Source organism: Paenarthrobacter aurescens (genome assembly GCF_041549525.1).
GTDB classification, from domain to species: Bacteria; Actinomycetota; Actinomycetes; order Actinomycetales; family Micrococcaceae; genus Arthrobacter; species Arthrobacter aurescens.
The window spans coordinates 2,288,554-2,403,896 of the sequence record NZ_CP157456.1; the positions used below are offsets into that span (position 1 = coordinate 2,288,554).

At 61.4% G+C, this 115,343-nt stretch carries 105 protein-coding genes, 2 tRNA genes and 1 riboswitch (2 of these 108 only partly in view); of the genes, 25 read left to right on the forward strand and 82 right to left on the reverse strand.

Annotated features, from left to right (window positions below):
* The 8 genes from mihF to pyrR all read right to left on the reverse strand — a co-directional run.
* Positions 1-235, reverse strand: the 5' portion of a protein-coding gene (gene mihF, locus ABI796_RS10565) for an integration host factor, actinobacterial type (RefSeq protein WP_141283573.1). Its footprint begins 92 nt before the window's first position; 235 of the gene's 327 nt are visible here — the first part of the coding sequence; its start codon is at positions 233-235; the stop codon falls past the left edge of the window.
* 98 nt (positions 236-333) lie between these two features.
* Positions 334-1,209, reverse strand: coding sequence for an orotidine-5'-phosphate decarboxylase (pyrF, locus tag ABI796_RS10570; RefSeq protein WP_141283574.1), 876 nt, complete (start codon positions 1,207-1,209; stop codon positions 334-336).
* The gene (gene carB, locus ABI796_RS10575; RefSeq protein WP_141283575.1) at positions 1,202-4,510 is read right to left on the reverse strand and encodes a carbamoyl-phosphate synthase large subunit; all 3,309 of its coding nucleotides are present in this window, start codon (positions 4,508-4,510) and stop codon (positions 1,202-1,204) included. Before carB ends, pyrF begins: the two co-directional genes overlap by 8 nt.
* Complete coding sequence (carA, locus tag ABI796_RS10580) at positions 4,510-5,766, reverse strand: glutamine-hydrolyzing carbamoyl-phosphate synthase small subunit (RefSeq protein ID WP_141283576.1); 1,257 nt, start codon at positions 5,764-5,766, stop codon at positions 4,510-4,512. The genes carB and carA overlap by 1 nt, the downstream gene beginning before the upstream one ends.
* Positions 5,747-6,268 carry a hypothetical protein gene (locus ABI796_RS10585; RefSeq protein WP_141283577.1) on the reverse strand — a complete coding sequence of 174 codons (522 nt, stop codon included), beginning with the start codon at positions 6,266-6,268 and terminating at the stop codon, positions 5,747-5,749. The genes carA and ABI796_RS10585 overlap by 20 nt, the downstream gene beginning before the upstream one ends.
* Positions 6,268-7,593, reverse strand: a complete 1,326-nt coding sequence (locus ABI796_RS10590) for a dihydroorotase (protein WP_141283578.1) — start codon at positions 7,591-7,593, stop codon at positions 6,268-6,270. The genes ABI796_RS10585 and ABI796_RS10590 overlap by 1 nt, the downstream gene beginning before the upstream one ends.
* The gene (locus ABI796_RS10595) at positions 7,593-8,600 is read right to left on the reverse strand and encodes an aspartate carbamoyltransferase catalytic subunit (RefSeq protein ID WP_141283579.1); all 1,008 of its coding nucleotides are present in this window, start codon (positions 8,598-8,600) and stop codon (positions 7,593-7,595) included. The genes ABI796_RS10590 and ABI796_RS10595 overlap by 1 nt, the downstream gene beginning before the upstream one ends.
* Entirely contained in the window at positions 8,597-9,181 is a 585-nt protein-coding gene (pyrR, locus tag ABI796_RS10600) for a bifunctional pyr operon transcriptional regulator/uracil phosphoribosyltransferase PyrR (RefSeq protein ID WP_141283580.1), read from the reverse strand. The genes ABI796_RS10595 and pyrR overlap by 4 nt, the downstream gene beginning before the upstream one ends.
* A 155-nt stretch (positions 9,182-9,336) precedes the next feature.
* Here pyrR and ABI796_RS10605 point away from each other — a divergent pair, with 155 nt between their 5' ends.
* On the forward strand, positions 9,337-10,587 hold the full coding sequence (locus ABI796_RS10605) for a PrsW family intramembrane metalloprotease (RefSeq protein ID WP_373091207.1): 1,251 nt from the start codon (positions 9,337-9,339) through the stop codon (positions 10,585-10,587).
* A 54-nt stretch (positions 10,588-10,641) separates the two neighbouring features.
* On the opposite strand, the gene nusB is transcribed toward ABI796_RS10605, so the two are convergent.
* The 14 genes from nusB to ABI796_RS10675 form a co-directional block, all read right to left on the reverse strand.
* Entirely contained in the window at positions 10,642-11,052 is a 411-nt protein-coding gene (gene nusB, locus ABI796_RS10610) for a transcription antitermination factor NusB (protein ID WP_011774956.1), read from the reverse strand.
* Entirely contained in the window at positions 11,052-11,615 is a 564-nt protein-coding gene (gene efp, locus ABI796_RS10615) for an elongation factor P (RefSeq protein ID WP_011774957.1), read from the reverse strand. Before efp ends, nusB begins: the two co-directional genes overlap by 1 nt.
* 153 nt (positions 11,616-11,768) lie before the next feature.
* Entirely contained in the window at positions 11,769-12,290 is a 522-nt protein-coding gene (locus ABI796_RS10620; protein ID WP_141283582.1) for a tetratricopeptide repeat protein, read from the reverse strand.
* A complete protein-coding gene (aroB, locus tag ABI796_RS10625; protein WP_141283583.1) occupies positions 12,287-13,378 on the reverse strand; it encodes a 3-dehydroquinate synthase in 1,092 nt (363 codons plus the stop codon). The genes ABI796_RS10620 and aroB overlap by 4 nt, the downstream gene beginning before the upstream one ends.
* Positions 13,375-13,932 carry a shikimate kinase gene (locus ABI796_RS10630; protein WP_141283584.1) on the reverse strand — a complete coding sequence of 186 codons (558 nt, stop codon included), beginning with the start codon at positions 13,930-13,932 and terminating at the stop codon, positions 13,375-13,377. Before ABI796_RS10630 ends, aroB begins: the two co-directional genes overlap by 4 nt.
* Positions 13,932-15,131, reverse strand: a complete 1,200-nt coding sequence (aroC, locus tag ABI796_RS10635) for a chorismate synthase (protein ID WP_141283585.1) — start codon at positions 15,129-15,131, stop codon at positions 13,932-13,934. The genes ABI796_RS10630 and aroC overlap by 1 nt, the downstream gene beginning before the upstream one ends.
* A gap of 26 nt (positions 15,132-15,157) precedes the next feature.
* Positions 15,158-16,012 carry a shikimate dehydrogenase gene (locus ABI796_RS10640; protein WP_141283586.1) on the reverse strand — a complete coding sequence of 285 codons (855 nt, stop codon included), beginning with the start codon at positions 16,010-16,012 and terminating at the stop codon, positions 15,158-15,160.
* Entirely contained in the window at positions 16,009-17,766 is a 1,758-nt protein-coding gene (mltG, locus tag ABI796_RS10645; protein WP_141283587.1) for an endolytic transglycosylase MltG, read from the reverse strand. Before mltG ends, ABI796_RS10640 begins: the two co-directional genes overlap by 4 nt.
* Positions 17,763-18,353 carry a Holliday junction resolvase RuvX gene (gene ruvX, locus ABI796_RS10650; protein WP_141283588.1) on the reverse strand — a complete coding sequence of 197 codons (591 nt, stop codon included), beginning with the start codon at positions 18,351-18,353 and terminating at the stop codon, positions 17,763-17,765. Before ruvX ends, mltG begins: the two co-directional genes overlap by 4 nt.
* A gap of 2 nt (positions 18,354-18,355) precedes the next feature.
* Entirely contained in the window at positions 18,356-21,034 is a 2,679-nt protein-coding gene (alaS, locus tag ABI796_RS10655; RefSeq protein WP_141283589.1) for an alanine--tRNA ligase, read from the reverse strand.
* Between the two features lie 114 nt (positions 21,035-21,148).
* Entirely contained in the window at positions 21,149-21,379 is a 231-nt protein-coding gene (locus tag ABI796_RS10660; RefSeq protein ID WP_141283590.1) for a hypothetical protein, read from the reverse strand.
* A gap of 48 nt (positions 21,380-21,427) precedes the next feature.
* Complete coding sequence (locus ABI796_RS10665) at positions 21,428-21,802, reverse strand: DUF948 domain-containing protein (RefSeq protein ID WP_017197541.1); 375 nt, start codon at positions 21,800-21,802, stop codon at positions 21,428-21,430.
* A gap of 159 nt (positions 21,803-21,961) precedes the next feature.
* Positions 21,962-22,582 (reverse strand): 30S ribosomal protein S4, encoded by a 621-nt coding sequence (gene rpsD, locus ABI796_RS10670; protein ID WP_026540819.1) that lies wholly within the window; start codon positions 22,580-22,582, stop codon positions 21,962-21,964.
* A gap of 205 nt (positions 22,583-22,787) precedes the next feature.
* Positions 22,788-24,314 carry a replication-associated recombination protein A gene (locus tag ABI796_RS10675; protein WP_141283591.1) on the reverse strand — a complete coding sequence of 509 codons (1,527 nt, stop codon included), beginning with the start codon at positions 24,312-24,314 and terminating at the stop codon, positions 22,788-22,790.
* Positions 24,315-24,355: 41 nt separating this feature from the next.
* Here ABI796_RS10675 and ABI796_RS10680 point away from each other — a divergent pair, with 41 nt between their 5' ends.
* Positions 24,356-24,955, forward strand: coding sequence for a Vms1/Ankzf1 family peptidyl-tRNA hydrolase (locus tag ABI796_RS10680; RefSeq protein ID WP_141283592.1), 600 nt, complete (start codon positions 24,356-24,358; stop codon positions 24,953-24,955).
* 9 nt (positions 24,956-24,964) lie between these two features.
* On the opposite strand, the gene ABI796_RS10685 is transcribed toward ABI796_RS10680, so the two are convergent.
* The 3 genes from ABI796_RS10685 to hisS all read right to left on the reverse strand — a co-directional run bounded on the left by ABI796_RS10685 (position 24,965) and on the right by hisS (position 29,114).
* Complete coding sequence (locus tag ABI796_RS10685) at positions 24,965-25,777, reverse strand: GNAT family N-acetyltransferase (protein ID WP_141283593.1); 813 nt, start codon at positions 25,775-25,777, stop codon at positions 24,965-24,967.
* Between the two features lie 84 nt (positions 25,778-25,861).
* Complete coding sequence (gene aspS / locus ABI796_RS10690; protein ID WP_174754542.1) at positions 25,862-27,655, reverse strand: aspartate--tRNA ligase; 1,794 nt, start codon at positions 27,653-27,655, stop codon at positions 25,862-25,864.
* A 109-nt stretch (positions 27,656-27,764) separates the two neighbouring features.
* Positions 27,765-29,114, reverse strand: a complete 1,350-nt coding sequence (gene hisS / locus ABI796_RS10695; RefSeq protein WP_141283595.1) for a histidine--tRNA ligase — start codon at positions 29,112-29,114, stop codon at positions 27,765-27,767.
* A 205-nt stretch (positions 29,115-29,319) separates the two neighbouring features.
* Between hisS and ABI796_RS10700 the strand changes: the two genes are divergently transcribed.
* The 3 genes from ABI796_RS10700 (at position 29,320) to ABI796_RS10710 (ending at position 32,487) form a co-directional block, all read left to right on the forward strand.
* The gene (locus ABI796_RS10700; RefSeq protein ID WP_174754543.1) at positions 29,320-30,114 is read left to right on the forward strand and encodes a peptidylprolyl isomerase; all 795 of its coding nucleotides are present in this window, start codon (positions 29,320-29,322) and stop codon (positions 30,112-30,114) included.
* A 66-nt stretch (positions 30,115-30,180) separates the two neighbouring features.
* Complete coding sequence (locus ABI796_RS10705; RefSeq protein ID WP_141283596.1) at positions 30,181-31,776, forward strand: DUF349 domain-containing protein; 1,596 nt, start codon at positions 30,181-30,183, stop codon at positions 31,774-31,776.
* Positions 31,777-31,878: 102 nt separating this feature from the next.
* Positions 31,879-32,487, forward strand: coding sequence for a hypothetical protein (locus ABI796_RS10710; RefSeq protein ID WP_141283597.1), 609 nt, complete (start codon positions 31,879-31,881; stop codon positions 32,485-32,487).
* Positions 32,488-32,511: 24 nt separating this feature from the next.
* On the opposite strand, the gene ABI796_RS10715 is transcribed toward ABI796_RS10710, so the two are convergent.
* The 9 genes from ABI796_RS10715 to pdxT all read right to left on the reverse strand — a co-directional run bounded on the left by ABI796_RS10715 (position 32,512) and on the right by pdxT (position 42,388).
* Positions 32,512-34,905 carry a bifunctional (p)ppGpp synthetase/guanosine-3',5'-bis(diphosphate) 3'-pyrophosphohydrolase gene (locus ABI796_RS10715; RefSeq protein ID WP_141283598.1) on the reverse strand — a complete coding sequence of 798 codons (2,394 nt, stop codon included), beginning with the start codon at positions 34,903-34,905 and terminating at the stop codon, positions 32,512-32,514.
* Positions 34,906-35,072: 167 nt separating this feature from the next.
* On the reverse strand, positions 35,073-36,068 hold the full coding sequence (gene secF / locus ABI796_RS10720) for a protein translocase subunit SecF (protein WP_141283599.1): 996 nt from the start codon (positions 36,066-36,068) through the stop codon (positions 35,073-35,075).
* Positions 36,068-37,819 (reverse strand): protein translocase subunit SecD, encoded by a 1,752-nt coding sequence (gene secD / locus ABI796_RS10725; protein ID WP_141283600.1) that lies wholly within the window; start codon positions 37,817-37,819, stop codon positions 36,068-36,070. Before secD ends, secF begins: the two co-directional genes overlap by 1 nt.
* Positions 37,820-37,933: 114 nt before the next feature.
* Positions 37,934-38,317, reverse strand: coding sequence for a preprotein translocase subunit YajC (gene yajC, locus ABI796_RS10730; protein WP_174754544.1), 384 nt, complete (start codon positions 38,315-38,317; stop codon positions 37,934-37,936).
* A 142-nt stretch (positions 38,318-38,459) separates the two neighbouring features.
* Positions 38,460-39,536 (reverse strand): Holliday junction branch migration DNA helicase RuvB, encoded by a 1,077-nt coding sequence (gene ruvB, locus ABI796_RS10735; RefSeq protein ID WP_141283602.1) that lies wholly within the window; start codon positions 39,534-39,536, stop codon positions 38,460-38,462.
* Positions 39,529-40,173: a Holliday junction branch migration protein RuvA gene (gene ruvA, locus ABI796_RS10740; RefSeq protein WP_141283603.1), complete on the reverse strand. Its 645-nt coding sequence runs from the start codon at positions 40,171-40,173 to the stop codon at positions 39,529-39,531. The genes ruvB and ruvA overlap by 8 nt, the downstream gene beginning before the upstream one ends.
* A 114-nt stretch (positions 40,174-40,287) precedes the next feature.
* Positions 40,288-40,866: a crossover junction endodeoxyribonuclease RuvC gene (gene ruvC, locus ABI796_RS10745; RefSeq protein WP_141283604.1), complete on the reverse strand. Its 579-nt coding sequence runs from the start codon at positions 40,864-40,866 to the stop codon at positions 40,288-40,290.
* A 61-nt stretch (positions 40,867-40,927) separates the two neighbouring features.
* A complete protein-coding gene (locus ABI796_RS10750) occupies positions 40,928-41,683 on the reverse strand; it encodes a YebC/PmpR family DNA-binding transcriptional regulator (RefSeq protein ID WP_141283605.1) in 756 nt (251 codons plus the stop codon).
* Positions 41,684-41,686: 3 nt separating this feature from the next.
* Complete coding sequence (gene pdxT, locus ABI796_RS10755; RefSeq protein WP_141283606.1) at positions 41,687-42,388, reverse strand: pyridoxal 5'-phosphate synthase glutaminase subunit PdxT; 702 nt, start codon at positions 42,386-42,388, stop codon at positions 41,687-41,689.
* Positions 42,389-42,489: 101 nt separating this feature from the next.
* Here pdxT and ABI796_RS10760 point away from each other — a divergent pair, with 101 nt between their 5' ends.
* Positions 42,490-43,821, forward strand: a complete 1,332-nt coding sequence (locus ABI796_RS10760) for a Mur ligase family protein (RefSeq protein WP_141283607.1) — start codon at positions 42,490-42,492, stop codon at positions 43,819-43,821.
* Entirely contained in the window at positions 43,818-44,594 is a 777-nt protein-coding gene (locus ABI796_RS10765; protein WP_141283608.1) for a type 1 glutamine amidotransferase, read from the forward strand. The genes ABI796_RS10760 and ABI796_RS10765 overlap by 4 nt, the downstream gene beginning before the upstream one ends.
* Before the next feature lie 3 nt (positions 44,595-44,597).
* Here the strand turns inward: ABI796_RS10765 and ABI796_RS10770 are convergent, their stop codons facing one another.
* Positions 44,598-45,863, reverse strand: coding sequence for a CapA family protein (locus ABI796_RS10770; protein ID WP_141283617.1), 1,266 nt, complete (start codon positions 45,861-45,863; stop codon positions 44,598-44,600).
* Between the two features lie 73 nt (positions 45,864-45,936).
* Here ABI796_RS10770 and ABI796_RS10775 point away from each other — a divergent pair, with 73 nt between their 5' ends.
* Entirely contained in the window at positions 45,937-47,949 is a 2,013-nt protein-coding gene (locus tag ABI796_RS10775; RefSeq protein WP_141283609.1) for a M3 family metallopeptidase, read from the forward strand.
* A gap of 61 nt (positions 47,950-48,010) precedes the next feature.
* On the opposite strand, the gene pdxS is transcribed toward ABI796_RS10775, so the two are convergent.
* The 7 genes from pdxS to ABI796_RS10810 all read right to left on the reverse strand — a co-directional run bounded on the left by pdxS (position 48,011) and on the right by ABI796_RS10810 (position 57,577).
* On the reverse strand, positions 48,011-48,937 hold the full coding sequence (pdxS, locus tag ABI796_RS10780) for a pyridoxal 5'-phosphate synthase lyase subunit PdxS (protein ID WP_017197521.1): 927 nt from the start codon (positions 48,935-48,937) through the stop codon (positions 48,011-48,013).
* Positions 48,938-49,190: 253 nt separating this feature from the next.
* Positions 49,191-49,820 carry a phosphatidylinositol phosphate synthase gene (gene pgsA / locus ABI796_RS10785; protein WP_141286523.1) on the reverse strand — a complete coding sequence of 210 codons (630 nt, stop codon included), beginning with the start codon at positions 49,818-49,820 and terminating at the stop codon, positions 49,191-49,193.
* Positions 49,810-50,403 (reverse strand): HIT domain-containing protein, encoded by a 594-nt coding sequence (locus tag ABI796_RS10790; RefSeq protein ID WP_141286525.1) that lies wholly within the window; start codon positions 50,401-50,403, stop codon positions 49,810-49,812. The genes pgsA and ABI796_RS10790 overlap by 11 nt, the downstream gene beginning before the upstream one ends.
* 19 nt (positions 50,404-50,422) lie before the next feature.
* The gene (gene thrS, locus ABI796_RS10795) at positions 50,423-52,432 is read right to left on the reverse strand and encodes a threonine--tRNA ligase (protein ID WP_141286527.1); all 2,010 of its coding nucleotides are present in this window, start codon (positions 52,430-52,432) and stop codon (positions 50,423-50,425) included.
* 144 nt (positions 52,433-52,576) lie between these two features.
* On the reverse strand, positions 52,577-56,077 hold the full coding sequence (locus tag ABI796_RS10800; RefSeq protein WP_303409132.1) for a DNA polymerase III subunit alpha: 3,501 nt from the start codon (positions 56,075-56,077) through the stop codon (positions 52,577-52,579).
* 3 nt (positions 56,078-56,080) lie between these two features.
* Entirely contained in the window at positions 56,081-56,440 is a 360-nt protein-coding gene (locus ABI796_RS10805) for a DUF6504 family protein (RefSeq protein ID WP_141286529.1), read from the reverse strand.
* An 81-nt stretch (positions 56,441-56,521) separates the two neighbouring features.
* Positions 56,522-57,577 carry an FAD-dependent monooxygenase gene (locus ABI796_RS10810; protein WP_141286531.1) on the reverse strand — a complete coding sequence of 352 codons (1,056 nt, stop codon included), beginning with the start codon at positions 57,575-57,577 and terminating at the stop codon, positions 56,522-56,524.
* 58 nt (positions 57,578-57,635) lie between these two features.
* On the opposite strand from ABI796_RS10810, the gene ABI796_RS10815 reads away from it, so the two are divergent.
* On the forward strand, positions 57,636-58,172 hold the full coding sequence (locus tag ABI796_RS10815) for a TetR/AcrR family transcriptional regulator (RefSeq protein WP_141286533.1): 537 nt from the start codon (positions 57,636-57,638) through the stop codon (positions 58,170-58,172).
* Positions 58,173-58,218: 46 nt separating this feature from the next.
* Positions 58,219-58,608, forward strand: coding sequence for a hypothetical protein (locus tag ABI796_RS10820; RefSeq protein ID WP_141286535.1), 390 nt, complete (start codon positions 58,219-58,221; stop codon positions 58,606-58,608).
* Positions 58,609-58,632: 24 nt separating this feature from the next.
* On the opposite strand, the gene ABI796_RS10825 is transcribed toward ABI796_RS10820, so the two are convergent.
* Complete coding sequence (locus ABI796_RS10825) at positions 58,633-59,379, reverse strand: SOS response-associated peptidase (RefSeq protein ID WP_246095907.1); 747 nt, start codon at positions 59,377-59,379, stop codon at positions 58,633-58,635.
* A gap of 171 nt (positions 59,380-59,550) precedes the next feature.
* Here ABI796_RS10825 and ABI796_RS10830 point away from each other — a divergent pair, with 171 nt between their 5' ends.
* From ABI796_RS10830 to ABI796_RS10840, 3 genes are all read left to right on the forward strand, one after another.
* Complete coding sequence (locus ABI796_RS10830) at positions 59,551-59,808, forward strand: mycoredoxin (protein WP_018777778.1); 258 nt, start codon at positions 59,551-59,553, stop codon at positions 59,806-59,808.
* Positions 59,809-59,949: 141 nt separating this feature from the next.
* Complete coding sequence (locus ABI796_RS10835) at positions 59,950-61,035, forward strand: S-(hydroxymethyl)mycothiol dehydrogenase (RefSeq protein WP_141286539.1); 1,086 nt, start codon at positions 59,950-59,952, stop codon at positions 61,033-61,035.
* The gene (locus ABI796_RS10840; protein ID WP_141286541.1) at positions 61,032-61,670 is read left to right on the forward strand and encodes an MBL fold metallo-hydrolase; all 639 of its coding nucleotides are present in this window, start codon (positions 61,032-61,034) and stop codon (positions 61,668-61,670) included. Before ABI796_RS10835 ends, ABI796_RS10840 begins: the two co-directional genes overlap by 4 nt.
* Positions 61,671-61,712: 42 nt before the next feature.
* Here the strand turns inward: ABI796_RS10840 and ABI796_RS10845 are convergent, their stop codons facing one another.
* The 3 genes from ABI796_RS10845 to ABI796_RS10855 are packed head-to-tail and all read right to left on the reverse strand — an operon-like array spanning position 61,713 to position 63,785.
* Positions 61,713-62,462, reverse strand: a complete 750-nt coding sequence (locus ABI796_RS10845; RefSeq protein WP_141286543.1) for a lipoyl protein ligase domain-containing protein — start codon at positions 62,460-62,462, stop codon at positions 61,713-61,715.
* Complete coding sequence (locus ABI796_RS10850; protein ID WP_141286545.1) at positions 62,462-63,265, reverse strand: thioesterase family protein; 804 nt, start codon at positions 63,263-63,265, stop codon at positions 62,462-62,464. Before ABI796_RS10850 ends, ABI796_RS10845 begins: the two co-directional genes overlap by 1 nt.
* A 31-nt stretch (positions 63,266-63,296) precedes the next feature.
* Complete coding sequence (locus tag ABI796_RS10855) at positions 63,297-63,785, reverse strand: DedA family protein (RefSeq protein ID WP_141286547.1); 489 nt, start codon at positions 63,783-63,785, stop codon at positions 63,297-63,299.
* Positions 63,786-63,865: 80 nt separating this feature from the next.
* Here ABI796_RS10855 and ABI796_RS10860 point away from each other — a divergent pair, with 80 nt between their 5' ends.
* On the forward strand, positions 63,866-64,843 hold the full coding sequence (locus ABI796_RS10860; protein WP_141286549.1) for a hypothetical protein: 978 nt from the start codon (positions 63,866-63,868) through the stop codon (positions 64,841-64,843).
* On the opposite strand, the gene ABI796_RS10865 is transcribed toward ABI796_RS10860, so the two are convergent.
* Both ABI796_RS10865 and ABI796_RS10870 read right to left on the reverse strand, forming a co-directional pair.
* The gene (locus ABI796_RS10865) at positions 64,840-66,342 is read right to left on the reverse strand and encodes an FAD-dependent oxidoreductase (RefSeq protein WP_141286551.1); all 1,503 of its coding nucleotides are present in this window, start codon (positions 66,340-66,342) and stop codon (positions 64,840-64,842) included. The two genes, ABI796_RS10860 and ABI796_RS10865, sit on opposite strands and share 4 nt — an antisense overlap.
* A 67-nt stretch (positions 66,343-66,409) precedes the next feature.
* Positions 66,410-66,901, reverse strand: coding sequence for a DNA alkylation repair protein (locus ABI796_RS10870; protein ID WP_141286553.1), 492 nt, complete (start codon positions 66,899-66,901; stop codon positions 66,410-66,412).
* A gap of 60 nt (positions 66,902-66,961) precedes the next feature.
* On the opposite strand from ABI796_RS10870, the gene ABI796_RS10875 reads away from it, so the two are divergent.
* Complete coding sequence (locus tag ABI796_RS10875; RefSeq protein ID WP_141286555.1) at positions 66,962-68,050, forward strand: YhcG family protein; 1,089 nt, start codon at positions 66,962-66,964, stop codon at positions 68,048-68,050.
* 19 nt (positions 68,051-68,069) lie between these two features.
* Here ABI796_RS10875 and ABI796_RS10880 read toward each other — a convergent pair whose 3' ends face one another.
* Positions 68,070-69,062, reverse strand: a complete 993-nt coding sequence (locus ABI796_RS10880; RefSeq protein ID WP_141286557.1) for a dienelactone hydrolase family protein — start codon at positions 69,060-69,062, stop codon at positions 68,070-68,072.
* A 125-nt stretch (positions 69,063-69,187) separates the two neighbouring features.
* On the opposite strand from ABI796_RS10880, the gene ABI796_RS10885 reads away from it, so the two are divergent.
* The gene (locus ABI796_RS10885; RefSeq protein ID WP_373091242.1) at positions 69,188-70,663 is read left to right on the forward strand and encodes an HNH endonuclease; all 1,476 of its coding nucleotides are present in this window, start codon (positions 69,188-69,190) and stop codon (positions 70,661-70,663) included.
* An 80-nt stretch (positions 70,664-70,743) separates the two neighbouring features.
* Here the strand turns inward: ABI796_RS10885 and nrdF are convergent, their stop codons facing one another.
* The 4 genes from nrdF to nrdH all read right to left on the reverse strand — a co-directional run bounded on the left by nrdF (position 70,744) and on the right by nrdH (position 74,769).
* Positions 70,744-71,718, reverse strand: a complete 975-nt coding sequence (gene nrdF / locus ABI796_RS10890; RefSeq protein WP_011775019.1) for a class 1b ribonucleoside-diphosphate reductase subunit beta — start codon at positions 71,716-71,718, stop codon at positions 70,744-70,746.
* A 122-nt stretch (positions 71,719-71,840) separates the two neighbouring features.
* Positions 71,841-73,982, reverse strand: coding sequence for a class 1b ribonucleoside-diphosphate reductase subunit alpha (nrdE, locus tag ABI796_RS10895; RefSeq protein ID WP_281283987.1), 2,142 nt, complete (start codon positions 73,980-73,982; stop codon positions 71,841-71,843).
* Positions 73,983-73,993: 11 nt separating this feature from the next.
* On the reverse strand, positions 73,994-74,464 hold the full coding sequence (gene nrdI, locus ABI796_RS10900) for a class Ib ribonucleoside-diphosphate reductase assembly flavoprotein NrdI (protein ID WP_141285160.1): 471 nt from the start codon (positions 74,462-74,464) through the stop codon (positions 73,994-73,996).
* 62 nt (positions 74,465-74,526) lie between these two features.
* Entirely contained in the window at positions 74,527-74,769 is a 243-nt protein-coding gene (gene nrdH / locus ABI796_RS10905) for a glutaredoxin-like protein NrdH (RefSeq protein WP_011775022.1), read from the reverse strand.
* 396 nt (positions 74,770-75,165) lie between these two features.
* Here nrdH and ABI796_RS10910 point away from each other — a divergent pair, with 396 nt between their 5' ends.
* Both ABI796_RS10910 and ABI796_RS10915 read left to right on the forward strand, forming a co-directional pair.
* Complete coding sequence (locus ABI796_RS10910; RefSeq protein ID WP_141285158.1) at positions 75,166-76,131, forward strand: LysR family transcriptional regulator; 966 nt, start codon at positions 75,166-75,168, stop codon at positions 76,129-76,131.
* Positions 76,132-76,181: 50 nt separating this feature from the next.
* The gene (locus tag ABI796_RS10915) at positions 76,182-76,685 is read left to right on the forward strand and encodes a DUF2004 domain-containing protein (protein ID WP_141285156.1); all 504 of its coding nucleotides are present in this window, start codon (positions 76,182-76,184) and stop codon (positions 76,683-76,685) included.
* Here the strand turns inward: ABI796_RS10915 and ABI796_RS10920 are convergent, their stop codons facing one another.
* From ABI796_RS10920 to ABI796_RS10945, 6 genes are read right to left on the reverse strand one after another with little or no spacing between them, the layout of a single operon-like run.
* Complete coding sequence (locus ABI796_RS10920; RefSeq protein WP_141285154.1) at positions 76,686-77,393, reverse strand: hypothetical protein; 708 nt, start codon at positions 77,391-77,393, stop codon at positions 76,686-76,688.
* Complete coding sequence (locus tag ABI796_RS10925; RefSeq protein WP_246095857.1) at positions 77,393-78,391, reverse strand: VWA domain-containing protein; 999 nt, start codon at positions 78,389-78,391, stop codon at positions 77,393-77,395. The genes ABI796_RS10920 and ABI796_RS10925 overlap by 1 nt, the downstream gene beginning before the upstream one ends.
* Entirely contained in the window at positions 78,388-79,359 is a 972-nt protein-coding gene (locus ABI796_RS10930; protein ID WP_141285150.1) for a VWA domain-containing protein, read from the reverse strand. The genes ABI796_RS10925 and ABI796_RS10930 overlap by 4 nt, the downstream gene beginning before the upstream one ends.
* Positions 79,350-79,820 carry a hypothetical protein gene (locus tag ABI796_RS10935; RefSeq protein ID WP_141285148.1) on the reverse strand — a complete coding sequence of 157 codons (471 nt, stop codon included), beginning with the start codon at positions 79,818-79,820 and terminating at the stop codon, positions 79,350-79,352. The genes ABI796_RS10930 and ABI796_RS10935 overlap by 10 nt, the downstream gene beginning before the upstream one ends.
* Entirely contained in the window at positions 79,810-80,733 is a 924-nt protein-coding gene (locus ABI796_RS10940; RefSeq protein WP_141285146.1) for a DUF58 domain-containing protein, read from the reverse strand. Before ABI796_RS10940 ends, ABI796_RS10935 begins: the two co-directional genes overlap by 11 nt.
* Before the next feature lie 12 nt (positions 80,734-80,745).
* Positions 80,746-81,753, reverse strand: a complete 1,008-nt coding sequence (locus tag ABI796_RS10945; RefSeq protein WP_141285144.1) for a MoxR family ATPase — start codon at positions 81,751-81,753, stop codon at positions 80,746-80,748.
* Positions 81,754-81,868: 115 nt separating this feature from the next.
* Here ABI796_RS10945 and ABI796_RS10950 point away from each other — a divergent pair, with 115 nt between their 5' ends.
* Positions 81,869-82,072, forward strand: coding sequence for a hypothetical protein (locus tag ABI796_RS10950; protein ID WP_373091249.1), 204 nt, complete (start codon positions 81,869-81,871; stop codon positions 82,070-82,072).
* Between the two features lie 7 nt (positions 82,073-82,079).
* Here ABI796_RS10950 and ABI796_RS10955 read toward each other — a convergent pair whose 3' ends face one another.
* The 5 genes from ABI796_RS10955 to ABI796_RS10975 all read right to left on the reverse strand — a co-directional run bounded on the left by ABI796_RS10955 (position 82,080) and on the right by ABI796_RS10975 (position 87,777).
* Entirely contained in the window at positions 82,080-82,898 is an 819-nt protein-coding gene (locus ABI796_RS10955; RefSeq protein WP_141285140.1) for a carbohydrate ABC transporter permease, read from the reverse strand.
* The gene (locus ABI796_RS10960) at positions 82,895-83,764 is read right to left on the reverse strand and encodes a carbohydrate ABC transporter permease (RefSeq protein WP_141285138.1); all 870 of its coding nucleotides are present in this window, start codon (positions 83,762-83,764) and stop codon (positions 82,895-82,897) included. Before ABI796_RS10960 ends, ABI796_RS10955 begins: the two co-directional genes overlap by 4 nt.
* On the reverse strand, positions 83,761-85,134 hold the full coding sequence (locus ABI796_RS10965; protein ID WP_141285136.1) for an extracellular solute-binding protein: 1,374 nt from the start codon (positions 85,132-85,134) through the stop codon (positions 83,761-83,763). Before ABI796_RS10965 ends, ABI796_RS10960 begins: the two co-directional genes overlap by 4 nt.
* 101 nt (positions 85,135-85,235) lie before the next feature.
* Entirely contained in the window at positions 85,236-86,435 is a 1,200-nt protein-coding gene (locus tag ABI796_RS10970; RefSeq protein ID WP_170224965.1) for an ROK family transcriptional regulator, read from the reverse strand.
* 220 nt (positions 86,436-86,655) lie between these two features.
* The gene (locus tag ABI796_RS10975; protein WP_170224964.1) at positions 86,656-87,777 is read right to left on the reverse strand and encodes a class I SAM-dependent methyltransferase; all 1,122 of its coding nucleotides are present in this window, start codon (positions 87,775-87,777) and stop codon (positions 86,656-86,658) included.
* A 207-nt stretch (positions 87,778-87,984) separates the two neighbouring features.
* On the opposite strand from ABI796_RS10975, the gene ABI796_RS10980 reads away from it, so the two are divergent.
* Complete coding sequence (locus ABI796_RS10980) at positions 87,985-88,362, forward strand: cupin domain-containing protein (protein WP_141285132.1); 378 nt, start codon at positions 87,985-87,987, stop codon at positions 88,360-88,362.
* 64 nt (positions 88,363-88,426) lie between these two features.
* Here ABI796_RS10980 and ABI796_RS10985 read toward each other — a convergent pair.
* Positions 88,427-88,499, reverse strand: a tRNA-Ala gene (locus ABI796_RS10985).
* A gap of 401 nt (positions 88,500-88,900) precedes the next feature.
* On the opposite strand from ABI796_RS10985, the gene ABI796_RS10990 reads away from it, so the two are divergent.
* The gene (locus ABI796_RS10990; protein ID WP_141285130.1) at positions 88,901-89,491 is read left to right on the forward strand and encodes a ScbR family autoregulator-binding transcription factor; all 591 of its coding nucleotides are present in this window, start codon (positions 88,901-88,903) and stop codon (positions 89,489-89,491) included.
* A 118-nt stretch (positions 89,492-89,609) separates the two neighbouring features.
* Here the strand turns inward: ABI796_RS10990 and ABI796_RS10995 are convergent.
* From ABI796_RS10995 to ABI796_RS11050, 12 genes are all read right to left on the reverse strand, one after another.
* Positions 89,610-89,685, reverse strand: a tRNA-Ala gene (locus tag ABI796_RS10995).
* A gap of 114 nt (positions 89,686-89,799) precedes the next feature.
* Positions 89,800-90,204: a ribosome silencing factor gene (gene rsfS, locus ABI796_RS11000; protein WP_141285128.1), complete on the reverse strand. Its 405-nt coding sequence runs from the start codon at positions 90,202-90,204 to the stop codon at positions 89,800-89,802.
* Between the two features lie 128 nt (positions 90,205-90,332).
* Complete coding sequence (locus tag ABI796_RS11005) at positions 90,333-91,616, reverse strand: hypothetical protein (RefSeq protein WP_141285126.1); 1,284 nt, start codon at positions 91,614-91,616, stop codon at positions 90,333-90,335.
* Positions 91,617-91,623: 7 nt separating this feature from the next.
* Positions 91,624-92,373 carry a nicotinate-nucleotide adenylyltransferase gene (nadD, locus tag ABI796_RS11010; RefSeq protein WP_281283986.1) on the reverse strand — a complete coding sequence of 250 codons (750 nt, stop codon included), beginning with the start codon at positions 92,371-92,373 and terminating at the stop codon, positions 91,624-91,626.
* Positions 92,300-92,539 (reverse strand): hypothetical protein, encoded by a 240-nt coding sequence (locus ABI796_RS11015; RefSeq protein WP_017200576.1) that lies wholly within the window; start codon positions 92,537-92,539, stop codon positions 92,300-92,302. Before ABI796_RS11015 ends, nadD begins: the two co-directional genes overlap by 74 nt.
* Positions 92,540-92,622: 83 nt before the next feature.
* On the reverse strand, positions 92,623-93,987 hold the full coding sequence (locus ABI796_RS11020; RefSeq protein WP_141285124.1) for a glutamate-5-semialdehyde dehydrogenase: 1,365 nt from the start codon (positions 93,985-93,987) through the stop codon (positions 92,623-92,625).
* Entirely contained in the window at positions 93,984-95,165 is a 1,182-nt protein-coding gene (proB, locus tag ABI796_RS11025; RefSeq protein WP_141285122.1) for a glutamate 5-kinase, read from the reverse strand. Before proB ends, ABI796_RS11020 begins: the two co-directional genes overlap by 4 nt.
* The gene (obgE, locus tag ABI796_RS11030; RefSeq protein ID WP_141285120.1) at positions 95,155-96,741 is read right to left on the reverse strand and encodes a GTPase ObgE; all 1,587 of its coding nucleotides are present in this window, start codon (positions 96,739-96,741) and stop codon (positions 95,155-95,157) included. Before obgE ends, proB begins: the two co-directional genes overlap by 11 nt.
* A gap of 154 nt (positions 96,742-96,895) precedes the next feature.
* On the reverse strand, positions 96,896-97,159 hold the full coding sequence (gene rpmA / locus ABI796_RS11035; protein ID WP_003803426.1) for a 50S ribosomal protein L27: 264 nt from the start codon (positions 97,157-97,159) through the stop codon (positions 96,896-96,898).
* A 61-nt stretch (positions 97,160-97,220) separates the two neighbouring features.
* On the reverse strand, positions 97,221-97,529 hold the full coding sequence (gene rplU, locus ABI796_RS11040; protein ID WP_024816904.1) for a 50S ribosomal protein L21: 309 nt from the start codon (positions 97,527-97,529) through the stop codon (positions 97,221-97,223).
* Positions 97,530-97,940: 411 nt separating this feature from the next.
* A complete protein-coding gene (locus tag ABI796_RS11045) occupies positions 97,941-99,476 on the reverse strand; it encodes a bifunctional hydroxymethylpyrimidine kinase/phosphomethylpyrimidine kinase (protein WP_141285118.1) in 1,536 nt (511 codons plus the stop codon).
* Positions 99,467-99,565, reverse strand: a riboswitch (TPP riboswitch). (Overlaps the previous gene by 10 nt.)
* Before the next feature lie 196 nt (positions 99,566-99,761).
* Complete coding sequence (locus ABI796_RS11050; RefSeq protein WP_170224963.1) at positions 99,762-102,971, reverse strand: ribonuclease E/G; 3,210 nt, start codon at positions 102,969-102,971, stop codon at positions 99,762-99,764.
* 471 nt (positions 102,972-103,442) lie between these two features.
* On the opposite strand from ABI796_RS11050, the gene ABI796_RS11055 reads away from it, so the two are divergent.
* Positions 103,443-104,111, forward strand: coding sequence for a vitamin K epoxide reductase family protein (locus ABI796_RS11055; RefSeq protein ID WP_141285114.1), 669 nt, complete (start codon positions 103,443-103,445; stop codon positions 104,109-104,111).
* Between the two features lie 80 nt (positions 104,112-104,191).
* Here the strand turns inward: ABI796_RS11055 and ndk are convergent, their stop codons facing one another.
* The 4 genes from ndk to ileS are packed head-to-tail and all read right to left on the reverse strand — an operon-like array spanning position 104,192 to position 109,773.
* Positions 104,192-104,611, reverse strand: coding sequence for a nucleoside-diphosphate kinase (ndk, locus tag ABI796_RS11060; RefSeq protein WP_141285112.1), 420 nt, complete (start codon positions 104,609-104,611; stop codon positions 104,192-104,194).
* 55 nt (positions 104,612-104,666) lie between these two features.
* On the reverse strand, positions 104,667-105,119 hold the full coding sequence (locus ABI796_RS11065; RefSeq protein WP_141285110.1) for a DUF4233 domain-containing protein: 453 nt from the start codon (positions 105,117-105,119) through the stop codon (positions 104,667-104,669).
* A gap of 1 nt (position 105,120) precedes the next feature.
* A complete protein-coding gene (locus ABI796_RS11070; protein WP_141285108.1) occupies positions 105,121-106,482 on the reverse strand; it encodes a folylpolyglutamate synthase/dihydrofolate synthase family protein in 1,362 nt (453 codons plus the stop codon).
* A gap of 3 nt (positions 106,483-106,485) precedes the next feature.
* A complete protein-coding gene (gene ileS, locus ABI796_RS11075; protein WP_141285106.1) occupies positions 106,486-109,773 on the reverse strand; it encodes an isoleucine--tRNA ligase in 3,288 nt (1,095 codons plus the stop codon).
* 327 nt (positions 109,774-110,100) lie between these two features.
* Between ileS and ABI796_RS11080 the strand changes: the two genes are divergently transcribed.
* A complete protein-coding gene (locus tag ABI796_RS11080) occupies positions 110,101-111,144 on the forward strand; it encodes an endonuclease/exonuclease/phosphatase family protein (RefSeq protein ID WP_141285104.1) in 1,044 nt (347 codons plus the stop codon).
* Positions 111,145-111,205: 61 nt separating this feature from the next.
* Here ABI796_RS11080 and ABI796_RS11085 read toward each other — a convergent pair whose 3' ends face one another.
* A complete protein-coding gene (locus ABI796_RS11085) occupies positions 111,206-111,997 on the reverse strand; it encodes an SDR family oxidoreductase (RefSeq protein WP_141285102.1) in 792 nt (263 codons plus the stop codon).
* A gap of 73 nt (positions 111,998-112,070) precedes the next feature.
* Between ABI796_RS11085 and valS the strand changes: the two genes are divergently transcribed.
* Positions 112,071-114,698: a valine--tRNA ligase gene (gene valS, locus ABI796_RS11090; RefSeq protein ID WP_141285100.1), complete on the forward strand. Its 2,628-nt coding sequence runs from the start codon at positions 112,071-112,073 to the stop codon at positions 114,696-114,698.
* Positions 114,699-115,058: 360 nt separating this feature from the next.
* Positions 115,059-115,343: the 5' portion of an Fpg/Nei family DNA glycosylase gene (locus ABI796_RS11095; protein ID WP_170224962.1), read on the forward strand. It continues 591 nt past the right edge of the window; the window shows 285 of its 876 coding nt (coding positions 1-285); the start codon lies at positions 115,059-115,061; its stop codon lies off the right edge, out of view.

The window sequence follows — 115,343 nt, forward strand, 5'->3', positions numbered from 1 at the left end:
TCTCCGCCATGATCCCGGCGGCCCTGACCGGTCCGATGCCCGGCAGGGCCTCCAGGAGTTCCACAACCCGCATGCGCGCAATCGCATCGTCGGTGGCTCCGGAAGAAATCAACTCCGCAACGCTCACTTCGCCGCGCTTGAGTCTTTCCTTGGCGGCGGCACGCACAGCCCGCGCCTTGGCAGCTTTCTCAAGCGCATCTGAGCGCTCCTGTGGTGTCAGTTCTTTAAGGCCCACTGCCAAACCCCTGTCAGATCGCGATTGTGATCCAGATCACGCGGAACTGATCCTGAACCTACCTGCAGGGGCCCTGTTGCGCAATGAGGCTTGGCAACTTACGCGGAACGAAGCCCACGCAAAGTCTCCCCGGTTGCGGCCCGAAGTGCCTCAACGGATGGCCCCGCCGCCAAAATGCCGCGGCTGGAGGTTGCAAGCACCGAGGGATAAGCATCGCCAAAGGTTGCACGGAGATCGGAAGGAGTGGCGCCCTGGGCGCCAAGGCCCGGAGCCAGGATTGCCCCACGGACAGGTCCGAGATCGATGTCCAGGTCCTTCAACGCGGAGCCAATGGTGGCACCAACAACCAAACCCACAGAACCCAGGGTGCCCTGGTAGCGCCTGTTTTCGGCTGCTGCCGCTGCCACGATCCTGCGCGCTACCGAATCGCTGCCCCCAACGTGCTGGACGGACTTCCCTTCAGGGTTCGATGTCAGCGCAAGCACAAACACTCCCCTGCCGTGCTCGGCGGCAAGATCCAACGCCGGGCGCAACGATTCAAATCCCAGGTAAGGGCTCAACGTCACCGAGTCCGCAGCCAGGGACGAACCATCCCGCAACCAGGCATCGGCGTAGGCGGCCATGGTGGAACCGATATCCCCGCGCTTTGCATCTGCGATGCTGAGCACGCCCGAGTCCGCGCATGCGGCAAGGGTGCGCTCCAAGACGGCCAACCCGGCCGAGCCGTGACGTTCATAAAGTGCCACCTGCGGCTTCACCGCGGCAGCGAGGGAAGCCACGGCATCCACCACTGTCAGCGAGAAGCGCTCCAGGCCAGCGACGTCGTCGTTCAATCCCCACTCAGCCAAAAGCTGCGGGTGCGGGTCTATGCCGACGCAGAGCGGACCCTGGGCGACCATGGCCGCAGCCAGCCGGGAGCCAAAGGACTCCCGGGCCGGCTGCTGCTCTTGATGCTGTGAAACAGACTCAGGCATTGGCTGCTTCCATTGCTGCCGAGAGATTGGCGGCGTGCTCCTGCAGGCTGGTCACGGACCATTCGTAGGTGCGCAGCGCCTCAATAGCCTGCACTGCGGCGTTGAACTCAGCAACCGTAGTGATGCAGGGAATGCCGATGGACGTTGCCGCTGCACGGAGTTCGTATCCGTCGCTGCGGGCTTCTCCGCCGGAAGGGGTGTTGAAGACCATGTCGATCTCGCCGGCAATGACCAGGTCAGCGATGGTGCCTTCGCCCTCGGCGCTGCTGCCCTCGGCCACCTTGCGAACCGGAGTCGCCTGGATGCCGTTGCGACGCAGCACGTCAGCCGTACCTCCGGTGGAGACGATCTCGAAGCCCAGGTCCGAGAGGCGCTTGACGCCCATGATCACCGAACGCTTGTCACGGTTGGCGACCGAGACAAAGATCTTGCCTTCGGTGGGCAGAGCGTTGTTGGCCGCTGCCTGGCTCTTGGCGAATGCCGTATCGAAGTGCTTGTCAATGCCCATGACTTCACCGGTGGAACGCATTTCCGGGCCGAGCAAGGAGTCCACAACCTTGCCTTCGGGAGTGCGGAAACGGCTGAACGGGAGGACTGCTTCCTTGACAGCAACCGGGGCGTCCAGCGGCAAGGTGGAACCATCACCGGTTTCCGGCAGCATCTTGTAAGCACCGCGGAGCTGGTTAATGGTGACCCCCGTGCCGATCAGCGCTGCCGCCTTGGCCATCTGCACACCGGTCGCCTTGGAGACAAACGGAACCGTACGCGAAGCGCGTGGGTTGGCCTCAAGGACGTACAGGACGTCGGAGGCCAGGGCGAATTGGATGTTGATCAGGCCCCGGACGCCCACGCCTTCGGCAATGGCACGGGTTGCCGTGCGCACCCGCTCAATAACGTTGTTACCCAGGGTGATGGGGGGAAGCACACAAGCAGAGTCACCGGAGTGGATACCGGCTTCTTCAATGTGCTCCATGATCCCGCCGAGGTACATGTCCGTGCCGTCGAAGAGAGCGTCAACGTCAATCTCCACAGCGTCCTCAAGGAAGCGGTCGATCAGCACCGGGTGGTCCGTGGTGATTTCCGTGGCGTTGGCGATGTAACGGGAAAGGTTGGCTTCGTCATAGACGATCTCCATGCCGCGGCCGCCCAGGACGTAGGACGGACGAACCAGCACCGGGTAGCCGATTTCGTCGGCGATCTTCTTGGCGTCCTCGAAGGATACGGCGGTGCCATTCTTCGGGGACGTCAGTCCGGCCTCATCCAGAACGCGGGCAAACGCGCCGCGGTGCTCGGCGAGGTCGATCGCTTCAGGCGAGGTGCCCAGGATGGGAACGCCGGCGTCGGCCAACTGCTGTGCCAGCTTCAGCGGGGTCTGGCCACCGAGCTGCACGAACACGCCCATGACCCCACCGGTGCGCTCTTCCGCGGCGATGACCTCCAGGACGTCCTCAAGCGTCAGCGGTTCAAAGTAGAGGCGCGTGGAGACGTCGTAGTCAGTGGAGACTGTCTCCGGGTTGCAGTTGACCATGACGGTCTCATACCCGGCCTTGCGCAGCGCCATGGAGGCGTGGACGCAGGAGTAGTCGAACTCGATGCCCTGGCCGATGCGGTTGGGGCCGGAGCCAAGGATGATGACGGAGGGCTTGGCGTGCAGGCCTACTTCATCTTCCTCGTCATATGAGGAGTAGTGGTACGGCGTGTAGGCGGCAAACTCAGCCGCGCAGGTGTCCACCGTCTTGTACACCGGACGAATGCCCAGGGCCTGGCGGACACCGCGTACTACGGCTTCGTTGTTGTGGGTCAAAGAACCGATTTGTTCGTCGGAGAAGCCATGACGCTTGGCGTTGCGGAGCATCTCCTCTGTGAGGACCCCGGCCTTGCGGATCTCCTGTGCGGTCTCGTTGAGCAGCTGCAGCTGGTCAAGGAACCAGGGATCGATCTTGGTTGCTTCGAAGACCTCTTCCACCGTGGCACCGCCCAGCAACGCGCGCTGCACTTGGTGCAGACGGTCCGTGGTGGGGCGCTTGGCTTTCTCGATCAGCTCGGCAACCTCGTACTCCGGCACGGAGCTGAAGTCCAGCTGCGAGCCCTTCTGTTCCAGGGAGCGCAGGGCCTTCTGCAGGGCTTCAGTGAAGTTACGGCCCATGGCCATGGCTTCACCCACGGACTTCATGGTGGTGGTCAGCGTGTTGTCAGCTGCCGGGAACTTCTCGAACGCGAAGCGGGGAACCTTGACCACAACGTAGTCGAGTGTCGGCTCGAAGGAAGCCGGCGTCTTCTGCGTGATGTCGTTCGGGATTTCATCCAACGTGTACCCAAGGGACAGCTTGGTGGCGATCTTGGCGATGGCGAAGCCGGTTGCCTTCGATGCCAGCGCGGACGAACGCGAAACGCGCGGGTTCATCTCGATGACCACAACACGGCCAGTGGCGGGGTCAATGGCGAACTGGATGTTGCAGCCACCGGTGTCCACACCAACCTCACGGATGACGGCGATGGAGACGTCGCGCAGCTTCTGGTACTCACGGTCAGTGAGGGTCAGTGCCGGAGCAACAGTGATGGAGTCACCGGTGTGGACGCCCACGGGGTCGAAGTTCTCGATGGAGCAGACAACAACGACGTTGTCGTTCTTGTCCCGCATCATTTCAAGCTCGTATTCCTTCCAGCCGAGGATGCTCTCTTCAAGCAGAACCTCGGTGGTGGGGCTGTACTGGAGGCCCTGGCCTACGATCCGGCGGAGATCGTCCTCGTTATACGCCAGGCCCGAGCCCAAGCCGCCCATGGTGAAGGACGGACGGACCACCATGGGGTAGCCGAGGTCTTCGGCAGCTGCGAAGGCCTCGTCCATGGTGTGGATGATGTGGCTGCGGGCGGACTCTGCGCCGCAACGCTCCACCACGCCCTTGAACTTCTCGCGGTCTTCGCCGAGCTCAATGGCGGCAATGTTCGCACCAATAAGTTCCACGTTGTACTTCTCCAGCACACCGTTCTTGTCCAGCGCGATGGCGGTGTTCAAGGCAGTCTGGCCACCCAGGGTGGGCAGGATGGCGTCCGGACGCTCCTTGGCAATAATCTTCTCCACCACCTCCGGGGTGATGGGCTCCACGTACGTGGCATCAGCGAACTCGGGGTCCGTCATGATGGTGGCCGGGTTGGAGTTGACGAGAATGACCCGCAGGCCCTCCTCCTTGAGGACGCGAAGCGCCTGGGTACCGGAGTAGTCGAACTCGGCCGCCTGGCCAATGACGATGGGGCCGGAACCGATGACAAGGACGCTCTTGAGATCTGTACGCTTGGGCATTACTTCTTGTCCTCAGTCTTGGAGTCGGTGTTCTTTGCGGGGACGGCGTCTGTGGCCTTGGCCTTGGTGTCGGCCATGAGGTCGATGAAGCGGTCGAACAGGTAAGCGGCATCGTGGGGTCCGGCCGCGGCTTCAGGGTGGTACTGGACCGAGAACGCGGGGATGTCGAGGCAGGCGAGCCCTTCAACGACGTCGTCGTTCAACGAAACGTGGCTGACCTCCACACGTCCGAAGCGTTCTTCCGGCGCAACAGTGGAACCGTTCAGTGGAGCGTCAACGGCAAAGCCGTGGTTCTGGGAGGTGATTTCCACCTTGCCGGTGCGGCGATCCATGACGGGCTGGTTGATTCCGCGGTGTCCGTAGCGGAGCTTGTAGGTGCCGAAACCCAGGGCACGGCCCAGGATCTGGTTGCCAAAGCAGATGCCGAAGTACGGGAGTTTCTCATCCAGAACCGAGCGCAGCAAGGAGACCTGGTGGTCTGCCGTGGCGGGGTCGCCAGGTCCGTTGGACATGAAGAAGCCGTCCGGCTTGACTGCGTTGACGTCCTCCAGGGTGGAGGTGGCAGGAAGGACATGCACACGGACTCCACGCTCTGCAAAGCGCACCGGTGTCATTGCCTTGATGCCGAGGTCAACGGCTGCGATGGAGAAGCGCGGCTCACCCTCCCAGCCGTGGTCCTTGGGTTCGACGACGTAAGCCTCATCAATGGAGACTTCCTCAGCCAGGGCCGCGCCTTCCATGGGAGCACTGGCCAGGACAGCGTCCAGCAGTTCCTTGTCGGTAGCCTGTGCGGCTTCGCCGGAGAAAATGCCCGCACGCATGGTCTTGTGCTCGCGGAGGTGGCGGGTGATGGCACGGGTGTCCACACCCTGGATGCCAACAATTCCCTGCTCCACCAGTTCGTCATCAAGGCTGCGCTCGGAGCGCCAGTTGGAGGGCCGGCGGGCGGCGTCGCGCACAATGTACCCGGCCACCCAGATGCGGCGGGATTCAGCGTCTTCGCTGTTGACGCCGGTGTTTCCAATGTGGGGGGCCGTCTGGACCACCAGTTGGCGGGCGTAGGAGGGATCGGTAATGGTCTCCTGGTAGCCGGTCATGCCGGTGGCGAAGACTGCCTCTCCAAGAGCGGTTCCCTGGGCTCCGTAGCTGCGGCCGCGGAACATGCGGCCGTCTTCGAGCACCAGTACTGCTGCTGAGGGGGCGGGGGTGGTGGCTGCTTTACTATCCGTCACTTTATTACTTTCCACTATCGGCATCTGCCTGAGGGGCTGCGGAGATCAATTCTTGGAGGGCATCGAGGAGGAGCGGCTTGTCGCTTGCATGCCGGGAGCGGAATCCGGTGTCTAGTTCACGGGAGCCCAGCTTCCAGTTGATGACCAGAAGTCCGTCCTTTTCAACGAATTTTCCGGCCATTCCATTGGTTTCGCGGCTGTCAACCACTGCGGAGCGGGGGATGAATACCGGAGCCGCGCCGGACCGGTCGAACAGTACGCCTTCGGCGTGGATACTCAGTTCCGCGTTGGTCCGGATACCGAGGCCGTGAACCGCTATCCGGTCAAGCCAGTCGCCGGCCGTGGTGGTGGCCACGTACTGGCCGTCCGCCACCACAGTGGCCGGGGTCAGCTGCTCCGGAACCTCGGGGAGACGTTCGACGTCGGCTTGTCGCCTCAGCCGGTTCCGCCATCCCAGCCAGATCATCGCCAGGACGACGACGATCAACGGCACCGTGATGAGCACGGTCAGTGTTTGGTTGTCCATTAGTTGCTGCTGACTGCCGGGTACCTGTAGGGCGTGTTGAGCTGACCGTCGAGGACCGTGGGATGGCCTTTGAAGAAGGTCGCCACCACGGATCCGGGCAGCTCCTTGCCCTTGAACGGTGAATTGCGGCCCATGGTTGCCATTTTATGCGGGTCAACGGTCCAACGCGCAGCCGGGTCCACCAGGATGACGTTGGCAGGTTCGCCTACTTCCAAGGGACGGCCCTGATCAGCGACGCGTCCGATCACTGCAGGCGTGAACGAGGTAACCCTGGCGAAGTCCGCCCAGGTCATAAGGCCGGTTTCGATCATGGTCTCCTGCACCACGGACAAGGCGGTTTCAAGACCGGTCATGCCCATTGCCGCCTGCGCCCATTCACATTCCTTATGCTCGCTGGGATGCGGGGCGTGGTCGGTTCCCACGACGTCGATGGTGCCATCGGCCAGGCCTTCACGGAGCGCCTGAACGTCAGCATCGGTGCGCAGCGGCGGGTTGACCTTGTACACGGGATCGTAGCTGCGAACCAGTTCATCGGTCAGCAGCAGGTGGTGCGGTGTGACCTCGGCGGTAACGTTGATGCCGCGCGCCTTGGCCCAGCGCACAATTTCCACGGATCCTGCAGTGGAGACGTGGCATACGTGGAGGCGGGAACCTACATGCTGGGCCAGCAGGACATCGCGGGCAATGATGCTTTCCTCGGCAACAGCCGGCCAACCGGTAAGCCCCAGCACGGCGGACACTGCGCCTTCATTCATCTGTGCACCGGCAGTCAGGCGGGGCTCCTGCGCGTGCTGGGCCACCACGCCGTCGAACGCTTTGACGTATTCCAGGGCACGGCGCATCAGGACGGGATCGTGAACGCAGATGCCGTCATCGGAGAACATCCGCACTTGGGCGCGGGAGTCCGCCATGGCGCCCAGCTCTGCCAACTGCTCTCCTGCCAAGCCCACGGTGACTGCGCCAACCGGGCGGACATCCACCCAACCGGAAGCGCGGCCCAGGCTGTGAACCTGTTCCACTACCCCGGCCGTATCTGCCACGGGGTTGCTGTTGGCCATGGCGTGGACAGCGGTGAAACCGCCCAGCGCAGCAGCACGCGTGCCGGTCTCCACGGTTTCGGCGTCTTCGCGGCCGGGTTCGCGCAAGTGCGTATGAACGTCCACCATGCCCGGCAGGGCGACGAGGCCCTGGGCATCAATGACAGTTGCGTCCTCCGCGGACAGGTCCTTGCCGCGTGCTTCAATGACGCCGTCGCGGATCAAGAGGTCTTCAGCTTCGCCGCCGAGGATGGCGGCCCCACGAATCAGGTAGGTGTTCTCGGCCATCAGTTGGTCTCCTTGCTGGACTGGCTAACGTTCGGGGCGGCTTCACGGGAGTCCCCGGAAAGCAGCAGGTATAGGGCGGCCATGCGGACCGAAACACCGTTTCGCACCTGTGCGAGCACTGTTGAGCGCGGCGAATCGGCCGCTGCCGAAGAAATCTCCAGGCCACGGTTCATGGGGCCGGGGTGCATGATGATGGTGTCCTTCATGCCCAGGTTATCGAGCGCGCGGAGCCGTGCGTCATCGAAACCCCATCGGCGGGAGTACTCGCGGGTTGAGGGGAAAAACGAGGCGTTCATGCGCTCACCCTGGACACGGAGCATCATCATGGCGTCGATTCCGGCTTCCAGGGTCTCATCCAGGTTGTAGCTGACCTTGCAAGGCCAGTGCTCGACGCCGATGGGCAGCAGGGTGGGTGGCGCCACGAGCGTGACTTCGGCGCCAAGGGTCTTGAGCAACCAAACATTGGAACGGGCAACGCGGGAGTGCAGGACATCACCGGCAATCGCTACGCGCATGCCTTTGAGGTCCGCCCCCGTGGACTCGATGCCGTTGACCTGTGACCAGTGCCGACGCATGGTGAAGGCGTCCAGCAATGCCTGCGTTGGGTGCTCATGGGTGCCGTCGCCAGCATTGATGACGGCTGCGTCGATCCAGTCAGTGGCTGCAAGGCGATGTGGCGCACCCGATGCCCAGTGCCGGATCACGACTGCGTCCGCACCCATCGCAGCGAGTGTCTGCGCTGTGTCCTTGAGCGACTCCCCCTTGGATACGGAGGATCCCTTGGCGGCGAAGTTGATGACATCGGCTGACAGTCGCTTTGCTGCGGCCTCGAAGCTGATGCGGGTACGGGTGGAGTCCTCAAAGAAGAGGTTCACCACCGTCCGGCCACGAAGGGCCGGCAGTTTCTTTACTTCGCGTTCACCCACGGCGGACATTTCCTCGGCCGTATCCAGTACGCGGATGGCATCAAAAAGACTGAGGTTCTCTGTGGAAAGGAGGTGCTTCATTTGCCGGCCTCGATAACTACCTCGTTGACGGGAACACCATCAACGAGGTCGATCTCTTCGAGGTGAACACGAACCTTTTCAGAGGAGGACGTGGGAAGGTTCTTGCCCACGTGATCCGCCCGGATGGGAAGTTCCCGGTGTCCCCGGTCCACCAGGACAGCCAGGCGGACAATCCGCGGCCGGCCAAGGTCAACGAGAGCATCCAAAGCCGCACGAATGGTTCGGCCTGAGTACAGGACGTCGTCAATCAGGACAACAACTTTGTTATCGATGCCGGACAAGGGCAGCCGGGTGTGGCGTGGGGGCCGGGTGGGCTGGTGGGAAAGATCGTCACGGAACATGGTGACGTCCAGTTGGCCAACAATTGTCCCGGCGTTGACTGTAGGGTCCGCTGCTGCGATTTTGTTGGCAAGCCGCACGGCCAGTGGATAACCGCGGCTGGGAATGCCCAACAGGACCAGGTCCTGGGAGCCTTTGTTGGCTTCGAGGATCTCGTGGGCGATACGAGTGAGCGCACGATCAATGTCCGCCTGATTGAGGACAACCCGCGACGGCACGTGCGCTGAAGTGACTTCAGTCATCGCTCGTCTCCCCTTTCCCCGCCTCACGGGACGGAATTAAAAAAGGAATATTTGCTTTTCCAAGCTACCACAGCGCCCCTTTTCCACCTCACCCGAGGCGGCTGTGACCAGTGAGTTTAAGCTCACAGTCCGTGCTGTGGAATAGGCTCTTGCCCATGACCATGAACCACCACGGCCAACCCGGCGGTCAGCCCTATCCCCGGCCTTATCTGGAACCTGGCGCGAACCCCACGTGGATCGGCCGCGTCCAGCCCGGGAATTATCAACCGGCCCCCGGTAATCCGACGTCGCTCCCCCGTCAAACGTGGGCCATCCCACCAGCGCCGCAAGCACGCCCGTCCTGGGGGACGCTTCCGTTGCTCATCGGTGCAGTTGTACTGGTTCTCGGCAGCCTGTTCCTGGTGGTTCCGTTTCTGTTGGGCAACACCGGCGTCACCGGATTTGTGATCGGCTTCATTGCCTCCCTGATTCCTCTTACCGTGGTTCTCCTGACGGTGCGTCTGATCGACCGGTGGGAACCAGAACCAAAGAGGCTGCTGTGGTTCGCGTTCACATGGGGCGCTGCGGTTTCCATCGCAGGAACACTCCTCATCCAGCCGCTCTTCGCCCTTGCCGCGCCCACCTCCAGTGAAGAAGCCTTTACGTACTTCATGGCGACAGTCCAAGCCCCCATCGTGGAGGAATTCACCAAATCGCTGGGGCTGCTGGTCCTGATACTGGCAGCACGCAAGTACTTTGACGGTCCTGTTGACGGCGTGGTGTTTGCCTTCACCATTGCCGCGGGCTTCGCCTTCACGGAGAACATCCTCTACTTTGGACGGGAAATAGCCTCATCCAACGACCCCGGTACTGACTTAGTACGGATATTCATTCTCCGCGGTGTCATGTCTCCGTTCGCGCACGCAGTATTCACGGGGACAACGGGCTTGATCATGGGTTTTGCCGCCCGTAAGTGGCACTCGGGGTACGCGGTATTGGCATTCTTCATCGGATTGCTGCCTGCCATGTTCCTGCATAACCGGTGGAACAGCATGGGCCAGAACTTCCTGGTGGAATACTTCGTGGTTCAGGTCCCGATCTTCCTCGTGGCCGCGGTGGGAATCATCCTTCTACGGGTCGCTGAAGGCAAACTCACCCGGCAGCGGCTCCTGGAATATGCCCGGGCAGGGTGGTTCACTCCGGCCGAAGTGGAGATGCTGGCTACCTCGCGAGGACGCCGGCAGGCTATCCGCTGGGCATCATCGCGCGGACGCGGTCGCGCAATGAAATCCTTTATCAAGGGAGCCACGGCACTGGCATTTACCCGGCAGCGGATTCTTAGCGGCCGCGACGTCCACGTCCATCAGCATGACGAGCTTGAGCTCCTCAGGAAAATCCCAACGCTCAGGGCAGCGGTCCTCCAGTAAACGCAAAAGAACCCGCATCCAGTGGATGCGGGTTCTTCAGCGGCCAACAACTCCTTATGCCAGGAGCGAGGGCTTCAGCTTCTGGAGCCGGCCAAGAAGCCCATTGATGAACGCGGGCGACTCGTCCGTAGACATGGTCTTGGCGAGAGCCACAGCTTCGCTGACGGCAACGCCGTCCGGAACTTCGTCGTTATAGAGAAGTTCCCAGGCACCGATGCGGAGGATGATGCGGTCAACAGAGGGCATCCGCTCCAGCGTCCAGCCCTGGGCGTACGTTTGCAGGAACTCATCGATGGTTGCCTGCATGGACACAACACCCTCGACGATTTCCACCGTGTAGGGATTGATAACAAGATCGGTCTTCTCCCGGCGCGCTGTCATCGCGTCGAAAGCCGAAACGGAACGTTGCTCCGCCTCGAAAAGTACTTCAAGTGCCCTGCTACGGGCTTTACCGCGGGCGCTCACTAGTCGTTGACCCGGCCCAGGTAGCTGCCATCGCGAGTGTCAACTTTAACCTTGGTGCCCTGCTCAACGAACAGCGGAACCTGGATCTCGTAACCGGTCTCCACTGTTGCCGGCTTGGTGCCTGCCGAGGAGCGGTCACCCTGAAGGCCCGGCTCCGTGTAGGTGATTTCGAGAACGACGCTCGGGGGCAGTTCGATGTACAGCGGCGTGCCCTCGTGGATGGCAATGTTGACCATCTGGTTTTCGAGCATGAAGTTGGTGGCATCGCCCACAGTTGCGCCGGAGACAGTGATTTGGTCGTAGTCCTGGGTGTCCATGAAGACGAAATCTTCGCCGTCCTGGTAAAGGTACTGGTAATCGCGGCGGTCAACCGTAGCAGTTTCGATCTTCAAACCGGCGTTGAAGGTTTTATCGACCACCTTGCCGGACATGACGTTGCGCATCTTCGTGCGGACAAAGGCCCCGCCCTTGCCGGGCTTGACGTGCTGGAACTCGATGATGTTCCAGAGCTGGCCCTCGAGCTTCAGTACGGTCCCGTTCTTGATGTCGTTTGTGGTTGCCACTCGTATCCTCTGGTTATCGCACTGGTTCTGGCTGCCAGCTATCTATGCCAAGCAGGCGTACCGATCGGTCCGCCAGCGCGTATTTATCAAAAATCCAAGAACCATTCTACCGTCAATTGAGCAGAAGGCTTGCGGCGGGCCCGCCGCCGGGCTTCAGGAAGCCAGTTCCAGGACATTCCGCGCCCTTTGGAGGGCAACAGCGGAGGAGTAGATCAGCGCAGCATCGGCGGCCATGGCCACGCGAAGGTCCAAGGCCCTGGCGAATTCCTCCGATGCCGCCAAAGCGTTTCCGCTGACAAAGTAGGCCCGGCCCAGGTACTGGTGAACAATCGCTTCCTTGGGGCTGCCCTGAACATCCTGGAGCAGGTGCTTGAACAACTGGACAGCACGGTCCAGCCGGTTGGTAGCCCTATGGACTTCGGCTTCAAAAATCCTCAACCGGAACGACTCCGGGTCTTTGTAACGGGCCTCGGCCAGGAGTTCCGCCGCTTCTTTGGGCTGGTTGTCCAGCAAAAGAGCCATGATCCGGTCCGCAGGGTCTTCAGAGGCTGCAAGTGCGGACTCCATGACTTCTTCGTTGACAACCACAGGAAGCAAGGTGTCCGGGTTCATCCTGACGCCCGGGAATCCGGCGGTGGGCCAATCGCTGACGCCTTCACGGACAGTGACGGTCATGATGCGATCTCCTGGTAGGCGGCAAAGAGCAGCGAGGTGTCCGGGACTTCGAGGATGCCCGGCTTGGCCACACCGTCAAGGACAACAAACCGGAGGAGGTCGCCACGGGATTTCTTGTCCCGGCGCATCCCATCCAGAAGGCCCTGCCAGCGGTCCTTGCGGTAAGTGGTGGGCAATCCCAGGCTCTCCAGAATGCTCCGGTGCCGGTCCGCATCAGCATCGGACAGGCGCCCCACACTGCGGGACAATTCGGCAGCAAACATCATCCCTACTGATACGGCAGCCCCATGGCGCCAGGAGTAGCGTTCCACAAGCTCAATGGCATGGCCCAAGGTGTGCCCGTAGTTCAGGATCTCGCGGAGGCCTGATTCCTTGAGGTCCTGGGAAACCACGTCAGCCTTCACCGAGATGGCGCGTTCGATGAGCTCACGGACAACATCGGATCCGGGGTCCATCACGGCATCGGTGTTCTTTTCCACCAGGTCCAGGATTGCCGGGTCAGCGATGAAGCCGCATTTTATGACCTCCGCCATTCCGGAAATGAGCTCGTTCTTCGGCAGGGTCTGCAGAGTGTCGAGGTCAGCCAGGACGGCAGCCGGCGGGTGAAATGAGCCCACCAGGTTCTTGCCTTCGGCGGTATTGATGCCGGTCTTTCCGCCAACAGAGGCATCAACCATGCCCAGCAGGGACGTGGGCATGTGAATAACTTTCACCCCACGAAGCCAGGTAGCTGCCACAAAGCCGGCGAGGTCCGTCACTGCCCCGCCGCCAACTGCCACAATGGCATCGGAGCGGGTGAAGTCGTTTTGGCCCAGTACCTGCCAGCAGAAGGCTGCCACCTGGATGTGCTTGCCTTCCTCTGCATCCGGGATTTCCGCCGTGAGTGCCGTGAAGCCAGCTGCTTCGAGCTCGTCCCGTACGGTATCGCCGGTCAGGCGCAGTGCCCGCGGGTGGATCACCAGTACGCGCCGGACACGTTCGCCAAGCTTTGCCGGCAGCGTGCCCAACAGGCCCCGACCCACCACGACGTCGTAGTTTTCATTCACGGACTGGCCGGTCACCTTGATGACAGTTGCTTCGTTGCTCACTTTTCAACTTCCTCTTTCAAGGCTGCATGCTGGAGCAGCCGCTCCTCCAAATGGAGGCCGATTTCCGCCACGGATCCGGATCGGACGTCCATGACAATGTCCGCGAGCCGCTCATAGACCGGACGCCGGGTGGCGAACAACGCCTCCCAGCGGGTCATGGCGTCGCCCTGCAGCAAGGGCCGCCCGGTGTTACGCGCAATTCTCTCCGCAACGGTCTCAGCATCGCACTCCAGGTAAACCACTGTGCACTCCCCCAGCAATTGCTGCGTTCCGGAGTCCAGCACCGCGCCTCCACCAAGGGAAATAATCGCTGGTTCCCTCTTCGCCGACTCAATGGCTTTCGCCACGGCACGGGCCTCAATTTCACGGAAGGCGTGTTCGCCCCTGCCGGCAAAAATATCGGCAATGCTGCCATGGGCAGCAACAACCACTGCGTCGGTGTCAATAAACGGCAGATGCAGCTGGTGCGCCAGCTGCTGGCCTATCGCCGATTTTCCCACGGCCATGGGGCCAACCAGAACAACAGGCCGGCCATCGGGGATAGCGCGGACCACTACCGGCCAACCGAGTCCAAAGTCGCCGGGATGCTTTCCAGGTAGCTCTCCAGGTTGCGCTGTGTTTCGGCAACGGAGTCCCCGCCGAATTTCTCGGCCACTGCTTCGGCAAGAACCAAGGCAACCATGGCTTCGGCCACGACGCCGGCTGCCGGAACAGCACAAACGTCTGAGCGCTGGTGGTGGGCCTTGGCGGGCTCACCGGTGCTGACATCAATGGTGCGCAAAGCACGCGGGACGGTGGCGATGGGCTTCATGGCTGCACGAACACGAAGCACTTGACCAATGCTCATGCCGCCTTCAATGCCACCGGCCCGGTTGGTTTGGCGGACGATCCTGCCGTCTTCGTCCTTGAGGATTTCGTCATGGGCAGCAGATCCACGGCGAGCCGCCGTGAGGAAGCCATCGCCCACCTCTACGCCCTTGATGGCCTGAATGCCCATCAGTGCAGCGGCCAAGCGGGAGTCGAGGCGACGGTCCCAGTGGACGTAGCTGCCCAAACCAGGCGGCAACCCATAGGCCAGGACCTCCACTACACCGCCCAGGGTTTCCCCTTCCTTGTGCGCAGCGTCCACCTCAGCCACCATGGCGTCCGAGGTCTGTCGGTCGAAGCAACGCAAAGGATCGGCGTCGAGGGCCAGGACGTCCTTGGGCAGCGGCACGGGCCGCCCCTCCGGGACTGTCACGCTTGCTATGGAGACGGTGTGGCTTACCAACTCAATGCCCAGTTGCTTCAAGAACTGGGCTGCAACGGTGCCGAGTGCCACACGTGTGGCAGTTTCACGGGCACTGGCCCGCTCGAGGACCGGGCGGGCTTCGTCGAAACCGTATTTCTGCATGCCTGTGAAGTCGGCGTGGCCCGGGCGGGGACGGGTCAGCGGAGCATTGCGGGCCTGATCGGCGAGGACTGCGGGGTCCACGGGGTCAGCAGACATAATCTGCTCCCACTTGGGCCACTCGGTATTTCCAACCTGGATGGCCACCGGTCCGCCTTGGGTAAGGCCGTGCCGGACACCACCCATGATGGTTACTTCGTCCTGCTCAAACTTCATGCGGGCACCGCGCCCATAGCCCAGGCGGCGACGCGCCAGCGCGTCACGAATCTGCCCGCTGGTGAGTTCAACACCGGCGGGCACGCCTTCAACAATTCCGATCAGGGCCGGACCATGGGATTCACCGGCAGTCAACCAACGCAACATATAACCAATCCTGCCATGTAGGGCTTCTAGAACACTCGCCGGGGAAGCCCGACTGAGTCGCACATCACATCTATGACGGCGGCGTCGACATCACAGCCGCTAAAGCGCCTGATCTGCTCGGCCGCCTGGTACATCAGCATCTCCAGGCCCGGGACTACCGCTCCCCCATGCCCATGCCAGACCTCCGCCAGACGGCTCGGCCAAGGATCGTAGGCGACATCCAACAGGACACCAGCCCCGGTACCGGGCAGAGCTGCAAGTTCCTCCGCCAAAGAATCAGCGGCACGGGGTGGGAACGTGGAAATGACCAAGTCGGTCCCGGCCACAGCGGCTGCTGCATCGGCCAGAGGGCGGATGGCGAGAGTTATTCCGACGGCGGCCGCAGCGGCTTGCGCATCACCGGCACGGCCGGCGTCCCGAACGAAAACGTCCACATGGCTTGCGCCGAGTTCTTTGGCGGCCGCGACGGCCGCAGCTGAGGTACCGCCTCCACCGAGTATCGCCGCGTGGGGTGCAGCAACCACACCCGCGTACTTAACTGCCTCCACAATGCCGGCCACATCGGTGTTGTAGCCCACCCGACGAACCTGCCCGCCGTCGTGCTCGAACACCACCGTGTTGATCACGCCAAGGTGGGCACCTGCCCCACGTACGTCATCGACTTCCTTAACCATGGCCGACTTCAACGGCATGGTCACCGAAAGGCCGCACCAGGCATCCTGACCCCGCAGCGAGTCCATGAAAGCGGGAAGCCGCTCCACCGTGACATCGATCGCTGTGTAGTGGATGTCCACACCCAACTTGGCGTATGCAGCGGAGTGCAGTGCCGGTGATTTCGAATGTGAAATCGGGTGCCCAAGGACTGCGGCACGACGACTCACACACACCGTCCCGCGTTGGCTTGGCACCAGGCGTTGTACTGCTCAACGTAGGTGTTGTGCTCAGCCAACGTCTTGGAGAATTTGGTCTCCTTGGTATCGAGGTTGATGGTCACCCAGTAGAGGTAGTCGTTCTGAGTGGGTTTGGCTGCAGCATCAATGGCCGTCTTACCCGGGGAACCAATGGGACCCACCGGCAGGCCAACGTTGGCGTAGGTGTTGTAGGCGTTGGACTTATCTGCCTTTTCTTCCTCAGTGAGGTGGAAGGACTTCTTGCCCAGGCCATACGTCACCGTGGCGTCGGACTGGATGAGTCCACTGGTCTCAACGTTGTTGGGCTTGAGCCGGTTGTAGATTGCTCCAGCCACATTGCCGTAGTCCGCCTGCCCGCCCTCGGCCTGAACAATGCTGGCGATGGTGACGGTGTCGTACTGCTTTGCAGGATCGGTAACTCCCTGGGCCTTGAGCTCGTCCAGTGTGGTGGTCACCAGCTTCTGGATGATGTCCTTGGCCGATGTCCCGAGCTCAAACCGGTACTCACCCGGTGCCAGGAAGCCTTCAAGGTTCTTGGCCTTGGCCGGAACCCCGAACTGACCTGGCGCCTGGTTCAGGGCGCTCAGCTCCTGCATGGGAATACCCGAACCCTTGGAGATGGCCTCCAGCGATTCGTTGATACGCAACCCTGCGCTCAGAGCAAAGTACATCACCCTGGATGCGTCCTTGTTCACAAGGACTGCCACAGCATCGGCATTCTTCATCTCGGTGCGGAAAGTGAAGGAGCCGGGCGACAACTCGCCACCTTCGCTGAGGAACTCCTTGACGAAAGTATCGGAATCGGCCACCACACGGTTGGCAACGAGCTCGTTGGCTACCGCCTTGGGACCGGAGCCCTCCGGCACCGTGATGGTCACCGATCCGCTACCCGGACCCGGGTAGTCAGTAACCTTGTCCATGCCCAGCAAGGGCTTCAGAAACTGCGCACCAATGGCGATGGCAGCAACGAAAACGCCCAGCGTAATCAGAAGAGCCAGGACACGACGACGGCGACGCGCCCTCTTTGCGGCAGCCTTCGACGCCGGACTGCTTGCCGGGGTAAGAAGGGCGTCGTGCGGGTGCAGGTCGCCGTGCAGAGCCTCATGGTGTTCGTCATGGTGGTGTTCGTCATGGGCGTCCAGCGGGTGGTGGGAGTCGTGCTCTACGTACTCGTGGACTTCCGCGTGCGCCTCCGGATGCCCTGCCACAGCCAGTTCGTGCTCGACGTCACCGTGGTGTAGATCAGCGTGGTGCAGATCAGCATGGTGGACATCAGCGTGGTGCAGTTGGTCATCGGGAGTATTTCCGTGCTCAACCTCGGCGTGCTCAATCGGTGCCGGGTGGTCAACGGCAGGGTGTTCAACCGGTGCCGGGGCTTCGACCGGTGTTGCGGCTTCCACCGGTGTTGCGGGTTCCGCCGGCGTTGTGGGTTCCGCTGTCTTGGGCGGTTCTACCGGTGCAGGGGGTGCCGCGGGTGCTGGAGGCGTAACGGGTGGGGCGGGTTTGGGAGCTGCGGCAGCAGGTTGAACCGCCGGGACAGGGCGGGGCAATTCCGGCTCACTGTCCGATGAAGGAGCGGCCTCCCCCGGGGTGGCTTCGGGAACGGGAACCACGTTGTGGTTCTGCGTGGCGAGGAATCGTTCACGCGCCCGCAGCTCTTTACGGGTGAGCGACATACCGCCGCCGGCGGTACCGCTTGAGGGGTCGTTGTTGACCGGGCTCACAATTGCAGTCCCCTCTTAGAAGAATCGGTTTCACTGCCGGAGTCAGCCCGCAGCGTTGGGGCACTGCTGGGTTTTTCGGACTGCACCGGTGTTTGCACTCGGCGGCCAACGTCCGTTCCTCTGGCTTTCTGCATGTCGATTGCGTGCTGCAGTATTTCAGCAGCGGCAACCTGATCAACCACTTTACGGTGGTTCTTGCTGCTCATGCCAGCTTGGTGCAGGTTGCGGTGTGCCGTAACGGTCGAAAGCCGCTCATCGATGAGGTTTACGGGGACGTCCAAACCGGCCCGTTGAAGCTCGCTGGTCAGAAGGTCCGCATAGTCCATGGCCATTTGCGCCGATGCCCGTTCCTCACCTTTCATGGTGCGGGGAAGACCAACAAATATCTGCACTGCCGCAAGTTCTGCAACATGCTTGGCCACCACCCGGACATCGGCGTTTTTCTTGTTGTCCCGCAACACCGTCTTGAACGGCGTAGCCAGGATCCCGTCCGGATCGCAGATGGCCAGACCCACCCGAACGGTACCGACGTCTACCCCCAGCTTGATGCCGCGGGGGTAGACGCCACTGTCAATACCTGAATTCACTGTCAGCGCTTGGCTATCGCATCCACCACCGCTGTGAGGGCCTCAGAGACCTTCCCAGCGTCGGTGCCGCCGCCCTGGGCGACGTCGTCCTTGCCGCCACCGCCCCCGCCTAGGATTCCTGCGGCCAGACGCACCAGGACTCCAGACTTCACGCCTGCTTCGCGGGCGGCCTCGTTGGTGGCAATGAGGATGACGGGACGGTCATTGCTGACGCCGGCAACAGCCACGGTGGATGCCTCCGATCCCAAGCGGTTGCGGAGATCAAGGGCAAGGTTGCGCAAGTCATCAGCGCCGCCCACCTGACCGGCGTCGTGGGCAACTACCCGAACACCGGAAGCATCCCTGGCAGTACCCACCAGGCTGGCAGCCGCTGCAGCGAGCTGCTCTTTACGGAGCCGGTCAAGCTCCTTCTCCGTGGCCTTGAGCTTGTTCAGGGTGCTGGAGATGCGGTCGGCAAGTTGTCCGGAAGGAACCTTCAAAAGATCCGTAAGCTCCGAGACAAGGGCCCGTTCAGCTGCCAGGTGACGGAACGCATCCAAGCCTACAAAGGCCTCAACGCGGCGGTTCCCCGAGCCAACAGACTGCTCGCCCAACAAGGAGAGGCTGCCGATCAGGGAGGTGTTGGCTACGTGTGTGCCACCACAGAGTTCACGGGACCATGCGCCGTCGATCTCTACCACGCGCACTTCGCTGCCGTAGTTCTCCCCGAAGAGAGCCATGGCGCCCAGCGCTTTGGCCTCAGCGAGCCCCATCACCTTGGTATCCACGCGGAAGTTGTTCCGGATGGCGATGTTGGAGACCTCTTCGATTTCAGAGCGCGTGGCTGTGCTCAAGCCCTCGCCCCAGGCGAAGTCAAAGCGGAGGTAGCCGGCCTTGTTGTAGGAACCGCGCTGGGTAGCTTCCGGGCCCAGGATCTGGTGCAGGGCGGCGTGCACAATGTGCGTGCCGGTGTGGGCCTGCTCCGCGGCATGGCGACGTTCGCGGTCGACGGCGGCGCGCACCAGGGCGTCGGAGGCAATCTCACCTTCACGGACAATCGCCTTGTGGACGCTGAGGCCCTTGATGGGCCGCTGGACGTCCAGGACCTCCACGACGAAGCCGTCGCCGGTGATGAGGCCGGTGTCAGCTGACTGGCCGCCGGCTTCTGCATAGAACGGCGTTTCGTTGAGGACCAACTCAATCTCTTCGCCGGTGGAAGCATGGGCTACGGCCCGGCCGGCGCTGACAATGCCGCGGACCTTCGCTTCGCCCTCAAGCTCGTCATAACCGGTGAAGATTGTCTCGCCCTTGCCCAGGAGCTCCTGGTAGGCGCTGAGGTCCGCATGGCCGCCCTTCTTGCCCTTGGCATCGGCCTGGGCACGCTGCCGCTGCTCCAGCATGAGGGCGCGGAAGCCTGCCTCATCTACCTTCAGGCCGGCTTCTTCCGCCATTTCCAGGGTGAGGTCGATCGGGAAGCCGTACGTGTCATGCAGGGCAAAAGCGTCCGCACCCGAAAGGGGAACACCGGCAGCCTTGGACTCAGCCACTGCGTCTTCCAAGCGGGCCGTACCGGAGGCGATAGTGCGCAGGAACGCTTTTTCTTCGGCGTAGGCGATACGGCTGATGCGGGCAAAATCGGTTTCCACTACCGGGTAAACGCCCTTCATGGCGTCCCGGGAGGCAGGAAGCAGCTCAGGCAGGCAGGCCTTTTCGACGCCCAGCAGGCGCATGGCGCGAACAGCGCGTCGGATGAGCCGGCGCAGCACATAGCCGCGGCCTTCATTGGACGGAGCAACGCCATCGGCAATCAGCATCAAAGCCGAGCGGATGTGGTCACCCACAACACGCATGCGGACATCGTCCGTGTGGTGAGGATCGTCCGGGGATTCAGCCGAGGTGTACTCGCGTCCGGACAGTTCAGCGGCCTTATCGATCACAGGACGGACCTGATCGGTCTCATACATGTTCTCAACGCCCTGGAGGATCATCGCAAGACGTTCCATACCCAGGCCGGTGTCGATGTTCTTCTGCGGCAGCTCACCCACGATGTCAAAGTCCACCTTGGACCGGACGTTCTCGATCTGGTACTGCATGAACACAAGGTTCCAGATTTCGATGTAACGCGTTTCGTCGGCCAGCGGGCCGCCTTCAATGCCGTACGCAGGGCCGCGATCGTAGTAGATCTCGGAGCAGGGACCCGCCGGACCGGGCTGGCCGGTGGACCAGTAGTTGTCAGCCTTGCCCATCCGCTGGATTCGTTCAGCGGGAATACCGGTGTTCTTGAGCCACAGCTCTTTGGCTTCGTCGTCTTCCTCGTAAACCGTCACCCAGAGGCGCTCGGCCGGGAGTCCGTAGCCGCCGTCGTCCACACTGGTGGTGAGCAGCTCGAAAGCAAACTTGATGGCGTCTTCCTTGAAGTAGTCTCCAAAGGAAAAGTTGCCGCACATCTGAAAGAACGTGCCGTGGCGGGCAGTCTTGCCTACTTCTTCAATATCGCCGGTGCGGATGCACTTCTGGACGCTCGTGGCCCGGCTGTAGGGAGGCTCTTCGCGCGCGGTCAGGTAGGGAATGAACGGCACCATTCCGGCCACAGTGAAGAGAAGTGACGGGTCGCTGGAAACGAGCGACGCGGAGGGAACGGCGGTGTGGCCCTTGTTGACAAAAAAGTCCACCCAGCGCTTGGTGATCTCCTGCGACTTCATTAGCTGATTACTTACCCTTCTCAATTCACTGCACACGATGTGCGCGGTACCGGCTGGTGCCGTTCCGCAGCTTTCCATTCTGCCCTGTTGAGGGCGCGGGGGCGAACCGCTTCGCTAGCGCCGTGCGGCTACGGCGTCCTCTATGCCCAACGCTGCCCGCAATTCCTCTTCGCGTTGGTGCGTTCCGGTACGCACGGCGTCGGCAAAGTCGAACAAGCCATCAGCCATCCGGCCCACGGCCCGATTCAGCCCTTCCGGTCCGAGGTTTGCTTGGGCTTCGGTGATTTTACGGAACGCAATGACGCCGATGGCGACGCCGATGCCCATCCACACAATTCTTTTCATGAGGTCTCCCTGTAGTTCAACGGCTGGTGGGGCCAGCCGCTGGTTGGGTCAGCGGCTGCGGCGGCCGGAAGAAGGCGTGCGGCGTCCGGCAAACGCCGAACGGACGCCATAGCTGAACGCGGCCACCTTGATCAGCGGCGAGCCCACCGTGGCGGCAACGAGCGAGGACAACGCGGAGATGTTGGCCGAGGCGTCGGAGACGTTGGAGGCAATGCCATCAACCTTCTTCAGCTGCTGGTTGGTGGTGGTGACTGTTGCAGTCACTTCATCCATCAAGGGCGTGGCGCCGTCGCTGATGGAACGGATGGAGGTCCGTACTTCGTCAAAAACGCCACCCAGCTTCAAAATGGGCACGGCCAAAAGCAAGACCAGGAGTGCAAAGACTCCTGCTGCGATGAGGCCGGCGATGTCGCCACCAGACATATAACTCTTCTCCTAGGATCGTTACGCTGCCTCAACCCAGCCGGTTCCCCGGCATTGGGCTAGGCCTCCCCAAGTACCTTACCTATATTGGCCCGGTACCTTACATACAAAGAAGCCCGCGGCGTGTGCCACGGGCTTCTTTGTATGCGCTGCTGAAATTTAGCGTGCGTAGAATTCGACGACGAGCTGCTCTTCGCAGATCACGGGGACCTCGGAGCGCTTCGGGCGACGAACCAGGCGGGCCTGCAGGGCGTCAATCTTGACGTCCAGGTACGGCGGCACGTTGTTCAGAACGTGTGCACCAGCGGCTGCCACCTGGAACGGGGGCATAACCTCGGAGCGGCTGTGAACGTGGATGAGCTGGCCTTCACCAACGCGGAAGGACGGGCGGTCCACGCGGATGCCGTCAACCATGATGTGGCGGTGCACAACCAACTGGCGTGCCTGTGCAATGGTGCGGGCAAAGCCTGCACGGAGCACCAGGGCGTCCAGACGCATTTCGAGGAGCTCAACCAGGTTTTCACCGGTGAGGCCCTTGGTGCGGCGTGCTTCTTCGAAGGCACGGGTCATCTGTGCTTCGCGGATGCCGTACTGAGCGCGCAGACGCTGCTTTTCGCGCAGACGTACAGCGTAGTCGGAGTCCTGCTTCTTGCGGGCACGGCCATGCTCGCCGGGGCCGTACGGACGGCGCTCCATGTACTTGGCGGCCTTGGGGGTCAGAGCAATGCCGAGTGCACGCGAAAGGCGTGCGGTACGGCGAGCACGAGTGTTGTTAGCCACTTGTGTCCTTCCAAATTACTGCGGTGTGTCAGTGTTACTGGCCTCCATCAGGGAGAGCATCGGCCAACCGCTGCCTCTTGCTACTAGCCTTGGCGCACAGCACTATTGAAGGAAACTTCAGTGGGATTGTGCGTCAGGCCATGCCAGACAAGGATCAATCCTACCATGGGCGCAGCTCCCGTCAGCAGCCGGCGTGATCGGGGCGCTACTGACCACGCACGATCTTGCGAAGCCGTTCCAACCTGGCGGCGATATCACGCTCAGCTCCGTTATTGGTGGGCTCGTAGTAGTCCTTGCCCACCAGGTCATCGGGCGGATACTGCTGGGTTGCCACCCCGTGCGGTTCATCATGGGCGTACTTGTAGCTTTTCCCGTGGCCCAGTTGCTTGGCGCCCGGGTAGTGGGCATCACGCAGGTGCATGGGAATGCCGCCTCCAAACCCGGCGCGAACATCTGCAACAGCCTTGTTCAAACCCATGTAGGCCGCATTGGACTTCGGTGCGGTGGCAAGGTGGACCACAGCCTCGGCAAGCACAATACGCCCTTCCGGCATGCCGATCAGTTGCACCGCCTGCGCTGCGGCCACCGCGGTTTGAAGCGCTGTGGGATCGGCCATTCCAATGTCCTCAGCAGCGGAGATGACAATCCTGCGCGCAACAAACCGTGGGTCCTCACCGGCTTCAAGCATTCTCGCCAAATAATGCAGAGCGGCGTCGACGTCAGAGCCACGGATGGACTTGATGAACGCACTGGCCACGTCATAGTGCTGGTCTCCGGCGCGGTCGTAACGGACGGCCGCAGCATCCAGGGCACGCTCGGTTTGGCGCAGTTCCACCAGTACCGGCGCCTCAGGTGGGTTGCTGTGCGCAAGGCCGGGTTCGGCGTCGTTGGTGTCACTGTCTTCAGCTTGCACTGAGGTGTCTGAACCGGCGTCTGAACCGGCGTCGGAGTTTTCGACGGCGGCAAGGTCACCGAACGCGACGCCGGCGGCGGCTTCCAATGCTGTCAACGCCCTCCGGGCGTCACCGCCTGATAGCCGAACCAAATGGTCCAACGCCTCAGGGCTCAACTCAACTCGACCGGCAAGGCCCCGCGCGTCGGCCACTGCACGCTGCAACAGACCCGAAATGTCATCATCAGTGAGGGGCTTCAGGGTGAGCAGGAGCGAGCGGGACAGCAGGGGCGAGACCACAGAGAAGGAAGGGTTCTCCGTGGTAGCAGCTACAAGCACCACCCAACGGTTTTCCACTCCAGGGAGCAGGGCATCCTGTTGGGCCTTGTTGAAACGATGGATCTCGTCGAGGAAAAGAACGGTGGTCTTCTTGTATAGATCGCGGGCTGTCAAAGCCTCGTCCATGACGCGACGAACATCCTTGACGCCGGCGGTGATGGCAGACAATTCAACGAATTTCCGTCCAGGTCCGCGGGCAATCACATGGGCCAGCGTGGTCTTTCCGGTGCCTGGCGGCCCCCAAAGGATCACCGAGCTCGGTCCTGCAGGCCCGGCGGCCTCAGCACCGGCAGCCAATTGCCGCAACGGAGAACCCTGCCCCAGCAGGTGCTGCTGCCCCACCACCTCGTCCAAGGACCGGGGGCGCATTCTCACAGCGAGCGGGCTCCGCTGGGAAGCTATCCAGTGAGCATCGGACGGCCCCCGGAGGGAAGGCGGCGACGCGCGCAGGTCCTCGGACTCATCGTCATCAACTGCACCGGCACCAAAGAGATCTTCCACATGGATAGGCTACTCATAGTTCCAGCAAAGGAGACATCGACGTGGATCGCCGGGCATCTGCCCCTCATCAGAGTCATGGCAGCCGGACCGCTTTGGTGCCCGGGGCCAGGTTGCAAGGTTGGGTGGACCGGTTCGCGGCGAGCCACGGGCCGGTTGCCGAAGACCTCGCCGACGGCGGGGTTCTTTTGAGGGCAGCCGACGGCGCTACTGCCCTCATGAAAGCCCCATGGCCGGCCGACGGACGTCCGGGCCGGGGAGCAACTGAAGTGGACCGATTGGCTTCGCTGGCAACCCAGGAGCGGGGGCTTGGCCTCCTGCTGGTTCGCAAGGGCGGATATGCCGTAGCCGCTGCAAGCGGGGCTACCATCCTGGCCTCAAAGAGCGGCAATCGATTCCTGGATGCCAAGGCCACGGCAGAGCACGCGGCCCGGATTTTCAATGACCACCACATTGAGTACATCGTCCCCGGCGGCGACCGCGTACTGGTGGAACAGGTTCTTGCCCAACCACCGCTCAGGGCCTTTGCGGGCCGGGCACGCCTTGCCTTCCTGGACGTTCAAGCCCCAAAAACTGCGGCGCTTGCCAGGGCAGCTGCCGAGGCTTGCGCCGTACGCATCACGGTCACTGACCCGCCTGATTAGCGGCCGGTCCTAGCAGCCGCTGGGAGTGCGCTGCAGAGGTGCCTGGCGGTACAGGTAGCTGCCGTAGTGGTTGAACCCGGCTTGGGCGTAGAGTGACTGCGCTCCGCGATTGGCCTCTGTGACCAGCAGCCAAAATCCTTCAAGACCATGTTCGGTTCCGGCTTTCATCAGTGCGGCCAGGACCTCCGTCCCGTACCCACGCCTCCGGTGCGCTGCGGACGTGGCCATGCTGTAGATACCGCCCCAGCCATCCACCAAGGCAAGACGTCCGACGGCGGCGGGGACGCCGTCGTCGTTCCTCACCATTGCGTACAGCGCAGGGCAAGCGGTAAGGACCTTTTGGGCAACTTCGAGTTCAGCCTCACCGCCGCGGCCATCCACCGACCACCACAGCCGCAGCCATTCCCCGGAAGGTTCCCTGGAAAGCTCAACATTCCGGCCCGGGGTTCTGACCGGCAACCCCTCCACGCCACGGATCATGATCTTTGTTGCCGACTGCCGCGTAAAACGCTGTTGGTCAAGGACTGCATTCAGCATGGAAGTGCCGGGGTCGTCAAAGACCTGGAAGATCAACGGAAGCCGGCGAAGCCGGTACCACTGCCCGGCTGCACGAACGGCACTGGCGATGCAGCGGCTTGTGACCGTCCCGCCGGCAATGTTCCGCGGCCAGACGGAGTTAGCCCTCTGGGTCACACCGGAGGAAGCACGCAGAACCCACTCCCCTGCTGTGTCCTGTTCAGGATCCTCAAGATTCAGGACTTCGCGTTCCAGCCCGGGCCAGGCCTTGTCCATGAGCGATTCCAGGAATGCCTGCTCCAGCATTGAGCAGCACCTTTCGTTGATACAGGAATTTGTTGGTGGGACGCCAAAGGCCCTCCACCGTGATGGAGAGCCTTTGGCCGCCGTTTATTCGGAGGTTTTTTCCGTCTTGGCTGCGGGCTTGGACTCCGGCTTGAAGTCGACGCCCGCTTCCTTGCGCTGCTGCGGCGTAATCGGTGCCGGTGCAGCGGTCAGGGGGTCGTAGCCGTTACCCGACTTGGGGAACGCAATGACATCGCGAATCGACTCGACGCCGGCAAGCAACGCCACAACGCGGTCCCAACCCAGGGCCATTCCGCCGTGCGGAGGTGCGCCGTACTTGAAGCCCTCGAGCAGGAAGCCGAACTTGGTTTCGGCGTCTTCCTTATCCAGGCCCATGAGCTGGAAGACGCGTTCCTGCACTTCGCGCTCGTGGATACGGATGGAACCGCCGCCGATCTCGTTGCCGTTGCAGACGATGTCGTAGGCGTAGGAAAGGGCCGACTCCGGGTCTTTATCGAACGTGTCCATAAATTCAGGCTTGGGCGAAGTGAAGGCGTGGTGCACAGCCGTCCACTGGCCCCCACCTACAGCAACGTCACCGGAAGCTACAGCCGCGGCGGCGGGCTCGAACATGGGAGCATCCACGATCCAAACGAACGCCCAGTCGTTGGGGTCGATCAGGCCCGTGCGGTGACCGATTTCAACGCGGGCAGCACCCAGAAGGGCCCGTGCCGCGGACTTCTCCCCGGCAGCGAAGAAGATGCAGTCTCCCGGCTTGGCACCAACAGCGTCCGCCAAGCCTTCGCGCTCGGCCTCGGTGAGGTTCTTGGCCACCGGGCCAGCCAACTCGCCATCTTCCTTGAAGAGCACATACGCCAGGCCCTTGTGCCCGCGCTGCTTGGCAAATTCCTGCCAGCCGTCCAAGGTACGGCGTGGTTGGGATGCGCCACCGGGCATCACCACGGCACCGACGTAAGGGGCTTTGAAGACGCCGAAGTTGGTGTCCTTGAAGAACTCCGTGAGTTCGGTCAGTTCAACACCAAAACGCAGGTCCGGCTTGTCCGAGCCGTACTTGGCCATGGCGTCCAGATACGTCATTCGCCTGATGGGCGTGGGGATCTCGACGTCGATCAGCTGCCATAGCGCCTTGACGATTGCCTCGCCAAGCTCAATGACATCGTCCTGGTCCACGAAGCTGGCTTCGATGTCCAGCTGGGTGAATTCCGGCTGGCGGTCCGCACGGAAGTCTTCATCGCGGTAGCAGCGGGCAATCTGGTAGTACTTTTCAAAGCCGCCCACCTGAAGGAGCTGCTTGAAAAGCTGCGGTGACTGCGGAAGGGCATACCAGGACCCCGGAGCCAGACGTGCTGGAACGACGAAGTCGCGGGCGCCTTCCGGCGTCGAACGCGTGAGCGTGGGAGTCTCGATTTCAACGTAGCCACGCTGGTGCAGCAGTTCGCGGGCAACGCGGTTTGCTTCCGAACGCAGACGCATGTTGCGGGCAGGGCCGGGACGGCGGAGATCAAGGTAGCGGTGCTTGAGGCGTGCTTCCTCGCCAACCTCCACGTGCTCGTCGATCTGGAACGGAAGGGGGTCGGAGGTGTTGAGGACGACCACCTTGTCTGCCATGACCTCGATCTCACCGGTGGCAAGGGCAGGATTCTCATTGCCTTCGGGACGCTTGTTGACCGTACCCGTCACCTGCAGTACGTACTCGTTCCGCAGGCCATGGAAGACCTCTTCTTCCCGAACAACCACCTGGGCAACACCGGACGCGTCACGCAGGTCAACGAATGCAACGCCACCGTGATCACGGCGGCGCCCCACCCAGCCGGCCAGGGTAACGGTTTGTCCAATGTGCTCGGAGCGAAGAGATCCGAGGTCATGTGTGCGCAGCACAGCATTCCTTTCAGCATGAAATATAGAGGGACCGTTGCAAAGACGATCCCGTCCGAGTTTACCTGTCCCGGCCAAGGCTCCTGCCACAGCCGGGGATCAATGGGGCGCCTTAGCCGGCGGTGGTGACCCGGACGTGCAGATCCTCGTCAGCAGGCATCCAGCTGGCAGGATCCGCATCAACCTGTTCACCCGTTCGGATGTCCTTGACCTGGTGCTTGCCGTCGTCGTCGGTAAACCACACGAAAGGAATACCGCGGCGGTCGGCAAATTTGATTTGCTTTCCGAATTTCTCCGCCTTGGCGGCAACCTCGGTGGCAATCCCGCGGCCACGCAACTGGGCTGCAACATCCTGCGCCGCAGACCAGCTGTCATCTGAGTTCAGGGCGATCAATACCGCCGTGGGCACCGACCGTGAAGCGGCGGCCAGTTCCTGGCTGAGGATGCGGGACACCAGCCTGGTGACACCGATGGAAAGGCCGACGCCGGGGAACTTGCGGTTGCCCTTGCTCGCCAGAGCGTCATAGCGGCCTCCCGAACAAATGGATCCCAACTGCTCGTGGCCCACAAGCACCGTCTCAACAACGGTACCTGTGTAGTAGTCCAGGCCACGGGCGATGCTCAGATCCGCGATCACCTTGCCGGGGGCGCGCAGGACTGCCGCCTGGATGACCTGCTCAAGTTCGTTCAGGCCTTCTTCCAGCAGATCATCCTTGACCCCGAGCGCGCGGACACGATCCACAAAAGAGGTGTCTTCAGTACGGATTGATGCCAGCTCAAGGGCAAGGCCGGCCTGTTCATCCGTGGCTCCGAGCTCACTCTTGAGCAGTTGAGCTACTTTCGCGGCCCCGATCTTCTCCAGTTTGTCGATACTGCGCAGCACTCCGGCGGTGTCTGTGAGTCCAATGCCCCGATAGAAACCTTCGGCCAGCTTGCGGTTGTTGATCCGAAGCCGGAAATCAGGGATGGGCAGGGCGCTCAGTGCCTCAGCGATCACCAACGCAATTTCGACGTCGTAACGGAACGGCAGTTCGCCGTCGCCCACAACATCGATGTCCGCCTGGGTGAACTCGCGTGCCCGGCCCTCCTGCGGCCGCTCACCACGCCAGACTTTCTGAATCTGGTAACGGCGAAAGGGAAATGCCAGGTAGCCGGCGTTCTCCACCACGTAGCGGGCAAAAGGGACGGTGAGGTCGAAGTGGAGGGCCAAGGCGTTGGGGTCTGACTTGTCCGATTTGGCGTCCTCGCCGTCCTCGTCCTGAAGCCTGCTGAGGCCATAGACCTCTTTGTCGATCTCGCCCTTGCGCAGCAGCTGGCCTACGGTTTCCACGGCACGTGTCTCAATGGAGGAAAAGCCATGCAGTTCAAAGGTCTTCCGCAAGGTATCCAGCACATGTAGCTCCACCAACCGCTCCTGGGGAAGCCACTCGGGGAATCCGGACAGGGAGGCGGTACGTGCCATGGTGGAAAGTCTCCTCGAAAAAAGCTGACGCTGGCATGGCACCGCAGCTTTAAACGCCCTTTCGGCGTTTACAGGGCGGGCGTCCAGCCGGTCATGCATAAACTATGTGCGGCAGCCAGTTTATGCTTTCCGCGCGTGCACATCTAATGCAGCATGCCCGGTTCCTGTAGGCAGCCATCGAAAGTGGACACAATCAGGAGGACTCTTGGCAACAAGATCGCGGGATGACCGCGAAGCGAAACGGCGCATCAGGCAGATGGAAGCCAAGCGTGCCCTGCGGCAGGAACAGGGCAAGCGACGCAAAAGGGACAACACCATCGCCGCGACTGCAGCCGGCGTGGCAGTGGTCCTGGCCGTGGTGCTGCAATTGACCGTCTTCAGCTCCAATCCCACCGAGGCGGAGTTCGCCGCAGCAGAAGCCGGGCTCAGTTCTCCCTCCGCTTCACCGGCGGCATCGAACAGCGCGGACATACCCAGTGCCGAAACGGCCGCCGGAAAGACCTTTACCGGTGAGCTCGCGTTGAACGGCGGAGTGCTCGGCATGGAACTGAACGGAACCGCAGCTCCGCAAGCGGCCGCAGTGTTCAAATCCCTTACCGACGCCAGCTACTACAACGGCGCCTTCTGCCACCGGTTAACTACCTCGGAAACGTTCGGCCTCCTCCAATGCGGCGCCAAGTCCGAGGACGGCGCGGATGACGCCAATTACCGCTGGGGGCCGCTGGAAAATACTCCCGCAGACAACAAGTACCCCGCCGGGACAATTGCCGTGGCGCGTACCGGCAACAATGCGTACGGCAACGGACACCAGTTCTTCATCGTCTACAAAGACACCACCATTCCGGCTGACCAGGCCGGCGGCTACACGGTGGTGGGCAAGGTGACCAGCGGCCTTGACGTTGTGACAAACATTGCAGCGGCAGGCCTCAAACCCGGTGAAAACGCCAACGACGGCGCCCCTGTGGCACCTGTCACGATAGACTCGTTTTCTCTGAAGTAACCAGCTCCAGGCCCGGCCCCGGGTGCATTACCTGAGCAGTTCCCTCCAAGCGAAAGACTTTTAGCGGTGACAGACAGTCAGAAATCCGACGAAACAGCAGTAGTGGCCAACGAAGAAGCAGTTGAGGCAACCGGCACCAATGGTTCCGGCACGCCGGCTGCGGTGCAGGATGCTCCGGCGAACGAGGCTACTCCAGCTGGCGAAGCATCTCCGGCCGGCGAAACAACTCAGGCAAACGTGGCAGCGCCATCTGAGGGTGAAAACCGGGAGGAACCGGCGGCCACAGCTCCTGCAGCACCGTCCTCGCCCCGTCCCGCGCCGTCTGCAGCGCCGTCTCCTGCAGCTTTCGCGGCCCGTCCCAAGGCTCCGGCCGCCGTCGTCCCTGCCGCCCCGGCGGTTTCCGCAGCGTCCCTCGCTGAGGCAGCCAAATGGGGACGTGCTGAAGGTGACGGCCATGTATTCCTGACCCTTGACGGTGAAGAGATCGCCGTGGGCCAATACCCGGGCGTCAGCACCGACGAAGCACTTGGCTACTTTGCCCGGAAGTTCGACGACGTGATTGCCCAGGTAGTCCTCCTGGAACACCGGGTAGAGTCCAAGGCTCCTGCCACTGACATGCAGAAGACAGTCACCCACCTGCGTGAGCAACTTGCTGAACGCAACATGGTGGGAGACATCCGGGCTGCCGAGGCCCGCTTGGACGCATTGTCGGCCCAGATCGTTGAGCTGGAAAAGTCGGAAAAGGCTGCCCATGAGGCTGTGCGTGCCAGCGAACTCGCTGCACGCGAAGCAATTGTTGCTGAAGCTGAAGCCATTGCCGGCCAGGATCCTGCGCAGATTCAGTGGAAGACTTCCAGCGCACGAATGAACGAGCTGTTCGAAACCTGGAAGGCGGCGCAAAAGAGCGGAGTCAGGCTCGGCCGCAGCAACGAAGACGCGCTGTGGAAGCGCTTCCGTTCTGCTCGGACGGTATTTGACCGTCACCGCCGCGCGTACTTCTCCCAGTTGGACAGCAACAACTCCGCTGCAAAGTCCGCCAAGGAAGCCCTGATCGCAGAGGCCGAAGCGCTCTCCACCTCTACTGACTGGGGATTCGCAGCCGGCGAGTACCGCAGGCTGATGGACCAGTGGAAGACCACCCCGCGTGCAAGCCGTAAGGACGATGACGCACTCTGGGGCCGTTTCCGCGCCGCCCAGGACGTTTTCTTCAGCAACCGCCAGGCAGCCAATGACCAGATTGACCAGGAATACACGGCCAACCTGGTTGTGAAGGAACAGCTGGTGGCTGAGGCGCAGGCGCTGCTGCCCATCAACGATCTCAACGCCGCCAAGAAAGCCCTCCAGTCCATCAGGGACCGATGGGAAGAAGCCGGCAAGGTTCCCCGCGCCGACATGGGCAGGATCGAGGCCGGGCTTCGCAAGGTTGAAGATGCTGTCCGCGAAGCTGAGGAAGAGAAGTGGCGCCGGAGCAACCCGGAAACCAAGGCCCGCACCAACAGCGCCTTGTCACAGCTTGAGTCCGCAATCGCAGGCCTCAAGGAAGATCTGGAGAAGGCGGAAAAGGCCGGTGACCAGCGCCGCATTAAGGCTGCCCGCGAAGCCCTGGAAGCACGTCAGGCGTGGCTTGACCAGATCCAGCGCTCCGCCAGCGACCTCGCCTAGGGGTCTTGCGGGCTCGTAGTTTCCTGCAGGCTCCGTCCGGGTTATCCACATAACCGGGACGGAGCCTGTACTCGTAGGGCGGCCGCACGGAATGATCAGTGAATGGTTCCCCCCGTCACCGCCCCGCACCTGCAGGAGCCGGTCTTATCCGAGCTCTACTCCCCCAGCCGCATCTTTTCGTGGAACGAGCTTCAAGGCATGGCATTCGATGGCATCCTGCTGCCCCTCTACGGGATGAGTTACGCCTCTCCCGGTGTAGCCGTCACCCACCGCCTCAGAGCCCGCGCAGCTGCCCTGACAGTCCCGGAACGCATCCGGACCAAGGTGGTTGCCGGACGGCTGACAGCAGCGTGGATCTACGGTTGCGCCAAAGCCCCCGAGCATTTGTCGCTCTTGGTTGACGCCAAGCACCGCATCTCCAGCCTGCGGGGAAGTACAGCATGCAGCCTGCACGAGGTCCGGCTGGGTCAGATGGATGTGGTGAGCCTTGGAGGAATGCTGGTCAGCAGCCCGCTCCGTACCGCCGCGGACATCGCCCTCCACGTCGAGGCGGACCGCGCATTGCCGGTGCTGAAGCGTCTTTTGGCGCGCGAGGAGCTCGGCATCAAACTCCGGCTCCTCATTCTGGCCGTCGAAGCCACCCCGAGGGTCCCTCATAAAAGACGTGCCTTGGCCACCCTGGCCCAGCTGGCCTCATCGGAACCCTTTTAGCTGCGCCTTCCTAACTGCGCCTTCCTAACTGCGCCTGCGGTTTCCAGTGGTCCGATAGACGTCGAAAACCCCGTCGATCCGGCGGACCGCGTTCAGAACGTGGTGCAGGTACTTAGGATCACCCATCTCAAATGCGAACTTCGAAATAGCCACCCTGTCACTGGAAGTGTGAACAGATGCCGCAAGGATGTTGACGTGGTTTTCGGACAGGATGCGGGTCACATCGGACAGAAGGGATTTCCGGTCCAAGGCCTCCACCTGGATCTCCACCAGGAAGACGCTTGACTGGGTGGGCGCCCATTCCACTTCAACAATTCTGTCCGGTTGGTCACGAAGCCCTGAGACATTGGTGCAGTCGGTACGGTGAACGGAGACTCCTGAACCACGGGTGACGAACCCCAAAATGGGATCCGGCGGAACCGGGGTGCAGCATCTGGCCAGTTTGACCCACACATCGCCCACACCCCTGACAATGACGCCGGAGTCCGAGAACTTCGACTTCGCCACTTGGGTGGGAATGCTGACTTCATCGAGGTCTTCGTCGGGCGTCTCGTGTCCGCCCAAGTGTTCAACGAGCTTCTCCATGACCGATTGGGCCGAGGTGTGGCCGTCACCCACACCGGCGTACAACCCGGAGATGTCAACGTAGTGGAAGTCTTCGGCCACGGCAGACAGGGCATCATGGGTCATCAGACGCTGCAGGGGCAGGTTCTGCTTACGCATGGCCCTGGTCAGCATGTCCTTGCCGCGTTCTATCGCTTCCTCGCGGCGTTCCTTGGTGAACCACTGGCGGATCTTATTGCGGGCACGAGCCGACTTTACAAAGTGCTGCCAGTCCTGGCTGGGCCCGGCTCCTTCTGCCTTGGAGGTGAAGATCTCAACCCAGTCGCCGTGGTTCAGCTCGCTGTTGAGAGGAACCAGTTTGCCGTTGACACGGGCGCCAATGGTCCTGTGGCCAACCTCCGTATGGACGGCGTAGGCGAAGTCCACCGGCGTAGAACCGGCCGGAAGGGCCATGACCTCGCCCTTGGGGGTGAAAACAAAAACTTCCCGGGCGTTGATCTCGTAGCGAAGCGAGTCCAGAAATTCTCCGGGATCGGAGGTTTCCTGTTGCCAGTCAACCAGCGACCGCAACCAGCCCATGTCGCCATCACGCGGGCTGCCGGGGCCCTGCGCGGTGCGATTGGGCTGGTCCTTGTACTTCCAGTGGGCTGCGACGCCGTACTCTGCACGCCGGTGCATCTCATGGGTGCGGATTTGGATTTCCACCGGCTTGCCGCCGGGGCCAATCACTGTGGTGTGCAGGGACTGGTACATGTTGAACTTGGGCATGGCGATGTAGTCCTTGAACCGGCCCGGAAGCGGGTTCCATCGCGAATGCAGGGTCCCCAGTGCGGCATAACAGTCACGCACCGAATCAACCAATACCCGAACGCCCATGAGGTCGTTGATGTCGTCAAAGTCCTTGTCCCGGACGATCATCTTTTGGTAAATCGAGTAGTAGTGCTTGGGCCGGCCTGTGATGGTCGCCTTAATCCGCGCTGTTCGAAGGTCATCGGCGATCTGGTTGCGGATGACGCTCAAACTCTTTTCCCGCTCAGGCGTCCGGTCACCCACCATCCGTACGATTTCTTCGTACACCTTGGGATAGAGCGCCGCGAAGGAGAGGTCTTCCAATTCCCATTTGATGGTGTTCATACCCAGGCGATGGGCAAGGGGTGCGAAGATTTCCAGCGTTTCGCGGGCCTTGCGCGATGAAGACTCCGCGGAAACGAAGCGCCACGTGCGCGCGTTATGGAGACGGTCCGCCAGTTTGATCATCAGCACGCGGATATCTTTGGCCATGGCAACCACCATTTTGCGCACGGTCTCCGACTGCGCCGCTTCACCAAAACTGACTTTGTCCAGCTTGGTGACGCCATCTACCAGCATGGCCACTTCGGGGCCGAAGTCCCGGGTGAGGTCAGCCAGCGTATAGGGGGTGTCCTCCACGGTGTCGTGCAGCAGCGCAGCTGCCAGGGTTGTCCCGGTCATGCCAAGCTCGGCCAGGATGGTGGCCACAGCCACCGGGTGGGTGATGTAGGGATCACCGCTCTTGCGCTTCTGACCCTGGTGGCTCTGCTCTGCCACCGCAAAAGCGCGCTGGATCAGATCGAAGTCCTCTTTGGGGTTATTCGCCCTCACTGTTCGCAGCAGTGGTTCCAGGATGGGCGAATACGGTGCTATCCCGCGGCCGGTCAGGCGGGCAAGCCGGGAACGGGTGCGTTCCCTCCGCCCGGGGAAGGTGGGACGCGCGCCGGGAGCATCGATTGGAACCGCCGCTGCAGTACGTCCGGGCACGCTTGTTACCGGACCTGCCACAGCCTTGCGGCTGTCATCCCCGCCCGCCGGTGGTGCCGACGTCGCACGTTCTTCCACAGAAGTACCCCTCACAACCGATTTAATTCTCCCAGTCTATTCCCGCAAGTGAATGCTTCTGCAACCGGGCAGCACATGACGATGACACAGGCAAGTCAAAGAGCCGGCCTCCGCACTGGTGCGGAGGCCGGCTCGCGGCAAAACTACCGGGACAGTTCAGGGACTGTTCAAGCCTGGACTGCTGCTTCGTTCCTGCGATGGGCAACCTTCTTGGCTTGCTTTACAAGCTCAGGCTCGCTCTGGCGCAACCATGCGTAGAGCGGAGCTGCGATGAAAATCGTTGCAGCGGTTCCGATGAGGATGCCCACGAACAAGGCCAGGGAAAGATCCCGCAGCGTGCCTGCACCCAACAGTCCGGCACCTATGAAGAGGATTGCCGCAACAGGGAGGATGGCCACCATCATGGTGTTGATGGAGCGGACCAGGGTTTGGTTGACAGCAAGATTAACTTCTTCGCTGAATGTACGCCGTGTTGACGTTGAAATATCCGCGGTGTTTTCCCGGATCTTGTCGAAGACAACCACCGTGTCATACAGCGAGTAGCTCAGGACGGTCAGGAAGCCGATGATCGCCGACGGCGTGACTTCAAAATCGCTCAGTGCGTAAACGCCCGCCGTGGTGAACATGGTGACGAGCATGCCAACAAGTGCTGACAACGACATTTTCCAGGTCCTGAAATACAGCGCCATCAGGACAGCTGCCAACCCAACGAAGACCACCAGGCCAATGAGGGCTTGACGCGTAACATCCTGTCCCCAGGTTGGCCCAACGAAGTTGGACGTCACCTCGTTTTCCGTCACGCCGTAAGCGCTGGTGAGGCCATCCTTGATCCGGTTCGTCTCGTCATCGGTCAACTGGTCCGTTTGAATGCGCATGGTGTTGCCTGCCACGTTGGCAACACGCGGGATGGCTCCCGGCACAACATCATGGACGGCTTTCTCACCCAGTGCGGCATCTGTGGTGCTCACGTTGGAAACGGTGAACTCCGAGCCACCCCGGAACTCGATCCCGAGGTTGAAACCGCCCTTGGCGACCGGAACCAGAATGGACAGAGCCACGGCGACCGCAGCAATGACAAACCAGATTTTCTTGGAATTGACAAAGTTGTACGAACGCTTGCCCGTGTAGAGCTCATGGCCGAAGGTTGCGAAGCTCGTGGTCATTACTTCTCCTCCTTGGTGCCGTTTGAAGTGCCAGTGAGCTGGCCCTTCTCGGCAAGGCGCCTCTCGGCGATGGTCATGCGACGTTCGGCCTCTGCGGCCGCACCGGTGTTGCGCGGGCGGACCACCGAGGGCTTTTCGGCAGGCGTGCGAAGTCGTCCGGCGCCGCGGTAGAGCGGAACAGCGCCCAGCCGGTCAGGAGAAAGACCCGAGAAACGGTGGCCTTCACCAAAGAACTTGGTGCGCGCGAGAACCTGCAGCATGGGGTGGGTGAACATGAACACCACCAGGAGGTCAGCCAGCGCAGTCAGGCCAAGAGTAAAGGCAAAGCCCCGGACGTTTCCAACAGCGACGAAGTAGAGAACCAGGGCTGCCAGAAGGTTGACGGCCTTGGACGCCAGAACGGTACGCTTTGCCCGCTTCCAGCCGTTCTCCACGGCAGAGACCAATCCACGTCCTTCACGGAGCTCATCTCTGATGCGTTCGAAGTAGACAATGAACGAGTCCGCGGTCTGGCCGATAGCCACGATCAGACCGGCCACACCGGCCAAGGACAGACGGTAGTTTTCCGTCCATCCAAGGATGGCGATCGCCAGGTAGGTCAGCACGCCGGCCACCACAAGGGAAGCGATGGTCACCAGGCCAAGTGCCCGGTATTGGAAGAGCGAGTAGACAACAACGAGCAAGAGCCCGATCATGCCTGCCAGAAGCCCGAGCCGAAGTTGGTCACCACCGAGCGTGGCGGAAATTTGCTCCTGTGATTGGATCTCAAAGCTGATGGGCAGTGCGCCATAACGGAGCTGATCCGAGAGGGCCTTCGCGGACGCCTGGGTGAAGTTGCCAGTGATCTGGGGTTTTCCGTCAGTGATGACAGCCAAGGCCCGCGGCGCGGAGAGCACTTTGTCGTCCAGGACAATCGCGAACTGTGCCTTGGGATCATCAGTACCCTGGGCCTGAGCCGCAGCATAGAACTGGTTGAGGCGCTCAGTGACTGCCTTGAACTTTGCCGTGGCATCGGCGTTGAAGACAATGTTCACGCCCCAGGTATTGGTCACCGAACCCTGGGCACCCTGAACCTGGGTGAAGGTGGAATCGCTGATGTCCTGTCCCTTGACCTCAACGGGCCCGAGGATGTACTTGATGGCCGGAGTCTTGTCCGTGGCAGCCTCGCAGGTTACCAGCGGTTTGGCCGGATCCGAACGGTCGCGCTTTTCCGGTGAGGGGTTCACACAGTCGAGGGCTTCAAATTCCCTGACGATATCCGCAGTAACCCAGTTGACGTCACTGGCATTTGCAGGCTCCGCTGTGGGCTTGGGAAGCTGGTCCTCAGGGGTCCGCTGCTCCGCTGGCACAGGCGCCGGGTCACCATAGGTGATCACAGGACGGAAGTTCATATCAGCCGAAGCCTGGATCAAGTCGCGGGTTTCCTTCGACGGTGTTCCCGGAAGACTGACCACAACGTTCCGGCCCGACTGAGTGCTGATTTCGGCCTCGGCAACACCGGAGCCGTCCACACGCTGCCGGATGATGGCAACTGCCTGGTTGAGTTGCTCCTCATTGATCTCACTGGAACCCTCTACCCTGGGGGCCAGGATCATCTGGGTTCCGCCTTCGAGGTCCAGAGCAAGCTTGGGAGCCCAACTGGCATTGCCAGTTACTACTCCGCCAGCCAGGACGGCGGTCAATACAACGAAAATTGCTCCAAGCCAGGTCAGCACCCTGCGGGCTGAGTTTTTGGGGCCGGTCCGTGCCATTATCGATCTTCCTGTTATCGCCGGACAGCCGCCGGCCGACGCTGGTAAGCGTCCGCCGGCGGCTCTGGGCTGCCTTAGAAGTTGCCTTGCGCGGTGTCGCCGCGACTGACGGTGCTAGTTGTCCTTCTTGTCCTCTTTGTTGAGGCGCGCAATGGTCTCTTCCGGCGTCTCGACGGCGGCAGGCGCTTCGGTCTGCGCGGGGGTCAGGGAAGAAGCGTCGTCCGGGACAACCGGTGCCTCTTCGGGAGTAGCCTCTACCACCTTGGTGACAGCCTGGCGGTGAACCGTGGCCTGGTTGCCCGGGGAGAGCTCAATTACTACTTTGTTCTCGGCTTCGTCGATGGACACGATGCGGCCAAAGAGACCGAAGCTGGTCATGACGTCGACGCCCGGGGCAAACTTTGACTGCATTTCAGCCTGCTGCTGCTGGGTCTTCTTGTTGCGGCGGAACATCATGAAGACAAAGAGTCCAAGCATGACGAACAGCAATATGGTCATTGGATCCACAGGGAAGTTCCGTTCTGTACTTACGTTTTGGTTCACGGCAACGTCCCTGGCAGATCCGCAGAGCGGCATGGATCAAGGACTCGAACGTGCCGAGCGTCATACCAGTCTAGTGGGAAAAGCTGAACAGAGGGTGTTAACCGATGGTATCGACGCTTTCGGCGTGGTTTTCGTCCTCACCAAACAGCGCCAGCGTCTCCTGACCGAAGACTCCGGCCGGCACGGCGTAGCCAAGGTGGGTCCAAGCTGACGCCATGGCGATTCGTCCTCGCGGCGTACGTCCCAAAAGTCCTTCACGTACCAGGAACGGCTCAGCAACAGTCTCCACGGTTTCGGGTTCCTCGCCTACGGCGATGGCCAGAGTGGACAAGCCCACGGGGCCGCCGTTGAACTTGGTGATGAGGGCTTCGAGAACAGAGCGGTCAAGCCTGTCCAGGCCGCGCTCATCAACTTCGTACATGTCCAGGGCAGCTGACGCCGAACGCGCATCAATTTGATCAATGCCGTGAACCAAAGCCCAGTCCCTGACGCGGCGCAGGAGTCTGTTGGCAATACGCGGTGTTCCTCTGGACCGCCCTGCTATCTCCGTAAATCCCGCGGAGTTGACCTTCAGGTCCAGAAGCCCTGCTGAGCGCCGGAGGACAAGCTCAAGTTCTGCCACTGAATAGAATTCCAGGTGCCCGGTGAATCCAAAACGGTCCCTCAGCGGACCGGGGAGAAGTCCAGCCCTGGTGGTGGCGCCCACCAGCGTGAAAGGCGGCAGTTCCAAGGGAATGGCCGTTGCACCGGCGCCTTTGCCCACCACAATGTCCACGCGGAAGTCCTCCATGGCCATGTACAGCATTTCCTCCGCCGGCCTGGACATGCGGTGTATTTCGTCCAGGAACAGGACCTCACCCTCCGAGAGCGAGGAGAGGATGGCGGCCAGATCTCCTGCGTGCTGAATGGCCGGCCCGCTGCTGATGCGCAGCGGCGCGTTCATTTCAGCTGCAATGATCATGGCAAGGGTGGTTTTCCCGAGTCCTGGAGGGCCGGACATCAGCACATGATCTGCGCTGCGGCCCCGCATTTTTGAGGCCTCAAGGACCAGAGCGAGCTGCTTACGGACCCGGTGCTGTCCCACGAAATCATGCAGGTTTTTAGGGCGGAGGGCGGCCTCAATGACCCGCTCTTCCGGTTCCTCTCCCCCGCTGACGAGTGACTGCTCAGCCACGGCTGCCTACGCGGTTGCCTGCACGTGCGCCGTCCTGGCCAAGCCAGCGCAGCGTAGCCCGGAGAATCTGGGCCACGTTTCCTGCGTCCACGAGTTCCGGGGAATCAGCCATGGCTTTGTCGATGCTGCCATTGGCGTCCTTCTCGGACCATCCCAGGCTTGTCATGGCCGCCACAACCTGAGGCTTCCATTCGGCGTTGGCGGCGGCCACCGGAGCGGTGCCGGTACCCGTGCCGTGGGGAACCAGCTTCCCGGCAAGTTCCAGGACAATCCGGCCGGCCACCTTGGGACCGATTCCCGGTACCTTGGTGAACGTTTTGCTGTCACCGGTGTGCGCCGCCACCCGGATGGCCTCGGGTTCATGCACTGCCAGAACGGCCAGAGCCAAACGCGGGCCTACACCGCTGACGCTCAGCAGGACGTCGAAGACCTCGCGTTCGTCGTCGTCGGCGAAACCGAACAGGGTCAGTGAATCCTCGCGGACAATCATGGACGTGAAGAGCTTGGCCTCGGACCCTGTTTTGAGGTGGCTCAAGGTCTGCGGTGTGGCGAAGACGCTCATCCCCGCACCATTGAGGTCAATTACAGCGGTGGACAAACCAACGTGGGCTACGGTTCCACGGAGAAAACTGATCAAGACCCGGCTCCTGAATTACCGCCTGCTCCGTTGCCGCGGTACTGCTGTCAGTACTGCGGCCGGAGCGGACTATCCGAACATATCTACGAATACCCTAGCAAGGGGAGGCACCATTCAGCGTTTCCGGCGCGCTTTTGCTTCGGCGTCCGCCCATGCTTTCTGGGCAGGGGTAAGACCACCGCTGCCGTTCGCGGCACCCGCTGAGCCCATTCCACTGCCGGCACGCCAAGCGTGGGTCAGGGCCAGCGCCAGCGCGTCGGCGGCATCAGCAGGCTTTGGCGGCGCATCCAGGCGGAGAATCTTCGTTACCAGCTTGGTCACTGCATCCTTGTTCGACGTACCGCTGCCCGTTACTGCCGCCTTGACCTCAGAAGGTGTGTGCAGCGCAACGGGGATGCCGCGCCTCGCGGCAGCAACAATCACCACACCGGAGGCCTGGGCTACACCCATCACCGTGCTGACGTTCATCTGCGAGAACACACGTTCAACCGCCACGACGTCCGGGGTGTGCAGGTCCAGCCATTCATCAATGGCCTGGGCAATGACCAGCAGTCTCTTATCCAGCGTCAGTTCAGCAGAGGTGCCCACCACCCCCACGGCAACCATGGTTGCCCTGCGGTTTTTCTCGATGTCCACAACACCTATGCCGCAACGGGTAAGGCCCGGATCGACTCCCAATACGCGAAGAGTCAAGTCCGGGCCTTCCTGATGGCTGTAAAACGCTGAGTGTCTGACTGACGTGCTGCGTGGCCGTCTATTCGGCGTCGAGGGCGGCCTGAACTTCCTCGCTGAGGTCCGCATTGCTGTAGACGTTCTGGACATCGTCCAGATCTTCAAGGGCATCCACGAGCTTCATGAACTTCTTGGCGCCTTCAACATCCAGGTCAACCTGCATGGAGGGGACAAACTCGGCTTCATCGGTGTCGTAGTCGATGCCCGCCTCTTTCAGGGCATCGCGGATGGCCTGGAGGTCCGAAGGCTCGGAGTGAATTTCCCAGTTCTCGCCGCTGTCCTTGACTTCCTCGGCTCCGGCATCCAGAACCGCCATCAGGATGTCATCCTCACTGAGGCCGTTCTTGGGCAAGACAACAACACCCTTACGGGCAAAGAGGTAGCTCACGGAACCGGGATCGGCGATGGTGCCGCCGTTGCGTGAGATAGCAAGGCGCACCTCGGAGGCGGCGCGGTTCTTGTTGTCTGTCAGACATTCGATCAGCAATGCCGAACCCTGCGGGCCGCGGGCCTCGTACATGATCTCGGTGTAGTCCACCACTTCACCGGTGAGGCCTGCCCCACGTTTGATGGCGCGATCGATGTTGTCGTTGGGAACCGAAGTTTTCTTGGCCTTCGTGACGGCAAGTTCAAGCCCCGGGTTGCCGGCGAGGTCCGGCCCTCCCATGCGGGCGGCAACTTCAATGTTCTTGATCAGCTTCGCGAACGACTTTGCACGCCTGCCGTCAATGATGGCTTTCTTGTGCTTGGTGGTCGCCCATTTGGAGTGGCCTGACATGCTTTACGCTTCTCCTCTGATCATTCGAATAAAGAGTTCATGCACGCGTTTCTCGCCCGTCACTTCCGGATGGAAGGAGGTGGCCAGCAGTTGGCCGGAACGCACTGCAACAATTCTAGCCACTCCATGCAATGTGGCTGTGTGGCTGGCGTGGTCCGGATCAACCTGGGCAAGGACTTCCACGCCTGGACCCACCCGCTCCACCCAGGGGCCCCTTATGAATACCGCGTGGACGGGATCCACACCGGACTCCCCTGCGCTGAATTCGAGGCCTTTGAAGTCCAGATCCGTTTCAAAGGACTCCCGTTGACGCCCAAACGCATTCCTGCGGACCGTGATGTCCAGCCCGCCGAAAGTTTGCTGCGGATTTCCGTCCAGGTCAGTGGACGGGTCCGCAATTTCGTTGGCCAGGAGGATCATGCCGGCGCAGGAGCCATAGACAGGAAGTCCCTCCGCGATGCGCTTCCGGAGGGGGTCGCGGACTTCGAAAATCCTGGAAAGCTTGTCAATGGTGGTGGATTCACCGCCGGGAATGATGAGCCCGTCAATGTCATCGAGCTCTGACGGACGGCGAATACCTACGCCGACAGCACCAGCGGCTTCTACGGCGTGGATATGCTCACGGAAGTCGCCCTGCAGAGCCAGTACGCCGATCCGGAGTCCTGAACCCACGCGTGACGAAGCGTCGGAAAGGGGGTTGGTCATTGGACCATCATAGTGTCCAAGCCCTTCGTGGCGCTGCCCGCGGCTTCCCGCTGCTTCCGCCGTTCGGGGTTCCATGCCCTGACTGGGATATATTACAGAGCATGCTTTCCTTCAGCGTTCCCCTCGGCAAGCTGGTCCGCACACTGTCCCGGCTCCGGGGCGGAGGCTCAGCTTTTCCCGGCTTGGTGGTTGAGAAAATCGATCCCGGCTTCATGCAGCGAACGCTGGCTTCGCTCCCCCTCGGCGTAGCGGTGGTCAGCGGCACCAACGGCAAGACCACCACCACAAAGATGGTGGTGGAACTCCTTGAAAGCCAAGGCCTCAAAGTGTTCACCAACCGCAGCGGCAGCAACTTCACCCGTGGTGTGGCAGCGTCCCTGCTGGGCGATGTGGACTGGCGTGGACGGCTCGACGCGGACATTGCCATTCTCGAATTGGACGAGGCCCATGCCGTGCACTTCGTCAACAAAGTGGAGCCTCGGTACAGCCTCCTGTTGAATGTCCTGCGCGATCAATTGGACCGTTTCGGCGAAATCGATAAGACCGCCCGCCTGCTGGAGCACATCGCCTCAAAAACCTCCGGCACCGTTGTCCTCAACCGGGAAGATCCTCGCGTAGCCCGGATTGCCAGTGCCATCAACACCCTGGACGCCGTCCACCACCCCGAAGTCCGCTATTTCGGCCTCGACGAATCGCTGCGCAGTACGTTCCCCAACGATGACGAGATGCGAACCACAGGCATTGGCCCCTCGCCGTCAGGGACCTCTGTTGCCGCAGAAACCGGCGAGGATGTAGACCTGCCGGCTGCCGACGTCGTGCTTCGACGGGTAGGTGCCCAGGACGCAGACTTTGAGTTCGACGGCAAAACCGTCACCACATCGATGAAGCTTCGCGGCGTCTACAACATCTTCAACGCTGCCGCGGCGTTGTCCCTGGCGAGATCCATCATGGGAACGGGTCCAGTGGATACTCCCAAACTGGTGAAGGCCCTGGGGGAAGTTGCTCCCGCCTTCGGCCGCGGTGAAAGCCTCACGGTGGATGGTCAACCGCTGGAACTGGTGCTCGTGAAGAATCCAAGCGGTTTCCGGCTCGGGCTGAAGTCCTTCCCCGCCGGTGGTTATGCCACCATGATCGCCATCAATGACAACTACGCTGACGGCAGGGACATGTCCTGGCTCTGGGATGTTGAATTCGACTCCCTGCGCGAGAGCGGCGTGGAAGTCCTCACGGGGGTACGCGCCTACGACATGGCCCTCCGCCTGCAATACGACGACGTTCACTTTGGTGTGGTGGAGCCGGACATCACCGCAGCACTCCGGACCTTCATCGACGGATCGCGAGGCAAGCCCAAGCGCATTTTCTGCACGTACACTTCCATGCTCGCCATTCGCCGCGAACTGGCCAAAATCACCATAGTTGAGGTGGTCTCATGACTTCGGAAGCACCGCACACGCCGGAAGCACAGGCGTCGCCGGACAACCAGTCCAGCAAGGGGACAATCCGCGTTCTCCAGCTCTACCCGCGGGAAATGAACATCTATGGCGACTGGGGCAACGCCCTGGTCCTCAAGCAACGGATCAAGTGGCATGGCTACACCCCGGAGTTGCTTGAGTACAACGTGGGCGACGAATTCCCGGACGACGTCGACATCATTGTTGGCGGCGGCGGCCAGGACAGCGGCCAATTGGTCATTCAGGACGACCTCCAGGCACGCGCAGCCCGCCTCAAGCAGTTGGCGGACGAGGGCGCGCCCATGCTGGTCATTTGTGGCTTGTACCAACTTTTCGGGAAGTTCTTCAAGACCAGCACTGGCCCGGTCATTCCCGGCATCGGCATTCTTGACGTCGAAACCCACGGCACTGATGAGCGGCTCATCGGCAACGTGAGCATGAAGTCCACCGAGTTTGGCGACATCCTCGGATATGAGAACCACAGCGGGCAGACTACTCTGGGCCCCGGCGTCCAGCCACTGGGCACGGTAACAAAGGGAGCGGGCAACAACAGCAAGGACGGACATGAGGGCGCACGTTATAACAATGTTGTGGCGAGCTACCTGCACGGTTCCTTACTCCCGAAGAACCCGGCCATAGCGGATTTCCTCATCCGCACGGCTGCCGAACGCAAGTTCGGCAGTTTCGTACCGGGAACGCCCGACGACGAATACGCCCGCCTTGCGCGCGAACACGCAGCCCGGCGGCCAAGGTAGGCATTACTTTTCCTTGGTGATGAGCAGTTCGTGCGCGCCCGCTGCGGCTGCGCCCATGGACTCAACCACGGTTTTGGTGCGCTGATACGTCTGGGCATCGGCCGCTGGGGTGGCACAAACGCCTTGGGGCGCGTCGCTGGCCACGGAGCACCACCGATAGGGGTCCCGCACAATCACTGACGGAGCCCAGGCGAGGTCCGAGACACTCCAGACCCCTTCAGTGTTTTGGCTGAACTGCGCCCGGACCAACAGCCCTTCATTGTTCAGGACATACCAGGGTGACAGTTCAGTGACTCCGTTGCCCAGGCCATAGACGATCCACGTTCCCTTGTAATTTTCGATCGGCAACACCGAGTGTGTGTGGTGCCCGTAGATCATGGTGAACTGGCCGCTGTCCACCAATGCGTGCGCAACCTCCTGCTGCTGGGCGTTAGCCTCACTGGCGTATTCGTCCCCGGCATGCATGACGCCCAGCACAATGTCAGCTCCAAGCGCTTTGGCCTGTTTTGCCTTCGCGATCATGGTGGCTGGATCCAGTTCGTCAACCAGCCAGGGGTACTCCGGGATTTGACCGTTGTGCCCATAGGTTCCAATGATCACCGCCACCTTGGCAGCGTCTGTCTGGAGCATGAGGATCTCCTTGGACGCCGCCTCTGTCCTGTACGAGCCGGTGTGCTTCAGTCCTGCTGCGTCCAGGGCATCCAGTGTCCGCAGCAAACCTTCCGTTCCGCGGTCGATGGTGTGATTGCTGGCGGTAGTACAAGCCTTGTAGCCCACATCCTTGGAGGCTGTGATGATTTGCGGCGGTACGTCGAAGGATGGATAGGCAGAGAAAGGCCCCTCAGGTGTGGCCACCGGCGTCTCCTGATGGCAGATGGCGAGGTCGCTGTTGCGGATGTAGCGGCGCTGGCCTTCCAGAAGCGGAACGAAGGTGTAGCCCGGCTGTCCAAGCGCCGCAGCGTCAGCCCTTGCTTGTTGCCAGAGCTGGGTATGAACCAGCATGTCTCCGGTCACGGTAATGGATGTACAGCGGAGTTCGGGACAAGCGGGCCCCTTGCCCGGGGTGGGGTTTGGTGCGGGGGTGCGTGTTGGGCTTGGGGCCTCGCTGGCGGGGGCGGGAGCGGCACTGCTGCGATCAGCGTCTTCGTTTTCCGCAATGACACCGCACGAGGCCAGCGATAGGACCAAAGCCACGCCGCTGGCAAAGAGCGCCGCCTTGCGAGGACGAAACCGTCCGCCTGAAAATGTGACTTTGCCCATGAATTTCATCCTACGGCTGAAGCCCTGCGGATCCGGGCGTGCCGCTCTTGAGGACACGTTTCTTACGTGAAAGAGTCACTTCATGACCAATCCACTCTTGAGCCCCAGCCCGCTGCCCTACGGGCTCCCGCCCTTCGCCGGCATTTCTGCAGAGCACTACGCCGAAGCCGTCGAGTCAGGCTTGTCCGAGCATTTGAGTGAGATTGCCGGCATTGTGGACAATGCTGAGCCCGCCACGGTGGAAAACACGGCCGTGGCCATGGAGCGGTCCGGGCTCCTCCTCAACAGGGCCGCTGCGGCTTTCTTCACACTGGTCTCCGCTGATGCTTCCGAGGCCATCAAGTTGCTGGAGACGGAGTTATCCCCCAAGTTCTCGGCCCATCAGGACGCTGTCTACATGAACCGCGGTCTCTATGAGCGGTTCGCGTCCATTAACACCACGGGTCTGGATGCTGAGTCCTCCAGATTGGTACAGGAGTATCTCAAGGAGTTCCGGCAATCCGGGATTCAGCTCGATGACGCCGGGCAACAGCGCTTGCGCGAGGTCAACGCTGAGCTGTCCCGGTTAGGCACGGAGTACGGTCAGCGCGTCAAGGAAGCCATGAAGTCCGCTGCGTTGCTTCTTGACGATGCCCATGAGCTCGCCGGTCTCCAGCCTGAGGTGATCACCGGTGCAGCGGAAGCAGCAAAAACCGCCGGCCATAACGGCAAATACTTGCTGACCCTGATTCAACCCAGCAATCAGCCGGCTCTGGCTTTCCTGGAAAACCGGGCCATCCGTCGTCGTCTTTTCGAGGCTTCTGTGGCACGCGGCAGTGATGGCGGCGCTTTGGACGTCAGCGACCTGGTGAAGGCCACTGCCCGTTTGCGGGCAGAGAAGGCGGCCCTCCTGGGGTTTGCCAATTTCGCCGAGTTGGTGGTTGACCAGCAGACTGCGCCCGGTTTCAGCCATGTGCAGGAGATGCTGGCCCGCCTGGCTCCGGCCGCCGTTCGCAATGCCCAAGCGGAAGCAGAGGCCTTGGCCGAGGCCGCCGGCCACGAACTTGAGCCGTGGGATTGGGCCTACTATTCGGCCAAGGTCCGCAAAGAGAAATTCGCTGTGGATGAGCAGGAGCTCCGCCCCTATTTCAGTCTGGAAACTGTCCTCAAAGAGGGCGTCTTCCATGCAGCAAAGCAGCTGTTCGGAGTGACGTTCCATGAAAGAGTAGACCTCCACGCTTACCATCCGGATGTCCGCATATGGGAAGTACGGGACGACGACGGTACTGGCCTCGGCCTGTTTTTAGGCGACTACTACACCCGCGAATCAAAGCGCGGCGGCGCCTGGATGAATTCCCTCGTGGAACAGTCCACCTTGCTGGGAACAGGCTCGGTAGTGATCAACAACCTCAACATCACCAAACCTGCTCCGGGCGAGCCCACGCTGTTGTCTTTGGACGAAGTCCGTACTGTTTTCCATGAGTTCGGCCATGCGCTGCACGGCCTGTTTTCCAAGGTTACCTATCCGCGGTTCTCCGGGACATCGGTGCCGCGGGACTTTGTTGAATACCCCTCCCAGGTCAACGAAATGTGGATCATGTGGCCGGAGGTACTGGCCAACTACGCAAGGCATTACTCCACGGGAGAAGTCCTGCCGCAGGAGACCGTGGACAAACTCAACGAGTCAATGTTGTGGGGAGAGGGATTCGCAACTACCGAGTACCTCGCGGCATCGCTCTTGGATCTTGCATGGCATGTGGTGTCCGAATCGGAGGTGCCGGAGGACGTTCCGGCCTTCGAGTCCAAAGCGCTGGCCGAGGCAGGCATTGCCCACCCCTTGATTCCGCCGAGGTACCGGACGGGCTATTTCCAGCACATTTTCGCCGGCGCCGGATACGCAGCGGGATACTACTCCTACATCTGGAGTGAGGTGCTGGACGCGGACACCGTGGAGTGGTTCAAGGAAAACGGGGGCCTGACCCGTTCCAACGGGGATCGGTTCAGATCTGAATTGCTCTCGCGGGGTAACAGCCGTGATGCCCTCGAGTCATTCCGCGCCTTCCGGGGCCGCGACGCCGAGCTCGGCCCCCTCCTCAAGCGCAGGGGGCTGGAATAGAACGACGCCGGGCCGGGCACCTTTGAAGGTGCCCGGCCCGGCGTCGTACTGCTTTTTGCTCTTACCAGCCGCGCTCTGCGAGGCGGTGCGGCTGCGGGATGTCGTCCACGTTAATGCCCACCATGGCTTCGCCCAGGCCGCGGGAGACCTTGGCGATGACATCGGGGTCGTCGTGGAAGGTGGTGGCCTTCACGACGGCGGCGGCGCGCTCTGCCGGGTTGCCGGACTTGAAGATGCCCGAACCGACGAACACGCCGTCAGCGCCGAGCTGCATCATCATCGCAGCATCAGCCGGGGTAGCAATACCGCCGGCAGTGAACAGAACCACGGGGAGCTTGCCGGTGGCGGCAACTTCCTTGACCAGCTCATACGGGGCCTGGAGTTCCTTGGCCGCAACGTACAGCTCATCCTCCGGGAGGGCGGCGAGCTTGGCGATCTCGGAGCGGATCTTGCGCATGTGCCCGGTGGCGTTGGAAACATCACCGGTGCCGGCCTCGCCCTTGGAACGGATCATCGCCGCGCCCTCGTTGATGCGGCGCAGCGCCTCACCAAGGTTGGTGGCACCACAGACGAAGGGAACGGTGAAGTTCCACTTATCAATGTGGTTGATGTAGTCGGCCGGGGTCAGGACCTCGGACTCGTCGATGTAGTCAACACCGAGGGACTGCAGGACCTGGGCTTCGACGAAGTGACCGATGCGGGCCTTCGCCATGACCGGGATGGACACGGCAGCGATGATCGCATCGATCATGTCCGGATCGGACATGCGGGACACCCCGCCCTGGGCGCGGATATCGGCCGGGACGCGCTCGAGCGCCATGACGGCAACGGCACCGGCATCCTCGGCGATGCGGGCCTGCTCGACGTTAACGACGTCCATGATGACGCCGCCCTTGAGCATCTCCGCCATGCCCCGCTTAACGCGGCTGCTGCCCGTGACGCTGTTCGCGGACGAACCGGCTTCGTTGCTTACATCTGGTGTAGACACAAAAACCCCTATGGGTAGATAAACGACCTTCTTGCCGGAGGCACGCGCAGCCACACGACCGCAATCAGCGCACACCGGGTTTCAGGTCAAGGTGACCAAGTACTAGTAATAGTAGTCGCACCTTGCATGCCGGCAGTACATTCATTACCCGCATGAAAGGCAACAAACTCCCTGCAGTAGGGCAGGTGCACAACTGTGCATGGGCGACTTTGGTCGGTTGCCAGTTCCCCTGGAGTACAGCAACGCCCAGGCGTCATGCGGCGGCAGCTCCGTCTGCTTCAGCCATGGCTTGCCTGCGCACGGTGGCCATCCGCTGGACGATTGTCACCACGCTCGCCAGGGCCAGGATGATCAGTGTCCCGAACAGCACAACGGGCGGAAGGCCTAGTCCGGTGAGCCCGGTGATGAGCAGCACCGACGCCAACCGTTCTGCACGTTCGGCGATTCCCACACTCGCTTGATAGCCGAGGGACTCCGCTTTGGCACGGGCATAGGAAACAACCATTCCAAGAACCAGGCAGACGACGGCGGCCGTGGCAATTGCAGGATCTTCGCCGCTGGTGAAAAACCATATGGTCAGGCCTGCAAAGATCGCACCGTCGGCGAGCCTGTCCAGGGTGGAATCCAGGAAGTTGCCCCAGCCACCACTGCGACCCTGCAGCCTTGCCATGATGCCGTCCACGACGTCGGAAAAGGCGAAGAATGCCACCACCACCGAGCCCCACCATAAGTAGCCCAACGGATAGAGGACGAGTCCACCCAGAATCACCCCTAAGGTTCCCGCTATGGTCACGGCGTCCGGAGACACACCGATCCTCAGGAGCCAACGCGCTAAAGGAGTGAAAAGAGAAGTAAAGAAGCCGCGCGCATGCCTATTGAGCATTCGACTCCCCCGGCCAGGCTTCGGCCACGAGCTTGCGGACCTCATCGAGTGTCTGCGTGATGGCCTTGGTCTGAGCGATGATCGGGAAGAAGTTGCCATCCCCGCCCCAGCGCGGAACCACGTGCTGATGGAGATGCGCGGCGATGCCGGCACCCCCGGTAACGCCTTGGTTCATTCCCAGGTTGAAACCGCTCGGATTCGAGACTTTCCGCAGGACCCGCATGGCCGTCTGCGTCAGTTCGGCGAACTCGGCTGTTTCCTCCACGGTGATGTCCGTGTAGTCCGGTACATGCCGGTAGGGGCAGATGAGAAGGTGCCCGGGGTTGTAAGGAAAGAGATTCAGGACGACGTAGCAAGTCCGTCCCCGGTGGACGATCAGGGCTTCCTCGTCCGAGCGAGTGGGCCCTACACAGAACGGGCAGTCATCCTTGTTCTTGAATTGATCCTGCCCGCCCTTGATGTAGGCCATCCGGTGTGGAGTCCACAGGCGCTGAAAAGCGTCCGGTACGCCCGCCAATCCGAAATCATCGGTTACATCGGCATCGCCCGGAAGGCCAGCTTCTGCGCCTGTGTTCTCCTGCACCGTCTTTGTGTCCGTTCCGTCAGCTCTCGCGGTTCTTGACAGCGTCAACGATCCTGCGGACCGCCTCGGCTACGGGCACGCCGTTGTCCTGGCTGCCATCCCGGAAACGGAACGACACCGCACCGGCCTCTGCGTCCTCACCGCCGGCAATCAGGACAAACGGAATCTTGTCCTTGCTGGCTGTGCGGATCTTCTTGGGGAACCGGTCCGAGGAGATATCCACCTCGGCCCGGATGCCGGCCGCCTTGAGCTGCCCAACGACGTCGAACATGTAGTCATTGAAAGCTTCGGCCACTGGACTGCCCACTACCTGGACGGGAGCGAGCCACGCGGGGAAGGCTCCGGCGTAGTGCTCAGTGAGCACGCCCATGAAGCGTTCCACGGAACCGAAAAGTGCCCGGTGGATCATGACCGGACGCTGGCGGGTGCCGTCCGCAGCCTGATACTCCAGTTCGAAGCGTTCCGGCAGGTTGAAGTCGAGCTGGATTGTGGACATCTGCCAGGTTCTGCCAAGGGCGTCCTTTGCCTGGACAGAGATCTTGGGGCCATAGAAGGCTGCTCCGCCCGGATCCGGAACGAGTTCCAGGCCTGAAGCTGCGGCTACCTCGGAAAGAGTACGCGTGGCTTCCTCCCAGGCGGCGTCGTCACCAACGAACTTCTCTTCATTCTTGGTGGAAAGCTCCAAGTAGAAGTCATCCAGGCCGTAGTCCTTGAGCAGGCCCAGTACGAAGTTCAGCGTGGTGGTGAGCTCGTCCTTCATCTGCTCGCGGGTGCAGTAGATGTGGGCGTCATCCTGTGTCATGCCGCGGACACGGGTCAGCCCGTGCACAACGCCGGACTTTTCATAGCGGTACACCGAACCGAATTCGAACAGGCGCAACGGAAGTTCGCGGTAGGACCGGCCGCGGGAGCGGAAGATCAGGTTGTGCATGGGGCAGTTCATCGGTTTCAGGTAGTAGTCCTGAGCCGGTTTCCGCACGCTGCCGTCTTCGTTGAATTCGGCGTCCACCTGCATCGCCGGGAACATGCCGTCCTTGTACCAGTCAAGGTGCCCGGATACCTCGTAGAGGTGTCCCTTGGTGATGTGCGGGGTGTAGACGAACTCGTAGCCGGCATCTACGTGGCGCTGGCGGGAGTAATCCTCCATGGCCTTGCGGATAATGCCGCCCTTGGGGTGGAACACAGGAAGGCCCGAACCCAGTTCGTCAGGGAAGGAGAAAAGATCCAGTTCAACGCCGAGCTTGCGGTGATCCCGGCGCTCGGCCTCGGCAATGCGTTCCTGGTACGCCTTGAGGGCTTCCTTGGTTGGCCACGCAGTACCGTAAATGCGCTGCAGCTGCTGATTGTTCTGGTTGCCGAGCCAATACGCCGCAGAGGACCGGGTCAGGGCGAAGGCGTTGGAGATGATTTTGGTGTTTTGCAGGTGGGGGCCGCGGCAGAGATCGCACCAGATGCTCTCGCCGCTCTTTCGGTCCACATTGTCGTAGATCGTGATGTCGCCGGCACCGACCTCAACATTGACCCCTTCGGCGGCGTCGGTGGCCTCGTTTTTCTTACCCAGCAGCTCCAGCTTGTAGGGCTCGTTGGCCATGGCTTGGCGGGCTTCGTCTTCGGTGACAACACGGCGCACGAATTTCTGGTTCTGGTTGATGATTTTTTGCATCATCTTCTCCAGGGTGCGCAGGTCTTCCGGAGTGAACGGTTCAGAGACGTCAAAGTCGAAGTAGAAGCCGTCAGTGATGTAGGGGCCGATCCCAAGCTTGGCGTCGGGGCGCAACTGCTGCACAGCCTGCGCCATGACGTGGGCCGTGGAATGGCGAAGAACATTGAGTCCGTCGGGGGAATCGATGGTGACGCCCTGGACGTCGGCGCCCTCGGTGAGAACCTGGTCAAGGTCCTTGAGTACGCCATTGACCCGGGCAACTACGACGTCGCGGCGCTCGAAGAAGAGTTCCGCGCCGGTAGTCCCTTCCGTCACCTTGGTCTCTTCGCCATCGACGATGAGGGTGATCTGTTGGGCATCTGACACGGGTGTCTCCTATTCATAGTTGAGGCTTCATAGCTTGTGGCGTACGGGGACCACAGCCAGCCACCGTCAATCGTATCCGCTTCAGCGAAGGCGGCCAAAGCAGCGCGCGCCGGGGGCTGGTCAAGGCCGGATTCCGTTGCGGCTTCAGCTTCCCAGGCCGGTGATGGCGAGGTTTCTGGAGATACCGTGGAGCGGCCCGTGGTGGTTGTATTCATCCGGTAGTTCCGCTTCGGCCGGGAGGAGCTCTGCAAAGGGCAAAGCTTCGGGATGGCTGAGGTCCCAGGCTTTGGTGGCGCTCAGGCTGATTCCCTTGGGTCCGGTTCTTCTGGTGGTTCCCCGGATCAGCAGCAGGCGGGTACCGAACAGCAAAGGCCCTGATTCTTCCTGGGCTTCATGGAAGAAGACCGAATCCACACACCCGGTGCCGTCATCGATGCTGATGAACACCACACGCCTGCCGCCCCGCATTGGCGGGGTCTGGGTGGCAACCCTGACCCCTGCCACCAGAACTTCGGTTCCGTTGCGCAGGCCCAGCAGTTGATCGGCCGTGGTGACGCCCAGTTTTTCCAAAAGCGGGCGGTGGCTTTCCATTAAGTGTTCGCTGACATCCATAGCCATGAGATCAAGCTCGGCCCTGACGTTATCCACCATGGTGGGCTCGGGCAGCTCAGGAGAGAGGTTCATTAGTTCAACATCACCCAGGGCAAATGACAGCTGCCCTTCGATGACATCGGGGGCTTTCCTGGAAGGACTGCCTTGGAGCGCCTGCAAATGATGGACCAGATCAGCACGGTTGGCTTTACCACCGGAATCCTTATGTAAGGCATCAAAGGCGCCCAGCTGAGCGAGTCTTTTGATGTTCGGCTTGCTAACCCTTGCCCTCGCCCGAAGGTCGGCCAGGGAATCGTAAGGCTGCCCGGCAACAATCCGCTTAAGTTCCGCCCCGGACAGCCCATAAATTCCCGTCAGGCTTAAGCGGATACCGAGCTTGCCCTGGTCAGGTCCTTGCTGAATCTTCTCCACCCGGTACTCCGCCTGGCTCCTGTTGATATCCAGCGGCAGGATGGGAATGCCCAACCGGCGTGCTTCAGCAACCAAGAGCCGCTTGGGATACATCCCGGGATCGTGTTCCCACAACCCGGCCAGGAAAGCCTCGGGATGATGGGCTTTGAGCCACGCCGATTGGTAGGTGGGGACGGCAAAGGCTGCGCCGTGGGCTTTGCAGAAGCCAAAACTGCCGAAAGCCTTCAGGGTTCCCCAAACTTTGTCCACCACTTCCGGAGAGTATTTTTTGATTGCTTCGCCCCTGAAGTACTTCTCCACTCCCGGCTCATGCACTTCGTCACCCAGGGCGCGACGAAACTCGTCAGCCCTGTCCAGACCGCAATTTGTCATGACGTTGAAGGTCTTCAGGATCTGCTCATGGAACACTGTCACGCCGTGGGTCTCCTGGAGCACGGGTTTGAGATCCGGATGCGGATAAATTTCAGGAGCAAAGCCATGCCGGTGTTCCAGGAAAGGCCGCACCATGTCCGATTTCATGGGTCCGGGCCTAAAAAGGGAGATATCTATGATGAGGTCGTTGAATTCCCTGGGTGCCATTTTTCCTATGAGTTCCCGCTGCCCCGGTGATTCAATCTGGAAGCAACCAAGCGTGTGGGTACTGCGAATCAGGTCATAGGTGGGCTCATCGTCGAAGGGCACTGCGTTGAGGTCAATCCTGCCGTCGGGAGCAATGTAATCCGGGCCGTTTCCGTCTGGTTGCACCGGATGTTTCCCTGCTGCGACAACTTCGGCTTTGGAAGGATGAAGCCGAATCACCTCCCGGACCGCGAAGGCCATGGCGCTCTGCATCCGCACTCCCAAAACATCCAACTTGAGCATGCCCATGGGGTCCATGTCGTGTTTATCGAATTGACTCATGGGAAGACCCAAGCCGCTGGGTTGAACGGGTGTTCTATCCAAGAGAGTGGCATCTCCCAGAATCACTCCGCAGGGATGCATGGAGATGTGCCGGGGCAGGCGATCCAGCCTTTCTGTCAGATCCACCAGCAGGTCCAGTTGCTGGTTTTCTTCCAGGGCTCCCCGTTCCACCCGCCCTGCGAAATCCCTTAGTTCAGGCTTCTCCACCAGGGCTTCACGGAATTTTCGTGCGGAGAATCTCCACAGTTGCTTGGCAATCTCACCGACTTCTTCCTCAGGCATCCCCAGGGCCATCCCCGCATCCCGTACGGCACCACGGGCCCTGTAGCCGTTTTGCATGCTCATCAGGGTGACGCGTTCAGCCCCGAAGCGGTCAAAAATCTTTCGGTAGACGTTGTGCCTTTCAGCACTTTCAACATCAAGATCGATATCAGGAAGGGTGGACCGCCGGCCCGAAAGGAACCGTTCGAAAATGAGGTCGTGGCGTATCGGGTCAACCTGGCTGATGTCTATCAGGTAGTTGACAAGGCTTGACGCGCCGGACCCCCTGGCGGCTACGCGCACACCCATGCCGAGGATCATCCTGGAAACCTCAGCCACGGTGAGGAAGTACGAGGCAAAGCCAAGCCGGCTGATGATTCCCAACTCGTGCTCCAACCGCGAGCGCAGTTGTTCTTTTGCAGTGCCCTTGATGCCTGGGAACCGCTTGTTGATTCCTGCTTCGCAGCGTTGGGTGAGTTCCAGCATGGGGTCGGCCTCGATGCCGATGATGGAGGCTTCGGGGACTACTGGTTTTTTCCATCCCACGTCGAGGACGGGATTGATCCGGCATTTGTCGGCAAGCGCTTCGGTGTTGGCGAGGAGTTTGTTGAGGTCGGCTTTTCCTTGGCCTGCGGCGTGCATGATTTCTTTGCCGAGTTGGAGCATTTGCCGGGGTGTTTTCAGCCAGCCCTGTCCTGTTGCTTGCAGGAGGGGTCCTGTTGAGAGTTCGGGGAGGGATTTGAGGGTGCGTGCGGAGTCGAGTACGTCCGCGGTGGGTGCGCCGTCTTGTGCGCAGTAGCGGACTGCGTTGCTCAGTATTGCGGGGATGTTGTATTCGAGAGCGAGTTTGAGCATGCGTACGGCGTGGGCTGTGCTCAGTGGTTCTCCGGGGGCGCTGAGGTGGGAGACTACTTCGGCAACCATGGTTCCGGGGGGCATGGCGTCGACCCATTGCTTGAAGAGTGTTCTGGGTCTGAGGTATTTGCGGCCGCCCATTGCCTGGCCTACGTCGGAGTCGGGTCCTATGAGTACGGTGAGGACCGGTTTGAGGGTTTGGGGGTGGAGGGTTCTTGATGCGAGTTCGCTGCGTGTTACTGCGGCGGGGACTGCTCCCCCGGCTTTTCCTGAGGTGCGGGCGTGGGCGTCGGATATGAGGCGGCATAGTGCCTTGTATCCGGCGCCGTTGTTGTTTCCGTGGGCGAGTACGACGACGCGGCCCGCGACTTGGGTGCGGTGGTCGCCGTCGTCGTCGAATACTGCCAGGTCTACCCCGATGATGGGGTCTATGCCGGCGTCCATGCATGCTTTGAGGTGTTTGATGGTGCCGTAAAGGCCGTCACGGTCTGTGCAGGCGAGCGCCGTGGCTCCGGCTGCCGCTGCCGTTTGGGCAAGTTCTTCAGGCCATGAGACGCCGTAGTGTGCGCTGAAGGCTGTGGAGACGTGCAGGTGGGTGAAGCTCAAGGGTCACGCTGCTTCTTCGGGTTCTTCGGCGCGTGATGGTGCGGCGTCGTGGATGCGCAGGAGTCGCCAGCGTCCGCTGCCCATGTGCCGGACGAGGTCAAGGGTGATGGTGTGGACGGTCCCGGGTCCGGCTGTGGAGGGGATGAGTTGTACCCGCCAGATCTCGTGGTCTACCAGGCCGGCTCCGCTTCCCAGTGGTGCGCGGTTTTCTTCGAGCCACCATTGGCGGCGTTCGTACCAGCGGACGGGTTCGTTGGTGACCGTGTACTGCGTGCCTTTCCATTGGACGTACTGTGGCTGGCCTGTGTCATTGCAGTTTGTGTCCTTGCAGTTCACTGCTATTGATTCACTGAACAGCCCCATGTTTTTCACCTCTTTGCGCCGTATTCCCTATTCGAATGTATGTTCGAATAGTTCCAGTTTACGCCGACGCCCGGACAAAACCTACTTCGAAGTTTCTGCCCTTTCCCGGGCTCGTGAGAGACGGTTCCCTACCTGTTTGACCAGGGCATCGCGCACGGGCTGGGCACTTTGGGCAAGCGCCACCCTGCCCATAAGGGATGAGGCAAACCGGAGCAGTTGTGTGCGCATGACCCTTTTTCTGCCGTAGGCCGCAAGGGCTTTTTCCTTGGGCAGCCGGTTCAGCAGTTTGCCCAGCGTCACTGCGTCGATGAGTGCTTCGCAGGCACCCCGCCCCAGGTTGGGGGTCATGGCATGGGCGGCGTCACCCAACAGCACCATGTTCCCCTGCGAGTACCGGGTCAGGGGCGGACAGATCCAGATGCGTTGGGCAAGCGAATTTTCCGGTGTTGCTGCCGCCAGTACTTCCCGCACGGCGCGTGAGTGGTTTGCGTAGCGGCTTCGGGTCACTTCAAGGGCATCGGCGACGTCTACTTTGTCCGGTCCAAGATCTGAGCGGAAGGAGGCGTACCAGTTGCTTCCACCTCCCGCCGGAGCCAGGCCGAAGATTTGACCCCGCGCCCAGTATTCCCCAATGTCCTGTGGGTGCGGGGTTCCGGGGATGACTCCCCGGACGGCCAGGAATGGTGTGGGCCGCGCTGCGCTGTGCCTGCCGCGGAGGTTTGATCGAACCACACTGTTTACCCCATCTGCACCCACGGTCAATCCGGCACCGCCGGGCAGTTGCTCCACCCTGCCCACTACCCTGCGCACCGAACCGGGCACCGCAGCGTCCAAGCGCTCAAGCAGTGCGGGGCGGGATACCCCCAACAGACCTTCACCTTCCATGGAAAGCATGGGCTCCCCGGAGGGGCTGCGCAGCGCGCCGGTCCTGATCATGGCGCCGCGGCTTCGGACAGCCCCCAGGATCCCCAGCTCGGACAGCGCCTCCTGGGCTTCGGGCCACATGGCGAGGGTTGTTCCTACTGTGGGCAGTTCAGGTCTCTGCTCGTAGATGGTGACCTCGAACCTGCCGGGATCAAGTATCCCTGCGAGCGCGAGTCCGGCGATTCCTCCACCAATGATGTCCACCTTTTCCATGGCCCCACTGTACTACTACATTTGTAGTAGCAATAGGGGGTGAAGTTAGACTTTCGCCATGCCTGACCGCCGAACAGAACTAGCAGACGCAGCACTGGCCGTCGTTGCTGCCAAAGGCCTGAAGGGACTCACCCACCGGGCCGTAGATGCCCAGGCGGGTGTCTCCCTGGGAACTACCTCGAACTATTTCCGCAACCGGGCCGCACTGATGGGCGCCGCCGTCGACCGCGTTGAAGAACGTGACCGCCTCCTGCTGGAGGAGGGCGGAATGGACATACCGACGTCGGTAGCTGCCTTGGCCGAACAGATCGCCGCAGCGGTTCTGGGACTCGCAAAGGAAAATGCCCAACTGACCCGCGCCAGATTCGCGTTCGCCCTGGATCAACCCGAGGTGGTAGCCGCCGGGCACGAACGATTGGTATGGTCCTTGGCCCACCTCCTCGAGGCCCTGTCCATCCCTGAGGCCCGGGCACGGGCGGAGGCAGTATCGGATTACAGCGACGGCCTGGCAATGCACCTGCTGACCGCACGCAAAGGCCAGGACATTGACACCGCCACCGTGGCGCGGAACATCCGCCGGCTTCTTGAGGGATGAGACCAAAGGGGTGGACGCCAGCCGGTCCACAGAGCAGGATTGTGGCATGAGCACCAATGACGCACTCCTGAAACAGGTCAACATTTCCGCCGAAAACGACAACCTCGTGGCACGGTTCGAAATTGATGGCAACATCCCGGGCTCCGGCGCTTACGTCGTGGGCCTTGTTGCTGCCAGCGAGGACTATTCATCACAACGCAGGCTAGGCATCGAGTTCATGAACGGCGAGGCGATCTCGTTCTATTCCTTCAACCATTCACTCAGCGCCGAGGAGAACTACGACATCAAGGGCGTAGAGCATTCGGGCAACGTCATTACCGGGAACTTCCCGATGTCAGCCATTCACGGGCTCAGCAAAGGCCACGTCATGACCGGCTTCAGCGAAGCAGACGGCCGGGAGTTCCAATCCGGCGTCCCCGTCACTGAGGCTCTCTAGGCTGGTCACCGAGGCTCTCTGAGGCTAGAAGAGAGCCTCCACCGGTTCGATGAGTTCCGGTGAGTTGTTGCGGACATTTCCCACCGCAGCACCCACTGCGTCCAATGTCCACCCGGCCGCAGCGTCGTGCGCCCTGGAACGGACCAAATCAACCAACCCCTGAGCGTCCTTCTCCCGCGGATCCAACCACGCTTCCATCGTCTCAGTGCTCATAGGCAACGGAACACGGTCATGGAGGGCAGTCAGCTCATCAAATACCGAGGCACTACGCCGGGTTTTCGCCTCATCCACCGTTGGCGTGTCAGCAGTCAGGATGGACATGGACAGCAACCAACGGCCCGGGTCATCCGCAGGGGCCGACTGATCCCGCCACCACTCATACAAACCGGCAAAAACAAGACCGTGCCCATCCCCCGGGTGCACGTAATACGGCTGCTTGTTCCTGCCCTCCCCCTTTTTCCATTCGTAATAGCCATCCGCCGGAACAGCGCAACGCCTGGCCACAGCAGCCTTCTTGAAGGAGGGCTTCTCCAGCAGCGTTTCACTCCGGGCATTGATCAGCCTCGCACCGCCCTTGGGATCCTTGGCCCATGAAGGAACCAACCCCCACTTCGCCACATGAAGCTGCCGCTTGACGCCATCGTCAATCAGCCTCTCCAACACAATGGGAACGGCATCAGTCGGTGCCACGTTCCAGGACTTCTCCAGCGCGATCTCATTTTCCAGCTCGGCATCGAACTCGGCGAGCAAGTCTCCCACCGCACGAGCCATCACATAGCGTCCACACATGGGTACAGTCTGCCTCCTCTTCAACACAACGCACCAGCACCGGCCTGTGACGTAACCCGGCTTAGCTGCCGAACGGGAATTATTCCAACGCGGGTTACCGTTGATAACAACGAAATATCCAGTGCACAACGAACCACAACCGAGGAGAGCTCTGTGGACTTCACTCCCGACTCCGGCACCATCACCATGTTCTCGACCACCTGGTGCGGCTACTGCAACCGCCTGAAGAAGCAGCTGGACGCCAAAGGCATCGGCTACACCGAGATCAACATCGAAGAAGTCGATGGCACCGCCGAACTCGTCGAGCAGCTCAACGGAGGCAACCGAACCGTCCCCACCGTCCTCTTCCCTGACGGAACTGCGGCCACCAACCCGTCCGCATCAGAAGTTGAGAGCCGCCTGGCCGCATAGGCGCACTGCCGCTTCCGGGCCCGCACGGAACAATCCGCACTCTGTCTGTCACCTGTGATAGACAGAGTGTGATTCCGTAGCGGGCCCTTTTGGTATTTCCAGGACCCGCTCCTCCTCAGAGCCCGAAGGGAACATCACTTCATGGTCCACGCAGTAAAAGGCGTCGTCGTCCGCTCCAAAGGCGCCCCCGCAACCCTTGAAACCATCCTGGTTCCCGAGCCCGGCCCCGGCGAAGCACTGGTGGACATCCTCACCAGCGGCGTCTGCCACACAGACCTCCACTACAAACTCGGTGGCATCAGCGACGACTTCCCGTTCCTCCTCGGCCACGAAGCCACCGGCGTCGTCAGCGCAGTCGGCCCGGACGTCACCGATGTAGCACCCGGCGATCGCGTAGTCCTCAACTGGCGCGCAGTCTGCGGCAACTGCCGGGCCTGCAACCGCGGCCAAGCCCAGTACTGCTTCAACACCCACAACGCCACCCAAAAAATGACACTCGAAGACGGCACTGAACTCTCGCCAGCCCTGGGCATCGGCGCCTTCATCGAAAAGACGCTCGTGGCCGCAGGCCAATGCACCAAAGTAGACCCCGACGCCGACCCCGCCGCAGTGGGGCTCCTCGGCTGCGGCGTCATGGCAGGTCTGGGTGCAGCCATCAACACCGGCAACGTCAAACGAGGCGACTCCGTGGCAGTGATCGGCTGCGGCGGCGTGGGCGTAGCAGCCATCGCCGGAGCCGCGCTCGCAGGCGCCACCACCATCATCGCCGTGGACATCGATGCAAAAAAGCTCAAGCGCGCCAAGGACCTCGGCGCAACCCACACCGTGGACTCCTCCACTGGGGACCCCATTGAAGAAATCAGGGCCCTCACAGGTGGCTTCGGCGCAGACGTGGTGATTGACGCCGTCGGACGTCCCGAAACCTACAAGCAGGCGTTCTACGCACGCGACCTCGCAGGCACCGTTGTCCTGGTTGGCGTCCCCACACCGGAGATGACCTTGGAACTGCCCCTGCTGGATGTCTTCGGCCGAGGCGGATCACTCAAGTCGTCCTGGTACGGCGACTGCCTGCCGTCACGGGACTTCCCCATGCTGGTGGACCTGTACAAGCAAGGAAAGCTGGACCTGGACGCCTTCGTCACCGAGCGCATCACCATCGACCAAGTGGAAGAAGCGTTCGACAAAATGCATGAAGGCGCCGTCCTCCGATCGGTGGTTGAGCTGTGAGCGCCGGCAACGTCAGGATCGATCACGTAGTCACGTCCGGTACTTTCTCGCTGGACGGAGGAACGTGGGACGTGGACAACAACGTCTGGATCATCGGCGACGATTCCGAGTGCGTCGTCATTGACCCCGCCCACAACCCCGAAAAAATCCGCGAGGCCGTAGCTGACCGCACTGTCAAAGCCATCCTGCTGACCCACGGCCATGACGACCACATCAGCTCCGCCGGCGCTTTCCGGGACCTGGTCAACGCACCCATTCACCTGCACCAAGAGGACTGGATGCTGTGGAAGACGGTATTCCCCCACGCTGACCCGGACGCCGCGATTGCGGACGGTGACGAGTTCACTGTTGCCGGCGCGACGCTGAAGGCGATCCACACTCCCGGACACTCTCCGGGATCTGTATCCCTGCACCTGGCCAGCAAAGATACTCTCTTCAGCGGAGACACACTCTTCCAAGGCGGACCCGGGGCTACGGGACGCTCCTACAGCGACTTCCCCACCATCATCGAGTCCATCAGGACCAAGCTCCTCTCATTGCCCGAGGAAACCGTGGTCCGCACCGGACACGGTGATTCAACCACCATCGGCGATGAAAAACCGCACTTGGACGAATGGATCGCCCGCGGACACTGACACAACCCGCGTCCCCTTCAGCAGCCTGGTGCGGTAAGTCCCTTAACCCACCAGGCTGCTGAAGTCGCCGTCCACAATGTCGGCATACCCGCGGTACGCCTCAATAACGGCCTCTTCCACGGACTGAACATCCAGGTGCGGCAGCAAATCATTGGCAGCCCCCGCCGTCGCAGTGTCCCATTCCAGGCCAAGCGCGGCATAGGAGGCTGTAAGAACCTCCCGGATGGGCGTGGAGTCTTCCACCACGATCACAGAACTGAAGAGCCATCCACCCGAGACGACGCGCTGGGCCGTGCCGATCAGCTTGATGCGGTGCGCCGGGAAGTCAGGGTCCTCACCGTGGACACTGAATTCGCCAGGGCAGTACTCCCCAGGAATTTCACCGACGGCGGCGTGGACGCCAACACTCCGAAGCGCACCGGCCAGCAAATCGCCAAACTCCGAGAAACGTGCCTTGGCACGAACAATTGCGTCCGGGTGCGGCTCGATGTGATCAATCACCAGCGTTCCCTGGTGGTATGCAGCGGCGCGGCCTCCTGCTTTGCGAATAAGGGGTTCGAACCCGAGTTCCCGGCAGGCCTCCTCCGCAGCGTGAAACCCCGGAAGGTTTGCATCGCGCTGACCAAACGCCACAGTAGGTTGCGGCCGGTAGAGGCGAAGAGACGGGCCGAGCCTGCCGCTGCGGGCACGCTGGAGCAGTTCCAAAGCGAAGTCGAGGTCACCGGCGGCACCCATGGACTCTTTTTGGCGATAAACAGTGAGCTGACGGTGCCCCGCACCGGGTTGGCCCATCAACTCTTCCTCACAGTCAGGATCTGCTCGGCCCGCCCAAAAGGCCCGTTTACATCGTGGAGGACCGTGGATGTCAGGCCGATCCCATCAGCTCCGAAAGAGACCTTATTGTCCAGGCCCAACCACTCACCCGAGGGCGCACGATACATGTGGATCTGGAGATCGACGTTGGGAAAAATGTAGCTGTTCTCCCCCGGAGGAACACGCGCAGCAATGCCATTGGCGGTATCCACCAAGCCCATCAGGCGGGCCAGATCAGAACTGTCCCGGTGATCAGTGAGCGGGTGGGACGTCCGGATCCATACTTTGCCCGACCCCGGACGGTGCCCTTCGGCTATCCGCATTTCCAGAGAACGGATGTAACCCCCCGGCCACACGCTCGCCCCATCCCAGGGCTTGCATTCATCAGGAGCCGGCATGGGCTCATCCTCCACTGCTGCCACAGCACTGGTGTCGCTGGTAATCATGCGCCAGGCAGCGGCGCGAATAGCCACACGTCCCCCTGCCGATAGTTCTGCCTGGAGGAGTTCAATGGTCCTGCCCGGCCTCAGCGTCGAAGTAGTGATCTGGAACTCACCACCGGGAATAAGCCCAAGGATCTCGTAGCTGATGCGAGCTATCCGGACATCATCCCGCGGCTCATGCCGAACCAGAGCATCTGCGATGATGCCCGACGCGGGAGCCATATGTTGTTCGTGCGGATTCCACGCACCTTGAGCGTGAAGGGTGGACCTGAAACGTCCCCCGCCCAGTGATTCGTAGTAGAAGTCGCCGTCCGCCAGTTCCGGTAATGCAGTAGTCAACCCAGGCCTTTCGCCGATCCAGCTGTAGAACTCAGACCACTGTATCCGGTGACTTGGCTCTGGCCCGACGCCGACGGAAGACGACAACCCAGAGAACAATCCCCGCCAAAGCCGCTACACCCACGGCAGCCCCAACGGGTGAGGCAGCGGTTACGGCCAGCCAAGCCTCCAAGGCTGCAAGACCGATCGTCGCGTAGAGCAGTGCCCACATCAGCGAACCCGCCACGGCCGCGGGCAGGTATCGCCGAAGCGGCATGCGCGCGGCACCGGCGGCGAGGTTAATGGCCGTTTGGAGGCCAATGGTCAGAAATGACAGCACGACGGCGTACGGACCCCAACGCTGTATCAGCGCCTGGGCCCGGGCTGCTTTGGGCCGCTCCAGCGAATTTCCGAAGCGGGTGTGGGCGAGTCCGGCTACAGCTCCACGCCCGATCCAGTAAGTGACGTTGACGCGGATCATCACAATAGCGAAGAGCGCCGCGAGTGCGACGCCGAACGGCAAACTCATGATCTGATCCACCCGACTTAGGCTACCCTAAGCAGCATCACAATGAAGATTCGGTCCCACGGACTCTTTCCAGCAAACCCTAGGATGAGTCCATGGACCTTCGCGACGCCGCCAACGAGCTGTACGCCGTAACGCCTCGTGAGTTCACGGCAGAGCGCGCTGCTCTGGTCCGCAAAGCGAAAGATGGCGGCAACAAGGACCTGGCCAAAGACGTGGCGGGCCTTCCAAAGCCAGCCGCCGGCGCCTGGGCCATCAACATGCTGGCCGTTCACAAACCCGAGGTGATTGACGGCGTCGTACGCTTTGGTGTTTCGCTGCGGAGCGCCCAGGAGGAAGGCGACGCGGAAGCGTTCCGGGAACTGGGACAGCAGCGCCAAAGCCAGCTTTCCTCGGCAGTCCATGCAGCCAAGGACCTCGCATCCGAGGTTGGCGCTCCGCTGAGCGCCGCCGCAGCCTCGGATGTGGAGCAGACGTTCAGGGCAGCAATGGCCGATGCCGGAGCGGCCGCTGCGGTACGAACGGGCAGGCTGGTGCGGGGGCTCAGCGGCAGCGGCTTCGAGGCGGTAGACCTGACAGGCGCAATCGCTGCTGCAGGTCCTGACGACGACGCCGGTCAACTCCCCACCGAGGGAATCACTGCCACGCGAACCTCCCGAAAGGAACCAGCACAGTCCGCCAAGACCACCAAAACTTCAGATGACAAGCCGTCCAAAAAGAAGGCCCCCAAGGACGAAGCCACCTCCCTGGCAGATAGGCGTGCCGCTAAGCAACAAGCAGCCCTGGAAGAGGCCCGGAGGGAATTTGAGGCCGCCGACGAAGCTGCCAAAGAGGCAGAATCGGCAGCATCCCAGGCGTGGGAGACCGTCAATGAGTTGGCTGATCGCCGAACAAACCTCAAATCAGAGATAGAAGAACTCAAGAAGCGTCTGGCTTCCCTTGAAGCCGAACTGATCGGCATCACCCGTGATGCTGAGTCTGCGGAGGCGGATAAGAAGCGAGCCGTCAGGGCCGCAACCCAACAACGGCGGGCCGCCGACCAGGCCCAGCGGCGCGTCGACCGGCTGGGTTAGTCCTTCTCCTTCCCCGGCGACTCCTGCAAAGGACGCGTCGCGGGGCCCTCAAGGTACCTGCCCTCGGGGCTGAAGCGCGAACCGTGCAAGGGGCAATCCCACGACTTTTCGGTGTCATTCCAGCTCACGATCCCGCCAAGATGCGAGCAGCTGGCCGAAACCATGCAAACGGTACCGTCCACGGTGGACACCGCCGCCGGCTCACCCTTGTACAGGCCCACCACACCGGTTCCCTCTGCCGGTCGGGTTTGATCCGTAATTTCGGGGTTGGCCTTGATCCGGGCCCTATCTTCCACCATGCGCTTGGTGGTGCCCGCATTGAGGCGTACAGCCTGGAGTGCGCCTTGGGGCGAAGTGACCCGATGATGGATGACGCTCGCCCAATCTGACTGGCCGCCCAGGATGTCCGAGGTGATGGACAGAGCCGCTGCCACACCGTTGCTCATCCCCCATTTGTTGTAACCGGTGCCAAAGAAGATCCGTCCGTGGCCGCGGGGAAGCTTGCCGAAGAACGGCATCAGGTTGGTGGCCCGGTAGTCCTGGGCAGACCAGGTGTGGGTGACCTCTGCCCCCGGGTAGTGCTTGGTTGCCCATCCGAGGAGCTCATTCACATGAGACTGCGGCGACTTCGCGCGCCCCGCCGTGTGGCCGTATCCGCCTACCAGGAGAAGTTCCCCCTCGGCTGTTGGTTGGGTCCGCTGGGAACGCGTGGGGGAATCGATGGAGAGATACATGCCCCGCGGAATATCGCCCGGTACCCTCAACGCCGCTGCATAGGATCGGTTGGGCTCAAGCTTGGCGAAGTACAGTCCGCGGTCCAGGATGGGGATGCCCGTGGCGATCACCACAGTGTCCGCGGTAAACGTTCCCTTAGCTGTGGACACTTCCAGGGGTTGGGCGGAACCAACGTTCTGCACCTGCATGTCCTCAACAATCATGCCGCCGTGTTCCCGGATGTCCCTGGCGAGCGTTTCCAACACGTCCATGGGGTGAATTTGGGCCTGTCCTTCGAGTTCCAGAGCCTCCACCACCGGAAATGGCAGCCCGGGGTCACGGCTGAAGTGCACGTCCAAACCTGCGTCCCGCGACACCGCAGCTTCTTTGCGGAGCCGCTGGCCGCCGTCGTCGGTGGTGGCGAACGTGACAGCGGTCCGCCGCTGGAACGCGATCCCCTGCTGCTCCATGTACTGCGTCAGCCAGGCTTGTCCGGACTTGTTGGCCTCCACATAGGCCTGAACCACCTTCAGCGAGTACTGGCTCCGCAAGGCCGAGAGCACCCCGCCTTGCAGGAGGCTCAGCTTGCCGGTGGTGTTCCCTGTGGTCACTGCCCCGAGTGTCCGGGCTTCGAAGACCACCACCCGCTGACCGGACCTGGACAACAGCAGGGCGGCCACCATCCCGGTGAGGCCTGCACCAACCACTATGGTGTCAAAGTGCTTTTCTTCAGGGATTGAGTCCGACGTGAAGCGGGATTCCCGGTCCAACCACAGCGATTTCATCGACAAGCCTGCCTCTCAATTCACTGGCATGTGGTGAGGGAAACGCTAGGCGGCCCGGTGGTGCATATCAAGGGGTAGCAGCCTCCGATGCCAGAGCCGCGGCGTGCCGTAGTTCCGGGTCCGGATCAGCGGCCCAGCGCTCAAGGACGCGTTCGGCACGTTCCTTCGCTATGCCCTCCAGCCGAGCCACCAACGGCTTCACGACGTCCCTCGCCAATGGATCCACCAGCTCCCGTGTCCCGGCTTGCCTGATGAAACCCTCAATACGGGTCAGGTCCGTGTTGACCAGGATCTTTACTTTCGTCTGCAGCAGAACCACCGCAGCGAGGCGGCGTTCGAAGACCGGCTCCGAGTAGAGCTCCGAACTCAGTGCCGTGATGTGGTCGTGGTCCAGGTGTTTGTACTTTTTCAAGGCATCCCGCACCGTTCCCCGGACAGCACCCACCGATGCTCCATAAACCTTCAAGCTGCCGCCCAGTCGCTCGCTGGCCTCTGCTGCTTTCTCCCAGGTGGACTCCATCTGCAGGGTGTAATCCACAAAATCTCCGGCTTCACTCACGTGTCTATTTTGTCAGTGCCCCCATCTAGCGTGATGACAACAGCAACCGACAGGAGCACCATGACCTCCCAAGAACTCGCCGCCGAGGCATCATTCCCGGGTGTGCCGGCCGCTTCGTCCATGCCCGAGTGGTACCCCACCCTTCTCCATACAGTGGCAAAGGAGGTCAGGGCAGGGCGGACTCGGGCCATGGCTGCCGCCAACAGTGAGCTGCTGAATTCCTACTGGAGCATTGGCCGGCAGCTTGCGGCGCGGGAATCCGAGCAAGGCTGGGGAGCCAAAGTGGTTACGCGCCTGTCAGCGGATATCCGCACCCGCTTCCCCGAGGCGAAGGGCTTCTCCCCCAGGAACCTTCGGTATATGAAGAGCTTCGCCCAAGCCTGGCCGGACTTCCCAATGTTGCAAGAGCCGCTTGCAACATTGCCTTGGTACCACCAGATCGCGCTCATGGAAAAGCTCGACGACGCCGCCACGCGCCTTTGGTACGCCGCGGCGGCTGCCCAGCACGGATGGTCACGCAACGTTCTGACCCACCAGATTTCCACTCGCTTGCACGAACGCTCCGGGCAGGCCATCACGAACTTTGCCAACACGATGGTTCCTGCGGACTCGGACCTTGCGCAGCAAGCCACCAAGGACCCGTACGTCTTCGACTTTTTATCCATGAGTGATCGGCACACCGAGCGGGACCTGGAGCTGCAATTGGTGAAGCACGTGGAGAAATTCCTGCTGGAGCTGGGCCAGGGTTTCGCGTTTGTTGGCGAGCAGGTGCGGTTGGAAATTGCCGGGGACGAGTTCTTCGCCGATCTGCTGTTCTATCACCTCAAACTGCGCTGCTACATGGTGATCGAACTCAAGGCCGTGAAATTCGAACCCGGTTTCCTGGGGCAGCTTGGCATGTACATGGCGGCCGTGGACGATCTTCTGGCGCATCCGGACGACAAACCAACCATCGGTTTGCTGCTGTGCAAGGAGAAGAACAGTGTGGTGGCTGAGTATGCACTGCGTGGGTTTAACGCACCTGTGGGCATCGCGGAGTGGAAGACCTCCCTCGCGGACTCCTTGCCGGACGAATTGGTGGCGAGCCTGCCGAGCATCGAGACTTTGGAAGCGGAGTTGGCATCCGAAGCTGCGCGCTTGCAGGGTTGAGTCACGGAAAAGTGGCGGCCTAGACGTTGTCCCTGAACCACGCCAGGGTGTCATTCCACGCGGCCGTAGCCTGAGCCTCCACGTAACGCTCGCTGGTGTCGTTGTGGAATGCGTGGTCAACCCCGGGGTACACCTTGAGTTGGTGTTTAACCGTTGACGCGTCCAAGGCCTGTTGGAGTTGGGGCATCGCGCCGGTGATACGTGCGTCGTTCTCTGCATAGACACCCATCACGGCCGGCTTGATGGTGGGGACTTTGGCCAGGTCCGGCGCGGGACCGTAGAAGGCCGATGTTGCTTTGAGGCCTTGAAACTCAGTACTTGATTGCCAGGTGATGCCTCCTCCGAAGCAGAATCCCACCATCCCGATCCGGCCTTCCTCGACGAAGCCCTGGCCGTTGAGGTACTCGAAAGCGGCTTTGAAGTCGTTGACGTGCCGTTGTGCGCCTGCCTGCGTGAGTGCACCCGGGACGGCATCCGGATCCAAATTCGCCGTGCCGCCCTCCCTGCTCAGGAGGTCCAGCGCCAATGCTGCATAGCCTTCCCTGGCGAATCTGCGGGCAACGTCCTGGATGTGCGGCGTCAGCCCGCGGTTTTCATGGCAGATCAGTACAGCAGGGCCCCTCTGGCTTCCCTCAGGCCGGGCAAGGTACCCGCTGATCTCTGTCCCACCGGAGTCAAACTTCACTGTGGCCGTGGTCAGTCCGGCTGCGCCTTCTGGAACGGACAAGGGGCTCTTGGCATTGGGAACCGCAGTTGTGGCATTCCCAGGTGACGCGGCAGTTCCCTGCAAGGACGCGGAGGACGTGGGCGACGGTCTGGGCATCGGGTCCGTGGTTCGGGGAACCTCTTGCGGCGTACAGCCCACCAACGTCATGGCCGCCGCAGCCGCCGTCATGCTGCCCATGATGAAGGCCACCCGCCTGGTGAAGGTCCTGTGCGACATCTCCCCCGACCGGTAGTCATCGTAGAACTCTTCAATCAAGTACTTCTCGAACTTCTCCAACTGAACCATGGCGAACCTCCCGACGATGTGGAATATCCTCCCCTGCTGTGAAGACGCGGACAAGGGTTGAGCGGTTCAGTCAACGTCTTGGTCGAGCCGCTTATATTGTCAGTGCGCCCTGCCAGAGTAGTGACATGAAGCAGATTCGGGAGGGGCAAGCGCAGACAGCGGCGTCGGCTGCACCTGTACTTTCCAATCCCCGAGGACCATCACAGCTGCGCACCATGCCGACAGGCACCGTCAGCGGCGACTTGGTTGAGCAGTTGCGGGTGTTGGAGGAGATGAAGTCGGCTATTACTGCGTTGCAGGCGCGGGTTGCTGTGGCTTTTGATCTTGCCCAGCGCGCTGAGCAAGCCGAGGCCGGCGTTCCCGTGTCGGAGCGTGGCCTGGGGGTGGGTGCGCAGGTGGCGTTGGCGCGTCGGGAATCCCCGAATCGTGGGTCGCGGTTGCTTGGTTTGGCGAAGGCTTTGGTGGTGGAGATGCCGCGGACTATGGCGGCGTTGCAGGCCGGGAAGTTGAATGAGTGGCGTGCCACGCTGCTGGTGAAGGAGACCGCGTGCCTCAGTGTTGAGGACCGGGCTGCGGTTGATGAAGAACTTGCCGCGGATATGGGGACTTTTGATGGGAAGGGTGACAAGGCGATTGTCGCGGCGGTGAAGGCTGCAGCGTATCGTCGTGATCCGCGGTCGGTGGCGGGGCGTGCTGCCCGTGCGGCGTCTGAGCGGATGGTCAGTTTGCGTCCCGCGCCGGACACCATGACGTACTTGATGGCGCTGTTGCCGGTGGCCCAGGGTGTGGCGGTCTATAAAGCACTGACCCGGGCTGCTGATTCGGCCCGTTCCAGCGGGGACGCTGGTTCGGGTGGTCCTTCCGGTTCAGGTAGTGCTTCCGGTTCAGGTAGTGCTGTCCCGACCCGCGGCCAGGTCATGGCCGACACCCTCGTCGAACGCATCACCGGGACCCCGGGCGGGTTTTCGGGAATCAACCTGGATCTTGTCATGACGGACCGGACCCTGTTCCAGGGCGATAGTGAACCGGCACGGCTCCAGGGGTACGGGATCGTCCCGGCCGAGTGGGGACGGGAACTCCTCGGACTGGGGCAAGCAGTGAACCCGGGACCGGCAGCGAATGCCGGACAAGCAACTGCGGGGCGGGCAAACGCCGGACAAGCTAACACCGGACAGGACCAGATGCAGGCAGTGTCTGGTCGGGAGTTTGATGTCTGGCTTCGTCGGCTGTACACGGCGCCGGGCACGGGAGATCTCCTCGGCACGGACTCGAAGGCCCGGCTTTTTACCGGCCGGCTCAGGCGATTGATCGAGACCCGGGACGACACTTGCCGCACCCCGTATTGCGACGCACCCATCCGGCACATCGACCATGTGGTTCCGTGGCATTCCGGCGGGAAAACGAACCCCGCGAACGGGGCAGGACTGTGCGAAGCCTGCAACCACACCAAAGAACACCCCGGGTGGGCGGTCACTACGCTCCATGGGAAATCACACGCGGGCGCTCACGGCGTGCACACCCTCGAAATCAGCACCCCCACCGGCCACACATACCAATCCAAAGCCCCACCCCTGCCAGGACACCACCCCATAAGAACCTAGACAGCCCGCCAGCAGAAAGTGGCCAGACACAAAAGGCGGACAGCGAATCCTCGCTGCCCGCCTTCAAAGGACGTGTCTTCCTAGAACTCCCAGTCCTCGTCCTCAGTGTTGACAGCCTTGCCAATCACGTAGGAAGAGCCCGAGCCGGAGAAGAAGTCGTGGTTCTCGTCCGCGTTCGGGGACAGTGCCGAGAGGATAGCCGGGTTCACGTCCGTGACGGATGCCGGGAACATGGCCTCGTAGCCGAGGTTCATGAGGGCCTTGTTGGCGTTGTAGTGCAGGAACTTCTTGACGTCCTCGGCCAGGCCGACTCCGTCGTAGAGGTCGTGCGTGTACTGGACTTCGTTTTCGTACAGCTCGAAGAGCAGCTCGAAGGTGTAGTCCTTGATTTCCTGCTTGCGGGCTTCGGAAACCTTCTCCAGGCCCTTCTGGAACTTGTAGCCGATGTAGTAGCCGTGCACGGCCTCATCACGGATGATGAGGCGGATGAGGTCGGCCGTGTTCGTAAGCTTGGCGCGTGATGACCAGTACATGGGCAGGTAGAAGCCCGAGTAGAACAGGAAGCTCTCCAGCAGCGTAGAGGCCACCTTGCGCTTCAGGGGATCGTCACCCTGGTAGTAGTCCATGACGATCTGAGCCTTCTTCTGCAGGTTCTCGTTCTCGAGGGACCAGCGGAAAGCGTCGTCAATCTCCTTGGTGGAGCACAGGGTGGAGAAGATGGACGAGTAGGACTTGGCGTGCACCGACTCCATGAAAGCGATGTTGGTGTACACGGCTTCTTCGTGCGGGGTGATCGCATCCGGGATCAGCGAGACAGCGCCGACTGTGCCCTGGATGGTGTCCAGCAAGGTGAGTCCGGTGAAAACGCGCATGGTGAGCTGCTGCTCATCAGGCGTCAGTGTGTGCCACGACTGGACGTCGTTGGACAGCGGCACCTTCTCAGGAAGCCAGAAGTTGTTGACGAGGCGGTTCCAGACTTCCACGTCCTTGTCGTCCTGGATCTTGTTCCAGTTGATGGCCTCGACGTGAGTCAGCAGCTTGACCTTTTCGGTCATTTCATCCCCTTTAAGCGATGGTTTTCTTGAGATAAGCCTACGACGGCGGGTGGTGACCCGCCGTCGTGCTTTTTAGTTTTGAGTACGACCAAGATCGCAATTAATCAACCAGTAATGGTTGATTACAGCATGCAGCTGACACAGCCTTCCACCTCAGTGCCCTCCAGCGCGAGCTGGCGGAGACGGATGTAGTAGAGGGTCTTGATGCCCTTGCGCCATGCGTAGATCTGCGCCTTGTTGATATCACGCGTGGTGGCGGTGTCCTTGAAGAACAACGTCAGGGACAGGCCCTGGTCCACGTGCTGCGTGGCAGCTGCGTAGGTATCGATGATCTTCTCGTAACCGATCTCGTAGGCATCCTGGTAGTACTCCAGGTTGTCGTTGGTCAGGTACGGAGCCGGGTAGTAGACGCGGCCGATCTTGCCTTCCTTGCGGATTTCGATCTTGGCGGCCACCGGGTGGATGGAGGACGTGGAATTGTTGATGTAGCTGATGGAACCGGTAGGCGGCACGGCCTGGAGGTTCTGGTTGTAGATGCCGTGCTCCATGACAGAAGCCTTCAGCTCGCGCCAGTCATCCTGGGTGGGGATGTGGTGGCCGGCGAAGAGCTCGCGGACGCGCTCCGTTGCCGGTACCCATTCCTGCTCGGTGTACTTGTCAAAGAACTCACCGGAGGCGTAGGTGGACTTCTCGAAGCCGCCGAACTTCTGACCGGTCTCGATGGCCAGGCGGTTTGAGGCACGCAGAGCGTGGAACAGCACCGTGTAGAAGTAGATGTTGGTGAAGTCCAGGCCCTCTTCGGAACCGTAGTGGACGTGCTCACGGGCAAGGTAGCCGTGGAGGTTCATCTGGCCGAGGCCAATTGCGTGGCTCTGGGCGTTGCCCTGGGCGATGGACGGCACCGAGTTGATGTAAGACATGTCCGAAACAGCGCTGAGGGCGCGGATGGAGGTCTCAATGGAGCGACCAAAGTCCGGCGAGTCCATGGTCTTGGCGATGTTCATCGAACCAAGGTTGCAGGAAATGTCCTTGCCCACGGTCTCGTAGCTCAGGTCCTCGGCGTAGATGGACGGGGAGGAAACCTGCAGGATCTCAGAGCACAGGTTGCTCATGGTGATCTTGCCGTCGATCGGGTTGGCCCGGTTCACGGTGTCCTCGAACATGATGTACGGGTAGCCGGACTCGAACTGGATTTCCGCGAGGGTCTGGAAGAACTCGCGGGCGCTGATCTTGGTCTTCTTGATCCGGGAATCGTCAACCATCTCGTAGTACTTCTCGGTCACCGAGATATCGGAGAACGGAACACCGTAGACCTTCTCCACGTCATACGGGGAGAAGAGGTACATGTCCTCATTCTTCTTGGCGAGTTCGAACGTGATGTCCGGAACCACTACGCCCAAGGAGAGCGTCTTGATGCGGATTTTCTCATCAGCGTTCTCACGCTTGGTGTCCAGGAAGCGGTGGATGTCCGGGTGGTGAGCGTGCAGGTAGACCGCACCTGCACCCTGACGGGCACCGAGCTGGTTTGCGTAGGAGAAGCTGTCTTCGAGGAGCTTCATCACGGGAATGACGCCGGAGGACTGGTTCTCGATCTGCTTGATGGGTGCGCCGTGCTCGCGGATGTTGGTGAGCGAGAGAGCTACACCGCCGCCGCGCTTGGAGAGCTGGAGCGCGGAGTTGATGGCGCGGGCGATCGACTCCATGTTGTCTTCGATGCGGAGCAGGAAGCAGGAGACCAGCTCGCCGCGCTGTGCCTTGCCGGCATTGAGGAACGTGGGAGTAGCAGGCTGGAAACGGCCGTCGATGATTTCGTCAACAAGGCGGTTGGCCAGGTCTTCGTCACCGCGTGCCAGGTGCAGGGCAACCATGCAGACGCGGTCTTCGTAGCGCTCCAGGAAACGCTTGCCGTCAAAAGTCTTCAGCGTGTAGGACGTGTAGAACTTGAAGGCGCCGAGGAAGGTCTCAAAGCGGAACTTCTTCTTGTACGCGCGGTTGAAGAGATCGCGGATGAAGTTCATCGTGTATTGGTCGAGGGTTTCGCGCTCGTAGTACTGGTTCTTCACCAAGTAGTCGAGCTTCTCTTCCAGGTCATGGAAGAAGACCGTGTTGTTGTTCACATGCTGCAGGAAGTACTGGTGTGCAGCCTCGCGGTCGGCTTCAAACTGGATCTCGCCGTTGGGGCCATACAAGTTCAGCATGGCGTTGAGCTCGTGATAACCCAAGCCCTTGAAAGCCTCGGGCAGCGGCTTCTTGACCGTGTCCACAGCGCCCCCGGTTACTTCTGTTTCTGCGACAGTTGTGTCCAAAACTTTTCCAGCCCTTCGTTGACCCGCTGAACGTCTTCCGGCGTTCCCATGAGTTCAAATTTGTAAAGATGCGGCACCTTGCACTTCACCGAGATGATGTCCCCGGCTGCGCAATAGTTGTCCGCGAAATTAGTGTTCCCTGCTCCGATAACACCGCGGATCAGTTCCCTGTTCCTGGGATCGTTGAGAAATCTGATGACCTGCTTCGGCACGGAGCCTTCGCCGTTTGTTCCGCCGTATGTGGGCAGTACAAGGACGAAGGGTTCAAGGGCCCTAAGCGGTGCGTCCTGGGCGTACAGCGGGATGCGTGCTGCATCCGTACCCAGTTTCTGGACGAATCGTTTGGTGTTCTCGGAGGTGGAGGAAAAGTAGATGAGGTGACTCCTCGTGGTCACAACTTCCGCAGCATTGCGTACGGATGCCGTTGCCAGCGGTGCCATGGGAGTCACCTCAACTACATAGGAATTTTTGGTGTGCTGTGGTGGCGAAGTTTGAATGAAACTTAGGCCACAGAGGAAACGGCCTGGGCCAGTTCCTCAATCTTGTCCGGGCGGAAACCAGACCAGTGGTCCTGCTCGGTTACGACAACCGGTGCCTGCATGTAGCCCAGTGCCTTGAGACGCTCAAGGGCCTCGGCATCCTGGGAGATGTCCACACTCTGGTAGGCAATGCCCTTCTTATCCAGCGCCCGGTAGGTTGCGTTGCACTGAACACAGGCCGGCTTCGTGTAAACCGTTACGGTCATGATCCCTGTCCCCTTAGTTGAAGTCTGTCGCTCTTCGTATCTGGCGGGCTCAACCGGAACTAATTACTGAATCCGATACCGGCCCGCGGGCTGCCGTGACAGCCAACACGCTCTGATTTTGTCTTGCGCTGGTTTCCCGCTCAATCCGTAAATCGATACTACATGTAGTGCAAGAGAAGAACTGGAACCCCAAGATGATGTATTACAAGTATGTCATTCAATCCACCGCTCGTCCACAGGCAAGGGCTCTCAAAATGTCCGTGATTCCGCCGAATTGAGAGATGTCATCCACACCCTGTGGACTACTTAGCCACATTTAATCTTCAGCGTGTCGCCCGGATACGGCGTGTCGTGACACTTTGAAAATGTGGCGTGGCGAACAGCTAAAATCGGCTGATGGTCAACCTTCTCCATCTCCGCACCTTGATGGAGGTCACCCGGCTGGGATCCTTCGCAGCCGCTGCCGCCCAACTCGGTTACACAGCATCGGCAGTCTCCCAACAGATGGCTGCGCTGGAACGCGATACCGGCGTCGAACTCTTCCAACGGTCCGCCCGCAGCGTTGTTCCTACCGAAGCCGCGGTGACCATGACCCGCCACGCTTCCAAGGTGCTTACCGACGTCGAGGCCCTCATGGCGGCAGCTTCGCGGACCAACGACACCCCCGCACAGGAACTGAGGTTGGGCATTTTTCCCAGCCTTGCCACTTATGTTCTGCCGGAGATCCTTCGGAATGAACGATGGAGTGGGCTGGGCATCGAGCTCAAAGTCTCTGTTGCCGAACCGGCGCAAACCATTCAGGGCCTGCGCAGCGGCGGCGAGCTGGATGTGGCGCTGGTCTATCAGGTGGGTCAATCCGGCTTGGCCTGGCCGCACTCCCTGGAACGCCAGTGGATCGGCGATGACGACTTCCGGGTGGTGCTGCCCGCATCATGGAAGATCCGGGAGGACGCCGAGATTGAAGCCGCCCACCTCTCGGACATGCCATGGATCATCCATCACCCCGGCACCAGCGATGCGTTGGTGATCGAACGCCTTTTCGCCAGCTGCAACCTTCACCCCCGCGTGGTGGCTTACAGCGACGACTTCCATGCGAGCTTGGAGATGACGGCCGCCGGGCTGGGGGCCTCGCTGGTACCGGAACTGGCTCTGCGGAACCGGCCGGCCGGCGTCGTGGTCCTTGACGTCCCGGACATCCGACTGGCGCGGAACGTGTTCGCCCTGCTCATCAATGAAAAGCGGACAGCGCAAGTGCAGTTGTTCACACAGCTTCTTGCGGACACCCTCAGGGACACGTCAGGAAAAAGCGGCCTTCACCCCCTGAAATCCGCTCCTGTCAAGGGCCGCAAGCTCCCGAGGTGAATTGCCGCGAAGTGCTGGAACCCGCCGGTTGATGGGGTTAGATTGATCACATGGGCAAGGTAGCGAGCAAGCATTTTGGGGAGATCGAGCTCAATCACGGGCGTGAACATTGCTTCGTAGCGAGACACGAACTTGGTGGCAACCAGCTTGAACTGGACCTCAACGTCACCGCGCACGACCACTTCGATGAGGCAGCCATGCGCAAGGTGGACTACAGGTTGCGCTTCCTGCCTGAGCTCGTGGACCAAGTACGGGAAATGATCGCCGATGAACTGGATCAGGACGGCACCAATCCCCAACAGTTCCTGCATTTCCACAGCTCACAACTCAAGGACGAGCAACTCGAATCGGTCTTCGGCGTCACCGACAAAGGCCAGCTCACCAATGACGTCTTCCTCAAAGCCCTCAAACTCGGCCACGTGGCCATCTACCCCGGGCAGCCGGAGCGGTACTTCGTGCTGGACTTCACCTTGGGTTCCCACTTCACGGACGAGCTCCTGGTAGTCGCGGCCGACGAAGACGGCGTTGTGGATGACGAGATCCTTTGGGAGTAGTCACCACGGCCTGTCCACACCGGGATCTTTGTCCGGTCCCCGCAGGTACTCGCCGCGCTCCTGGCCCTCGGATCGCTCCCGCTGTGCCTGCTGCGCGCTCTCTTGAAGCTGCTGGAGTTGCTCCTGGTTTGGTGGCTGCGGCTGCGTACTCTGCTTGGATGTGGAAGGACGGTCCGGGGCCTCAGCCGCGGCAATCTTGCCCTTCAGGCGGTCTTCGGCCGCGTCCAGGCTCTTGCCCTCCCCGGCTGAGTTCGCCGGAGATTCCGTGTGGCATAGGGGCGGCGCGACGTCTGCTGTGGCTTTGGCTTCATTGAACAACCGTGCCGCGGCGGCCGGTTCCCCGGCTTCATCCCCCAGCTTCTCGATGCTCAACACCAAGTTGACGCGCACCTTGCATTCGTCATTTCCTGCCCCTGCGGCCAAGGCCGACTCAAAGTCCCTCCGCGCAGCAGCAAAGTCGCCGGCAAGCACCTGGGCATCCCCCGAAGCGAAAAGCCCCTTATGCGGCTCCAGGATGTTCACTATCTGCAACCCTGCCGCTGCACGGGCTGCGCCCTCCTGCTCTCCTGCCTCGAAGGAGTTCGTTGCAGCGGTACCCAGCACAGCCACGCTCAGGAGCTTGGCAGCAACTGCGAGCGCCAGCAGCGCAGGTGGTGCTGACCAGAGCGCAAGGCGGCGTCGCCGTCGTCGTGCGTTGCTGTTCTTCATCAGCTGGGTTCCTTTTGCCTGGCAGGCCTGAGCGCTTGGAGGGCGGTGAAGTGCCGCAGGGGTTCGTGGATTGCCAGGAGGAACGCGGCCAGTGCGAGCAGCCAGTACAGCTCTATGCGTCCGGGGCCATTTTGGGTTCCTACGGTTATGGCGCTGGGGCGGGCTTGGCTGAGCATGTCCGACGCCGGAGCGGTGCCTGTCCTGTGGGCGTAGGGGACGTGGAGCTGGTCTGCGATGGAGCGTAGCTGGCCCTCGTCGATGCGTGAGACGGCGTCTTGTGGCGTGCCCGTGGTTTTGTCCCGTACGTAGCCGGCGTCCGCGGTGGTGCTTTCCTTCATTCGGCCGCCTTGGCCTGTTCCGTAGCCGAGCACCGCTCCCCCGGCCACGTTGCCGGCGTCCATGGGTGCCGGAGCTTCGGTGCTGGTGTTTTCCCCGTCTCCGGCGTAGAAGACCAGGGCGGGTCTGCCGGGGTGTTGCTGTTGGGCGGCTTGCAGCCTTTCCTTCAGCAGCTGCGCCGCACCGGTGACGCTGCTTCCTTTGGCGTATCTGCTGTTTTGGGGTTGGAGGGTGGCCATGGCTGTCCGCAGTGCTGTGGCGTCCTGGGTCAGGGGCATGCGGACAGTGGCTTTGCTGTCGAAGGTGATGAGCGAGAATTTGGCTCCGGCGAGTTCTTTGGCCAGGGTCATGACGTCCTCCTGGACGCCAGAGAGCCGGGTGTTTGTTCCGCTGTAATCTTCTGCGGCCATGCTGGTGCTGGTGTCCACAACGAAGAAGACGTCCAGGTCTGCGGTGCCGGTTTGGGCCTGGCCTCCTGACCAGCCGGGCCGCAAGGCGGCGAGGAGCAGGAGGACGACGGCGGCACTGCGCAGTGCTGCAGGCCTCCAGGTCCGCTGTGCCCGGTTTCGTCCACGGGGTGCAAGGGTCCACGCGGTGAGGCCGAGCAAGGTGAGAAAGGCGAGGGCAATGAGGGGCCAGGGAAGAATGGGGGCGAAGGTCATGGTTCCAGCCGCCATCCGAGCAGCAGCATCCCTGTGCCGGCCAGCAGGGCAACACCCAATGGCCAGTCCGGGGCGTCGGAGACCACTGCCTGTGGCGCTGCGAGGTAGCTTGTGGCTTCGGTGTCCTGGACCTCCTGGACGATGCCCGGTACGGCGTCCGGGCTGTCCAAGGTGAAGTAGGTGCCGCCGGTTCGTTCTGCGGCTGACTTGAGCAGGGCGCCGGGCTGGTCCGTTTGCCCCCCGTAGTCCATGTCCCCTGGGTTGAGGGCGTGAATCTTTACCTTTTTGTCGGCCGCCAGGGCTGCGGCTTGCTCCAGGGTGAAGATGGGCTCTCCGGAGAGGAAGTTGTCCGTGGCCAGCACCACGGACCGCGAGCGCTCCCCTGGCTCAGTGCCGGGGAAACTTTGTACGCAGGAGGCCAGCCCGTCGCCTATGAGTGAGGAGCCCTCACCGTTCCAGGTGCCGTCAAAGAAGGACCCTGATCCGCTGTTTAGGGCTTCCTTGGCTTGGGCGAGCTGTTCGGCGGCGAACTGGTAGTCATCGGTGAGCGGGAAGAGTTGTACGCTGCTGCTGTCGAAGATGACCATCCCGATTCTTTCGCCGTCGAATTTCCTGGCGAGGTCTTCGAAGACTGCTGTGACGGCGGCATCTGTGCTGGTCATGGAGCCGGACACATCAAGGCACAGCACAATGTCCCTGTTCCTGATTTCCGGTTGCTCGGTTGTGCGGTGGATTGGTCTTGCAGCGGCTGTGGCGGTGGCGGCGAGGAACACCGCGCCCAGCGCCACGGCCAGGATCAAGCGGGCGCGGTGCCGGCGGAGGGCCTGCTGGTATTCGGGGAGGCCGGTGAGCCTCTCACCGTGGGCAATGGGCCTGGTCTGTGGGGTTCGACGACGGCGGTAAGTCAGGGCGGCGATGCTAACCGCTGCTGCGGCCAGGGGAAGCATCCACCAGTAGCTCAGTTCCATGCGCGCACCACCTGACGTGCAGCCTCCGCGGATTCCTGGACGGTGTGGGTTGGCTGGGGTGCGAACTCGCTGGGGTAGATACCGGCGATTCCTGCCGCCAAACCGTTGTATTCGTGTCGGCGGAGTTCCTCAAGGGTCATCGAAGTCAGGGGCAGCCCCTTGGCCGTCCCGGCGAATTCGCGGACGAGGAAACTGAGTTTTTGGTGAGCGTCGCGCTCTGGCAAGCGGCCGGCGTCGGCGTCCTCTGCTGTGGCGTCGATTGCCTGGAGGCATTCGCTTCGGAGCCTCTCCAGATGGGGTCCTTGATGTGCAGGCGCGTTTTGCCTGGCGGGTGCCTTCTTGCGGCCCCACAGGAAGATGGCCGCGTACCAAAGCCCTACGAGGAGCACCATCACCAGTCCGAGCCAGAACCACTGCGGCTGGTATTGCAGGGGTGAATAGAAGCCGTTTTCATCCTGCATGGCTGCCACCCACGGTTGACGGCCTTGGCGTGATGGCCCGGGACCGGTGCTTTTCGAGCAGGGCGAAGACTGACGTCAGGACCTCTTCACTGCCGCTTGTGTGTTCCTCGGCAATTCCGAGGCGGTGGAATACCGCCCGCCGCTGTTGTTCCCGTTCCAGCATTGCCTCAGCGTAGGCAGCCTGTACTTTCCCATCCATGGCCAGCGCCAGGGGTATTGCCTGCCCTGTCCGGACGTCCGTGCTGCCCTCGTGGCCCGCCTGAACTGCGAGTTCGGCGTCGCGCACGGTCAGCCACAGGACCTCGTGCCGGCCGCGCAACCTCCGCATGAGGTTTTCGGTGCGGGAATCGGGGAGGAACTCATCGGCAATGGCAACAATGAGCAAACGCCCTTTGAGGTATCTCAACACGTAGTCCAGCTGTTGGGCGATGCCACTGACCGGACCCTCAAGGGATGCGCTCGCATCCACTTCGCGCAGCAGCCTCTCCAGATGTTCTTCACCGCTGCGGGGGGGCAGGTACCAGGAGTTGGTGGCGTTGCCGTGCAGGAGGCCCACATCGTCACCGTGCCTGGCGGCAAGATAACCCAGCACACCGGCGGCATGGACGGCAATGTCCCTTTTGCTCTCACCGGAGAATGCTTGTGCTGCCATGTTCCTGCCGGTGTCCACCAGGAGAAGGACAGCGTGCCGGCGAACTGCCACATATCGCTTGACCAGGGGGGATCCGTGGCGTGCCGTAGCTTTCCAGTCGATGTCGCGGACCTCATCCCCGGGCACATAGGCGCGGAGTTCATCAAAGTCCAGGCTGCGGCCTTTGAAGACCGAACCGTACTCCCCGTCCAGCAATGACAGCGTCCTGCGGTGGGCGAAGATGAACATCCTGGACTTGACGCGTCGGAGCAGGCTGGGCACGTGCCGGCCCCTTTACGGCGTCTGCACGGACGCCAACACGGCATCGATCACGGTTTCCACGGAGATGCCCTCAACCACGGCATCGAATCCCAGAATGATCCGGTGCCGCAGGATCCTGTGCGCGAGGTTCTTGACGTCTTCAGGAATGACGTGGTCACGCCCTTTGAGCAACGCCATGGCCCGGGCTGCCTGGCTGAAAGCTATGCTTGCCCGCGGGCTGGCCCCGAATTCCACCACGTTGGCCAGCCGCGGCTCCAAGTACTGTGAAGCGTTACGGGTGACGTAGGCGAGCCCCACAATGTACCTGACGATCGCCGGATCAATGTAGACCCGGCGCACGAGTTCCTGAACTTGGACTACCGCGTCAAGGGACGCGGCGGCCGGAGGCTTCTGGTCCGGGCTGAAGACGCCGGCATCAATCCGGCGAATAACTTCCGCTTCCTCCGCCGGACTCGGATAGTCCAGGACATCCTTGAGCATGAACCTGTCCATTTGTGCTTCGGGAAGACGATACGTCCCTTCCTGCTCAATGGGATTTTGGGTAGCGAGCACCAGGAAAGGCTGCGGCAGGGGGTAGGACTCGCCCCCTATGGACGTCTGACGCTCCTGCATCGCCTCAAGCATGGCACTTTGCGTTTTGGCACTGGAGCGGTTGATCTCATCCAACAACACAATGTTGGCGTGAACAGGCCCCAGCTGCGTGACAAAGGTACCCTTGGCGGCGTCAAAGATCTGCGTACCCGCGATGTCGCTGGGCAGCAGGTCCGGCGTGCACTGTATGCGGCGGAACTCCGCACTCACCGATTCCGCTATGGCTTGGGCAGCTGTGGTTTTTGCCAAGCCAGGCACACTTTCCAACAGCACATGGCCGCCGGTCAGCAGCCCAATGACCAACGTCTCACGAAGCCTGGCCTGGCCTACTACTTTGTTTTCGAAGCTCCGGACAATGCTCCCCACGAGTTGCTGGGCACGGGCCATATCGGGTGCATCGATTCCGGCCATGGCTGTGAGCTGTTGCACTCGTGGTCCCCTCGTTGGCGTAGTTCTCAAACGGCCACTCTATCCAAGCCTTCGGGTGAAAATGCCGCAATGGGGACCCCTCCCCATGTGGACTTTGGAGGTCTATCCTTTTGCCATGCACCAGCTACCAGCCGCCTATCAGAACTACCTCGCATCCCAGGACCAGCACGTGATCGACGCCGTACGGCCGGTCCTGCTTCAATCGGCAGCAGACCAACGCCACGGTGTCCGCATCACCTACAACAGGGGACCAACCGGGCACCAGGCCCATCTGGACGAATCCGTACCTTACGGCGAAATCGTGGAGGACATCGACTGAAAGACAGCTAGCCCTTCATGGCCCCGGAGAGGGCAAACGAATTCCCCATGCCACGGGATACCAGCGCATAAAGCACCAGGACGGGCACCGAATACAGGATGGAGAACGCGGCCAGCTGGCCGTAGGCGATTGCCCCGTGCTGGCCGAAGAAACTGAAAATGGACACCGCCGCTGGTTGCTTGCCGGTGGACAGCAACAGGATAAAAGGAACAAAGAAGTTCCCCCACGCCTGGATGAAAACAAAGATGAACACCACCCCCAAGCCCTGCCTCATCAGCGGCAACACCACTGTCCTCAGCGCCGCCATGGCAGATGCCCCGTCCACCCACGCCGCTTCCTCCAGCTCAAGAGGGACCGAGTCCATGAAGTTCTTGGTCATCCATATCGCCATGGGCAAAGTGGTAGTAGCCATGAAAAAGACAGTGGCCGCCATGGAATCCAAAAACTGCAACTGCACAAACAAACCGTAGACCGGCACCATGATGGCCGTCACCGGCAACGAGGTCCCAAACAGCACCGTATACATGAACGGCTTATTGAACCGCGACTGATACCTGGACAACGGGTAGGCCGCAAGCACGGCAGCCAGGACGTTGACCACGGCCGTACCCGCCGACAACATCAAACTGTTGGCCAAGGGCTGGAACAACAACTCGGGAGTCATCACAGCACGGAAATTCTCCAGGGAGGGCGCCACCGGAACCTTCGTCTGATAACCGGCTTGGGGATCCACGGCAGCCAACAGCAACCACAGCAAAGGCGCAACAAAGCACACCCCTATCACCACCAAAGCGATGTTGGCACCCAGCTTCGCCCTTGTAGTCATGTCTTTTGCTCCCTGAGGAGCCGGACATAAATGGCGCCAAACACCATACCCAGCAGGATCAGCACCGACGCCACAGCCGTGCCGTAGCCAATATCACCGAACTTGAACGCCTCCTGGTAGGCCAACACCGGCAACGTAGTGCTGGCATTGGCAGGACCACCAGCAGTCATCACCCATATGAGGGTGAACACGGCCAACGTCTGAAGGGTAATCAGCATCAGGTTGGTGGCAATGCTGCTGCGGATCAAAGGAAGGGTGATGAAGGTGAGCCGCTGCCACCCCCGCGCACCATCCATGAGGGCCGCTTCTGACACATCCCGGGGGACGTCAGCCAACGCCGCGCGGTAGACCAACATGGAGAAGGCAGTTCCGCGCCACGTATTGGCCAGGATGATCGCCAGCAACGGAAACGAGTACAACCAGTCCGCACCCTCGCCTCCAAGGGCACCCAGAATCTGGTTCAGCGTCCCGTCCCTGTTGAAGTAGGCGTACGCGGCAAACGCAGCCACAATCTCCGGAAGCACCCAGGCCGCAACAACAGCAGTCCCCACCCACGATGCCACCGCTTTCCGGGAACGCGTCATCAGCAAGGCAATGAGCAAGCCCAACACATTCTGGCCCACCACGGCCGAGGCGGCGACGAACACCACCGTGAGCCAGGCATCAAACGGAAAGGAATCATCGCTGAACATCCGGACATAATTGTCCACCCCCACCCACTGTGGATTCCTCGCTGCCTTCCCGGACAATGCGGCGTCCGTGAACGAGGCATAAAAGGACCACACAACAGGAGCCATCAGGAACGCCAACAGCAGAAGAACGGACGGAACTACCGGGAGCAACCGCACAAAGCGGCGAATTCTCATCTCTCCAGGACCTTGTCCTCACCTACCAGTTTCCGGACGGTGGCATCATATTCAGCCGCTGCTTCCTCAGGACTTTGCTTACCCGTGATGACCGACTCCGTAGCTACCTGTACAGCCATGGAAATCCGCGGGTAGTCAGCTGTCGCAGGCCTGTAATGCGTCACCTTCACCAAATCGGAAACGTCCTTTACAAACGGGTTGGCCGCCAAGTACTCAGGTTCCGAGGCCACATCGGTCCGAACAGCAATCTGGGAATTACTGACGTCGTAGGCCAGCGCATTCTTTTTGTTCAACGCCGTGGTGAGGAAGCTGAAAGCCAGTTCAGGGTTCCTGGTGTTCGCCCCCACAGCCAGTGTCCAGCCCCCGGACATACTCACGCCACCGGGATCCTGTCCCTTCTGCGTGGGGAACATTGCTACGCCCATGTCCTGTTCATAGCCGGCCCACTCGTAAGCGCCGCCCTTCTGCCAGAACGACGGCGTATAGGAACCCTCCACGGTTGCGCCAAGTTTTCCTTGCGGGAACCACTCGCCAAAAACCTTTTTCCACACGTTGGCATCCAAGGCTTCGGCAGGACTCACGGCGAGTTTCTCTTCATAAAGGGTTTTCAAGAACGCCAGGGAATCGGTGAACCCTTGGGACCCCACCACCCATTTCTTTTCCCCCGTGTCATACAAGCTGCTGTCAGTGCCGTAAAGCAGCTCGTAGAAACTCTGCATGACCGTGCCTTCGCCGGTGCCCTTACCTGCATACATATTGAAAGGGATGACATTGGGATCCGCAGCCTTCATGGCACGGGCGGCAGTGAGGATCTCATCCCAGGTTTTCGGCTGCCAGGGAACCGGTATGCCAGCTTTCTGCAGAACAGTCTTGTTGTACCAAATGGCCCGGGTATCGGTGCCCAGGGGAACGGCGTAAATTCCGCCGTCGTCCGCACGGCCGGCTTCCTTGGCCGCCTCGTTGAACGCGTCCCAGTCATCCCATTTCTCGAGGTACGGGTCCAACTTCAGCAAGTATCCGGCGTCGACGTCGGAACGGACCTTGAACGTGTCCTCATAAAAGACGTCCGGCGCCGTGTCAGCTGAGCGCTGAGCCAAGGCAAGCTTGGTCCCGTAATCGTCGTCATTGGCCTGGATGGGCTGGAGGTCCACAGTGACGCCGGCGTTGGAGGCCTCGAATTCCTTTTTGGCATCCTGCATGACCGTGTCCAAGGCAGTGAACGAATCGGTCTTCTGGTAGAGAATCTTCAGGGTCTTGCCCGCTGCAGCCTCAGGCGTAGGCGAACAGGACGTCGCTGCCGTCAGGACGGCAGCGACGGTAACAAGTGCGGCGGCGAACTTCACCGGTGCATAAATCACTGGGCGGCGCATGGTGCTCCATTCAGTCGATCGTGGCTACAGCCCCCATGCTTCACCGTGACACACCTGCGACGTGGCCGAGCCCTATGGTTATTCAGTTATCCTGCCTCCAACTAGCCTTCCAGCAGGAGCCTTTGCGCCCGTGGTGCCAACATGTGCTCCAAGACCAAGCAGGCAGCACCAATGGCGCCAACATCTTCACCCACGCCGGAACCCACAACTTCGAGATCGTGGATCATGCGGGCCGCGTTGTTCTTATCCAACACCTCAGGCACACGCTCCATGAAGTACGGCGACATCCGCCCCCAGAACGGGCCTCCGAAGACCACGCGTTCAACGTCAAGGGTGTTGGTCACTATGGAAACGGCACGGGCCACCAAGGTTGCGGACTTGTCCAGAATCGCAATTGCCTTGCTGTCTCCGGCGTCGGCGGCGTCGCACAACTGGGCGTACCGTTCCTGAACCTCCGGGCCGTCCGCCCCTCCCCTGTGCCCTTCCAGGACACCGGCGGCTTCGGCTTCTGCCACGAGCGCCTGCGGGATGCATGAAGACTTCACGCAGCCATACAACCCACAGTCACATTGGGGACCATTGGGGTCCACCACAATGTGGCCGATTTCCCCGGCGTTGCCCGAGGTCCCGCGGACTACTTCATCATTGAGGACAATGCCACAACCGATGCCGGTACCCATGTACATGAACACGAAGCTGCCAGCACCGCTGGCACCGCCAGCCCACGTCTCGGCAACAGCGGCACTGGTCACATCTTTATCCACCAGCGTTTCCATGCCGGTGGCTTCAGCCAGGGCCTCCCTGATGCGCACGCGGTTCCAGCGTGTCAGCAGCGGCGGCTCCACTACAGAACCTTCATCGAGGTCGATCGGACCGGGCACGGCTACGCCCAGGCCGGCGATCTTGGAGGCGTCCACCCCCGAGTCCTCGATCAGGATGTTGATCTGTTCGGCGATGCTGGTAATCACCCCGGCAGGATCACCGGCGGGAGTGGCCATCCGCGAATGCTTGACCACCTCGCCCAGCAGGTCCAGGACAACGAAGGTGATGACTGCCGGGTCCAGGTGAACGCCCACAGCGTACATGCCGGCCGGGTTCAGGCGCAGGATGGTTCTGGGCTTCCCGGGCCCTGAGCCTTCCTTTCCTGCCTCCACAATCAGTTGCTGATCCAGCAGGCGCCTGGAAATGTTCGAAATCGTCTGCGGGGACAGCCCAACGATCTGGGCCAACTCAACGCGGCTGAGCCCACCGGAAGAGCGGCGGATCGCCTCCAGAATGACGGTTAGATTGAAGTCCCCCATACGGGGAAGGTTGGTTCCGCGCCTAGGTGTCGGCTGCCGGATCTCAGTCACTGATGCCCCTCGTCATTGGGATGAAGTTCGTCGAAGTTGGTCTTTGTCTGAATCGTACGATACCGCCGCCGTTACGGATATGAGCACACGCGGGCACCGGCATCAGGGCTTGATAACAATGCCGTTGAATTCCTGCCAACTGCCTCCGGAACGCCATAGGGGGCCCGGCTCAGATCTTCCGGCTGCGGGTTACCGTGAACTTGGGATTCCGGCCTTCCTCGACCGTCGGCCCGATGTGCCGTTCAAGAGCAGCCCGATACTGCAAGTGGCTGTTATAGACCGTCCACAGCTCTCCACCCGGGGCCAGGACCCGGGCGGCTGCCTGAAACAGCTTCAGCGCAGCGCCCGCGTGAACACTTGCGCCCAGGTGGAACGGCGGGTTCAGCAGGATGAGCTCAGCGCTGCCGGAGTCAAAAGTGGACATGGCGTCATCGTGGATCACCTCCACCCTCCCTTCCAGCCCGTTTGCCGCCGCTGTAGCCTTGGCCGAAGCCACAGCTGCTGCGGATTGGTCAGTAGCCACCACGCGGGCATCCGGGTTGCCAAGTGCGTACATCGTGGCGAGAATACCGGTTCCGCAGCCGAGGTCTACAGCCTGCCGCGCGGCCGGCATGCGATCCATGAAGGTCAGCAAATAGCGCGTACCAATGTCCAGGCGTGCCCCTGAGAAAGCAGCACCATGGGCACAGACCGTGATTCCCAACTCAGGCAAGGACTCCACCACCGGAAAAGGGAGCTCAGCCGGTGCCTCTTTGGGATCCCGCGAAACAATGACCCTGGACTTCTGACGGGCAAGTTGCGGCTGGACTGAGGAGAAGTAACGTTCCAGGACAGCGTTCATGCCAAGGGACATGTGCTTGACGCGACCCCCGGCCAACAGGACCGCATGCGGGGCCGCAAACCTTGCAACGGCGTCGGCGATTTCATCCAACTCAGCCAGCGACTTCGGTAACTGAAGGAGCACCAGGCCGGCGTCGTGCAGCAACTCGCGGTCCAGTTGATGCTCGGTGAAGCGGCCTTCCAAGCCGGCAGACGCGGCATTGCGTCTCAGCGCAAGCCTGCCGGTAAAAAGGTCCTGGTTTACCCGTACCTGGCCCACGCCGAGCCCAGCCAAAGCCCCCAAGGTCAGGGCACCGTATCGGTCCCCAATGACCGCCACGTTGGTGTCGGGACCCAGCAGATCAGCAGCCGTTTGGAGCAGAAGCCTGTCCGTGGCGTCAAAGGCGTGCAGATTGTCCGCTTGGACGTCCGGAAGCCTGCTCAAACCATTCAGGAGCGCTTCAACTTCCATTGCCGTCACGGTGCGGTTCTCACTTTCATGCTCAATGTCTCGACTTTAGGGTGGCTTGGGAGGAACCTTGTTCTTGCACGACGCAAACACCTGCGTTCCCTTTGGCTGGCGAGCCCCCAAAGGAGGCAGGCACAGGTCACGGCGACCCCTTGGAGCCAGGTGCCGGGATCCACCCATCATCAGGCTCCCCTGCCTCTGTGAGAAGCCATGAGTGTCAATGTTGTCACGAACCTTGAAGTAAAGTCCCACAACTCTCCCGATGAAACGCGGCGCCCCGACAAGACGGTGCTGGACCTCGTCACTGTGGGAGAGTACACAATTGGCCGTATGACGTTTGAACCGGGCTGGACCTGGGCCGACTGCGTCAAACCCGTTGTTGGCACCGACTCCTGCGAGCTGAGCCATGTGGGATTCTGCGTTGCGGGAAGCCTGGAAGTAGAAACCAACGACGGCGGCAAGATCACCATTTCAGCCGGGGATTCCTACAGCATCCCGCCGGGCCACAACGCCCGCGTGGTAGGCGATCAACCCTTCCAAGGCGTGGAGTTTGTCAGCGGCGCGGAATTCGCACGGCCCACCCAGTAGTCCCGATTCCTCAAGAACGACATGAAAAAGACCCCGCTCAATGAGCGGGGTCTTTCAACCAAAGTGGAGCTGAGGGGACTCGAACCCCTGACCCCCTGCATGCCATGCAGGTGCGCTACCAGCTGCGCCACAGCCCCGGATGTTACTGGAAAACCATTGCCTGCAGACGGTGTGATTTCTCTTCCCGCCGAAGCAACTCGTCAATACTAACCACAATCACGTGAGAAGCGAAATCGTCGGAACATGAGCTGCATCACCCCGCCCGGCCGTCCTGCTGACGACGGCCGCAGCCGAGGTGCGACGGATTACTCCGCCGCACCTCCCCCCAAAACCAGCTGCGCCCAAAACCAGCTGCGCCGAAGTCACACAAAAGCATCGCGACTCCCCTGAAGTCTAGGATCACTTTCACACAAAACCAAACCGTTCAGTCGGTTTAACTTTCCGTGATCCCTCAGGCCGCCCGGTGGTAGCGTTGTGGAGTCCCGACGGCGGCCCACACCTCCGTCTCCCGACTCACCTGAGAGGCCAACCAGCACCGATGCAACAACGCGCGAAAGACACCCGGCTCTCCGTCATCGAAGGCGCCGCCCGGGTTTTCGCCGAAATCGGATACGGGAACGCCAGCCTTACCGACATCACCAAGCGTGCAGGCGTGACCAAAGGTGCGCTCTACTTCCACTTCACCTCAAAGCGTGAACTTGCGTTGGCCGTCATTGAGGAGCAACACGCAACGGTCCTGGCAGCGGGCGCGAAGATACTGTCCTCAGAGGCACCCGCACTGGAAAAACTCCTTGGACTCTGCAGAATGTTCGGCCAACAGCTCCTTGAAGAACCGGTAGTCCAAGGTGGCATCCGCCTTACCTTTGAAGCCTCAGCTTTCGACGCTGACGTCTCTGGCCCCTATCAGGACTGGATCAACACAACCGAGGAACTGCTCCGCCAAGCGGTCCTCGATGGCTCCATCCGTGCCGACCTGGACGCTTCAGCTTTTGCCAGATACCTGGTTGCGTCCTTCACGGGGGTTCAGTTGGTGTCCGACGTCCTGACATCACGCGCAGACGTCCTGCTGAGGATCGAGCAGATGTGGGAATTCCTGCTGCCAGCCTTGCGCCCTGCACTAAGGAGCTAGCCGGACTTCTTCCGGCAGCTTCCGCAAGGGATCGCACGAAGATACTGCGACAAAGAAGTTACTGCGACAAAAAAAGATCCTGTCCTGTTCATAAATTCTTGAACAAGACAGGATCCAATGGTGGAGCTGAGGGGACTCGAACCCCTGACCCCCTGCATGCCATGCAGGTGCGCTACCAGCTGCGCCACAGCCCCATATTCTTGCTGCTTCGCGTTCAGCTTTTCGGCTATCCGCGCCGAAGCAACTCAAATATCTTAGAACAGCATTTCCGAAAATTCCAAATCGGACATATTTCGGCTCACTGGTTCCTAGTGCTCGGTTTCGTCCGCGGCAACAGCCTTGGCAGAAGCGTCATCACCCAGTTCCAGGTCCACCACGGGGCAGTCCTTCCAGAGCCTCTCCAGGGCATAGAACACGCGATCCTCGGAGTGCTGGACGTGGATCACAATGTCCGCGTAGTCCAAGAGCACCCAGCGACCCTCCGAACGTCCCTCACGGCGCACAGGACGCAGGTCCTGCTTCATCAGTTCTTCTTCAATGCCGTCCACAATGGCATTGACCTGACGCTCGGTGGGAGCCGATGCAATCAGGAAGACGTCAGTGAGCGCCAAACGCTCGCTGACGTCCAAGGCCACAATGTCCTCGGCGAGCTTCTCGGCCGCGGCACGCGCAGCGTGACGGGCAAGGGTGATGGATTGTTCATGTGCAGACACGGGGTACTCCTTGTTGTGGCCAATGGGCCTGTGTTTGGCTGAGCCTTTGTTTGGCCTGAGCCATTGCTCCGACGCTATTGAGGGTCCAACGCAATTGAGGTTTCAGCGCTATTAATGTTTCAGCGGAACTAACCGCTGGTGATCATGATGATGCCGATGATGAGGGCAACGATGCCCAACGCCAGGACGCCGTACTGCAACATCCTGGTTCGTTGCGCCCGGGCCAGGCCGGCCGTGTTGGCGTCCAACGGATCCAGGCCATACGCAGCGCTGGCCGAAACAGGTGGGCGCTGCGATTCTTCGCTTGCCTCCCCAACAGGCTCCGGGCGTTTCCGGGCCGACTTCGCTACCGCTTCCGCACGGGCAAGAACACCGGAGCGGCCACGCGGACCCGCCTTTTTAGCCGGAGGTTGCCCGGCGTCAACCTTGGGCCCGGCGGACGTAATCAGCGGAACAAAAGTGGTGCTGGGACGCTTCATGACGGGCCGCTCAATGCCTGGCATCTTGACGAACTCCAACGGAGTCACCATTGCAAGATTATTGGCAGTGGACGGACCGGCCGTTGCTGCCGGAGACTTGCCGTTACCCGCAGAGCCTTGAGCGCTCTTCCCCGAATCAGAGGTGCTCTTTCCAGGATCAGAGGGGCTCTTTCCGGAATCAGCTTGAGTCTTCTCAGCAAGTTTCTGCTTGGCAGCAGCACGCTTGTTCAGGACGGCTGCCCGCTCGGCCAGGGCAATCTGCTGGGCAAGAACATCAGGGTCCACGGCCAATGGATCCTGCTCGGCAATGTGTTCCAGCTTGGCCGTCTGGTTTTCCACTTGGGCAGCGATCAGTTGCCTGACCGCAAGCGCCTGCTCCACGGACATTTCAGATTCCGCGGGGGCCTTGGTGCTTCCGTCCGCATCCTTTGCGGCTGAGGGCGCGCCCGGAGCCTTCGGGTCTGCAGGCTTGGCAGCTGGCTGAGCGGCCGGGGGCTTGGGCTGGGAAAGCACGGCTGCTTGCCCCTGGCCTGCGTCCTTTGCGGCTTCCGGCGCAGGAACAATCGGATTCATGGAGGTGGCAACTTCAGCCTGAAGTTGCTGCAAACGCAGCTGGCGACGCGTGGGTGGTCCCCCGCCAGAGAGTTGCTCCTCCTTGTCAGCCAGCTCCTTGATGGTGCGCAGAGCAGCACGATCCCGCGCCCGGATTTGCGAGGACCGCTCCTGCGCTGCCGGTCCCACACCGTCTACCGGAACATCGGCGGCGCGGCGATTGCGGCCGTTGGGACGTTCGGGATGAAAAGGATTCTCTACGTCCGCCGGCGCGGAAATACCCACTTGCTGAACAGTGGGTTGACCATCGGTGGATTGCTGTTCACGGGCACGCCGAAGCTCACGCCTGCTGCGGATGGGTCGCTGGTCCTGGCTGCTCATTCAAAACTCATTCAGTACGTGCTTGGTCGTCTGATCCGGAAAGTACGGGTGTCAGATCCGCTGCGTTGGAAGGCGCTGAGTACAGTCCGTACTTTGCAATGTACTGGACCACTCCGTCAGGTACGAGATACCAGACAGGGTTCCCGGCGCCCACTCGGGTCCTGCAATCCGTGGAGGAGATCGCCATGGCAGGGACTTCCAACAGGCTGACGTCGTCCCGGCCCATGTCATGAAGCTCATGACCCGGACGGGTGACGCCGACGAAATGGGCCAAAGACCACAGCTCGTCAACATCCTTCCACGAGAGGATCTGAGCCAGGGCGTCTGCGCCGGTGATGAAGAAAAGGTCGGCGTCAGGACGCTCTGCACGGAGGTCCCGGAGGGTGTCAATGGTAAACGTGGGCCCCGGACGATCAACATCAACCCGGCTCACTGTGAACCGGGGGTTGGAAGCTGTGGCGATGACCGTCATCAGATAGCGGTGCTCGGGCCTGCTGACCAGCTTGTGCGACTTCTGCCACGGCTGGCCTGTTGGCACGAAGACTACTTCGTCCAAACCGAACTTTGCTGCCACTTCACTGGCAGCAACAAGGTGGCCGTGATGGATGGGATCGAACGTTCCACCCATCACGCCCAGCCGGAGCCTGCGCCCCGCCTCCCCACGCGGTGTTGCGGCGATAATGTTAGTGGCCTTGGCCGTGGGTGTGCTTGTTCGGGTGCTGGCGGTGCGGATCAGCGTGCTCTTCCACAGCCTCATGGCGGTTGCCAAGGTTGGTGTAGGAAAGAGTCACGAACAAGAGAACCAGCATGAGGGCGAACATCACGACGCCGAAGACCCACGGCTCTGCCCACAACGGAGCGAGTTCCTCGTGGCCGCCTTCAGTTTGCGCGGCAATGGACGTGGCGATCTGCTGAAACAGCATCTTCTCCCCTAGTTGGTTCTCAAAGGATTTTCGACGGCGGGACTCCCCGCCGTTCCGGACTTCTGTTCTATGTTACCGCGTTGCTACGCGCGGATCTGGCCCTCGCCCTGGACGATCCACTTGGTGGTGGTCAGCTCCGTGAGGCCCATGGGACCCCGGGCATGCAACTTTTGGGTGGAAATACCTACCTCGGCACCGAGGCCAAGCTCGCCGCCGTCGGTGAACCGGGTGGACGCGTTGACGATCACGGCCGCAGAATCCACTTCCGCAATGAATTTCTCGGCGTTGGCCAGGTTGTTGGTGAGAATCGCTTCGGTATGTCCGGTGGTCCAGGTACGGATGTGGTTAACGGCCTCGTCAAGGCTGTCCACCATGGCAACGGCGAGATCAAGGTCCATGTATTCGGTGGCCCAGTCCTCGTCATCTGCAGGAACGGTTTCAATGTCCTCGCCCAGGGCAGCGGCAATCCGCCCGTCAACATGGAGCGTGACCCCGGCGGAACGCAGTGCTTTGGCAACAGCAGGAAGTACTGTGGTGCCCGAGTGCACCAGCAGCGTCTCTACCGTGTTGCAAACGCTGGGACGCTGCGTCTTGGCGTTGAGGAGAATCTCCACGGCCATTTCTTCGTTGGCCGATTCATCGATGAAGATGTGGACATTGCCCTCGCCGGTTTCAATGACCGGCACAGCAGAGTTGGTGACCACAGTTTGAATGAGGTCCCTGCCTCCACGCGGAATCAGGACGTCCACCCGGCCGCGGGCCCGCATCAGTACATTGGCCCCTTCGCGGCCAAACTGGTCCACGGTCTGCACGGCGTCGGCGGGCAGGCCCACCGAATCCAATGCCTCCCGGAGGATCCTTACCAATGCCTCGTTAGTGTTGGCCGCAGCGGAGCCCCCGCGAAGAATAACTGCATTGCCGCTCTTGAGAGCCAAGCCGGCGATGTCCACCGTAACGTTGGGGCGGGCCTCGTAAATAGCCGCCACAACACCCATGGGGACGTTCACCTGACGCAAGCGCAATCCGTTGGGAAGTGTCTGGCCACGGACCACGTTACCCACGGGATCGGGCAAACCTGCCAGGTTCTCCAAGGCAGCCACCAGTCCCTCAATACGGGCAGGCGTCAAGGTCAGGCGGTCCAGGAGTGCCGCGGAAGTGCCGTTGGCGCGGCCCATTGCCACGTCTTTGGAGTTGGCGTCAAGGATGTGCTTTTGGTTCTCCGTCAGGCTGGCTCCGATGGCACGAAGGGCACGGTCTTTCCATGCACGATTTGCCTGTGCCATACGGCGGGCGGCCTTGCGAGAGCGGTCGGCAGTGGCATGGACGGCAGCCTGGAGATCTTCCGGTGACAACGGCACTGCACCTGCCGCAGGGTTCTCCGGCGTCTGGCCGGAAGTACCGGAAACGTCGGAGATCACAAGGGCTTCGGGGGTCAGTGCTTCAGTCATGCTCCAAGTTTAGATGAGCGCGGGGTTCTCAGGAGCACCAGGTCGTCAACATGAACAACTTCGCGGTCATAGCCACGTCCCATGGCCTGCCCGAGCTCCTGGGTGGTTCGGCCCAGCATGCGCGGGAGTTCTTCGGAAGAATAGTTCACCAGGCCTCGCGCCAGGACGGTCCCGTCATGGGCTACCACCTCAACAGGATCCCCGGCTTCGAAGTCACCACTGATCTCCGTTATGCCTGCGGGAAGCAGTGACCTGTGCCGGTCCCGCACGGCTTTCACGGCGCCGTCGTCGAGCATCAGCCGGCCCTGGACCGTGGCCAGGTGCGCCAACCACAGCAGCCGGACAGGCTTGCGGTTGCCGTTTACGGCGAACCAGGTTCCCACATCCTCGCCCGCCAAAGCCGCGGCGGCGTTGGCTGTGGAGGTGACAAGGGCATGGATTCCCGAGCCGGCGGCAATGGACGCCGCCTCCACCTTGGTCATCATTCCGCCGGTTCCTACCCCGGCCTTACCCGCCTTGCCAATGGTCACGTCTTCAAGGTCCTGCGGACCACGGACCAGCGGAATGCGTTGAGCGCCTTGGGACGGCGGACCGTCGTACAGGGCGTCGACGTCGGAGAGCAGCACCAGCGCATCGGCGCGGACCAAGTGGGCCACCAGGGCAGCCAGGCGATCGTTGTCCCCAAAGCGGATCTCATGCGTGGCCACGGTGTCATTCTCATTGACTACCGGCACCACGCCGAGGTTCAGCAGCCTGTCCAGGGCGCGGAAGGCATTGGTGTGTTGCGTACGGCGCATCAGGTCATCGGCCGTCAGCAGAACCTGGCTGACGGTTACACCGTGGGCGCTGAAGGCCTGCGTATAACGGGCCATCAGGAGCCCCTGCCCCACGCTGGCGGCAGCTTGCTGAGTGGCCAGGTCCTTGGGCCTTTTGGCCAGGCCCAAGGGGGCGAGGCCGGCCGCAATGGCGCCGGAGGACACCAGGATGATTTCAGTGCCCGCATTGCGTTTTTCTGCCAGTGCGTTGACGAGCCCTGTGAGGGACTTCTCGGAGATGCCGCCCTTGATGCTTGTCAGCGAGGACGAGCCTACTTTGACAACAATCCGCTTGGCGGTGGCAAGGGCCTGGCGTTCAAAGTCTTCAGCTGTGTCCGGAGCGTCGATGGTCCTAGTCGTCATCACCGGAATCCAAGTGGCTTTCCTTCACAGCCTGGGCGCGGCGACCACTGACAGACTCAGTCCAGATACCCGCCTTGCGCTCGGCTTCAAGCTCTGCCCGTGCAGCAGCCTTGGCTTCGCGCCGCTCGATCTGCTCATCGCGCTTCTGTGAACGCGTGGGGCGGTCACCGATGTCCGCCACGCGAATGTCAGTACCGCGGGGCGTTGCAAGGAGTTCGGCGCCGGCCATCATGGTGGGCTCCCAATCGAACACCACGCCGTCGTCCTCACCAATAACCACGGTGTCGCCGGGCTTTGCCCCAACCTTGAAGAGCTCGGTCTCCACACCAAGCTTGGCAAGGCGGTCCGCAAGGTAGCCAATGGCTTCCTCGTTGGTGAAGTCAGTCTGCTTCACCCACCGCACCGGCTTCTCGCCCAGGACGCGGAACAGTGGCTCGAGGTTCTTCTCCTCGCGGCGGATCTTGAAGCCGGACTCATTGACAGCCCGGGGACGCAGCACCGGAGGTGCAACCTTCGGCGGTGCCGTCTTAACGGCATCCCGTGCCGCCTGGACAATTTCCGCCATGGCAAAGCCAAGCTGGCGCAAACCTTCGTGGCTCGTTGCCGATACTTCAAAGACGCGGTAGCCGCGGGCCTCGAGGTCCGGGCGGACAAACTCGGCCATGTCCTTGCCGTCGGGAAGGTCCACCTTGTTGAGCACTACCAGCTTGGGACGCTCATTCAGGGGCACCACTTCGCCGTCAACACCGGCGTAGCTCATATCCACTGCGTACTTCTCCAGTTCAGCCTCAATGATGGCGAGGTCCGAAAGGGGATCGCGGTCTGATTCAAGGGTTCCGCAGTCAAGGACGTGAACCAGTGCAGCACAGCGTTCCACGTGACGCAGGAAGTTGTGGCCCAGGCCCTTGCCCTCACTGGCGCCTTCGATCAGGCCGGGAACATCGGCAATGGTGAAGCGGACCTCGCCCGCCTGCACTACGCCGAGGTTGGGAATGAGGGTGGTGAAGGGGTAATCGGCAATCTTGGGCCGGGCAGCAGACATTGCCGCGATGAGGCTTGACTTGCCGGCGGAGGGGAAGCCAACAAGGGCAATATCTGCGATGGACTTCAGTTCCAGGACGATGTCACTGGATTCACCTTCGATTCCCAGCAATGCAAAGCCGGGAGCCCGGCGCTTCTGGGATGAAAGGGATGCGTTGCCCAGGCCGCCTTGGCCGCCGGCGGCTGCAACGTACTCAGTGCCCTCGCCAACAAGGTCAGCCAGGACTTCGCCGTCCTTGGTCTTGACCACGGTGCCATCGGGCACGGGAAGAATCAGCGTTTCACCGTTCTTGCCACCGCGCCAGTCACCCATGCCGGGCCCGCCATTGGTGGCGTGCCGGTGGGGAGCGTGATGGTAATCCAGCAGGGTGGTGGTTTGGGCCGAGACCCGGAGAATGACATCTCCACCGTTGCCGCCGTTGCCGCCGTCAGGTCCACCGAGGGGCTTGAACTTTTCCCGCTTCACAGAGACACAGCCGTGGCCGCCGGTTCCGCCGGATACGTGCAGGACTACCCGGTCTACAAAGCTCGCCACGTGGATCTCCTCAGTTGCTGTCTTCCAGCGTTTGTTGCTGTTGCCAGCGCTGTTGCAAAAACCAGTGCGCTAAAGCGCCCTAGTCGATTGTAATGCGGTTAAAAGAACGGTGGAGCGGGCCGTTTGGCCCGCTCCACCGGTTCAGAACTTGTTGTTACTCTGCAGCTGCAGCAGCAACAATGTTCACTACGCGACGGCCGCGGCGAGTACCAAACTCAACCGCACCGGCCTGCAGTGCGAACAGGGTGTCGTCGCCACCGCGACCGACGCCTGCACCGGGGTGGAAGTGGGTCCCACGCTGGCGAACGATGATCTCGCCAGCGGAAACTACCTGACCACCGAAACGCTTGACGCCCAGGTACTGAGCGTTGGAGTCACGACCGTTGCGAGTGGAACTCGCGCCTTTTTTGTGTGCCATGTGAAATGCCTGCCTCTAAATTTCTGGGGAAACTGAAAAACCTGAACAGCGGTAACGAAAGTTACGCGATGCTGGTGATCTTGATCTTGGTCAGTTCCTGACGGTGACCCTGACGCTTCCGGTAGCCGGTCTTGTTCTTGAACTTCTGGATGACGATCTTCGGACCACGGAGGTCCTCGAGGATCTCAGCCGTGACCTTGACGTTGGCCAGTTCCGCAGCTGCGGAGGTGACCTTCTCGCCGTCAACCAGGAGCAATGCGGGCAGCTCAAGCGTGCTACCGGCTCCACCGGGGACGCGGTTCAGCGTTACGTAGTCTCCAACGGAAACTTTTTCTTGGCGGCCGCCTGCGCGGACAATCGCGTACACCACTTGGGTACTCACTTCTCTCGACGTTTATTACAAAATTTGCGTGCGGAACCTTGAACCGGAATCAGGCCTGGTTCGCGCTGTGCCTCAACGCCGTGGACTTCTGATCGAAGTCCGCGAGTCATCCCATGAACAATTCCAAGGGGCATAACCCAAGTGTTGGCGTAAGCACCGAAGATCAAGATTACGCTAGTTTGACCTTCAGCTGCAAATGAGGCCGGGTCCGGAGGCTACCTCGTGACTTGCATCACTAGTTGTAACGGACTCTCCCGGCACCGTGCCCATACAGCCTACAGTGTTTGGGCCAGATTAACGCGATTCGGCCGGCGACGCGCTGACGTGTCCCAACAATCACCCTGAAACTGCTCTGGAAACTCCGCAGAGGAGGCCTGCTGAACCGTTCCTCTGGCGACGTCAGACAAACAGCCTGGGAGCGTCAAAGAATGCGGTCTCGTAGCGGCAGGACTGGGTGAAAGCCTCCATCATGGCCACCTTCTCGGCATCAGAAGCCGCAATCGCCGCAGCGTCCGTGAGATTGATCGCTTTTCGCGTTGCCGCAGCGAAGTCCGGGTCGGCGTAGGTCTTCAACCACTCGGCATACGAGTGGTCCGCGGGGGCGCCCGCCTCAACATAGGCGCCATGCAACTGCTGACCGACCTCCGCGTACAACCAGTAGCAGGGCAGGATCGCTGCGAGGACCACCGCGTAACTGCCTGAAGCAGAGGTCGCCAGCAAGTGGTCCACATAAGACTTGGTAACCGGCCCCGTGCCTGTTGGCACAGGGCGGGTGCTCAACCAGTTTCTGTGCAACTCCGACTCAACTTCCAGGCACTGCTGGGAAGCCCTGGCCCAGAACAATTGCTCTTCTTCCGTGGGAGCAAGCGCACCGGCACGCGCCAAGACCCTCGAGTATCCGTTGAGATAGATCGCATCCTGGGCGAGATAGTAATTGAAATCACGTTCCGGGAGCTCGCCGGACTGAAGCTGCTGAATAAATTCGAGCCCGTAGATTGATTCGAGTTCCGGTGCAGCGGCATTCCACAGCTTTGCAGCAAAGGCCCCAGGCGAGGCCGCTTGCCGGAGGTGGTGAAAATGATGAACGGGTCCGTTCCCTTGACCCACCCGCAGGTATTCCGAGGCTGTCAATGCTCCCAGCAGCCAAGGTTTCACCTCCCGCAATGAAGCTTCCCAGTCACCGGTGCGGGCTTGGACCGTCGCCAAGGCCGAAGACAGCGAACAACCTGTCCCGTGGCTGTTGGGCGTCACAATCCGGGGACCTGAAACCTCTATCACGTCACGCGACAACAGCCCGGTGGTGTTCACCAAGGCGTCGGGGCATTCCGGGCCCGGCAGATGGCCTCCTTTGACCAATACCGTGTTTCCATATTCCGCAGCCAGGCGCTTGCCTTGATCCAGCGCTGCAGCCCAGTCCTCCGCCTCAGGCTCCCCCAGCAACATGGCCAGCTCAGGAAGGTTGGGCGTGATGAGGTGGGCCAGAGGCAGCAGTGAACGCAGGGCTTGCTCCGCGGACTCCCGCAGCAGCCTGTCACCGCTGGTGGCCACCATCACCGGATCAAGGACCACGACGGCGGGGCGCACCTCCTGGAGCCAGCTCCGGACCTGGTCAATGACGGCAGCATCGCCAAGCATCCCGATCTTTACGGCATCAAGGGTGATGTCAGCGCTGATGGCATCGAGCTGCTGGCGCAGGAAAGGGGCGGGTGGGACGTGGACGGCGCTGACTCCCACAGTGTTCTGTGCCGTGAGCGCTGTGATGGCGGCCATGCCGTACCCACCCAGCGCTGCAATGCTCTTCAGGTCCGCCTGAATTCCGGCACCGCCTGAGGGGTCCGAGCCGGCAATACTGAGAACGCGCGGGATGGGGCGGGCCAACAGTGTTTCCCGGGCACCGTCAAACGGGTACACGGATGAGGATAATGATGCAGTCATGAGGACATCCCTTCGCCGGTGCTAACCGGACAGGTTCAACGGGTCTGGATCTCAGCCGGGCCCAACGCCCGGCACCCCGTGTCAGTCCCCAAGCCTAGCCGGGAAGCAGTGTGCTGCGGGAACCGGAGTGCATACAAGCGTGGATGTGACCGGGAAGAACTCTCTGCCGAAGAAGGACTGCCCCTGCCAAGGACGGAAGAGAACGCAAAGGGGCCCCGCGCTACCTGGTAATGCCGGATAGCGCGGGACCCCTCAGAGGTTCCGTGGTGGGCGGTATGCCCCGGACTAGAGCTCCGAGGCCGGGACCCCCACTCCAAGGATGATGGGCTCGTCGGTGGATACCTTCTTGGCCGGCTCCGCAGGCGCCTTGGCCTCGTGGGCTGAACCTCGGGTATCCGATGCCGTCACCTCATGGTGCTCCACACTGGTTTCATTCGCAGCACCTTGTGCCCTGCTGGCACTGCGGTTACGGCGGCCGCGACGACCCCGTGACGGTGAAGAGGCCTGGGGATCCTCCTCTGCAGCAGGTGCTTCCCGCGTGTCAGCAGATTTCGGCGCAGCAGCTTCCGGCGTGGCAACAGAGTCCTGGGTGGCAGCGGCTTCCGGGGCGGCGCCCAGGTGGGAGAACGCTTCAGCCAGCAGATCCAGGCTCATGGCAGGCTTGGCCGCCTGCGGTTCCTCGTGGTGCTCCACGAATGGCAGCGCAACTTCTTCCCCGCCGAAGCGCAGGACCGGAGTGGACCTTGCTTCCTGAGCTGCTTCCTGAGCTGCTTCCTGAACTGCCGCCTCGCGTGCAGCCTCTGCTGCTTCGCCACTGACTGCGGATCCGGATGCGGAGCCAGCTGGCTCGTGCTGCCCGGCGGCTCGTGCCTGCTCTTCTGCGCGGTGAACTTCGTCGTCATGCAAGTGGGCGGCGTGCGCTGCAGCTGCAATGGTGGCCAAGGCAGCCCTGGTGGCCTCAGCCTTGGCCTGACGGGCAGAATCCTGCGGTTCAGCCGAGACAGCAGGGGCAGTGGCTACCGGGGCGGACGAGGTTGTATGGACCTGTGCGGGCGCTTCAGCAACAGCCTGTCCCCCACCCTTCCCGCGGCGGCGCTTACGCTCGGTGCGCGCAGCGGGCTGCTGCACCTCGGTGTTGGGGCGGTGGTGTTCAGCAGCCACCACGTTGGCGCGGCGGTGTTCAACGGGTTCGTCGTGAGTGACCACGCCACGGCCTGCACAGTGCTCGCACTGCTCACCGAAGACCTCCAGAAGGCCGGTTCCCATGCGCTTGCGTGTCATCTGGACCAGGCCCAGGGACGTTACTTCGGCCACCTGGTGCTTGGTGCGGTCCCGGCCCAGGCACTCCACCATGCGTCGCAGTACGAGGTCGCGGTTGGATTCGAGGACCATGTCAATGAAGTCAATGACAATAATGCCGCCGATGTCGCGCAGACGCAGCTGGCGAACCACTTCCTCGGCTGCTTCAAGGTTGTTCTTGGTGACCGTTTCTTCCAGGTTTCCACCGCTGCCGGTGAACTTGCCGGTGTTGACGTCCACCACGGTCATGGCCTCGGTCCGGTCAATAACCAGCGAACCACCCGAGGGCAGGAAAACCTTGCGTTCCAGGGCCTTGTGGATCTGCTCGTCGATGCGCCAGGCAGCAAAGATGTCCTGGTCCTTGGTCCACTTTTCCAGGCGGCCCACCAGATCAGGGGCAACGTAGGTCACGTAAGCCTCGATCGTGTCCCAGGCGTCATCACCGGAGACAATCAGCTTGGAGAAGTCCTCATTGAAGACGTCACGAACTACCTTGATGGTCAGGTCCGGCTCGCCGTACAGGAGTTCAGGAGCAAGGACCTTGGTGGAAGCGGCCTGCCCTTCAATGCCTTCCCACTGTGCGCGCAGACGGTTGATGTCATGCGTCAGTTCTTCCTCCGACGCACCTTCAGCGGCTGTGCGGACAATGACGCCTGCGTTTTCCGGCAAGCGGTCCTTCAGGATGCGCTTGAGGCGGTTGCGTTCGACGTCGGGCAGCTTGCGTGAGATGCCGGTCATGGAACCGCCGGGTACGTACACGAGGTAACGGCCCGGAAGGGAGATCTGGCTGGTGAGGCGGGCACCCTTGTGCCCTACAGGGTCCTTGGTGACCTGGACCAGGACGGAGTCGCCGGATTTCAGGGCGTTCTCGATCCGGCGCGGCTGGCCTTCAAGGTTCACCGCATCCCAGTTGACTTCACCGGCGTACAGTACGGCGTTGCGGCCACGTCCGATGTCCACGAAAGCAGCTTCCATGGAGGGCAGCACATTCTGGACCTTGCCCAAGTACACATTGCCGATCAGGGAGTCCTGCTGGGTCTTGGACACGAAGTGCTCAGCGAGTACGCCGTCTTCCAGGACACCGATCTGAATTCTGTCGTCACGCTGGCGGACGATCATTTGGCGATCCACTGATTCACGGCGGGCCAGGAACTCAGCCTCGGTGATGACCTGACGACGGCGGCCGGTCTCGCGGGATTCGCGGCGGCGCTGCTTCTTGGCCTCCAGGCGGGTGGAACCCTTGACGCCCGTCACCCGGTTGGACGGGGCCGTCTCGGTGATGGGGCGCGGAGCACGTACCCGGGTGACCGTGTTGGGCGGATCATCATCGGTGCCGCCGGTCAGTTCAAGATCCTGGTCTCCACGACGACGACGGCGACGACGACGCGAGGTCACACCTTCTTCAAGTGCTTCAACTGCAGGCGCGTCCTCGTCCTCGGACTCGGGGGCGTCTTCATTCTCGTTCTCATCCCGTTCGGTTCCGCGGCGACCACGACGGCCACGGCTCCTGCGGCGGCGGCGGCTTCCGGCGTCTTCAAGCTCGCCCTCAGCACCGGCTTCGGCTTCTTCTTCGGGCTCTTCTGCCTTTTCTTCCACCGTGGCAACGCGAGGAACAGTGGTGAGGTCCGGGGCCTGGAAAATCATGGAGGTGATGGAAACCGGCTCCATGAAAAGCGAGGTGGGTGCTGCGGGGGCGTCTTCCTCGGCAGGGGTCCGGGCCAGTACGTCTTCGGCCGCGGGCTCTTCCGTTGCAGCCTCAGCGTCCGGCGCCTCCGGCTGGGAGCCGGGCTCCGGCGTCGTGCTTTTTTCAGCCGCTTCCGCAACAGCGGGAGCTTCGGCTGCCTCAGCCTTGGGCTTGGTGGCCCGACGACGGCGGATCGGCTTTTCGGGGGCGGGCCCGGCGGCTGATTCGGGGCCGGCTTCTGCCGCAGCTTCAGGTTCTGCAGTGGTTTCCTCACCCAGCCCCGGCAGCGGCTCTGCAGGTTCTACCTTCTTGCGCGAGCGGGTGCGGCGCACCGGCGCCTTGGTGGCCTCGGCGGCGACATCCGGGGTGGACGCCTCGGCAGCTGGTGCCTCAACGTCAGCAACTACCTTGGGCGCAGCCTTGCGCCGGGTCCTGGTGGTTTTCTTGGGCGCTTCCGCAGTTTCCGCGGGAGCTGCCTCGTCATTAACGGCTACAACCTGGTCATTATCCATATGTGGCAACACTCCTGCCCCAGCGACACCGCCACATCCGGCGCCCAGTGGAGCAAATATTGTCAAAACCCGCAGGCGTTGACAGAAGTCGGCAGTATGCCTCCCGGTTCGCACCAGCATTGGGGTGCGGCAGCCCTGGAAGGCCGGCGCCTTTATTCTGAAACCCGTTGTTCTGCTGCCACAACCAGGTGCCGTCCATTGTGATGGCGGGCCTACCGGGGATCACGTGATCCAGGCATGCCCAGCTCATACTGGCGGTCTTGGGAACAAAGTCACCGGACCGGAGATCGAATGTGGATCGACTTCCGGCCATGTTCATTCTCTCACACCCCTGCACATTCGCAGCGAAGGCCGCTGTGTCGTCCAACTGCCCCCTCTTGCTGGGGCCGGCGTCCAGTCTTCGGAGTTACAATCCTCCCAAGAGCCCATCCCGGCTTGCCGGGTCACTTGTCGAAAAGGATCACATCCGCGATGCCAAGCACCGCCAGGGAAAACCTGGCCAATCAAGCTCCAAGCCATGTGGAGGACACACCGGTTCCTGCGGATTCGCTTCCCGCAACGGTCCGGGACAAGCCGTTCGCCTGGCTGCTGTTAATTACCGGCGTTATTGGGTGGCTGGCGTCCGGCGCCCTGGTCCTGGAGAAACTTGAGGTACTCAAGGACCCCAACCATGTGACCGTGTGCGATGTAAATCCCTTTGTCTCCTGCGGTGCGGTGATGCAGACACCCCAGAGCTCCGTGTTCGGCTTCCCCAACATGTTCATTGGGATAGTGGCCTTTGCCGTGATCATCACTACTGCAATGGGCCTTCTTGCCGGAGCAAAATATTCACGGGGTTACTGGCTTGGCCTCCAGGCCGGTGTAACCCTGGGTTTCGGCTTTGTAGTGTGGCTGTGGTCCCAGGCCCTCTATGTCATCCACGTGCTGTGTCCGTTCTGCATGGTGGTGTGGGCTGCCATGATCCCGCTGTTCGTATGGGTAACCATCCGCAACGTCACCAGCGGGGTCATCAAGGCGCCGCCTGCCGTGGTCAAGCTGTTGTCCGGGTATGGCTGGATCATCGTTGCCTTGCTGTACGTCGCTGTGATCGCCACGATCTTCATTTCCTTCATTCACCTCTTCGTACCATCTTCGGCATAATCCCCTGCTCGCGACGCCAACAGTTAAGGCCAATGTTCATCATGAACATTGGCCTTAACTTTTAGCTGGGAGGGGTGTGGTTAGCCCTCGAACCAGATCTTGATTTCGCGTTCCGCTGAGTCAACCGAATCGGAGCCGTGCACAAGGTTCTGCTGGACTGCCAAGCCCCAGTCGCGGCCGAAGTCGCCGCGGATGGTGCCAGGTGACGCCGTCGTGGGATCGGTGGTTCCGGCCAATGAGCGGAACCCTTCAATCACCCTGTGGCCCTCGAAGACCGCTGCGATAACCGGTCCGCTGAGCATGAACTCCACCAGTGGCTCATAGAACGGCTTGCCCACGTGTTCCTCATAGTGCTGTTCCAGCAGTTCGCGGGTGGCGTTGACCTTCTTCAGCTCCGCCAGGGTGTAGCCCTTGGCTTCGATCCGGGCGAGGATGGTTCCGCCCAGGTTGCGGGCGACGCCGTCGGGCTTGACCAGGACAAGGGTCCGTTCAATGCTCACAGATGCTCCAATGTGATGTATTCAGTGGCTTACGTTGGTGGTTTTCCCAGCCAGTTTACGGGGTCTGCGGGTCAGCTTGGTCACCGTGGGCTGCGTTCCACTCGGCTTGCTCGCGGTCGCGTTGGGCAACCTCGCGGTCAATCCGCATGCCCGCCCTGATCCCGTACCACCAGCAGATGGCAAACAGGATCCCCACAATAAACATGGTGGGTTCGGCAAAGCCTGTGAGGATCAGCACCACTTGCAGTCCCCAGCCCAGGGCGACGCCCCAGGGCTTGGACAACACAGCACATGCCAGAATCAACACCACTGTCAGTGCGATGCCCACGCCCAGGATGATGGCGGGGTCCACCTCGCCCCGCCTCAAGCCGAAAACGGCCAGCGTGCCGAAGAACGCCACGAAGGCTTCGAGCAACAGCACTGTGGAAGCGAACATCACTTTGGTGGACCGGCGTTTTTTGGGCATGCCGGGCCGCCATTCGCGCTGGGCCTTGGTCATTTTTGCCATGCTAGGCACTCGCCTTTCCGAGCAGGATCCGTGCCTCGGCCACCACCGTGATGGAACCTGTCACCAGGACGCCTCCCGCAAGGTCATCATTGGATTCGGCACGCTCCACAGCCCACTCCAGGGCATCGTCCAATTTCTCGGCGATGTGTACGTTGTCCTCGCCAAAACCGAGGTCGACGGCGAGTTCGGCCAGTTCCGCTGCCGGAACGGCACGTGCAGAGTTGGATTGGGTGAAGCAGAATTCCTCAGCCAGTCCTCCGAGGGACTCCTTGAGGGTCTTGAGGATTTCCTCTGCATCCTTCTCCCGGAGAACGCCAACAACCACTACCAGTTTGCTGAAGCTGAAGGCTTCCTGAATCGCTTCGGATGAGACGCGGATGCCGTCCGGATTGTGTGCAGCGTCCACCACCACGGTGGGTGCGGTGCGCACTACTTCGAGCCGGCCGGGTGAAGTTACCGTGCCAAAAGCTTCCTTGAGCACCTCGGCGTCGAGTTCCTTCTCCCCGCCACCGAAGAATGCTTCCAGGGCGGCGACGGCGACGGCTGCGTTTTCGGCCTGGTGGGCACCGTGCAGTGGCAGCAGCAGGTCTTCGTAGCGTCCTGCCAGTCCCTGGATGGTGAGGACCTGGCCCCCTACGGCAACGCTGCGGGACTCCACACCAAATTCCACGCCCTCAAAACGGAACGGAACATCAACCTCGCGTGCTTTCTCCAACAGAACCTGGGCAGCGTCCACCGGCTGAGCGGCACTGACCAGGAACCCGCCCGGTTTGATGATGCCGGACTTCTCGTAGGCAATGTCCTCGGTGGTGTCGCCCAAAAGATCTGTGTGGTCAAGGGAAATGGGCGTAATGACCGAGACTTGGCCGTCACCGACGTTGGTGGCATCGGTGATGCCTCCCAGGCCCACTTCCATGACGGCAACATCAACGGGCTGGTCCGCGAACACTGCAAAGCCCAGGATGGTCAGGCATTCGAAGTAGGTCAGCCGCGGCTGGTTATCGGCAACGAGCTCGCTGTCCACGATCTCCAGATACGGCCGGATTTCGTCCCAGATACGTACGAACGTCGCATCCGGCACGGGTTCACCGTCAATGCTGATGCGTTCTGTCACCTTGGACAGGTGCGGGCTGGTGTACCGGCCCGTGCTCAATCCGTGAGCCCGTAATCCGGCCTCAATCATGCGGGCCGTGGACGTCTTTCCGTTGGTGCCGGTGATGTGGATGATCGGATACGCCTTGTTCGGCTCCCCCAACACGTCCATGGCACGGAACAACGGAGCAAGGCGCGGTTCCATTTTGTTTTCCGGAGCGCGGCCAAGGAGTTCGGCGTAGACGCTTTCAACCGAGAATTCATCAGTCATGGTTCAGGCCCCTGCCTTTGCAACAGTTACCTGCGGTTCGTCCACGCTAGCCAGCAGAACCTCCAGTTCCAGGGTCAACGTTTCTGTCTTGACGAGCTCGGAGTTGGCTTCCAGGGCATCCACTACGTCCTGCGCAGCCTCCACGGAGGTGCGGATGCGGTCGCTGACGTTGAGCCCGGCGTCCTTGCGTGCCTGCTGGATAGCCCGCACCATGTCTCGCGCCAGCCCTTCGGCTGCAAGTTCCGGGGTGACCTCGGTGTTCAGGACCACAAAACCTCCACCGGGCAACACAGCGACCGCTGAACTGCCGGCGTCGGCAGCTTCCGCGACCACCGTTTCCAAGGTGTATTCGTGCGGCTCAAGCTCGAGGCCGCCGGCCACCACAACACCGGAGTCACTGACTGACCAATCGCCGGACTTGGATCCCTTGATGGCCTGTTGCACGTTCTTACCCAGGCGCGGACCTGCCGCACGGGCATTCACCACGAGCTTCTGCTCGATGCCGAACTCCTCAGGCGAGGCAGTAGCTGCGTCGAGCAACCGGACCGATCGCAGGTTCAGTTCATCGGCGACGACGGCGGCAAAACCTTCCAGCGCATCTGCACCAGGTGCCACTACAGTCAGCTCCTGCAGCGGGAGGCGAACGCGGAGATTCGCGCCCTTGCGCAGGCTCGAACCTGTGGAGCAGATCTGCTGGACCCTGTCCATCGCCTCAACAAGGGTGGCGTTGGCAGGGAACAGCGAAGCATCGGGCCAGTCGGCCAGGTGCACGGAACGGCCACCTGTCAGTCCGCGCCAGATCTCTTCGGTCACCAATGGCAGCAAGGAAGCCGACACGCGGCACACCGCTTCGAGGGCTGTGTACAGGGCGTCGAAGGCGTCGACGTTCTCGTCGAAGAAGCGCTGGCGGCTGCGGCGGACGTACCAGTTGGTAAGCATGTCCAGGTAGCTGCGGAGTTCGTCGCAGGCGCCGGAGATGTCATAGCTGTCCAGGCTGGCAGTGACATTCCGGACCAGGTCCCCGGTGTTGGCCAGGAGGTACTGGTCCAGGGTGTCCGCGTAGCCGTCGTAACGCAGCTTTGCCTCGTAGCCGGAGCCTCCATTGGCTGCGTTGGTGTAGAGCGTGAAGAAGCTGTACACATTCCACAGCGGCAGGATGACCTGACGCACGCCGTCACGGATGCCTTGCTCGGTGACCACGAGGTTGCCGCCGCGGAGGATGGGGCTGGACATCAGGAACCACCGCATGGCGTCGGAACCATCGCGATCCAGGACCTCGGAGACATCCGGGTAGTTGCGCAGGCTCTTGGACATCTTCTGCCCATCGGAGCCCAGAACGATTCCGTGGCTGATCACATTTCGGAACGCCGGGCGGTCAAAGAGAGCGGTGGAGAGGATGTGCAGCATGTAGAACCAGCCGCGTGTCTGCCCGATGTACTCCACGATGAAGTCCGCCGGGTTATGGGTGTCAAACCATTCCTCGTTCTGGAACGGGTAGTGCACCTGGCCATATGGCATGGACCCGGAGTCGAACCAAACGTCAAGAACGTCCTCCACACGGCGCATGGTGGACTTGCCCGTGGGGTCGTCCGGGTTGGGACGCGTCAGCTCATCGATGAACGGGCGGTGCAGGTCCACCTGTCCTTCGTTGTTGACCGGAAGACGACCGAAGTCGGCTTCCATCTCGGCCAGGGAGCCATAGACGTCCGTACGCGGGTACTCGGGGTCATCAGACTGCCACACGGGGATGGGTGATCCCCAGTACCGGTTGCGGCTGATGGACCAGTCGCGGGCATTGTCCAGCCACTTGCCGAACTGGCCGTCCTTGACGTTGCCGGGGATCCAGTTGATCTCCTGGTTCAGCTCGGACATGCGGTCTTTGAACTTGGTGACTTCGACGTACCAAGAGGACACCGCGCGATAGATCAGCGGGTTCCGGCAGCGCCAGCAGTGCGGGTAGCTGTGCTCGTAGCTGGCCTGGCGGACCAGGCGGCCATCGGCGCGGAGCACCTGGGTGATGGGCTTGTTGGCATCAAAGACCTGCAGGCCGACGATCCCGGCCAGCTCGCCGTGGGCAAACAGCGGCAGGAACTTTGCGCCCTCATCCACAGAGAGGACCACGGGGATGCCGGCGTCTTCACAGACCTTCTGGTCATCCTCACCGTAGGCCGGGGCCTGGTGGACTATACCCGTTCCGTCGGTGGTGGTGACGTAATCGGCCACCAGGAAGCGCCACGCATTCTGCGTGCCGTACTTCTCAGCGTCAGCGAAGTCATTCCACAACGGCTCATACTCAAGGCCTGCCAACTCAGTGCCGGTATGCGTGGACACCACAGCGGCAGCAGCGGCAGCGGCGTCGTCGTACCCAAGGTCCTTGGCGTAGGACCCCACCAGGTCAGTTGCCAGGAGGAAACTGCCGGTCACCGGGGCTTCGGCGGATGCAGCTTTGACGCCGTTGGGTCCTGCGGGCAGGACGGCGTAAGAGATGTCAGGGCCGACGGCGAGCGCCAGGTTGGTGGGCAACGTCCAGGGCGTGGTGGTCCAGGCGAGGGCCTGGACTCCGGCGAGCGTCCTGGAGAGTTCGGAGTCCCCGGCCTTGACCGGGAACGTGACCGTTACGGTCTGGTCCTGGCGGTTCTTGTAGACATCGTCATCCATGCGGAGTTCATGGTTGGACAGTGGGGTTTCGTCTTTCCAGCAGTACGGGAGGACTCGGTAACCGTTGTAGGTGAGGCCCTTTTCGTGCAGCTGCTTGAAGGCCCAGAGCACGGACTCCATGTACTCGACGTTGAGCGTTTTGTAGTCGTTCTCGAAGTCCACCCAGCGTGCCTGGCGGGTGACGTAGGCCTTCCACTCGTTGGCGTACTTCATGACGGAGGCGCGGCAGGCGTCGTTGAATTTGTCGATGCCCATGGCTTCGATCTGGGTCTTGTCCGTCATGCCCAGTTGCTTCATGGCTTCGAGTTCAGCGGGCAGGCCGTGGGTGTCCCAGCCGAAGCGCCGCTCCACCCGCTTGCCGCGTTGGGTCTGGTAGCGGCCTACGAGGTCCTTGGCGTAGCCGGTGAGGAGGTGGCCGTAGTGCGGGAGTCCGTTGGCGAAGGGAGGGCCATCGTAGAAGACGAATTCGTTGCTGCCGTCCTTGCCTGCATCGCGTTGATCGATGCTGGCCTGGAAGGTGCCGTCTTCATCCCAGTATTTGAGGATGCGTTCTTCGATTTCCGGGAACTTCACGGAAGCGGACACGCCGTGGGTGCCTGACGAAGACGCTGAGGCCTTGGGGTAGTGGGTCATCTCATATCCTGTGATAGCTGGTTGACTGTCAGGATGCGAGGACGGCTTCTGTGCTGCCTGTCGGCAGCGCAGGTACCGCGGTACCACCTCACTTACCGGGATACGGGATCCCGGCCTCTCATTACTGCTGTGACGGGCTTACCCGTCCGGTTCTACTGAGCGCCTGCCACCTTGCTGATGGTTGGTGCTGTTCTTCCGGAAGCTCACCGGTGATGGCCGGGTCAAAGCTGGTCCTACAAGTCTAGCGGCAGTGGGACTCCTGCTCTACCCGGACGTTCATCCCCTGGTGGGAGCCCGGCAACCTCAGCTGTGAATAGACTCAACCCCATGACGCACCCCTCCGCCACCCTTTCGAGCACCAGCCCGGCTCGACGCCGCCCTTCCGTGGCATGGTCTGTGCTGGCTTTGCTGAGTGCGCTGCCTGTGGCGGGGGTATCAATGTTCCGGGGAATCCCCGTGGAATGGCCCCTCATGGTGGTGCAACTGTTGTCCTTCACACCTTGGCTGGTGGTGCCCGCGGCGTTGGCTTTGGTCCTTGCGGTGCTGGGGCGCCGCCTGTGGGTCATCATCACGGCCGCTGCCTTGCTGGCCGTTCAGCTGTTCTGGCTTTTTCCATTGGACGCCGGAAAGCCGGAAACTCTGCCCGCCGGGACTGCGACTGTTTCCGTTAAGGTCATGAGCCTCAACTCCGAGTATGGAGAGGCGGATGCTGCTGCGATCGTGAGCATGGTCCGTGAGAACGGCGTTCAGCTCCTGGCACTTCAGGAGCATACGCAAGGGCTTGAGGACCGGCTGGGCGCCGAGGGCTTGGAGAAGATATTGCCCCACCGCGTGAGCGAACCCAACGATGACGCGTCCGGCGGCGCGGTCTACTCCGCATTCCCGCTGGAAGCTGTGGGCTTGCTGCCGGATACCCCGTTCCGCATGGATGTCACCCGGGTCCTCCTGAAGGACTCCTCGGCTGGTTCCGCGGCAGTGTTGAACCTCACCAACGTCCACGCCCTTCCGCCGGTTGATGAACGCATTGGCCAGTGGCGCAGTGACTTAGACAAAGTGGCCCGCCAAGCATCCCGCCCAGGGAGTCAGTTGCTGACGGGCGACTACAACGCCACGTACGATCACTCCGAGTTCAGGGAAGTGCTGGATAAGGCCCTGGCAGGTCAGGAAGGCAGGAAGCTCGTGGATGTGGGGACTGCCTCCGGCGGACGGTTCTCCCCCACATGGCCAATGGAGGGTCTGCCGCTGCCCGGGATCGTGATCGACCACATGGTGACATCACCACTGATCAGCAGCAGCGACTACTCGGTCCACCGGATCCCTGGCAGCGACCATGCGGCCATCATGGCCCGGCTGGTTGTTCCCGCCGGGTAACACGTCGGCAAGCCGCTGAACCGTGGCTGGCCAGCAACGGTTCAGCGGCTTGGCAACAGCTTTAGCCTTCTTTGCGGACCAGTTTGTGATTGGCGGCCTGCGCGACAGGGCGGACAACAATCTGGTCTAGGTTGACGTGATGCGGCAGTGACACGGCGTACTTGACCACATCTGCCACGTCCTCGGCGGTCAGGGGCTTCTCAACACCCGCGTAGACCTTGGCGGCCGCGTCCTTGTCACCCAGGCGGTTCAGGGCGAATTCCTCGGTATAAACCAGACCCGGAGCCACTTCAATGACGCGGACGTTGTTGCCTACTTCTTCCAGCCGCAGGGCATTGGTCATGGCATGCTGGGCAAACTTTGCTGCGTTGTAGCCCGCGCCGCCTTCATAGGCGGACAACCCTGCCGTGGAGGTCAGGTTCAGGACGGTGCCTTCGCCGTTTGCCCTGAGCATGGGTAGGAATGCGCGGGTGATTTTCATGGTGCCCAGGACGTTGACCTGATACATCCAATCCCAGTCTTCTGTATCAGCGTTCGCAATGGTGTCCGCACCCCGTGCGCCGCCGGCGATGTTGATCAGTGTGTCAGCACCTCCGGCTTCGGTGACGGCCCCCAGCAAGGCGGCGACGTCGTCGTCGTCGGTGATATCAGCGGGGAACGCCACAGCACCGGTGGCCGCTTCCAAGGCCTCGAGCCTGTCCGCGCGGCGTGCTACGGCAAAGACGTTCCAACCGGTGGAGACCAAAGCCTTGACGGTGGCCTCGCCGATCCCTGTGCTGGCCCCGGTAACAACGGCCGTCTTGTTCTGTCCTGAATTCTGTCCTGAAGGGGTGCTGTGCGCTGCCAAAGTCATGGAACCACCATATCCGGGGTGCGGCTCAGCCTCACGGGCCTGCTGTAACGCCGGGCCATGAAACAATTGACCCATGGCTGAATCAACGCAGGGTATAGACACGCCCGCCACCGCCCCCATCAACGTTCCCGACAAGCCGGCCCTTGAGGGCCTTGAGGCTGCCCTGACGCAGCGCTGGCTCACTGAAGGAACCTACAAGTTCAATCCGGACACCACCCGGGAGCAGGTCTACTCGATCGACACTCCCCCGCCCACGGCATCCGGCTCGCTCCACGTGGGCCACATGTTCTCCTTCACCCAGACTGACGTCCAGGCACGCTACATGCGCATGACCGGCAAGAACGTCTTCTACCCCATGGGTTGGGATGACAACGGCTTGCCTACCGAGCGCCGTGTCCAGAACTACTACGGTGTGCGTTGCGATCCCGCCATCCCTTACAAGGCCGATTACACGCCCCCGGCACAGCCGGCCAAGAACCAGCGCGACTTCGACGTCGTTTCGCGCCAGAACTTCATCGAACTGTGTGAAGAACTCGCTGTTGAGGACGAGAAGGTCTTCGAGAACCTGTTCCAGACCCTCGGCCTGTCCGTCGACTGGGACCTGACGTACCGAACCATTGACGACACCTCCCGTGCGGTGTCCCAACGCGCTTTCCTGGCAAACCTCTCCGCGGGAGACGCCTACATGGCTGAGGCACCCACCCTGTGGGATGTGACGTTCCGCACCGCTGTTGCCCAGGCCGAGCTTGAGGACCGCGAAGTTGCCGGCGCCTATTACCGCTACCCCTTCTTCACCGAAGACGGCGAGAAAATCTTCATCGAGACCACCCGCCCGGAGCTGCTTGCTGCCTGCGCAGCCCTGGTGGCAAATCCCGACGACGAACGGTACCAGCCGCTCTTCGGCAAGACGGTGAAGTCTCCGCTCTTCGATGTGGAGCTGGAGGTCAAGGCACACCCGCTGGCCAAGGCGGACAAGGGATCCGGCATCGCCATGGTGTGTACGTTCGGTGACCTGACGGATGTCACCTGGTGGCGAGAACTGCAGCTGCCCACGCGCGCCATCATGGGCCGCGACGGCCGCATCATTGCCGATACCCCTGAGTGGATCACCACCGACGCCGGCAAGGAAGCTTACGCTGCGATCGCAGGCAAGACCGCCTTCTCAGCCAAGGAAGCCGTGGTGGAACTGCTCAAGGCAGCGGAGCTGCTGGACGGCGAGCCGAAGAAGATCACCCACCCCGTGAACTTCTTCGAAAAGGGTGACAAGCCCCTCGAGGTTGTTACCTCCCGTCAGTGGTACATCCGCAACGGCGGCCGCGATGAGGAACGCCGCGAACGCCTGATCGGCCGAGGCCAGGAAATCACCTTCCACCCGGCCTTCATGCGTTCCCGTTACGAGAACTGGATCGCCGGCCTCAACGGTGACTGGCTCGTATCGCGCCAGCGCTTCTTCGGAGTGCCCATCCCCGTCTGGTACCCGCTCGATGCCCAAGGCAACCCGGACTACGATCACCCCATCCTGCCCTCGGATGAGATGCTCCCCGTCGATCCGGCCGCTGACGCCGCCCCCGGCTTCGAAGAATCCCAGCGGGACCAAGCCAACGGCTTCACCGGTGACGCCGATGTACTGGACACCTGGGCCACATCATCTCTGACCCCCCAGATTGTGGGTGGCTGGAGCCGGGATGAGGAACTGTTCTCCAAGGTCTACCCGTTCGACCTCCGCCCGCAGGGACACGACATCATCCGCACCTGGCTGTTCTCCTCTGCCGTTCGTGCCGATGCCCTGCAGAAGAGCGCCCCGTGGAAGCACGCGGCCATCTCCGGCTGGATCCTTGACCCGGACCGCAAGAAAATGTCCAAGTCCAAGGGCAATGTTGTTGTGCCCACGGACGTCCTGAACGAGTACGGCTCGGATGCCGTTCGCTATTGGGCTGCCTCGGCCAAGCTCGGTGCGGACACCGCTTACGAGATCGCGCAGATGAAGATCGGCCGCCGCCTGGCCATCAAACTGTTGAATGCTTCGAAGTTCGTGCTGAATCTCGGTGCCACCGAGAATTCAGTGGTGACCTCTGACCTGTCCGTACTGACCAACCCGCTGGACAGGGCACTGCTGGCCCAACTTTCGGACGTCGTGGCGCAGTCCACCAAGGCTTTCGAGAACTACGACTACGCCCGGGCACTGCAGATTACCGAGTCGTTCTTCTGGCAGTTCACCGACGACTACGTGGAGCTCATCAAGGACCGTGCTTACGGCGCCGCAGGCGAGACCGAACAGGCCTCCGTCCTCGCTGCCCTGGCCACCACCCTGGACTCGCTCCTGCGCCTGTTTGCACCGTTCCTGCCCTTCGCCACAGAAGAGGTTTGGGGCTGGTGGCGCACAGGATCTGTTCACCGCGCCCAGTGGCCTGCGGCCTTGGAAATTACCGATGGCGACACCACCATGCTCAGCACAGTGGGAATTGCGCTCAGCGGCATTCGCAAGGCCAAGTCCGAGGCCAAGGTCAAGCAGCGGACCGAAGTGTTGTCTGCATCCATTACGGCTTCTGAGCTGCTGGTGGCCCAGTTGAAAGCCGGCTTGGGTGACCTGAAGGCTGCCGCCAACGCAAAGGAGATCACTCTGCAGTCCGGTGAAGGCGAACTCACGGTCAGCGATGTGGAGTTGGCGCCTGCCGAGGAGACGCCTGCGTCGCAGCAGTAGCCTATAGCTCATTTCCGGCCAAAAGAGTTCAGGCAGGAGATTTTGGACAAAGGGGAAGCCCCATCAGCGTTTTGCCGTTGGTGGGGCTTCGACTTTTCGGCTGTCCGGTGATGGCTTGACAGTCTGGCGGAATCCTTGGATTTTCAGGTCTTCCTACCTCATCACTGGTAGGTTGCTTCCAACTTTGCCAAAGGCTGCGTTGGTTGCAATCACTGAATCTTTGGTTTCCGTGTCCCTCTTCTTTCGAAGTGGGTAAGAACTATTGTGGTCCCGTTAATGGAGCTGCACAAGGCCTTTGCGCGAACTACAAACCTGTAGTTCTCCTGCCGTTCCCAGGGCACCTGTGGCAGAGTATTGTCCATGCCGGAACTGCCCGAAGTGCACGGACTGTGCATGTACTTGGACACCCAACTCCACGGAGCCGTGCTGACCGAGGTCCGCATCAACTCCTTCTCTGCGCTCAAGACGGCCGATCCCCCTTTCACGGAGCTGGAGGGACGGACAATCCGTGGGGTACAACGGCTCGGCAAGTTTGTGTGCCTCGACGCCGGCGGCCTCTACTTTGTGTTCCATCTGGCCAAGGCCGGCTGGGTACGGTACACCGAGCACCCCTCTTCAGCCGGATTGCGCATGGGTAAAAGCAAT

Coding starts and splice junctions, on each gene's coding strand:
- ABI796_RS10885 (WP_373091242.1), top strand. CDS start 69,188: ATGAAGCAGATTCGGGAGGGGCAAGCGCAGACAGCGGCGTCGGCTGCA.
- ABI796_RS10620 (WP_141283582.1), bottom strand. CDS start 12,290: ATGACCGTCACTGTCCGTGAAGGCGTCAGCGATTGGCCCACCGCCGGA.
- ABI796_RS10805 (WP_141286529.1), bottom strand. CDS start 56,440: ATGGGGCTGTTCAGTGAATCAATAGCAGTGAACTGCAAGGACACAAAC.
- ABI796_RS11005 (WP_141285126.1), bottom strand. CDS start 91,616: ATGAGCAGCCAGGACCAGCGACCCATCCGCAGCAGGCGTGAGCTTCGG.
- ABI796_RS10835 (WP_141286539.1), top strand. CDS start 59,950: ATGGTCCACGCAGTAAAAGGCGTCGTCGTCCGCTCCAAAGGCGCCCCC.
- ileS (WP_141285106.1), bottom strand. CDS start 109,773: ATGACCCACTACCCCAAGGCCTCAGCGTCTTCGTCAGGCACCCACGGC.
- ABI796_RS11050 (WP_170224963.1), bottom strand. CDS start 102,971: ATGGATAATGACCAGGTTGTAGCCGTTAATGACGAGGCAGCTCCCGCG.
- carA (WP_141283576.1), bottom strand. CDS start 5,766: ATGCCGATAGTGGAAAGTAATAAAGTGACGGATAGTAAAGCAGCCACC.
- ABI796_RS10815 (WP_141286533.1), top strand. CDS start 57,636: ATGCCTGACCGCCGAACAGAACTAGCAGACGCAGCACTGGCCGTCGTT.
- ABI796_RS11015 (WP_017200576.1), bottom strand. CDS start 92,539: ATGCTGTTTCAGCAGATCGCCACGTCCATTGCCGCGCAAACTGAAGGC.
- aroC (WP_141283585.1), bottom strand. CDS start 15,131: ATGTTGCGTTGGTTGACTGCCGGTGAATCCCATGGTCCGGCCCTGATC.
- ABI796_RS10860 (WP_141286549.1), top strand. CDS start 63,866: ATGGACCTTCGCGACGCCGCCAACGAGCTGTACGCCGTAACGCCTCGT.
- ABI796_RS11020 (WP_141285124.1), bottom strand. CDS start 93,987: ATGACTGAAGCACTGACCCCCGAAGCCCTTGTGATCTCCGACGTTTCC.
- ABI796_RS10910 (WP_141285158.1), top strand. CDS start 75,166: ATGGTCAACCTTCTCCATCTCCGCACCTTGATGGAGGTCACCCGGCTG.
- ABI796_RS11070 (WP_141285108.1), bottom strand. CDS start 106,482: ATGACTGATGAATTCTCGGTTGAAAGCGTCTACGCCGAACTCCTTGGC.
- ABI796_RS10595 (WP_141283579.1), bottom strand. CDS start 8,600: ATGAAGCACCTCCTTTCCACAGAGAACCTCAGTCTTTTTGATGCCATC.
- pgsA (WP_141286523.1), bottom strand. CDS start 49,820: ATGCTCAATAGGCATGCGCGCGGCTTCTTTACTTCTCTTTTCACTCCT.
- ABI796_RS10965 (WP_141285136.1), bottom strand. CDS start 85,134: ATGCGCCGCCCAGTGATTTATGCACCGGTGAAGTTCGCCGCCGCACTT.
- nrdF (WP_011775019.1), bottom strand. CDS start 71,718: ATGACCGAAAAGGTCAAGCTGCTGACTCACGTCGAGGCCATCAACTGG.
- ABI796_RS10915 (WP_141285156.1), top strand. CDS start 76,182: ATGGGCAAGGTAGCGAGCAAGCATTTTGGGGAGATCGAGCTCAATCAC.
- ABI796_RS10665 (WP_017197541.1), bottom strand. CDS start 21,802: ATGTCTGGTGGCGACATCGCCGGCCTCATCGCAGCAGGAGTCTTTGCA.
- nrdH (WP_011775022.1), bottom strand. CDS start 74,769: ATGACCGTAACGGTTTACACGAAGCCGGCCTGTGTTCAGTGCAACGCA.
- ABI796_RS10660 (WP_141283590.1), bottom strand. CDS start 21,379: ATGAAAAGAATTGTGTGGATGGGCATCGGCGTCGCCATCGGCGTCATT.
- ABI796_RS10750 (WP_141283605.1), bottom strand. CDS start 41,683: ATGTCAGGCCACTCCAAATGGGCGACCACCAAGCACAAGAAAGCCATC.
- ABI796_RS10865 (WP_141286551.1), bottom strand. CDS start 66,342: ATGAAATCGCTGTGGTTGGACCGGGAATCCCGCTTCACGTCGGACTCA.
- nadD (WP_281283986.1), bottom strand. CDS start 92,373: ATGAGGCTGTGGAAGAGCACGCTGATCCGCACCGCCAGCACCCGAACA.
- ABI796_RS11085 (WP_141285102.1), bottom strand. CDS start 111,997: ATGACTTTGGCAGCGCACAGCACCCCTTCAGGACAGAATTCAGGACAG.
- secD (WP_141283600.1), bottom strand. CDS start 37,819: ATGGCACGGACCGGCCCCAAAAACTCAGCCCGCAGGGTGCTGACCTGG.
- ABI796_RS10760 (WP_141283607.1), top strand. CDS start 42,490: ATGCTTTCCTTCAGCGTTCCCCTCGGCAAGCTGGTCCGCACACTGTCC.
- yajC (WP_174754544.1), bottom strand. CDS start 38,317: ATGACCATATTGCTGTTCGTCATGCTTGGACTCTTTGTCTTCATGATG.
- ABI796_RS10810 (WP_141286531.1), bottom strand. CDS start 57,577: ATGGAAAAGGTGGACATCATTGGTGGAGGAATCGCCGGACTCGCGCTC.
- ABI796_RS10820 (WP_141286535.1), top strand. CDS start 58,219: ATGAGCACCAATGACGCACTCCTGAAACAGGTCAACATTTCCGCCGAA.
- ABI796_RS10875 (WP_141286555.1), top strand. CDS start 66,962: ATGACCTCCCAAGAACTCGCCGCCGAGGCATCATTCCCGGGTGTGCCG.
- nrdI (WP_141285160.1), bottom strand. CDS start 74,464: ATGGCACCGCTGGCAACGGCATCCGTACGCAATGCTGCGGAAGTTGTG.
- ABI796_RS10880 (WP_141286557.1), bottom strand. CDS start 69,062: ATGGTTCAGTTGGAGAAGTTCGAGAAGTACTTGATTGAAGAGTTCTAC.
- proB (WP_141285122.1), bottom strand. CDS start 95,165: ATGACGACTAGGACCATCGACGCTCCGGACACAGCTGAAGACTTTGAA.
- ABI796_RS10930 (WP_141285150.1), bottom strand. CDS start 79,359: ATGGAACTGAGCTACTGGTGGATGCTTCCCCTGGCCGCAGCAGCGGTT.
- carB (WP_141283575.1), bottom strand. CDS start 4,510: ATGCCCAAGCGTACAGATCTCAAGAGCGTCCTTGTCATCGGTTCCGGC.
- ABI796_RS10975 (WP_170224964.1), bottom strand. CDS start 87,777: ATGGAAGTTGAAGCGCTCCTGAATGGTTTGAGCAGGCTTCCGGACGTC.
- ABI796_RS10920 (WP_141285154.1), bottom strand. CDS start 77,393: ATGAAGAACAGCAACGCACGACGACGGCGACGCCGCCTTGCGCTCTGG.
- ABI796_RS10710 (WP_141283597.1), top strand. CDS start 31,879: ATGGTTCCCCCCGTCACCGCCCCGCACCTGCAGGAGCCGGTCTTATCC.
- ABI796_RS10765 (WP_141283608.1), top strand. CDS start 43,818: ATGACTTCGGAAGCACCGCACACGCCGGAAGCACAGGCGTCGCCGGAC.
- valS (WP_141285100.1), top strand. CDS start 112,071: ATGGCTGAATCAACGCAGGGTATAGACACGCCCGCCACCGCCCCCATC.
- pyrF (WP_141283574.1), bottom strand. CDS start 1,209: ATGCCTGAGTCTGTTTCACAGCATCAAGAGCAGCAGCCGGCCCGGGAG.
- pdxT (WP_141283606.1), bottom strand. CDS start 42,388: ATGACCAACCCCCTTTCCGACGCTTCGTCACGCGTGGGTTCAGGACTC.
- ABI796_RS11055 (WP_141285114.1), top strand. CDS start 103,443: ATGCCAAGCACCGCCAGGGAAAACCTGGCCAATCAAGCTCCAAGCCAT.
- ABI796_RS10925 (WP_246095857.1), bottom strand. CDS start 78,391: ATGACCTTCGCCCCCATTCTTCCCTGGCCCCTCATTGCCCTCGCCTTT.
- ABI796_RS11065 (WP_141285110.1), bottom strand. CDS start 105,119: ATGGCAAAAATGACCAAGGCCCAGCGCGAATGGCGGCCCGGCATGCCC.
- ABI796_RS10685 (WP_141283593.1), bottom strand. CDS start 25,777: ATGCTGGAGCAGGCATTCCTGGAATCGCTCATGGACAAGGCCTGGCCC.
- ABI796_RS10960 (WP_141285138.1), bottom strand. CDS start 83,764: ATGAGAATTCGCCGCTTTGTGCGGTTGCTCCCGGTAGTTCCGTCCGTT.
- ABI796_RS10990 (WP_141285130.1), top strand. CDS start 88,901: ATGCAACAACGCGCGAAAGACACCCGGCTCTCCGTCATCGAAGGCGCC.
- hisS (WP_141283595.1), bottom strand. CDS start 29,114: ATGGCACGTACCGCCTCCCTGTCCGGATTCCCCGAGTGGCTTCCCCAG.
- ABI796_RS10980 (WP_141285132.1), top strand. CDS start 87,985: ATGAGTGTCAATGTTGTCACGAACCTTGAAGTAAAGTCCCACAACTCT.
- ABI796_RS10590 (WP_141283578.1), bottom strand. CDS start 7,593: ATGGCCGAGAACACCTACCTGATTCGTGGGGCCGCCATCCTCGGCGGC.
- secF (WP_141283599.1), bottom strand. CDS start 36,068: ATGACCACGAGCTTCGCAACCTTCGGCCATGAGCTCTACACGGGCAAG.
- ABI796_RS10585 (WP_141283577.1), bottom strand. CDS start 6,268: ATGGACAACCAAACACTGACCGTGCTCATCACGGTGCCGTTGATCGTC.
- ABI796_RS10605 (WP_373091207.1), top strand. CDS start 9,337: ATGACCATGAACCACCACGGCCAACCCGGCGGTCAGCCCTATCCCCGG.
- ABI796_RS10970 (WP_170224965.1), bottom strand. CDS start 86,435: ATGGGGGACTTCAATCTAACCGTCATTCTGGAGGCGATCCGCCGCTCT.
- ABI796_RS11045 (WP_141285118.1), bottom strand. CDS start 99,476: ATGACTGCATCATTATCCTCATCCGTGTACCCGTTTGACGGTGCCCGG.
- ABI796_RS10935 (WP_141285148.1), bottom strand. CDS start 79,820: ATGCAGGATGAAAACGGCTTCTATTCACCCCTGCAATACCAGCCGCAG.
- ABI796_RS10770 (WP_141283617.1), bottom strand. CDS start 45,863: ATGAAATTCATGGGCAAAGTCACATTTTCAGGCGGACGGTTTCGTCCT.
- ABI796_RS10955 (WP_141285140.1), bottom strand. CDS start 82,898: ATGACTACAAGGGCGAAGCTGGGTGCCAACATCGCTTTGGTGGTGATA.
- ABI796_RS11080 (WP_141285104.1), top strand. CDS start 110,101: ATGACGCACCCCTCCGCCACCCTTTCGAGCACCAGCCCGGCTCGACGC.
- rpmA (WP_003803426.1), bottom strand. CDS start 97,159: ATGGCACACAAAAAAGGCGCGAGTTCCACTCGCAACGGTCGTGACTCC.
- ABI796_RS10845 (WP_141286543.1), bottom strand. CDS start 62,462: ATGGGCCAACCCGGTGCGGGGCACCGTCAGCTCACTGTTTATCGCCAA.
- alaS (WP_141283589.1), bottom strand. CDS start 21,034: ATGAAGTCGCAGGAGATCACCAAGCGCTGGGTGGACTTTTTTGTCAAC.
- ABI796_RS10825 (WP_246095907.1), bottom strand. CDS start 59,379: ATGGCTCGTGCGGTGGGAGACTTGCTCGCCGAGTTCGATGCCGAGCTG.
- pyrR (WP_141283580.1), bottom strand. CDS start 9,181: ATGACTGAAGTCACTTCAGCGCACGTGCCGTCGCGGGTTGTCCTCAAT.
- ABI796_RS10775 (WP_141283609.1), top strand. CDS start 45,937: ATGACCAATCCACTCTTGAGCCCCAGCCCGCTGCCCTACGGGCTCCCG.
- ABI796_RS10950 (WP_373091249.1), top strand. CDS start 81,869: ATGCACCAGCTACCAGCCGCCTATCAGAACTACCTCGCATCCCAGGAC.